Consider the following 115,343-nt stretch of genomic DNA (forward strand, 5'->3'; position numbering starts at 1 on the left):
CGCCGTTTTTGCCACAGTAGCCGGGGTAGCTACAAGCTTGGGAATCGGGGCGACCCAAATTAACGGCGGATTGAATTATTTATTCGACATTCCGATTAATTTCACCGTTCAATTGATTTTGATCTGTATTGTAACTGTTCTCTTTTTAGCTTCATCATGGAGCGGTTTAGGAAAAGGCATTAAATATTTGAGCAATATGAATATGATTTTGGCAGGGCTGCTAATGGTGTTTATGCTGATTGTCGGTCCTACCATTCTGATTATGAACTCACTTACCGATTCTATCGGACAGTACATCTCAAATATTGTTCAGATGAGCTTCAGATTATCGCCGAATGATCCGGGAAAACGCGAATGGATCAATAACTGGACGATTTTCTATTGGGCTTGGTGGATTTCCTGGTCTCCATTTGTCGGCATATTCATCGCCCGGGTTTCAAGAGGCCGGACGATCCGTGAGTTTTTAATAGGTGTTTTGGTAGCGCCTTGTATTCTTGCTTTTCTATGGTTCTCTATCTTTGGCGTATCTGCTATAGATCTCGAGCAGACCGGCGCGTTTCACATTGCCGGCCTTACGACAGAAAATATGCTGTTCGGCACGCTTGACAATTATCCGCTCACAATGGTTACGTCCATTCTGGCGCTTGTGTTAATTGCCGTTTTCTTTATTACATCAGCAGACTCGGCAACATTTGTGTTAGGCATGCAGACGACGTATGGTTCTTTGAATCCGTCAAACCCTGTGAAGCTAAGCTGGGGCATCATTCAATCTGCAATGGCGGCCGTTCTTTTGTATTCCGGAGGGCTCAGCGCTCTGCAAAATACAGCGATACTTGCTGCCCTGCCCTTTTCAATTGTTATCCTTTTCATGATTGCGGCCTTGTACAAAGCATTGTCAATGGAACGCAGAGACATAAAACAATCTGAGAAATATCAAAAACCGAGAAGCCCCCGTGTAAAAAAAGCATAGGTTGAACAAAATGATCTTTCCGCGCCTTCAGCGGAAAGATCATTTTATTTTCGATATAAAATTAAAGCCGAAAAACAATACAGCTGCTCGCCTTCAGGATCGCACGCCGCAGACACGGTGTATTTAATATCAACCAGCTGTTCTTCCGAAATGCCCTTTAAAAACGAATTGATCTCCGTTTGCAAATCTTTTTCATGCTCCTCATCAAACACAGCTACCTTTAACATCACTCGCTCTCCTTTCCCTATCAATCTATTCCAGTTGGAACAGGGTTATGATAGAGAATCAAACTCTTTATCCGTTTTCAGCGCTGTCAGAAGGATAAAAAGCGGGAACGGCCTGTTTTCTACTCTCCGTTTTTTCATCTTGCCGCTCTGTGTTCTGCAAAACAATATAAGCAATCCGCATGTGGAAGAAGCTGAGAAGGCTGACGCTGAAAAAGGGAATAATACCCGGCAGATAAGCCAGAAGCACAAACGCGGCGATCGTTAAAGCAAGCATGACCAGCGTATATTGCAAATACGCGACACTAAGCAAAAGAGAAAATTTGAAATACAGGCGTTTTTTCCAGTTGAAATGAGCAAGCAGCGGGAAGATATATAAAAGCATCGAAATAAACAGAAAGCCGAAGATATAAATAGCGAAGCGCAAGACATGCAAAAAGAAATGATCAGGATAGATAAAAGCCAGATCAATATAAATAACCAGTCCGACACTAGCCAGCACGGCACCGATGAGATTCGACCGGATAAACTCAGCTTTATATTCTCGGTGAAACGTCTGCCAGACAGTTACGTGCTCTCGGCCTTGAATCCATTTTCTCATCACAGCGAATAATGCGGCAGTCGCCGGCATAAAACCGAAGATGCCAAGCCCAAGTACGGTGAAGACCAGCCAAAGGAAGTTCGTATAGGCAAATCTCATGACCCACTCGCATATTTGCAGCACTCTGCCCATGGAACCATCATACTCCATTCCCTTCCCTCCTTTCGCATTAAGCGTTTTGCATATGAAAAAGCCCCTTGATGGTGATCGGTTTCTTTTCCGCAACAGACCGCCATATTCCTTCACCGACTGCGATGGAATAAGCTCCTGCCTCAGCTCCCGCCAAAATGTCATACGGACGCAGCGGATCTTTTCCTAAAAAGATGTCCTCCAGCAATAGCGGATCTCCTCCGCCGTGCCCTCCGTCGTTTTTGACCACTTGAATCGTTTGCTTTGACTCAAAAAGCGGGTAATATTCGATCGTCTGCTCGGGAAAGCTGAACGGAATTCTGGAAGGCTCGTGGAATTCGTTCGTTTCAATCCTTCCTTTCGTGCCGTTTATCGTAAGGCGGTACCCCTCATACGGGGCGGAAAAAGTGACGGAGTAGCTTAAAAGCGCACCGCCGTCATATTTTACAGCGGCCACATACGTATCCTCGATATCAATTTCTTCATCAAAAATACACGCGTCGGGCCTATATTCGGTATACAGCAGAGATTGATCTGCGGATGAATCGATATGATCATCTTTCACCGCCGCGTTTTGTGAGCGGGGATGCCACCTTGAGTAATATTGGCATTTCTCCCTGACGCTGCACGTTCCGCAAAATCGGCCGTCCTCTCCCCGCAGCGGATTCCATTCGCTTTTTGAACCGAAATAATGTAAACTCCCGTAGGCAAACACTTCCTCCGGCTGCTGGTCCAGCCACCAGTTCACCAGATCAAAATGATGTGTTGATTTGTGAACCGAAAGACCGCCTGAATACTGCCTTGACCGGTTCCAGCGCTTAAAATAGCTGGCGCCGTGATACGTGTCAATATACCAATTCAAATCAACTGATGTAATTCTCCCTAGTTTCCCTTCCAAAATCAGCTCTTTGATCTTGCGGTGGTACGGGCTGTACCGGTAATTAAAAGCGACGGTGACCTTTCCTTTGCTTTTGGCTTCAGCCGCAAGCACCCGCTTTGCATCATGCACAGTGGTGACCATCGGTTTTTCCGTAATGACATCCTTATCCCATTGAAGCGTTCTGATAATATACCTGACGTGGGTGTCATCTCTTCCCGTCACAATGACCGCGTCCGGATTTGACCGCCTCATCATGTCGTCAAACTCCTCTTCTTTAAATACAGAAACCTGTTCAAGCTCTGGGAACCTCTCCTTGCAGACGGCAAACCTTTTCGGATCGGCATCAAGCAAGCCGGTAATCTGATAGCCGGATGAAAAATTTGTGAGTAAAGGCTTAATAAACATGCTGAATGCCCTGCTGCTCAACCCGCAAATGGCAATTTTCTTCAATGGTATCCACCTCTATCGGACTTCTTTTAATTGAGTAATCAGTTCGAGCGCTTCCTTTGTTTTTTCAGAATAGGCGGGGATAAACGCTACCATATTCCGATTCAGACGAAACGAACAGCCATTCAGCCGCTTTTCCCCTTTTTCGATAAGAACCGCATAATCGGCTCTTTCCCTTGTTTCTTGATCAAGAATTGTATAAGGGCCTCTTTTTTCTCCAGACATTTCATCTAATAGCTGAAAGTTCTCCGGATCGTCGTAAGTGTGAAACATGTCCTCAGGCACGATAAACAAATCCCCTTCCTGAGCGGTGATTTCAACCAGGAGTTTCTCCGGCAGCACCGGAAAAATGTCAGCTTCTGCTCCTTTGCCTGAGGCGGCATCTTTTATTTTTTCCTGTAAGTCTGCCTTCATATCGGAAAACATGATCACGTGAATGCCCTCCGGCTTGCTGGAGCATGATGTCAGCAGCAGCACAGAAAGCACTCCATACGCGGCCAGCTTTAACATGTTATTCATTTTTTTGATGAGGTAAGAAGTTTGTCTGTTTCAGTCATTGCTAAAATAAAGGCACCCGCTCCATGCAGGTCATTCGTGCTTTTTTTCCTGTTGACGTAGTAATCATAGAATCCTGCCGATGTGCCGACACATATGTCCTTTACAAAAAAGAAGCCGTCAGATTCTCTCGTTTCCGTTTTATATTGGATCAGTCCTTGGTACGCTTTTAAAACTTGATCCTTATAAGACGGGCTGATGTAACCCATATTAATCGCTTTCGCCATGGCATACATATACAGGCACGATCCGGAGCTTTCAAGCCAGTTGTCAGGGCGGTCTCCTTTATCAACAACCTGATACCACAGACCGGTCTTTTCATCCTGATATTCGCAAATGCTCTCAAGCATTTCCCGAAGCGTTTTTATCCATACTTGACGCGTTGTATGGTGCCTCGGCAGCTCTTCAATCATGTCAGCCAGTGCCGTCACATACCAGCCGATCGACCTTGCCCAAAATTCTGGGGAACAGCCTGTATCCTGATTGGCCCACGGCATTTTTTTCATTTCATCCCACGCATGGTAATAAAGGCCGGTTTTCTTGTCTTTCATGTGTTTTCTCATCAGCCGCTCTTGCAAGATAACCATGTCAAACAGCTTCTGCTCTTGTATAAGGTTCGCATATTTCAAAGCGAACGGCCCTCCCATATACAAACCGTCCAGCCACATTTGATAAGGATAGCCGTCCTTGTGCCAGAAGCCCTGTTCAGATGTCTGATTCAGTGTGCCATATAAGCCCCGCAGCCTTTTTGCCGCCTTCATATAACGCTCATCACGGGTAATTTCATATAGAGGAAACAGAATAAGCCCCGCCTGAATGGCGTCAAGCTCGTCTCTTTTAAATAAGAGATTGCCGTAATCATCAATCAATAGATCTGCATATGCTTTGACGTACTCGATATAACAATCCTGACCTGTTGCTTTCCACAGGCTTACATTGCCGCATAAGAACACACCCTGATGATAGTGCCAGCGGTTTGCGGGCGGGAGCTCTTCGACTGTATATGTGTTCATGATTGTTCTCGCCAGTGCTTCCGCATACGTAAGCGGTGATTTCGTTACGGTTGATAAATTCATAGAAACCATTCCTCTCTTAATAGATTCCTTCTTCTCCGAACTTCTTCGCCAAGCGATTCGCAAGCATCACCAAGATCAGCCCGACTGCCGCTTTAAATACGCCGACCGCTGTACTGTAGCTGAATTGCCCCTGTTTTAAGCCTGCGGTATACACATACGTATCAAAAATTTCCGCCACCTCTCTATTCGTCGCGTTTAATAGTAAGTACACATGCTCAAAACCAAGCTCAAGCGTATCGCCAATTTTTAAAATTAACAGGACGACGATGACGCTCTTGATAGCCGGGAGCGTAATATGCCACATTTGGCGGAGACGGCCTGCGCCGTCCATTTTTGCCGCTTCATACAGCTGCGGATCAACGGCAGTGATCGCAGCGAGATAAATGATTGTCGACCAGCCTGCCTCTCTCCAGATCACCTGCAGAATATACAAGGGCCTGAACCATTCCTCATTCAGAAGGAAATTAATCTTTTCCCCGCCGAAAAACGCAATCAGCTCGTTAATCAGCCCTCCATCCACCGTCAGAAGCACAAATGAAAGCGATACGACAATCACCCAGGACATAAAATGGGGAATGTAGATCAGCGTTTGGATGAATTTTTTAAATAAAGCGATTCTTACTTCATTCAGCAGAAGGGCCAACAAAATCGGCACCGGGAAAAAAATGATGAGATTTAATGCGAATAACAGCAATGTGTTTTTTAAGAGGATAAAAAATGTAGGCTCTGTAAACAGTCTGACAAAGTGCTTTAAGCCGACCCACTCACTGCCTAATATGCCGAGAAACGGCTGATAATCCTGAAACGCGATAACGATTCCCCACATCGGCACATATTTAAAAAGCGAAAAATAAATACAGCCCGGCAGAATCATCAGATACAAATACTTTTGCTGCATCAGCTTATTTAGTAAGCGCTTTCTTTTTTCTTTTTTTAATGTCATCGTGTTTACAGACTGAGATGGTGCTTCTGCTGTTCTCACTATTTCACTGCCTCCTTTCAAGGGGTGTCGGTATCACTGTAGCCCAGCTCGGGAAAGTCCGTCTACAATCATGTCATCACATCATTGCCCGGCCCCCTCTCTAGCGCTTTTCAGCCTCTCTATCTGTGACAAAGACACCCATCTCAGAAAATGATTATTGACAATATCTATAAATCTTTGAATTAATTGTATTAGAACAAGAGAATTGTAAGGAAATGGGGGGTTTTATGAAAAGAAGCCAATACAAGTTTTATTACAAACTAATCACGTTTTTCTGTTTGCTCAGTACGATTCCCGTCATCATAGTCGGAATCTTTTCGTACGAGCATTCACAGAAAACGGCGATCTCCAACGTATCAGAAGAAAAGCTGGAAACACTTCAGCAAACCCGGCAAAACATTGAACATATATTAAAAACGGTTGATCACTCTCTGACCCACTATGTCAGTTCGCCGCCTCTCCTTCAAACATTGTCAGAGCCTTTATATTCTGATCAATTTCAGCTTTATAATCAAGTGAATCAAGAGCTGAATTACCTGCAAAGCTTTGATACCGACCTGTCCAACATGACGCTCGTCAGCTATATCAGTAATTGGTATATGAATAATTCGGGTTTATACCGGATGAAAACTGACGCCCAGCGGGCAGCAGCCAGAGCCTATACCAAAAACAAACCGAGCCGTTCCTATTGGCAGTTAGAAAAAAACAACAAATTGATCTCTACAAAGGAAGGAAACTCAGGAAACTGCCCGCACAATATTAATTTGATAAAACAGCTTCCGCTCAACAGCACCAACACTAAAGGGCTGGCTGCCGCCAGTATACCAAGCTGCTCACTCGTGAAAAACATGCCTGATTATTCAGCGGCAGAAAGTGTGTCCGTCATAGATGAAAAAGGAAACATCATCCTTCACAACAATATTGCTGACATAGGCGGTTCTCTCCAAAACAAAGCCTTTGTGAAAAAGATTTTGTCTGCCGGCTCCCAAAACGGGCAGTTCGAAATGAAAATTGATCAGATCCATTACAAGATCACCTATCAAAAATCCGATTATAATACTTGGACTTATTTCTCCCTTGTCTCCTTGCCGGAACTTAAAAAGGAGGCGAAGTCGATCGGCTGGATCACCTTTATGATCTGCTTCGTATTGTTAGCGCTTTCATTACTGTTCTCCTGGTTCGGTTCCCGTCATTTTTACAAACCGATCCGCCTGCTTTATGAATCATTTGCGCGCCATGATACCTTTTTAAGCAAACAGCCGCACCAAAATGAATTCGAACTGATCGAACGCAGCATCAAACAAATAAAAGACAAAAACGATGATTTGGAAGCAACAATCGAGCAGCAGGCGACTCATCTTCAGCAATACTTTATGGTCAGACTCCTGCTCGGCAAACTGACCGATGAAGAAGTCAATAACCGTTTCGAAAGCTTGGGTCTCAAGCAAGATTGGCGCCATCTCGGCGTTCTTGTACTGCAAATCGACACACTGCAGCATACGCCATATGAAAAAAAAGACATTGACTTGCTGTTGTTCGCCGTCAACAGTCTCATTGAACATACCATCCCGGCCGATAAGCGGCTTCCTCCCGCCATCGTGGATAAGCAGCAGGCCACCATTCTGATCAACCGCGGTGAATCCAAAGAAGAATTTATTCAAGATTTACATGAAATGGCACAGCTCATTCAAGAAAGTGCGGAAACTGAGCTGCGTCTGCCGGTCAGCCTCGGTATCAGCCAGCCGTTTGAACAATTAGCCATGGCCAAGACAGCATATGCGGAAGGGTCGGAAGCGTTGAAATACCGGTTGCAAGCTGAAAAGAAATCGATCATCTTCTTTCAGCGTATCGAACAGAAAAAAACATTTAAAACCCACTTTCCTAAGCAGCTTCAGCATGAATTGTTCGACGCTGTCAAATCCGGCGACAAAGCAAAAGCCGATCAAGCCTTACACGCCATTTTACAATCCATATTCACGCATAATACCAACCCTTATCAGTTCCAAATCGCCATCGCCCGCTTTTTGAATCATTTATTTGAACTGATGCATGTGCTCGGAATTGAACTGTTTGAGCTTGAAGAAAATAAAATGCTTTATGATCATATCTTCGAACTGAAAACATTTGAAGATACAGAAAGCTGGCTGAAAACGGAGCTCATTAATCCGATCATCGAAAAATTGGACGCGCGGTCGGCATCACAATATAAAAACATTTCCGAGAAAATCATTCACATTATCCATCAGGAATTCGATTCAGAGCTTACGCTGGATGAAATTGCACGGAGACTGCATTACAACCCGAATTATTTGAGCAGTATATTCAGAAAAGAAATGAATATCTCATTTAGCGAATATGTCTCTTCCTATCGCCATCACATGGCAAAAAACTGGCTTGCAGAAACAGAGATGCCGGTTAAAGAAATTTCAGAAAAGTTAAAATATAAAAATTCACAAAACTTTATCAGATCGTTTAAAAAGCTTGAGGGCATTACACCCGGCAAATACCGCGAGCAAAAAAGAAACACATAAAAAACCCGATTTTCAGGGCGGGTTTCAGATGGTTGGCAAAAGCCAGAGCATGAAAAATGCTCCGGCTTTCTTTTTCCTATCATTCTTTTTTAAGAGAAGCTTCATATTCCTCGATGATTTGTTTTCCGCCGTTTGTTTTCCATTTTTCTATTTCTTTATCAAATTGGCTTTCATTTATCTCTCCGAGTATATATTTGTATGTGGCATCATCAATGATTTTTTGCAGCTCTTCGCCTCGTTCTGATGCAGCGGCTGAGTACAAGCTTTCAGCAGGGTTGGCGACAATGATCTTGTTATTGTCCTCTGTCAGTTCTTCGTACGCCGTGCGGAGCGGATCACCGGTGTTTTTTAAGTATGCTTTGTCAATGGCAATTAAACCGGAGAGAGGCTGTATATCAGTCCGCCAATCTTTCACTTGGCTTTCCTCACGCGAGAAAGTCTTTCCTTTGCCTTTGTTATAATGTACGCCGTCGATGCCGTATGTCATTAAGCTATACACGTCTTCTTCCGCGATGCGGTCAAAAAATGCCAATATCCGTTTTAATTCCGCTTCTGTTTTCACACTCGTTTTCGGAAAGGCAAACAAACCGTTATGTCCGCCCGATGCCCAAATACGTTCCTTTCCATCGGAGCCTTTTATGCGGTTGAGGATTTCAAGCTCCATTGATTTATCTGAAGAATTGTCCCGCAAATTGACCGCATCCACCATATTGCCAATATAAATGCCGGCTTTCCCCTGAGAAAATAATTCCTGCTGCTGTGTCTTGCTTGTCACCGGAAAATCCTTATTCATATAGCCGTTATCACGAAGCTTTTTCATATAATCCATTGTCTCTTTGTACTCTTTCGTCATAAAATCAGGTGTTAAAGTTCCGTTTGATTTCTTCCAATCGGTCGGCATGCCTTGATATGAACCGAGTGTTTTAAAGGCGCCGTAAATCAAATCATTTCGGTCTGTGATGCCGATCGTATCATTCTTCCCGTTTCCGTCAGGATCTTTTTCAGTAAATGCTTTTGCCGTTTCAAATAGATCCTCAAGGCTTTCAGGTGTCTTCATATTCAAATTGTCCAGCCAATCCTTACGTATGACGACTCCCTGTCTGGATAGCGGCCGCTCTCTGTAAATGCCGTACAGCTTGCCGTCGACAGATACGTTTTTGTTAATCAATTTATTCATTTTACGCAAATTCGGGTAGTCCTTTATATAATCGCCGATCTCCCAAAACATGCCTGATCTGAATGCGTTCATCACAGATGAATTTTTGATGTCCTGAATGGAAACGATCTGCGGCAGATTTCCCGCCGCCAAAGCTGCATTTAATCTGTCCTCTTTCACGGCGTCAGGAACCCATGTAATATCAAGCTCTGTATTTGTCAGCTTTTCAATTTCCTTGATCGCTCTGTCTTTCGGCGGCTGCTGGTGATATAAAATCGCCATCCAAGACAGCTTGGCCTTCGAGTCCAAATCCGTTTTGCTTTCAGCTGATGTTTTTTCAGTTCCTTTGCAGCCTGCCAGTGCTCCGCTGATCCCTAAAATCAGGACAATCATCAGCATCCGAAATGTTTTCCCCATAGTACCCCTCCGTTTTTTAGACTTCCTCATCCCTTTACAGACCCTAACAGCGCGCCTTTTGCAAAATGTTTCTGTATAAACGGATAGACAAGCAGCACGGGAATCGTCGCGACCACAATGACCGCCATCTTGATCGTCTGCTCCGGTGGCGGGCTAGCGGCCCCCATTTCAGACATGTCTCCCTGAATGCCGCTTGATACAATCACAATTTGGCGCAGGAGCACTTGAATCGGCCATTTTGCCGAATCATTTAAATAAAGAATCGCCGTCATATAGGTGTTCCAATATGTCACTGCATAAAATAATGAAATCGTTGCAATCGCGGGAAGCGACAACGGCAGCACAATCTTAAAGAAAATGCCCAGATCATTACAGCCGTCCATTTTCGCAGACTCTTCCAAACTGGCGGGAATGTTTTGAAAGAAGTTTTTTAAGATGATTAAATTAAATGCATTGATCGCTGTCGGAAGAATGAGAGCCCAATAAGAATCGAGCAGCCCGAGTGTTTTCACGACGATAAACGTCGGAATCATTCCCCCGCTGAACAGCATAGTGAACACAACCAGAAACATGAGCGTTTGGCGACCTTTTAAATCGCGGCGGGACAATCCGTACGCCATCAGAGAAGATAAAAACATGCTGACAGCGGTCCCTATGAAAGTAACAAATACAGATATCAGCAAGCTTTTATAGATAATATCCGTTGAGAATATATACCGATAGGCATCAAGCGAAAAGGTGCTGGGTATCAAAATGAATTTTTTCGATACGACCTCCTCCACCGTAGCAAAAGAGGAAGCTATTACATGGATGAACGGAAGAACACAGATCAAAGCAAATGTAAGCAAAAACGTATAATTGAAAATAGTGAACATGCGGCCTTTCATAGAATGCCCGATGCTCATCACCCCCCTTGTTGTAAGCGTTATCATTTTAAAAACTTAACAAGCTGCAGCTGTCGCCGATATCGTGATTTCAATGTAACAAAAGGAAAAAACAGCGTCTATAATCATTTGAACAGAGTCTATTGTACAGCGGGGAATAAAAGAAAAAGAGCATAATCTTAGAAAATGATTATGCTTTTCTTATTGGCCGTCCTCTTTTTCTTTTAATAAATCTCTAGTATTCATTTCAGGTGTATACCCGAGTTCATTTATGGCGGATTCTATGGACCAAGGTTTTCCCGGATTATCGGACACCGCGTAATAAGTGCCATAGCCGATATCTGTTTCAATCGCCGCTTTGAATATCTTAAGTAAATCAGTATGGGAAAGCAGTGTTTTATTCGTCCGTTCTTTTTCATGAAGGATGCCGGTCTCGTTTTCCGCTACCGTCCCAATTCGAAGGTTAATCACAGAGAGCTTGTTTTCAAGGTAAAACAGATGCCCGATATTTTCAGATGTTAATTTTAATACACCGTACAAATTTTTTGATTTCGGATAATCCTGTGTTGTAATTTCCCGGCCCAGCAGTGAACGGCCGTTTTCTTCGTAAACATCTGTAACATGATTGCTGCTGGCAAAGATCACCTTTTTGATTCCAAGCTCAACAGCCGCACGGCATAAATAATAACTCGCCCTGTAAAACACATCCGTCATTTTTTCAAATTCATCAATATCCAAAACATCATGCTTGATTTTTACAGCAAGTAAATTCACGAGCACATCCGTGTCGTTCGGAATCTGCTCGACTAAATCCGGGTAGCTTGACGCATCGGCCTGATAGGATTCAAATCCGTCTTCACAGCGTTCCTTATCAAGCACTGCCACTTGGAACTCAGGTGAGAGGCCTTTTGCCAAAATTCTTCCGATGACACCGCTGCCGCCGGCAATTAATACTTTTTTCATTGTTTCACCCTCCTTTCCTATTAGCTTACCCATTTTTCGCGCGACAGCAGTTTTTTCAAACAAAGAGAGATGCTCTTTATTAAAAAGTAACCGGAAGTTCTGTCAATGATCTAAAACCAATAAGCTTCCGATATTGCACGTTAGGAGTAGACAGTTGAAGGTTAGGGATTCGTTGCAGCAGTGTACAAATCGCGATTTGCGCTTCTAAACGTGCCAATGAGGAACCTAAGCAAAAATGAATGCCCTGTCCAAATGCGAGATGAGGATTTGGATTTCTAGTAATATCAAGCACATGAGGATGAGTGAATTTTTTCGGATCTCGATTAGCAGCACCTAAAAGGATATATACATGTTCTTCTTTTTTAATCATCATTCCGTTCATTTCAATATCTTCAGATGCAACACGAGCTGTCATTTGTGTAGGGCTCTCATAACGTAAAAATTCCTCGACTGCCGATTCAATAAGCGATGGCTTTTCCTTTAGTTCCATTAGCTTCTCTGGATGATTTAATAAGGAAAGGATCGAATTGCTGATGAGATTTACCGTTGTCTCATGTCCGGCAATGACGAGCAATATACATGTTGCCAGTAATTCCTCATCTGATAACCTGTCATCTTGCTGCTCCTTCATTAACATGCTGATGAGGTCATTTTGAGGGTTATGTTTTTTCTGTTGAATCAGATCTTTGAAATACGCTATTAACTTTATAGCCTTATCGTTACCCTTTGTTAATTCCTTTCTGGATCTGGTAAAATCAATTGTTTGAATTAAACTTGCAGCCCATTCTCTAAATTGATAACTCTCTCCTGCCGGTACTCCTAACATTTTAGCTATAATGAGGCTTGCTAAAGGAAAAGCAAAATCTGAAACAACATCCATTGTTCTCTTATACTGCACTTCATTAAGCAAGACATTAACAGTTTCGTTTATATAAGGACGATAGCTTTCTGCAAATCTTGGAGTAAATGCTCTGCTCACCAGCATGCGTATACGTTTATGATCAGGTGGATTTTTAAACAGCATCATATGGTGCTGCATATTTTTAAGTTCACTATATTTTTGTGAGTTCTCTGGGAGCGGGATGCGATTTTTAAATCTGGTATCTTTAAGAATCGCTGCCGCCTCTGCATATCCCGTTACATACCATCCCGGATATTTTAAGAAATTCCCCTTATATATTGGATGAATAGAACGCAACTTATCGTAAAAAGGATATGGATTTTCAAAAAACTCAGAAGAAGAAAGTGAAACAGGGATTGTTAGATTTTTAATTGTCATGTCATGCCCCCGCTCGGGTTATTTTTTACAAAGAGGCGATTATGCTATAGAAAGAACACATTATGAATATTTTTCAATAGGGAGACAGTGAATACTTTGAAATGAAAAGCAATCGCTGTCTCACCGGTTGATTTTATTTTTTAACTCTTCGCTTCCAGGCTGGCTTTCATTTCTTGTACCGACTCTACTTCAAATCCTAAATCAAGCAGCATTTTATGATCTTCCGTTTCTTCTTGCCCAGCCGTTGTTAGATAATCTCCGACGAAGATGGAATTGGCTGCATATAACCCTAATGGCTGTAATGAACGCAGGTTGACTTCCCGTCCTCCTGAAATGCGGATTTCCTTTGACGGATTGATAAAACGGAATAGAGCGAGTACTTTTAAACAATACAGCGGGTTTAATTCATTTACGCCTTCTAAGGGTGTGCCGTCAATCGCATGCAAGAAATTGACCGGTATTGAATCCGCGTCAAGAGCTTTCAAGCTTTGTGCAATATCGATAACATCCTGTTTCGTCTCCTTCATCCCGATAATGACACCTGAGCAAGGAGACATACCAGATTCTTTTGCTATTTCCACTGTATTAACCCTGTCATCGTACGTATGTGAAGTGGTAATGTTGGCATGGTTGCTCTGTGATGTATTCAAATTATGATTATAGCGGTCTACTCCCGCTTCTTTGAGACGTTGCGCCTGCTCCGGTTTTAACAGCCCGAGACATGCACAAACTTTCAATCCGTACGTACCTTTAATTTCCTGCACCGCTTCAACAACCTGATCAACTTCTCTATTAGACGGCCCCCTGCCGCTGGCAACAATACAATATGTTCCTATATTTAAATCATGTGCACGCTTTGCGCCCTCTAGAAGGGTATCTTTCTTTACCATCCGATAAGCATCAATCGGCGCTTTCGAAATGGAAGACTGAGAACAATATCCGCAATTTTCCGGGCATAGTCCGGACTTCGCATTCATAATCATATTAAGCTTTACTTTTTTTCCGTAAAATCGTTTTCTAATTTGAAAAGCAGCATGCATCAGCAGCAGAATTTCCTCATCTGGGCATTCTAAGATTGAAAGAGCCTCTTCGTTTGTTACTTCCGCTCCATCTAACACTCGGTCTGCAAGTTCCATCCATTGATTCATCTTCCTGCCCCCATTCGATTAATAAGTAAGGACACATCTATATGGTCCGTCACCATTTTTTGAACGCTTTCTTTTGTTATGTCTTCAAGCTTTGGCGTTACCCCTAAAACCGGCACACCGCACAAGTCCTCAATTATGTCCGGATTGGTCTTTTCATCAAGGTCAGGAGAATGACTTATTCCATTTATTACGATACCGGCGATTGATAGGCCCATGCTTTTTGCATATTGAACGGTTAAAAATGTGTGATTAATCGTTCCAAGATTAGGCCGTGCTACAATAATAATCGGGAGCTTTAAAGCTTTTATTACATGACTGACTAAAAAATCCTCTCCCAATGGCACCGAAATACCGCCGGCACCTTCTACGATAAAACAATCATGTTTTTCTCTCATTCTCTCCCAGTGGCTCAAGACCTCTTCCATTTTAATAGCCTTTCCTTCCAGCTTCCCTGCAACGTATGGAGCAAGCGGCTCTTTGAATTCGAAAGGCGTAATCTCTTCATGGGAGAGAAACGTTTGAGACATTTGCTTTAATAAAGCTGTATCGCTTTCTGGATGGTAACGTGAAATACCGCTTAAGAAAGGCTTAAATACCCCGACATCCATCTTTCTCTCTTTAAATAAAGCTGCAAGGCCGCAAGATACAATAGTTTTTCCAACTCCTGTATCTGTGCCTGTTACAAAGAAACCCTTCATATCAACATATTCAACTCCTTTCCAATTACATAAAATGACTCTAACAATTTATCTATTTCTCTTACACTGTGGTCAGCGGTGACCGTTAACCTGATACGGCTTTCTCCTATTGCAACGGTTGGGGGACGAATAGCCGGTGCATAAATTCCTTTTTCCTGCAGCCGTTTCGCAAATATTACTGCTTTTCGGGCATCCCCAATGACCACAGGAATAATCGGTGTAAGATCCCCTTTTACAACGAAACCCATTTCTACTAGAGCGGTTTTTATCTTTTTTATATACGAAAGCAAAAGTTGGCGTTTTTCGTTACTTCTTTCAATTATCTTCAAAGCCTCATAAGCAGCAGCACAGCTTGCCGGCGGAATAGCCGTTTGAAAGATATACGTTCTGGCATGATTCAGCAGAAAGTCGATGAGTATCGCCGAACCGGCAGCAAAACCTCCTTCCGTACCACCAGCTTTGCTCAGGGTGCCAATCACAACATCAGGACAGACACCGAAGTGTTCACTTGTCCCCCTTCCGTTTTCCCCTAAAACACCTGTTGCGTGGGCATCGTCGACGATAACGAAGGCATTGTAGCGCTTAGCAAGTAAGGTGATCTGATCAAGAGGAACAATCGTACCGTCCATACTAAACACTCCGTCTGTTACGATAAAACGGCGCTGATAACGCTGTGTTTCTTTCAGCTTTCCTTCAAGGTCAACCATATCAATATGGCGATAAATGGCCGTATCCGCTTTTGACAGGCGGCAGCCGTCAATAATACTTGCATGATTTAATTGATCGCTTAAAATGATGTCTCCTTTTTCAGGTAAGGATGAAAGTACACCGACATTGGCTAAGTAGCCGCTAGAAAACAGTAACGCTGCTTCCGTCCGCTTAAAGCCAGCAATTTTTTTTTCGAGTTTTTCATGCCAGATCGAATTGCCTGTTGTTAAACGCGAACCGCTGCTTCCTGTTCCAAAATGATGAAGTGCCGTTTCTGCTGCTGAGATCAATCGTTTATCATTCGCCAAGCCTAAATAATTATTTGATGAACAGACGATTTGTTTCTTGCCGTCAATATTCATCTCAGGCTGGGGAGCAGAATTCATTGTTCGTACTCTTCGATACAGCCCGGCTTCCTTCGTCCTGTCTAACCGCTCGCTTAACCATTCATCAAAATTCAAAGCTGGTTACCTCTTCAATGGCTTCTTTCATAATTGATACCATTTCTTCAAGCTCTTTTGTTGTGCTGGCGAGAGGAGGCAGAAATGCAATCACATCTCCCAGCGGCCGCGTCAGCATGCCAAGCTCTCTCATTTTTAAAGAAACTTTGTACCCGATCCGCTGTTCAGCAGGATAAGATAATTTTGTTTCCTTTGACTGCACAAGCTCTGCGCCGCACATAAAACCGAGCTGCCTGATATCGCCCACGTGAGGAAGCGATTTCAGATCCTGAAGAAGCAAGTGAAGTCGCTCGGTTTTTCGCGCCACCTGTTCAACGATTTCTTCAGATTCAAACAAACGTAAATTTTCAATCGCAACCGCACAGCCAAGCTGGTTTCCTGTATATGAATGGCCATGGAAAAAGGTTTTTAAGTTTTCATAATCATCATAGAATGCCTTGTAGATGTCCTCTGTGGCAAAAGTGACGGCAATCGGTAAATATCCTCCTGTAATTCCTTTTCCTGCTGCCATTAAGTCAGGCTGCACATTTTCATGTTCACAGGCAAACATTTTCCCCGTACGCCCAAAGCCTGTCGCAACTTCATCAACAATCAATAAAACATCATAATTTGTACAAAGCTTACGTACACCTGCCAAAAAACCTGCCGGCATCACGATCATACCGGACGCTCCTTGAACCATCGATTCAATAGAAAGCGCTGCTATTTCGCCGTGGTTTTCAATAAGCAGCCGTTCAAGTTCATGCAGGCACTCATCGCGGCACTGTACAGGATCACCGCTTTCAGAGCGGTATACATAAGGGATCGGCGCTTTAAAACTTTCAAACATTAACGGGCCGTATACATGATGGAAAAGCTCGATCGAGCCTACACTGACGGCGCCAATCGTATCGCCATGATAGCCGTTTTTCATCGAGATAAATTTTTGTTTCTCAGGCTTCCCAATGTTCTTCCAATATTGAAACGCCATTTTAAGAGCGATTTCCATTGCTTCAGCGCCGCTATCTGAATAAAAAACACGCGTCAGCTTTTCAGGGCTTATTTCGATTAATTTTTCGGCAAGCTCTGTCGCTGGAACATTTGTCATGCCTAACAATGTGGAGTGCGCGATTTTTCCCAGCTGTTTTTTTATCGCATCGTCTAATTCCTTTTTACGATGCCCGTGTACATTTAGCCAAACAGAAGAAAAGCCGTCATAGTATTCCTTGCCGTTTATGTCTTTTACTTTTATTCCATTTCCGCTTTCAATGATCAAAGGATTTTCATCATAGTCTTTCATTTGAGTGAAAGGCAGCCAAAGGTTCTTTTTGCTTTTTTCAATCAACTCATGCATCATTTTCTTCCTCCCATTGAATGAAAACAGGCTGTTTTTCCAGGTAGTCTATGTAAGTCTCCAAATCTCTTAAGCCATCAACAAAAAAGATTCGGCAGCCGCCTTCGTTTCCGTATTCCTTCAACTTCGTAATACGCTGATAGCCCAGTTCTTTACTCGCAACGTAGCCTGTTATGTAATCAGGGTCATCTGACCAGCATAATTCTGCGATAGTAGCCGGATGTTTACTTACCTTCGTTGCAAGCACAAGCGCTTCTTTTATTCTTGAATTTCGAGGCATTTGATAACACTTGGTCCATTTTTCAAAGTTAGTGTCCGGCCAATCCATCCTGGAAACCCGTACGCCTCTTTCCTTTCTCTGATCAATTCGTTTGCCAGAATGAATATCAAACAGTATAGCTCCCCTCAATCCGGAACATTCAGGAATTTGTTCATACGCTAAATCAATCATCTTTTTTTGAATGCCTGCTTTTTCTAAAAGTTTTCTTGCTAGCACTTGTCCCTTTTCTGCTGATTCAACTTCATGTGTTTCAATGTGTAACGGATTAACCAACTGTATAGGTTCGTCAATACATTCGAACTGAATTTTCATAAAATCCGGTTTTCCTCTTGAATGATATATGCCTTTTTCTAATAAGGCATTCACTGTATGTATCATATTTTCATAGGTTGTAAGCCGTTCTCCGCCAGATAAATGCTTTCCGCCGACTTCATGAGAACCATTCTTGGAAGCTCTCATTCTGACGCTATAAAATTTTTCTTCCCGCATGTCTTCCTCCTTGTTTTCAGTTGATAACAGAATGACAGCAAGTTTAAAAACGTGTTTTTTAAACAATTGTAAACCATTTTTATAAAAAGGTTAACATTAATGATATTAGTATTCCTTACGTATTCTGTCAATGTGTAAATGAAATGAAATGAAAATGTGATTAAAAATAAAATGCTGGAGGTAAAAGAAAGAAGTCGGTCGTATAGGGAACTGAAGAACATGCTTGATGTTAATGGTGAAAGTATTGAACAAATGCTGCTGTGTGGTATTTTTCTGAATTCTGGATCTTTTATCGCTTTATTACAAGCGACGTACTGCCATTACGTATGGCTGTCATGATTTAATGATTAAGTATTCAATAAACACGTCATCCTTACATCCGTATAAACCATAATCATCACTTGTAGTTTTGAATATCGGTCGTTCCAATACAAAAAAATAATCGGCAGAGCGTCAGTCTTGCGATTAGTCTTGAGCAGGCACGTTCATTTTAGCGCCTGCCATGATTCATTGAACATGCAGCCTTCCCTATCAGCTTGCCCATTTTGCGCGCTACAGCCATTTTTCTAAAAAACGTAAAGCCTCATGCCTCATTAGAGCCGTTTCAAAATGCCCGGAAGCTGAACGGACCATCCGGTATCGGTCTGATGCCCCCTGTTCTTGATACAAAGCCGTTAAAGCCGTTTCGATTTTATTCATCCCCTTAACAGGCGTCAAGCGGTCGTGCTCTCCTACAAGGCTTAAATGCGGACGCGGAGCGATCATGCTTTGAATATCTGACGCGGAAAAGTGCTTCGCGAGGGAAGGAACATAATAGTAAATGCCGTGGCGGTCGAGGTCCTGCGTTTCAATCAGCGTTTCATGATCAACCTGGCTGCATATATCCACACAGACCTTAATCCGGTCATCAAGCGCCGCCGTCCACCACGCCATTAATCCGCCCATAGACATTCCGATCGTCCCGATTCTGTCAGGCAAAATATCAGAACGGGTCTGTAAATAATCAATCGCTCTCATGCTGTCATATATCATCATGCCCCACATCACCCTGCCGGTCAGGAGCATTTCTTTAAAAATGCCGCTCTCTGTTTTCCCCCTCCTGTCTCCAAACCCCCAATGGTCAAGCGCAAGTACGGCATATCCCCGTGATGTGAATTCTCCGGAAAATGAAGGCGCTATCAAATATTCCGCACCTTCCGTTAACTCTCTCTTCCCCCTCTCGTAACACCCTCCATGTGAATGCTGAAACAATACAGCAGGCATTTTGTCTGTTCTGTTTTTTGGTTTTACAAAATAGGCGGGTACTTTTTCAATCCCATTCAAATCAAGAAGCAGCGTTTCGAGAATATCATTCTCTCTTTCTTCTGCTGTTAATGTACTGATACTCATTTTCCGCTTTTCAGGCAGATCGCCAAGCAATTGCAAAAGCTGCTCTCTTTTTATATCTTTCATCGTCTCACCCTTTCTTTACCTTCACAATACGAGGCAAATTAGGTTTTTCCTTTATTTTCATATACCGAGAAATCAAACTTCACTAAAAACGACTGAAAAATATCTAAATATATCCTTCGAAAGCGTTCACTTCCATTTTTTATCAGAAGAGAGGTCCCATAATGGTTCGTAAAAAATATTGCCTCCAAGGCCAACGTTTCCAGCGGGGAAAAATCATTACCCATTTATTCCACAATGTCTACAGACAGTGAAATAGAAACGTTCAGAAAACTGGCCGCCGAGTTTGTACAATAATTTGACAGCATCCGCGTGAAAGTTCATTTCCCAGGGAATGACTATGAAAATATGATCCGCGGTGAGAATGGCCGCCAATGATCTGTAAATAGCATTACACCTTCAACACCATTCTCACTGTTTTAAGGTATGTCCCTCAAAGTCTTCATCAAATTCCATAAAAAAAAGATGAAAAAGAACATGAAGGAACAATGCTCTTTTTCACCTTTTATACTTTATATCCAACCACTAGTTTTTCGGCTTTGTTTCGCCTTCCCAGTCGAGCATGCCGCCTTCAACATTCACTGTTTTATAGCCTTGCTCCTGTAAATACATACAGACGTTCATGCTCCGCTTTCCGGAACGGCAGATAAAGACATACTCCTTTTCTTTATCAAAAGCATCCATTTTTTCAGGAATGTCACCCATGCGGATATGGACCGCTTCAGGAATCATGCCTTCCGCTACTTCTTCATCTTCTCTCACATCAATGAGATAAAGCTCTTCATCAGCTTCTAATTTTTCTTGAAGTGCAACTGTGCTTATTTCTTTTATAGTCAATGAAAAACACTCCTTATTGTCTTGATGCCTCTAAGTATAGCAAACGCAGTCCGGCTATAGCTATTCCACAGCTTGAATTCCCCTATAAAAAATCCCCTTCCGGTAATGTGTGGAAGGGGATCTCATCTGTTTCTTAGTTAGCGACAATATTCACTAATTTTCCTGGTACTGCAATCACTTTACGGATCGTTTTTCCTTCAAGCTGCTCTTTGACCTTTTCGTCGTCTTTTGCAAGCTGCTCCAATTGATCCTTCGTTGCATCAGCCGGAACCTGTAACTTCGCTTTGACTTTACCGTTCAGCTGTACCACGATTTCGATTTCATCGTCGATTAATTTCGATTCATCATATACAGGCCAAGATTCATATGCAATGGAACCTGTGTGTCCGAGTCTTGTCCATAATTCTTCAGCAAGGTGAGGCGCAACCGGGGAAAGAAGCTTCACAAAGCCTTCCACGTATTCTTTAGGAAGCTCTGACGCTTTATAGGCCTCATTGATAAAGACCATGAGCTGTGAAATTCCCGTGTTGAAGCGTAAGCCTTCATAATGGTCAGTCACCTTCATCACCGTTTCATGATACACACGCTCCAGTGTCTCGCCGGCACCTTCTGTTATTTTACTGTTGAGCTCTCCGCTGTCTTCAATAAACAAACGCCATACACGGTCCAGGAAGCGGCGTGCACCGTCCAGCCCGGACTCTGACCAGGCAATTGAAGCGTCAAGCGGTCCCATAAACATTTCATACAATCTGAGTGTATCAGCGCCATGGGAGGAGACAATTTCATCCGGATTGACGACATTGCCTTTTGATTTGCTCATTTTCTCATTGTTTTCCCCAAGAATCATCCCTTGGTTATAAAGCTGCTGGAACGGTTCTTTCGTCGGTACAACGCCGATGTCATAAAGGAATTTATGCCAGAAGCGCGCATAAAGAAGATGCAGCACCGCATGCTCCGCTCCGCCGATATACATATCAACCGGAAGCCACTTATCCAATTTTTCAGGAGAAGCGAGCTGATCCGGATTGTGCGGGTCAATATAGCGAAGGAAATACCAGCAGCTTCCAGCCCATTGCGGCATGGTGTTGGTTTCTCTTCTGCCTTTTTTCCCTGTTTCAGGGTCCGTCACTTCAACCCAGTCCTGAATATTGGCAAGCGGCGATTCTCCGGTTCCGCTCGGCTTGATTTCACTTGTTTTTGGCAGAATCAGCGGCAGCTCCTCTTCCGGCACTGCTGTTGATGTTCCGTCTTCCCAATGAATGATCGGAATCGGCTCGCCCCAATAGCGCTGGCGGCTGAAGAGCCAGTCGCGCAAACGGTATGTGACCTTTTTCTCGCCGTGTTTCGTTTCTTCCAGCCAAGCAATCATTTTTTCAATCGCTTCCTGCTTGCCGAGGCCATTAAGGAAATCAGAATTGACATGCTCTCCGTCTCCGGTGTATGCCTCTTCTTCTACATTACCGCCTTTGACCACTTCTTTAACAGGAAGGCCGAATACTTTGGCGAATTCAAAATCGCGCTCATCATGTCCAGGCACAGCCATCACAGCGCCCGTTCCGTATGATGCAAGCACATAATCTGCGATCCAGATCGGCATTTTTTCCCCGTTCACAGGGTTAATGGCGTAAGCTCCGGTGAAGACGCCTGTTTTTGTTTTTGCAAGATCTGTACGTTCAAGATCGCTCTTCGATTGAACTTCTTTGATATAAGCTTCTACAGCTTCTTTCTGTTCAGTAGTAGTGATTTTTTCTACCAAAGCGTGTTCCGGAGCAAGAACAGTGTATGTAGCGCCAAACAGCGTATCAGGTCTTGTCGTAAACACAGTAAAGGATTCATGATGCCCTTCAATATCAAAATGAACGTGTGCGCCTTCAGAACGTCCGATCCAGTTGCGCTGCATGTCTTTAATGCTTTCCGGCCAGTCAAGCTCTTCCAGATCATCGAGAAGCCTGTCCGCATAAGCAGTAATTTTCAGCATCCATTGCCTCATCGGCCGTCTTTCTACAGGATGGCCCCCGCGTTCGCTTTTTCCGTCAATAATTTCTTCATTTGCAAGCACCGTTCCGAGTGCAGGACACCAGTTCACAGGCACCTCATCAACGTACGCCAGCCCTTTTTCATAAAGCTTTAAGAAGATCCACTGCGTCCATTTATAATAACCGGGATCAGTCGTATTGATTTCACGGTCCCAATCATAAGAAAAGCCGAGCGCCTGAATTTGGCGGCGGAAGTTATCTATGTTCTGCTTTGTGAAGATAGCGGGATCGTTCCCCGTATCGAGCGCGTATTGCTCCGCAGGCAGTCCGAACGCGTCCCAGCCCATCGGGTGAAGAACATCGTACCCCTGCATCCGTTTCATACGGGACAGAATATCCGTCGCAGTATAGCCTTCAGGATGGCCGACATGCAAACCGGCTCCGGATGGATAAGGAAACATGTCCAGCGCGTAGAACTTTGGTTTTTCATTATCTTCAAGAGTGGCAAAGGTTTTATTCTCTAGCCAATAGTTCTGCCACTTCTTTTCAATTTCTTTATGCTGAAAACTCAACTTAAAAACCTCCTCCTTATTGAATACGGCGTTTATATACAAGTATTGACGGGAACAGAAGAACTATATTCAGATTATTCTAAAACTAAAAAAAACTCCCTCATCCCAAAAAGGGACGAGAGACTTTCGTTTTCCCGCGGTACCACCCTCGTTAGCGCGGCTGATGCCGCACTCACTTGATACTTATAACGCAGTTATGCGTCAGCGGCTTTCACCGCTGCAACTCTGAGGTGAGTTCAGAAACAGATTCGATTGACTTTCACCAGCCGTCAATTCTCTATAACAAAATCTGCTTCTTACTGCTCCTCTTCACTGTTCTTATCGCAACCGTAATCTTATCTGTATTTTATAGAATTATGTTCATAAGTGCAAGCAGGTTTGTATACAATGGGAATGTACCCTGAACGGGCGCAGTAGAGGACAATTATTCGGGTGGAGGTTCATTTTGACGTTTGGAGCCGGTCGATGCACTATTTTGTTCTCTGACAAAGTCAAAGCTTCTTAGAACAGCTTCACCGCCGTAGCCTGAAATTATGGATAGGATGACGAGTTGGATTCCTGAATCGGGGTTAGCGGATAAGACAAGTAAGATGGAAGCAGCCATGCCGATAAACCAATCTTCCAAAAAACCGAGGTAAATGAACCGCTTTGTCATTCTGGGTTTCTCCAGCCTGCCTCTTTTTTTTACATGACCGAGAATCCCCATTATTCCTCCAATCACACAAGCAATTAAAACCTGATGCAGCATCTTCATCATCACCTTCCTAAAGCCCTTATTTAGTAAAGCGACTTCAGGCCATCCAGCCCCCTTAAACTTTTCCGATGATTTTCGATATCTACATACTGGCGAATCTGCAAGAAAGTAAAAAAGCTTGTTTCTTCCATTATATGTGAACACATGATCGGTAAGCTTGATGCATTAGATTCATTTTTTTCCAGTGACAATGACCTAGTTATTTATTTAGCACTTATTTTAATCCCGCTCAAGTGTTCAAATTGGTTTCTTATCTTTAGTTTATACGAGGACAAGCCTGAATGACAAACGCTGAATGCGGCTGCTTGAACAAGAACATATGTTATGCTACGGTTACTGTAGGGTTTATAAATGAAGGGGACTTGATGTTACGGAACAATGTGGCTTTAGGCAATGATACCGACAGCCGAAAAGGGGGTTTATATGGCTAGCTCAAATATCTTTGGAATGCAGGAGCAGCTTGAATTAATTAAAAAAGCGCTTGATCATGCGCGCGTTGGTGTGGTGATGACAGACCCCGCCCTCGAGGACAATCCCATTGTGTATGTCAACAACGGATTCGTTCAATTGACCGGATACTCGCCGGATGAGATCTTAGGGAAGAACTGTCGTTTTTTACAAGGAAATCAGACAGACGCTCAAGAAGTGGCCAAGATCAGAACCGGTTTAACAAACAAACAGCCGATCACCGTTCAATTACAAAATTATAAAAAAGACGGAACGATGTTTTGGAACGAGCTGAATATTGATCCAATATACATTGAACAAGAAGATAAAACATATTTTGTCGGATTTCAAAAAGACATCACTCAGCAAAAAGAGTATGAAAAACTGCTCGAAGATTCACTCGCAGAGATCAGTACACTGTCAACTCCCGTCGTCCCGATACGAAACGGCATTTCAGCACTGCCGCTTATCGGCAATTTGACAGAAGAGCGCTTTGAATCCATTGTTTGTACGCTGACTAACATATTAGCAACATCAAAAGATGATTATTTAATTATCGATTTGTCAGGTTTAGTGGGTGTAAATGAACAAACCGCTGACCAAATCTTCAAACTGCATCATTTGCTCAAATTGACAGGCACAGAGCTTATTATTACAGGCATCAAACCGGCACTTGCCATGAGGATGAACCAATTGGATGCAAACTTTTCTTCTTTGAAGACATACTTAAATGTAAAAGACGCCGTCAACGTGCTTCCGGTTATGTAAAAAGATCCCGCCAATAGAGCGGGATCTTTTTTTAGGAAGAGATTGTCCTTGTTTGATTGCCGTCATCAGATGATGGTAATCGCCTGTCATAAATCACTGTTGTGACGATACTTGCGAGAAGCAGAACCATCAGCGCTATAACCAGGACATGAATGCCATACTTATCAACAAGCACTCCGCCAAACAAAGGTCCGATCATTCTCCCTCCGGTTGCCGCGCTGTTGACAAACCCCTGATAAAATCCTTCTTTGCCTTTAGGCGCAAGCTTATTGGCAATGGTCGGCACCGCAGGCCAGACCAGCATTTCCCCGATGGTCAGGATAATCATTGCCGCAAGAAACATGTGAAATTGTTTCGCTGCAAGCAAAATACCATACGACATGATAAATATCACAAAGCCGATCACCATTTGGGCTTTGAGTGATTCAGCCCATTTTTTCACCAAGAAACCGACCAGCGGCTGTCCAAGCACAATTAATATTCCATTAACAGTCCAAAGCACACTGTATAATGAAAGAGACATTCCTATACTTTGCGTGTGCGAAGCGATTGTGGTGGACCACTGTGAATAAGCGACCCAGCCCAGCACATACCCGCTGCTTAGTATCATAAGCGCCGTAAATGAGGCTCTGCTGCTCACAGGCTCAAAATCAAGAATAGACGTTTGTGCCGTTTGCTTCGACTGAATATTTCGAAATCCGAAATATACGATAAAGAAAAAAACAGCGTACAGCATGGCATTTGCCATAAACACATACGTAAATGAGAAAGCCGCAACCGCGCCTCCAAGCGCCGAACCAACGGCAACTCCGGCATTTTGCGCCACATATATGGCATTAAACGCCTTTCTTCCCCCTTCCGGCCAAATCGAACCGGCCATTGCATAGCTTGCCGGGAACACGACGCCGGAACCAAACCCAACGATCGTAAGAAGCCAAATATAATACGGCCACTGATGAAAAAAGATGAGACCCAATAGACTAACTAGCGTGATCACAATTCCAAGCATAATCGTTTTATAACCGCCGATTTTATCAAACAAGACGCCTCCGCATAAATTACCCACGACACTTGCGCCGGAATTCAGCATGAGAACAAGCCCCGCCACTGTTAACGATTTCCCCAAATGATTGTGAATATATATGGTATTAAGCGGCCAAAGAAAAGACGCTCCCGTTACGTTCATAAACATTCCAATTACTAAAATTTTCAAAGCACGCGGCATATTGATCCCCCTTTCTTTATAAAAAACACGTAAAAACACGGAGTGCGCATAACGTCCCCGTGTTGAATCCAGATATTACAGCCAACCCTTATTCTATCTGCCTCACACAATTTTTTCAACATATGAAAATAAAATAATGATATCCAATTTTTAAACAAAAATGTAAAATGAATAGTAATCATATAAAAAGGGGTTTCGTTATGGCAAATATGTTAGCTGTTTTCGGTTTTCTCGCACTGCTCGTATCACTAGGTTACGGTTTGTTCCATCTGGTCAGAATATTGTCTAAAAAGGAAAAAACATTTTCAAAGACATTTTTCTGGCCGCTTTTTATCGGAGGTCTGGCTCTGTTAATAGCCGGAGCTTCCTTTATGGAGCCGGATTCAAATACAGCCAAGGCCGATGATGAAAAGTATTCCGCTCTCCAAACCTCATACAAAAAACTTTCAAAAGAGCATGACACCTTAGAAAAGGAATACGAAACAATCCTAGCAAACGCTGAAAAAGACTTAAACGCCAGCACTGAAAAGCTGAAAAAAGAAAATAAAGAACTGAAAAAGAAACAAGAAACGCTGCAAGCGGAGAATAAAGAACTCAAAGAGAAACAAACCTCATTGAATGAGGACAAGGAAACACTGCGAACTGAAAATAAAAAATTGCAAACAGGGAAAGAAAAGCTGGAGCAGGAGTTAAAAGAGGCTAAAACGGCAACAGCCAGTTCAGAAGAACATTCTTCAAACACAGCCCCATCCTCAGGAAGCACAAATAAAAGCAGTTCAGAACCAACCGCCGAGACAAATAAAACGTGTGACATTAAAGGCAGCAAAAGCGGCATCTACCACACTCCAGACAGTACATACTACGATCGGACGACAGATCCTGCTGAAATGTTTTGCTCAGTTGAAGATGCTAAGGCAGCCGGGTACCGGGCGCCGAAAAGATAAACAAAAAGCTCCAGTTTTTCTGGAGCTTTTTGTTTTACAACGCCGATTTAATCACTTTCTTATAATATAGAACAGACAGGATGCCAAAAATAGAATACAGGGCGGTATATAACACCATCACCATAATCATTGGCGTCCACACCTCTGATCCGAATAAAAACCAGCCGGATTGAACTGCAAAATAACTGTGGAAGAGGCCGATCACCAATGGGATGCCAAAGTTATAGATCTGCTTCATGCGTATTCCCTTCAACAAGTCTCCCTGTGTGAAACCGAGTTTTCTTAAGATTGTATAATTCGGTTTTTCTTCTTCACTTTCATCCATTTGTTTAAAATAAAGGATACACCCCGATGTGATGAGGAACGTTAATCCTAAAAAACCAACGATAAACATGACAATACCAAAAAGAGACTTTTGCGCAATGCTTTCATCAAGCCTAGATAAATGCTGATCGTTTTTATTTACCTTTGCAAAAAGATCATTTGCCTTTTTCAACTGGTCTTCATTTTTCACATGAATTCCGATAGATACAGAAGACTCTTTCTGAAGGTTTGGGTCTTTATCGTTTTTTAAACGTTTAAATAATGCATCATCCACAATCGCAACGGGCAATCCCCCGGCGGTAAATTTATAGGATAAGAGAAACTCTTTTCTTAACCCTGAATAGGTTAATGATTCAGTCTCATGCTGACCGCTTACTTTGACGCTGCCGGAATCTTTTAAAGACATCAATTTTTGTAAGAGATCCGTATAACCGGAGAAAATGGTTTCATCCGATGACACGTCAACTCCGTCAATCTCTTTGTCACTAACCACAGCAAGCGGGGTTTTTTGCAGATTACCCTGTATATTTTCAGGATCTCCTTCCACAATGTTCTCGATGTTGAAATTCGCTTGCACAACATTGAGTTCTTTTTTGCTGTACGGAATGTCATTTTCGTTCAATGTCTGCTCAAACTGTTTTGCATCCTTTTGATTTGTCATGGCAAAATCTGCCGCCACATTTTGTTCAGCTGTTTTTTCCGCTGAATAATAGGAGATATAACATAAGGATAATAAACCGATCGCAAGTGCTGAAACAGTCGTAATAATCGTTAATAACAAAGCGCTCGATTTCATTCTGAACATAATTGATGAAAGGGATAATACTTCATAAATATTTAAGTAACCGCCCTTGCTTTTTCGGATGATGTTAGAGAGAAAGCTGACTGAACCTTTATAAAAGAGATATGTGCCGATTATGACAGTCCCAAGAATAAAGCTCATCGCGAAGAAAAGTTCATTCATTGTCTTGAATTTCCCGCTAAATAACTCGGAAGAAACATAGTATCCTGACAAGATAAACACGATGCCGAGCGCCCCGACAATCATTTGCAGAATCGATATTTTTTTCACTTTATCTTCAGTGGAAGAAGTGACTTTAAACAGTGATAAAATACTTTGCCTTTTAATAAACATATAATTCATGATCATAATCAAAAGGTAAATGCCGCAAAACACGATGATGGTTTGGATTAGCGCTTGTTGAGAAAAATGCAGTTTCGCTTCCGATTTGACGTCAACAATTTTAAACAAAATCATTAACACTAGTTTAGACATAGAAAATCCGGCAAAAACGCCGACGAATAGAGAACCGAAATATAACAGCACATTTTCCGCACTTAAAACACGAAAAATTTTATGCTTAGTCATTCCGATTAATTGAAATAGACCTATTTCTTTACTACGTCTTTTAATAAAAATGGTATTGGCATATAACATAAAAATAGAAACAACAACAACGAGTAAGATGGATGCGGTTTTTATTGCCGCCGCGCCTTTAATAGACGCTTTCACTTCGTTAATCGCAGGATCATATTGCAGCGTCACAAACGCGAAATAAAGCGCAACGCTAAAGATTAACGCAAAAACATAGAGGTAATAATTCCGGATATTTTTTTTCAGGTTTCGATAGATAAGCTGATTAATGTTCATGCTGAACCCCGCCTAACACACCTTGCGTTTTCATAATATCCTGGAAGAACGCCTGCCTGTCTTGACCGCCTTTATTGAGCTGTGTATAAATTTGTCCGTCCTTTATAAAAACGACTCTGCTGCAGTAGCTGGCGGCTACGGGATCATGGGTTACCATAATAATGGTGGCGTCGCGCTTTTGGTTTAATTGGCTCAGCTTGTTTAACAAATCAGAAGCGGATTTTGAATCAAGCGCACCGGTCGGTTCATCAGCGAAAATAATGCTTGGTTCATGTATAAATGCCCTTCCTGCGGATGTGCGCTGCTTTTGTCCGCCTGAAATTTCATTCGGGTACTTATTTCTCAAATCATAAATGCCTAACTCCTTGGCTACTTCCTCAAACTTTTGATTGGCTTCTTTTTTAGACATTTTCGTAATAGATAGAGGCAGAAGGATATTCTCTTTCACTGTCAGTGTGTCTAACAAATTATAATCTTGAAAGATAAAGCCTAAATGCTGTTTCCGAAATTCAGCGAGCTCTTTTTCCTTCATATTGGTCATTTCATTTCCGTTAATATGAATGCTCCCGTGACTCACTTTATCAATCGAGGAAAGAACGTTGAGCAATGTTGTTTTACCTGACCCCGACGCTCCCATAATACTGACGAATTCTCCCTTTTGAATGTGGATGTCAATGCCCTTTAGCACTTCTTGTTTATTTAGTTTATTTCCGTAGCTTTTTTGAAGTTTATTGGCTTCTAAAATCATCATGTCCCTAATCTCCTTTATGTTGGATAATCTTATTATAGAAAGGAATGCCGGGCTTTTCCTTCGATTAAGCGAACAAAAAAGAAAAGCATGTGACATTTTTGTCACACGCTTATGATGTTTACGAATTCATTTCGTTTCGGGAAGGTTAATGTAAAGCTCGTGCCCAGATTTGGTGTTGAGTGTACATTCATATGAATCAATAAGGGCTTTGCCGCTTTCTTCGCCAAATACAGCCCCATGCCTGTGGAAGCATGATCGTGATGTTTCGTTGTCGATGTAAATCCTTTGTCAAAGATGCGGGATATATCTTTAGGGTCAATCCCCCGCCCAAAGTCTTTCACTTCCAAGTGCGTCCGATCATTCTGCTCATAACTTTTTATAACGATATCAGAGGCTTCGCTATATTTAATGGCATTGGTCAGAAGCTGTCTGATGATAAAGGCCAGCCATTTCGCATCACTGAGAACTTCCGCTGTCTCCAGCTGAATGTCAAAGCCGATCCCTTTTTGAATACACCATGATTGTAAGTCTCGGATCTCTTTGAAAATCAAGGACTTGAGCTGAATGGTCTCTAAGGACAGATCATTTTCGATAAATGATATGCGTTTTCGATGAAGCTGCTGATCGAGAAGCAGATGAATACGCAGCCATTCATACGATAACGAGGATTTGAATGATTGATCTTCCATTCTCTCAATAATTAAATGCATCGCAGTTAATGGGGTTTTGACTTCATGAATCCAAGCCATGAGTTCATCTTTTTCATTCTCTAACGTCAAGCGATTTTGTGACGCGGTTTGTTTCAATTGTTTCGTTTGGCCGGTGATGCTTCTCTCAATAATGGTTTCAAAAGGAGACTCAGGGTCATTGATGCTTGTCACATCAAGATTGTTTTCCCATTCTTCAAGACTTTTATAAAATTTCGTTTCTTTATGGCAGCGGACCATGACAAAGATTGTAAACATGATAAGTGATAAGTAGACAATATAAAGGACCGGTTTAAATGGAATGGCCGAATCAATATAAGCAATAAGCAGGATGATACACTGCTGAAATAAAAAAACAAGGATCCAGCTCCGCCTCTCGATCAGAAAGGTTTTAATCATATAGACTATCCTCTTCTTTCGCCATGTAACCTTGCCCGACCTTTGTCTCAATAAATTGCCCCAAGTCCAAAGTGTCCAGTTTTTTCCGCAACCGATTTAAGTTGACCGTTAATGTATTATCGCTCACAAAACGTTCATCATTCCACAAGCTTCTTATTAGCTCTTCCCGGCTTACAATCTTATTTTTTTGTTCGATCAGCCGCTTTAAAATGAACATTTCGTTCTTCGTCAGCTCAATAGAACCTGTTTCATTGCTGACTAGATTTTGTTCAGAATCTACGGTCGCCCCGCACCATGTTTTAAGGACAATGGGTTCTGAATTGTAATGATACACGCGCCGAAAAATAGCTTGTATTTTCGCAATCAGAACATCAAAATGAAACGGCTTTTGGATAAAGTCATCGGCCCCAAGCTGCATAGACATCACCATATCTGCAGGATGATCTCGCGAGGATAAAAAGAGAATGGGAACATTAGACCGGGAACGAATCATCCGGCACCAATGAAACCCGTCAAATTTGGGCAGCTGAATATCAATAATGACGCAATCAGGTTTTATCGCCGTAAATTCTTGAATCACTTGACTGAAATCCTGAATGCCGTACACATCATAAGACCACCCGGTTAAACGCTCTTTGATTTCATAAAACAGCGATTCATCATCTTCAATCAGCAAAAGTTTAAACAATGGATTCACCGCACTTTTCACTTTGATAGGTGTATAGAGAAAAGCCGGCTGATTCAGCCGGCTGTTTCATTATTATAATTCTCTTCTTAACGCCGTCAAGACATTTGTTTTTGTGGCTTTTCTGGCCGGGTTTAAGCCTGATATAACCGCAACCCCTGCGCTGATGACAGTCGCAATAATGACAAGGCTCAGCGGAATATAAGAGAACGTATAGTCCAATTCGCCCGCCGCGCCGGCTCCGGTTGATTCAAGGATGACCGGAACAGCCAGATTCACGATATAACTCACTCCGTAAGAAATAATAATTCCGATGACAGAACCTAAGATACCGATATATGCGCTTTCCATCAAAAACATTCTGCGGATAATAGACGGGTTTGCGCCGATTGCCTTCATGATCCCGATCTCTTGCGTCCGTTCTGTAACGGCCATTGTCATTGTATTAAAGATACCAATGGCAGAGATGATAACGGCTATGCATCCGACGAAGATCAGTCCGATTTTGAAGACCATAAAGAAGGTGTTTACGCCCTGCAGCTGTGTTGTGACCGACATGACGTTATAACCGGCATCAGTTAAATCATTTGTCAGCTGCTCTACATTATCAAATTTATCAGCATAAACGCTTACGCTTTTTTCAATACTTTCGCTATCTTTAGATAAATCAAGAAACTTAGAGAACTCCCCTTTAAACGCATCACTTACAAAAACAGATGAATCCGCCATCCAATCATTTTTCGGTTTCTTTGTAATGCCGACAACTTTAAAATCATATGTTTTCTCTGAAGTTTTGCCCGTTTTTTCATCAACTTTTGATACGTTCAGTTCGAGGGTTTGGTTGAGAATATCCTTGGTATACCCTTTAGGCTCTTTCAATTCTGCATTATTCCCATTGTTCTCGTTTATTTGTTTTTCAAAGTCTTTAGATTCTTTTTCAGTCCACAAATATTTCGCAAAATCATATCCAACCACAATCTCATTTTCTGATTTTGCGACACGACCTTTATCCAATTCCATATTTGATTTTAATTCATCATTCATATTAGTCAGCGTCAGGGACATATTTTCATTTGTTCTATTGTTTAATTTGGCTTTGACCGGTTCATGCACCTGTGTTCTTTCAACCACGGCTTTTGCGTGTTTAAATTTTTCTAAATCTGATTTTTTGACCGCTTTGCCGTCATCTTTGCCGTAAACAGTAATTTTCGTGACAATTTGCTGACTCATTGTCATATCGGTAATGGTCTTTTGAATCCCAAATCCGACAGACGATAATACAATTAAAAACGCACAGGCCATTGTCGTCGCAAGCACCGTCATGAAGACACGCAGCCTGTTTTTCTTCATATTTCTTCTGATAAAATTGACTTGATCCTTAAACCTCAACGGTAACTCCCCCTTTTAACACACCGTCATGCAGCTGGAATTTTGAATGGGCGATGGATGCAACCTCATCGTCATGGGTGATGATCACAAATGTAATCCCGCGCTCGCGGTTGAGCTGCTGAATAAATTCAAGCACTTCATGCTCTGTTTCTGAATCAAGGCTTCCCGTCGGCTCATCGGCTAATATGATCGACGGATTCAAAATTAACGCTCTCGCGATGCTGACACGCTGCTGCTGACCGCCCGACAGTTCATTCGGATAATGAGCGGCATGGTTTTCAAGGCCGACGCGCTTCAGCATGTCCTGTACTTTCTGCTTCCGCTCAGACGGCTTTACGCCTTTGAGCGCCAGCGGCATTTCCACATTTTCGTACGTCGTCAGGCTCCCAATAAGCTGAAAGCTCTGAAAGATAAAGCCAAAATGCTCAAGACGGAAATTAGCCCATTCCTTTTCGTTAAAGCCGGTTACATCTGTGCCGTCAATAACGATTCTTCCTTTAGTAGGCGAGATATACCCGGAAATGAGATTCAAGAGCGTCGATTTCCCTGATCCGCTCCGTCCGACGATACAGGCGATTTCTCCTTTGGACACCGTCAACGAAACGTCCTTTAAGACAGGGACCTCATTCTCTCTGCCTTTTTTTCCGATTTTAAATGAATGGTCGATATGCTGAACATCTATCATGTTTTTCTCTCCCTTACTGATGCTTTGTTTTTTTATAAATCGAAAAGTAGCTGATTAAAAATCCGACAACTGCGCCGATCATCATTCCGATGATGTAGCCAACAATAGATTGGCCGGCAGAATATCCGAAATAGCCGAACCCAAGAATTCCAAATGCAATCACGAGGATCTGAACGGGACGGTCAAACGCTTTCCACAAAAAGAAGCTTCCGTTTCGTTCGCTCGGATGTTTACTGAAACTGAAATATCCGATCAGATAAAAGATAATACTCATGGCTGCCGGAATAAGTAAGATATATTTGCTGTCTATGATCCAATCTGTTCCTCCATACACAATTGGGATAAAATAACCAAAAACTTCAAACGTGAGCACCTGATCCAATCTGTAAAGAATGGACCGACCAAAAATAATCTCAATATTAATAGCTGGTAAAGTTATGATTAAAAATGGTAAAATCGCGACAGTAAATGCCGTTAATAGCTGGGCAAAGACGTTTCCTGTTAAAGCGCCGGCAGCCATAACCAATGCATACGTCATAAAAGTAACAATCATCATTCCGACCACATAGTGGTGGAAAAACATTACAGAATCCGGTTTTAGCAAAAGGATAAGCAATTCAGAAAACAGATATCCAAGAAGCTGAGAAACCGTCAATACCGCGGCGCCCATAAAAAATTTCGCATTAAAAATCTGGCTTTTTTTATAAGGCAGGCTCAATGTAAAATCTAAAGTCCCTTTACTTCGTTCAATCCCGATCTGAGAGATCGCCAGCACAATGCCCGCCGCCCAGTTTATCTGCATCAGTCCGCCGGACGAATAATTGATAATATAAGTACAAGATTCGAGCATATTATCTTTAAGACAGCCTTGATAACTAAAATAATCACTCATAATCGAAAGTGGATTAATCAGCATCAAAAACGCAAAAATCACCAGCAGCACCACTTGATTTTGCTTCCACTCCTTAAACCACAGTCCGCGGTCTACCATCTGCGCTTCCCTCCAAACTTCGCTATGAATACTTCTTCTAAGTTGACAGGAAGTTCATGCCATACTTTCGGTTTCAGATCTTTTAAAAATTGCTTTTTCTTCTCATCTTTTTTCAGAATCAGAACGGTATAAAACACGCCCGCCTGGTCCAATAATGGAATGTTTTGTTCTCTGATGGCCAAATTGACGTCAGATTCGTATGCAATTTGAATTTTGATGTATTCTTCTTTCAATTCATCAAGATCCATGACATTTGTGAGCCTGTTATCTTCAAGAAAACCGATCCGATTGCACATTCTTTCAATGTCCTCAAGACGGTGGGATGTAATCAATATACTCGTATCGCGCTCCGCCACTTCATCAATCATCAGCTGAAGCACATCGTGCCGTGTGACTGCATCAATACCGTCTGTCGGCTCATCAAGCAGAATGAGTGCAGGCCGTGCTGCAAAAGAAAGAACAAGTGACATTTGTTTTTTCAACCCTGTCGAAAGATCGCGGTATTTTTTTGTTTCCGGAATTTCATATCTGTTCATCAGCTCATTGGCATACGTCACATCAAAGTTTGGATAGATTCTTCTTAAAATGTCAACAAGCTGCTTGTAAGTATATTTATCATAAAAAGGGTTCTGAACCGGCATATAAATCATGTTTTGCTTTACTTTCGGATGCTTTTTAATCTCCACATTATTGAATAAAATCTCACCCTGATCCGGAATGATGATTTGCTGGATTAAACGGAGCAAGGTTGTTTTTCCCGATCCGTTCCGTCCGAGGAGACCGAAGATTTCACCCTTCTCAATGGTCAGCGAGACATCTTTCAGCACTTCTTTTCCATCTATCGTTTTTGAAAGCTGCCGCAAATCAATCATTCCGTTTCCCTCCTTTTACATCAGCGCTGATTTCCTTTATCCATTCCTGGAGTTTCTCCAGCTCGACTCCCGCATAATGTGCATCGATGATGAGCTGCTTGAGTTGCTCTTTAATCATCGTCATCTTCCCTTCAACCAATGTCGTTTTTGCCTCTTCTGATATATAGGTTCCTCTGCCTCTCAGCGTTTCAATGATCCCTTCACGTTCAAGCTCCTTGTAGGCTTTGCTGACAGTGTTCGGATTGGCAATAATGATAGTCGCCAGTTCCCTGACAGAAGGAAGCTTATCTCCTGGGGCCATGATCCCTTTTAAACAAAGCTCTTTCATCTGCTGAATAATTTGCTCGTAAATCGGAGTTGAGCTTCTCGGATCGATTTGAATCATTTACTTCCCTTCTTTCTGTACGATCTGCAAACTCTTAAAAATAAAAATGGTCTTCTATACTTTTTTGCCATTCGAAACCGAGCATGACAAGAATAAGAAAAAAGGAACAGGCAATAACTGAAGCGGCTATCAGCATGGGCATGTTTCTCTTACGCGGCCTATTGTTTTTCATGTAGTCGTCTCCTTTCATCAGCGTATGTATATGATTTGGTTTCATTAGTGTTTGTTGTGTATTACATCAAGTAGTACACTTAATACAATAAACACACCGATAGAAAAAGTCAATGACTTTTTTGGCAAAAAAAATGGACCCTCTCAAAAAGGGTCCATTCATTCTTTACTCATCGTAAGAACGCTGCAAAATCATATTGTTTTGCAGTGATTGAAGCTGAAGCCTCATCCGGTACAGCTGCTCTCTTTGCTGGTCGTTTGATGACAAAGACAGCTTATTTAACTCATTCACCGCATTTTCCAGCTTCATTTGCGCTTCGCTGTATTCTTCCTCATTGTAATGCTCTTGTCTGGCGCTGATCTTAAATTGTTCAGAAGCAAATTCATATGCCTGTTCGCTTCGTTGGAGATGTTCATCTACAGATTGTCTTGTTGCCATAGAAACCCCTCCTGTTCTTAATGGAATTCATCCATCCCTGTTATTGTAGCCTCATCTCCCTTCCTTCAATAATGAAATTTATGGTCGATATTCATTTGTTCTTATTTAAAATGCGTGCTACAATTTTAGGATGCATTTGACGTAAGGAGGCTTTCCTGATTTGAATCAGAACAACCCTTTTCCCTATACAAACACGGAAAAACGGTATCATACATTGAATTATCATTTACGGGAGCATTTTGGCCATAAGGTATTTAAAGTTGCTTTGGATGGCGGCTTTGACTGTCCGAACAGGGACGGCACAGTCGCACACGGCGGCTGCACATTTTGCAGCGCGGCCGGCTCAGGTGACTTTGCAGGAAACCGCGCAGACGACTTAATCACTCAATTTAATGACATTAAAGAGCGCATGCATGAAAAATGGAAGGACGGCAAATATATCGCTTATTTCCAAGCCTTCACAAACACACATGCTCCGGTTGAAGTGCTTCGCGAGAAATTTGAATCAGTGCTCGCGCTTGACGGGGTGGTCGGCATTTCCATCGCAACACGCCCGGATTGCCTTCCTGATGATGTCGTTGAGTATTTGGCTGAACTGAACGAACGCACCTACCTGTGGGTGGAACTTGGGCTTCAGACGGTCCATGAGCGGACGGCCCTGCTGATTAACCGCGCGCACGATTTTAATTGCTACGCGGAAGGTGTTCATAAATTAAGAAAACACGGCATACGCATTTGCTCACATATTATTAACGGACTTCCGCTCGAGGACCGGGACATGATGATGGAAACGGCAAAGGCAGTCGCCGATTTGGACGTGCAGGGCATCAAAATCCATCTTTTACATCTGTTAAAAGGCACGCCAATGGTAAAGCAATATGAAAAAGGCAAACTGGAATTCCTCACGCAGGATGAGTATGTTCAGCTTGTATGCGATCAACTGGAAGTCATTCCCCCGGAAATGATTGTCCACCGCATTACCGGTGACGGACCGATTGAACTGATGGTCGGCCCGATGTGGAGCGTAAATAAGTGGGAAGTACTGGGCGCAATCAATAACGAGCTTATAAAACGCGGTAGCTATCAAGGAAAACTCTTTCAGAGGCTCGGGGAGGAAACGGCATTATGATGTTAAAGAAAATTCTCCCCTACAGCAAAGAACTGCTGCAAATGGCTGCGGATAAAGGAAGCATCGTGGTTGACGCGACAATGGGGAACGGACACGACACCCTTTTTTTAGCAAAACTTGTCGGCGAAAACGGACATGTCTACGCGTTTGACATTCAAGAATCTGCGCTGGCTGCCACAAGAGAGCGGCTGGGCGAGGAATACGGGCCCCGCGTCACATTGTTCCATAAAAGCCATGATAAAATCGCTGAATCCCTTCCTCCTGAAGCGGACGGCCGGGTAGCAGCAGCCATTTTCAACCTCGGGTATCTTCCCGGCGGCGACAAAAGCGTGACAACACACGGCGCATCAACGATCAAAGCCATCGAACAGCTTCTGGCTATGATGAAAGAAGACGGGCTGATTGTGCTTGTTGTCTATCACGGGCACCCTGAAGGCAAAGCGGAAAAAGAGGATGTGCTGGCTTACTGCCGAAACATTGATCAGCAAACAGCGCGAGTTTTATCATATGGATATTTAAACCAGCAAAATGATCCGCCATTTATTATCGCTATTGAAAAAAAAGCTCAAATCAGCAAGTGATTTGAGCTTTTTTCTATATTAAGAGCTTCTCATCCAAGGCATTTTTTGAAATTTACGGTAGGCTCTTCCATTGATGTAGAAGAAAAACGATGTTTTACCACTTGCTTTGATCAGCTTTTTCGCAAGCCTGCCCATTTCCTTTTGTCCCGCTACTTTATCATCGGACAAATAGACGCCAAGCAGCCCGCGGTTAATCAGACGATGAAAGCTCTCATGCGGAATGCCCCGCAAATGCTCGTCTGCTTTTTCAATAAAATGCTCCAGTCTTTTCATCATTTCTTCGTGAGACTCGTAATACGTGCAAAAATTCAAATCCCCACCAAGCAGATCCTCTTCCTGGTCAATTAAATAATCAAGCAGGATATGAAGCCCCTGTATGTACGGAAAATAGCTGCTGCGTATTTTTTTCGCGGTGTCTTCATTAAAATCCGGCTGAAACGAATACGCAACCAGACAGAAAATGCCTAACGTTGATCCGGCGCAAGCGGAGAATTCATACCACTCCATCTCAGGAAGATCCGCTTCAAATTGAGTAAACCAATTTTCAAGCCTCGGGACACGCTCATGTTCCACGACATGTTTATGCACTTGCAGATCGCAATAATAGCCGCAAAGCTCTAAAAGATAGGGTTTAATGATGTCGTAATGTTCAATTGAACCGAGGACACGCTGGCATGTTTTGACCAGATCATGCAAATATCCGCTGTCATCTTGCTCGTTCCTGAATTGATAATAATTTTGCAGCTCTGCCCCGACTGTTAAAGCGTCAAGCATGGAGGCATGCAGCATTCGAAAATCATCCGGATCAAGCGAGGTGCTTCGGTCGCACAAATTGTCCAAATAATCGCTGATTGTCTGGTATGCAATAATAAATTCCACGCATTTTTGCTTCTCATCACCCGATAATAAAGCCAAAATGCCGCCGCCTTCACAGTGAAATGTTTTATCCCTGATACTTGCCATGGCCTGTGCTTTTAATTCACTATTTCGGATCGATTCAGATTTCGCCTGCCATATTTTCATTTCTTGATGTACGAGCGGAAAAATATCTCGATATACTTTTGTCATAAGGCCAAAAGGATGTTCCGGTACTGTCAACACATGCACCCCCAAATGTTTTCAAATATACTGATCGGTAAATGCTCTTGCTGCTTTGAAAACAGCTTCTCTTTCTGGTTCATTGAATATTTCATGATAGAGGCCTTCCCATTCCCTGTATGACTTATTGTGGGACGCTACTCCTGAAAACCATTTAATTACCTTACTTTTGTCCACAAGCCTGTCGTCTCCTGCCTGCATGACGAGAAGCGGCACCTTCAGGAAAGCATCAGTCGGCACCATGGCGGACTCAAACGTTTTTAACAGCTCCCTGTACCATCTGACAGACACTTTTGTAACATATAAAGAATCATTTTGATCAGCCTCTATTACGGACTGATTACGTGTGGCCATATCAAGCGACAAACCTGATTCCACCTTAAACGAAGGCGCGATGACATTCAGCCCTCTCGATGCGATATCAAGCACTTTGTTTACTTTAATTTGCAGACCGAGACAGGGTGATGATAAAATAAGTGCCGTAATGCGGGGATTTCTCTGCTGTTTAAACCATTCAATCGAAATTAACCCGCCCATACTGTGACCGAGAAGGAAAACAGGCAATTCAAAGGTTCTGGCTGTATCTATCCATTTATCTACTTCATCAATGTATTCTTGAAATGAGCGAATATGACCTCTCGCCCGGGTGGTTGTTCCCTGCCCCGGCAAATCGCCCATCACAACGTTATAGCCTGAAGATCTCCACATTTCTATTAACCATTTATATCGTCCGTGGTATTCGCTTGCCCCGTGGATGATAACAATTGAACCCACAGGTCTGTCTGCTTTCCAGGTCCACATGCAGTTCACCTCTTACGAAATTTAAATAGAGAAAGAAGGATGAGATTCATGATCTACCCTTATATGCAATATAAGCCGGATATTCACCCTACTGCTTTTATTGCGGATAACGCGACAATCACCGGTGACGTTGTAATCGGAGAACAATCTGGCATATGGTTCTCTGCGGTCATTCGGGGAGACGTGGCGCCGACTCGGATCGGAAAACGCGTGAATATCCAAGACTTAAGCTGCCTTCACCAAAGCCCGAACCGCCCGCTGCTTATAGAAGATGACGCCACAATCGGCCATCAGGTTACATTACACAGCGCAATTATCAGAAAGAATGCCTTAATCGGCATGGGTTCCATTATTCTTGACGGTGCTGAAATCGGTGAAGGCGCATTTATCGGAGCGGGCAGCCTCGTCCCGCCGGGCAAAACCATTCCGCCGGGCCATCTCGCATTCGGACGCCCAGCTAAAGTCATTCGCCCTTTAACAGACGAAGACAGAGAAGACATGGAAAGAATCCGGTCAGAATATGTAGCCAAAGGCCAGTACTATAAAAACCTTCAGCAAAAATGACTTTGTTTTACTTTAACATTTTTCGAAACATTATATAAGTAAAAACCATTGAAACCCCAAACCCGAGCTGACTTTTGGGGTTTTTAAGTAAATCCTAAACAATCTCTTACATCAGTCATTAAGGCTATCATTGCATAAGGTTGTGTTCAGTATCCCAGCCTGAGGGGAGCCGCTTACCTGTTTGCTTCAGAACTTTTCGTTCCCTCAGGCTATTTTTCGCTCAATATCCCTTGCACCTTATTCTTTCCTGTTCTCTGATTTCTATTAATTCATCCACAGGTGCGCCTCACCATTTTTTACAGATGATTTTAACGTCCATATAAAAAAGGCTTTCGACGAATCGAAAACCTTTTAAGCATAAACATACTGCGGCTATTCACTGATTTATGCATTCATTGCGATTAAACGCTTCCATTATTGACTGATCTGCTGTTCTCCCGACGACGTTTTCACAGCGTTCTTTTTATGAAACCCTTTTTTGAAATACACTGCAACCAAAATCAAAAACCAGATCGGACCGATAATAACGGCAACTCTGGTGTCCGGGTTATAAGCCATAAGAATAATGACGAACGCCAAAAAAGCTAATGACACATATGAAGTGAACGGATATAACGGCATCTTGTACTTTAAGCGTTTTTGTTCACTCGGCTGTAAATTTTTACGATACTTAAGCTGAGACAGCAAAATGATTCCCCATGTCCAAATCGCTCCGAATGTGGCTATGCTCGTGACCCATGTAAATACCTTTGCGGGCACTACGTAATTTAACACAACGCCGATTAATAACGCACCTGCGGAAGCCAAAACGGCCTTACCCGGAACCCCGCCTTTTGTCAAAGTTCCATAAGCTTTCGGCGCTTCATTTTGTTCAGCCAGGTTAAAGAGCATGCGCCCCGTGCTGAAAATCCCGCTGTTGCAAGAAGACAGCGCTGCCGTCAAAACAACAAAGTTAATGATGCCCGCGGCCGAAGGAATGCCGACTTTTTCAAAAGTAAGAACAAACGGGCTTCCTTGTGAACCGATTTCCTGCCAAGGGTAAATAGACATAATGACAAATAATGCACCAACATAAAAAATAAGAATCCGCCAAAATACTGTATCAATCGCTTTTGCTAACGATTTTTCCGGATTTTTCACCTCTCCGGCAGTCACACCAATCATTTCAATTCCTAAGTAAGCGAACATCACCATTTGGAGTGACAGCAAAACCCCTTTTATGCCGTTTGGGAAAAATCCGCCATTGTTCCACAGATTGCTGATGCCTGTCGCGACTCCTCCGTTCCCGACTCCGGCGATAATCATTAATAAACCAACAACAATCATCGATAAGATTGCTACAATTTTAATAAGAGCAAACCAAAATTCCAGCTCTCCATATGCTTTTACGGCTAGGAAGTTGACAGCCGTCATTATCATCAGCGCTGCCAATGCCCATATCCAGCTTGGAACATCCGGATACCAATATTTCATATAGATGCCGACTGCTGTAATCTCAGCCATACACGTTACCACCCATAAAAACCAATAATTCCAGCCGGTCAAATATCCCGCGAGAGGGCCCAAATAGTCACGTGCGTATCTGCTGAAAGAACCTGCCACCGGCTTTTGAATCGCCATTTCGCCAAGTGCCCTCATAATAAAAAACATAACAAGACCGCTGCAAGCATAAGCTACCAGAATTCCGGGTCCGGCTAACTTAATAGCAGAAGCAGAGCCAAGGAATAAACCTACCCCAATCGCTGCCCCTAATGACATCAAAGATATATGTCTTTGTTCTAATCCCCGATGCAATTGTTTTTCTTGCGCCTTTCTTTGCATAACCCTCTCCCCTAACACTATTCGATTTTAATCTAGTAACGCTTCTTTTGCTGCGTATCATAGTGGGATTCATCCGGCCTTTTCCTCCGAAAACAGTCAAAAATGGCTAGACCTATCTAATCTATTAGTCATTCAATTAACTCTATTATAAACGTTTTGTGAATATTTTTTAACACTTTATGTAAAGCATAGCGGAATACAAGGACTAAGAGGAAGTCGGATGGATGCAGAGTGCAGCAGGTATAACAAAAAGGCTTCCGACGAATCGGAAGCCTTTTAATTATACAAAAATAACTTCTTTGGGCTGATGGTTCAGTTCTTCAGGCACTAATCGTTTTTCAACATTAATGCTGTGCCAGATCATGAAGATCAGCACTGTCCAGATTTTACGGCTGTTATCCGCTTTATCCGCACAATGGTCTTCAAGAAGCTGAAGGACATAATCCTTTTTAATATAAGCGTCTGTTTCACTTTCCCGAATAATATTTCGGATCCACTCATTCATTTCATTTTTCAGCCAATGGCGGATCGGCACTGGGAAACCGAGCTTTTTGCGGTTCAGCACGTGATCAGGAACAACGCCCTCTGCCGCTTTGCGAAGCAGATATTTCGTTGTGCCGTTTTTCGTTTTTAATTCATCCGGAATTTTTGAGGCCACATCGAATACGACCTTGTCCAAGAACGGTACACGCAGTTCTAATGAATTGGCCATTGTCATTTTATCCGCTTTTAACAGAATATCGCCGCGCATCCATGTATGAATGTCTACATACTGCATCTTGTTAATGTCACTGTATGAGCTGCTTTCTGTAAAGTACGGCTTCGTCACATCGCGGTAAGAAAGCTGCGGATTATAATGTTTGAGAAGCTGTTTTTTCACAGGTTCTTCAAAGATTTTCGCGTTTCCGATATAGCGGTCCTGAAGCGGCGTACATCCTCTGATCAGCAGGCTTTTGCCTCGCATTCCTTCGGGCATGACAGAAGCTACATACAAAAGCATCTTTTTCAGACCGGACGGGATGCGTTCAAACGGTTTAAGAGAAAGCGGTTCGCGGTAAATATTGTATCCGCCGAACAGTTCGTCAGCCCCTTCGCCCGATAACGCGACTGTTACTTGTTTTTTCGCTTCTTTTGCGACGAAATACAATGGAATCGCAGCCGGATCAGCAAGCGGATCATCAAAATGCCAGACAATTTTCGGCAGTTCGTTCATATATTCTTCCGGAGAAATAACGGTGCTGAAGTTTTCTATGCCAAGTGCAGCTGCCGTTTCCTTCGCAACATCAACCTCACTGAACCCCTGCTGTTCAAATCCGACAGAAAATGTTTTCAAGTTCGGATGAAATTCTTTAGCAACGGATACAATAAAGGAAGAATCAATCCCTCCTGAAAGGAAAGAACCGACTGGCACGTCACTTCTCATATGAACCTTAACAGAATCAAAAATCGCGTCTCTTACTTCCTTGACAAGCTTATCTTCATCTGAAGATTGAACAGGCTTGAAATGCGCTTTGAAATACGTTTTAAAGGTGATATCGCCTTCCGGGCGAATCGTAAACTGCTGTCCAGGCTCTACCTTTTTCACATTCACGTCCAGCGTGCCAGGTTCAGGAACAAATTGGAACGACATGTACTGCTGAAGTGCCTCAGTATCCAGTTGAATATGGCTTTCAGCAGCCATTAAGCTTTTTCTCTCTGAGGCAAAATAAACCTGATCATTGATCGTTGTGTAATATAACGGCTTAATGCCAAATGGGTCTCTTGCGCCGTACAAGACATGATCATTTTTATTCCAAATCAGAAAAGAAAACATTCCGCGTAATTTTGAAGCGGCTTCTTCTTTATAATGACGGTATGTCGCAAGAAGGACCTCTGTGTCTGAATCTGTGTTGAATTGGTATCCTTTTGATTCAAGCTCTTCTCTCAGTTCAATATAGTTATAGATTTCTCCGTTAAAGATAATCCAATATGTTTCATCTTCATATGATAAAGGCTGCCCGCCGTTTTCTACATCAATAATGCTGAGCCGTCTGAATCCGAATCCGACATGCTCATCATGGTAATACCCATCACTATCAGGACCGCGGTGAACGATCATCTGATTCATCTGTTTGATAAGTTCTTCTTGATCTGCGGTTTGAGTTAATGGATGCTTGTTAAAAACTCCAACAAATCCACACATATTATTGCCTCCATATTATTATTTTCATGATGAAATCCCTCTTTATAGACGCACCGGATATTAAATCGTTTCACTGTTATGTAAAAAAATAAACCTGGGCCTAATGAAAAAAGGGAAAGCCGCTTATAAGTAAGCGGCTATATAATTATTCTGCTAAAGCCTCTTTGCGAAGCTGGTCAGCCTTATCTGTACGCTCCCACGGAAGGTCAACATCATGACGTCCGAAGTGACCGTAAGCAGCCGTTTGTTTATAGATCGGACGGCGCAGATCAAGCATTTTGATAATGCCGGCCGGGCGCAGATCAAAGTTATTGCGTACAACTTCAATCAGCTTTTCTTCAGAAGCTTTTCCTGAATCAAAAGTATTAATGGATATGGAAACCGGCTGCGCAACACCGATAGCGTAAGCAAGCTGCACTTCGCAAGAATCCGCAAGACCCGCTGCCACAATGTTTTTCGCTACATATCTAGCTGCGTATGCCGCTGAACGGTCTACCTTCGTTGCGTCCTTACCTGAGAACGCGCCGCCGCCGTGGCGTGCATAGCCGCCGTACGTGTCAACGATGATTTTACGTCCTGTAAGACCGGCATCTCCTTGAGGTCCGCCGATTACAAAACGTCCTGTCGGGTTAATGAAGTATTTTGTTTCTTCATCAATTAATTCCTCAGGAACGACAGGATTAATGACGTGCTCCTTAAGATTGCGCTGAATTTGCTCAAGCGAAATTTCAGGGTGATGCTGTGTTGAAATAACAATCGCGTCAATACGGACCGGCTTATTGTTCTCATCATATTCCACAGTTACTTGAGTTTTTCCGTCCGGACGAAGGTAAGGAAGAATATCTTCTTTGCGTACTTCGCTCAAGCGGCGCGCTAATTTATGCGCCAATGAAATCGGAAGCGGCATAAGCTCTTTAGTCTCGTTGCACGCATAACCGAACATTAAGCCTTGGTCTCCTGCACCGATCGCTTCGATTTCAGCATCGCTCATTGTGCCTTCACGGGCTTCAAGCGCCTGATCCACACCCATCGCGATGTCGGCGGACTGCTCGTCAATAGACGTTAAAACAGCGCATGTTTCAGCGTCAAATCCGTATTTCGCGCGCGTATAACCAATTTCTTTGATCGTTTCACGCACCGTTTTTGGGATATCAACATACGTGGATGTTGTGATTTCTCCGCTGACAAGCACTAAACCTGTTGTAACGGACGTTTCACAAGCAACACGCGCATTAGGGTCATGTTTTAAAATTTCATCTAAAATGCTGTCCGAAATCTGGTCACAGATTTTATCCGGATGCCCCTCCGTAACAGATTCTGATGTAAATAAACGACGATTTTTACTCATGATTTGCTTCCTCCTGGCAAAAGACCTCCCGATAGGCCTTTTATATATGATACGGAACTCGCTCCCTCTTATACAATGTCATACTTTATATTAGAGAATGTTAATTGGCATATTTATGAAATAAAAAAACCTTTTCCACTTGAGGAAAGGGTTGGTTGTGTGTGCCTTTCACTCTTATCGCTCAAGGAATAAATAACCTTGCAACAGGTTAGCACCTTGGTTGTCCCACATGTGTTTCCACATGCTTTTTAAAGAGAAACCGGTTGCTGGGCTTCATTGGGCCTGTCCCTCCGCCAGCTCGGGATAAGAGTATCCGCTCAATAAAATATCTTATCTTATAAGTGTTTATGGTGTCAACAAGAAACAGGAATTAGCAGACTTTATTTCAAAAGTGCGTTTCAAAAACACACACAAAAAAACATCAAATAGTATAGACTATTGGTATTAATGTGTTATACTATTTTACAAATGGCAAGACACAATAAAAGATAAAGGAAGGTTTCTATGAACTCAGTTGATTTAACCGCCGATTTGCAGCTCTTATTAACAAGTCCGAACGTGCAGCATAATTTATCCGTTCCGCAGCTCACCGAAAAAGTAATTGCCCGAAATGAAGGCACATTAACATCGACAGGCGCCGTGAGGGCCACAACCGGCGCTTATACCGGGCGTTCTCCTAAGGATAAATTCATCGTACAGGAACAAAGCACGAAGGATAAGATTGATTGGGGTTCTGTGAACCAGCCGATATCAGAAGAAGCATTTGACCGGCTGTACACAAAGGTCGTCAACTACCTGAAAGAAAGAGATGAATTGTTCGTCTTCGAAGGTTTTGCAGGCGCAGATGAAAAATACAGGCTGCCGATCACTGTCGTAAATGAATTTGCATGGCACAATTTATTTGCCAGACAGCTTTTTATCAGACCGGAAACAAATGATAAAAAAACCGCTGAACAGCCGTTCACCATTCTTTCCGCGCCTCATTTTAAAGCAGACCCGGAAACGGACGGCACACATTCTGAAACATTTATCATCGTTTCATTTGAAAAACGAACCATTCTAATCGGCGGGACAGAATATGCCGGTGAAATGAAAAAATCCATTTTCTCAATTATGAATTACCTTCTGCCTGAACGGAATATATTGCCGATGCATTGTTCAGCCAACGTGGGCCGGGAAGGAGACGTCGCTCTTTTCTTCGGTCTGTCAGGCACCGGAAAAACAACATTATCCGCAAGTTCAGACCGCAAGCTGATCGGCGATGATGAGCACGGCTGGTCCCATACGGGCGTCTTTAATATAGAAGGCGGCTGCTACGCCAAGTGTATTCATTTAAGCGAGGAGAAGGAACCCCAGATTTTCAACGCGATTCGTTTCGGATCAGTGCTTGAAAATGTCGTCATAGATGATCAGACGCGTGAGGCAAACTACGATGATTCTTTTTATACGGAAAACACTCGTGCCGCTTACCCGATTGATATGATTGACAACATCGTGTCACCAAGCATTGCCGGTCACCCGTCTGCCATTGTTTTTCTGACGGCCGACGCATTCGGCGTACTCCCGCCAATCAGCAAACTGACAAAGGAACAGGCGATGTACCATTTCTTAAGCGGCTATACAAGTAAGCTGGCCGGAACCGAACGGGGCGTCACTTCACCAGAGACCACGTTCTCCACATGCTTTGGCTCACCGTTCTTGCCGCTGCCTGCCCATGTATACGCTGAAATGCTTGGGAAGAAGATTGATGAACACGGCGTGCAGGTTTACCTTGTCAACACAGGCTGGACTGGCGGAGGTTACGGCGTCGGAGAACGCATGAAGCTTTCTTACACACGTGCAATGGTCAGAGCCGCAATTGAAGGCGAATTGGAGAATGCAGAGATGAAGACGGATACTGTCTTTGGTCTTCATAGTCCGGTTCATGTGCCAGGCGTTCCTGATGACGTCCTTCAGCCGGAAAAAACATGGAAAAACAAAGAAGAGTACAGAGAAAAAGCAGTTTACCTGGCTAATGAATTCAAAGAAAACTTCAAGAAATTCTCACATACAGGCGCGATTGCAGAAGCTGGCGGTCCGCTCCTTTAAAGATTGCTTTTCAAAAGGCCAAGAGCTTGTTTCGCTCTTGACCTTTTCTTTAATTTGTGGAATGCAGAGAAGTCAGTTTGTATGTAATGCCTGTCCGGCCGTTTGACCACTCAAGCTTTTGCACTTCAGCCGTTCCCGACTTCTCGCCAAACTTGGTCTTCCGTACATCCATCGGAATATCGAGAGGATAAATGCGGTACCCCTCTTTCTCAAGCCGGAATATATTCTCCTCTATCCGTTCTTCTTTACCCTTCGTTACAATCATTGTATTAAATTCAACAGGCATTCCCAAATTGAAAACCCCTTTCGTTCTCTTTTTCTCTTCCATCATATCATAATCCGTCCGCTCACTGGTTCTTCATCCATTGTGTGAGCTCCCGTACGATACGTCTGTTTTGCTGCGGGGGAAAATAGTGCGTAAACCCGCTGAAGTACCATGTTTCCACCGGCTTATGCAGCTGTTTTAATTTGTCCTCCAATAAGTAGGAATGCTGAATGGACACGTTTTGATCTTTTTCCCCATGGATCAAAAGCACTGGCGCCTGAATGCGGTTTGTTTTATCAAACGGCGACCTCCGTTCATATTCCTCCGGCACTTTTTTCGGCGTGCCCCCGATTACCCGCTTCATCATTCTGCGCAGATCTTTCCGCTCCTCATAGGTCAGGAACATATCACTGACGCCTCCCCATGACACAAAAGAAGCGGCACTTTTCCCCATTTCAATCGCAGTCAGTATACCCATGATCCCCCCGCGTGAAAATCCGAAAATATGGACTCTGCCCGCCTTTACTTTCGGATGTTCTTGAAGCAGACGAAAAGCAGAAAAGGCATCCTCCCTGTCCTCTCCGGCAAAATCCTCGTTGCCCTCTCCGCCCTGGTTCCCTCTGTAAAAAGGCGCAAAAACCACAAATCCCTGAGAAGCAAACTGGATGATCCGCCCCGGCCTGACCATTCCGACATTTTTGATCCCGCCCCGCAAATATAAAAAGCCGTCATACATCCCGGGCGCCGCAGGTTCCGCCAGCAATCCCTTCACTTTTAACCCGTCTGAAAGATAGCTGACTGTATATAAACGCACATGCTGATTAGGAGACGGGAACCTTTTTTTCTCAACTAGCAAATCTGCTGCCTCCTTCATCATTTTTTCTTTATTCTTTCCAGTGCTTTAAAAATAAATGATCTTTTACCTATGAGAGTGCACTGGGCATTCACACATTTTTATACCCATCATACGATATGTAAAGCGAAAAAGTATATTGATATGATGCTCGAATAAGGAGGTTAACCCCGGTGAACAAATGGATCCAAACAGGCTGTGCCATTGTGTGCAGCGCTTTTCTCATCTTTGCCCTGTCAGCCTGCAAGCAAGAGGCAAAACTGACGAAGGTCAAAGTGGCTGAAGTCACCCATTCGATTTTTTATGCACCTTTGTATGTTGCAGTTTCAAAAGGTTTTTTTAAAGAAGAAGGACTGGATATCGAGGTAAACACAACCTGGGGCGGCGATAAAACGATGACGTCACTTCTTTCCAACGGGTCTGATATTGCGCTTGTCGGGTCTGAAACATCCATTTATGTGGAATCTCAAGGAGCCAAAGACCCGGTTATTAATTTTGCCCAGCTCACTCAGACTGACGGCACCTTTCTCGTAGCGAGAGAAGATATTGAAAACTTTGACTGGGATATGGTTAAAGGAAAGACCTTCCTCGGACAGCGAAAAGGCGGAATGCCTCAGATGGCGGGCGAATTTGTACTCAATAAACACAATATTGATCCGCAGAAAGACGTTGACCTCATTCAGAACATTGACTTTGCGAATATCGCAAATGCATTCGCCTCCGGAACGGGTGATTATGTCCAATTATTTGAACCGACCGCTTCCCTTTTTGAAAAAGAAGGCATCGGACATATCGTCGCTTCATTCGGTGAAGAATCAGGCAGGGTCCCTTATACAACGTTTATGGCAAAAAAAAGCTACCTGACCGAACATGAAGAAACAGCGGAAAAATTCACCCGCGCCGTGTATAAAGCGCAGCAGTGGGTGGAAAAGCATTCGTCAAAGGAAATCGCAGAAGCCATTCAAAGCGAATTTGACGATACAGAGCCGGAGATCATCGAAGCGTCTATTGATCGCTATAAAAAGCAGAACTCATTTTCAACAGACCCTCTCCTTAATGAAAAGGAATGGGAGCAGCTCCAAATGATTATGGATCAAGCCGAAGAACTGCCGAAGCATATTCCATACAGCCAGCTTGTAGATACAAAAATTGCGAAAAAAGTCACCTCAGAAAAATAGGAGGCGCCATTCATGTCTTTCTTACATGTTGACCATGTGACTCATACTTATTTCTCTTTAAAGGAAAAAACCACAGCGGTAAAGGATATTCATTTTGATGCCGAGAAGGGTGATTTCATCTCATTTCTCGGACCGAGCGGCTGCGGAAAAACGACCCTGCTTTCCATTATTGCCGGTATCATATCACCGTCGGAAGGCCAGGTTCTGATAGAAGGCCAAGAACCTAACCAAAAAGAACACAACATCGGCTACATGCTGCAGCAAGATTATTTATTTCCTTGGAAATCAATTGAAGATAATGTGCTCCTCGGATTAAAAATCGCGAAAACACTGACTGACGAAAAAAGGGCGGAAGCACTCAGTCTTCTGCCAGAACTCGGACTGTATGACGTTGAAAAGAAATATCCAAAAGAACTGTCAGGCGGTATGCGCCAGCGCGCGGCGTTAGCCAGAACGCTTGCTCCGAATCCCAGTCTGCTGCTCCTCGATGAACCATTTTCTGCACTTGATTTTCAAACGAAGCTGAGCTTGGAAAACCTTGTATTCCGCACGTTGAAGGAGTATCAAAAAACAGCGATTCTCGTCACTCATGACATCGGTGAAGCCATCGCGATGAGCGATACCATCTTTCTCTTTTCTAATCAGCCCGGAACTATTCATCAAATTTTCACCGTTCCTAAAGAACTGGCAGCAATGCCCCCATTTGACGCGAGGCAGGACCCTTCCTTCCAACCGCTGTTTCAGACCATATGGAAGGAGCTGAATTCCCTTGAAAAGCAGCAAAGAGAGTATTGAAGTGCTCCATCAGCAATTTCAGAAAAAACATAAAAGAGAGAAATGGAAGGTGCATACCTTTCAATTAGCCATCTTTCTCGTCTTTTTTTCATCTTGGGAGATTTCCAGCAAAGCAGGATGGATTGATCCATTGATCTTCAGCTCTCCGTCTGCGGTGTGGAGCTTGTTTATAGAAAAAATAGCGGATGGCTCTTTAGGAGAACATATCGGAGTCACCTTATTTGAAACCGTACTCGGCTTTTTGCTTGGTACGTTTCTCGGCACATGTCTCGCTGCATTATTGTGGTGGTCGAATAAATTGGCGCGGATTTTTGACCCCTATCTTGTCGTTTTAAATGCGATGCCAAAAGTAGCGCTTGGCCCGATCCTCATCGTTGCCCTCGGTCCCAGCTTTATCAGCATCATTGCGATGGGAGCAGTGATCAGTGTCATTATAACTGCCATTGTGGTCTACACAGCTTTTCAGGAAGTAGACGAAAACTATTTGAAAGTGATGAATACATTTGGCGCCAAAAAACGTGTCATTTTTAAAGAAGTGATCCTGCCGGCATCATCTCCTGCTATTATCTCAACACTGAAGGTGAATGTCGGTTTATCATGGGTTGGTGTCATCGTCGGGGAGTTCCTTGTTTCAGCTAAAGGGTTGGGCTATATGATTATTTATGGATTTCAGGTGTTCAACTTCACGCTTGTATTCTTAAGCCTGTTCATCATCGCGATATTCGCGACGCTTATGTACCAAGGGGTAGAGCTGTTAGAAAAGAAATGGACGAAGGGACGAAGCGATCACCGCTAAAAAAGACCCGGCCTGCGGCGCCGGGTCTTTTTCAATCAATGAATCCGTCTTCCCGCAGCTTTTTGAGACTGATCGGAAGCACTGAATCCTTCATAATGAAACTAAATTTTTTATTTCGCGGAAGATGTTCCGGAAGCTCACTGAACAAAACCGGACCTTTCGTTTCAAAATAGCTGGTTTGTTTTTCAAGCTTTTCAATGTCCGCAAAATAGATGTTTTTCACGATAACTTTTTCTTTCCCAAGCACTTTATACTGCCCTACATAGTGAAGTTTTTTCACTGATGCTCCGGTTTCCTCTTTCACTTCACGAACCGCCGCCTCTTCCACGCGCTCCATAGGTTCTACTTTTCCGCCCGGAAACTCATATCCCCGGTCTTCATGCTCTGTCAATAACCATCGGCCACCGTAACGGCAGATGACCCAGACATGCTTCGGGCTGTCTGAAAAAGGCTGATCCTCAAATGAAAGCTGAACAGTATTTTGATAATAGTCTTTAAACTCGTACATATTTATCCCTCTAATCCGCACCGTGCTATCTTCCCTACATCATACCATAGTTACGTTTCTTCGGAAGCTTTTTATCAAAAAATCAGCCGGTTAAGCGTGTTGCAGGGAATCTTGTCTCAGTTTTCATATCAGACCGTTTTCGCTTATAAAAGAACGCGTGGGATCATCACCCAGTTTATAAATCAGCTCGTACAGTTCTTTGCGAATGCGGTCTGCCTGATCATTCTGCGAGTCATAATGATACTCAACAAAAGGCACATGCGCCCGAAGAAAACTATTCCGATCTGAGAGATAAAGCTGATCAAAATATTCACGTAAAGCTAACACGTCATCTTCATCCGCCATAATAGTAAACTGCCACGGTGATGCGTCTGAATTCTGAGAAATCAGCCCGTCCTGTAATGAGATATAATATCTTTTTGTTGTCACACCTGATCACCCTTTGTCCATTATTGCTTTATTATGACCAGCCGACAGGCAAAAGTTACGGTTTGCGGCGGAATTTATTTTTTAATGTGTCCAAAAGGTCAATCAGCATCTGCGGGACCGGAACCCCGAGAGAACTTGCCGTAATCACGATTTGCACAGATTCGTATAAAATATAAAACATAATGGCCAAGTCACGCATCGACCCTTCTGTTTTCATAAGCTGATCAAAAAAATGGCAAACAGAGATAAGAGAGAGCGTCACTATTTTTTTGACAAGACGGGCAAAAGCATTTCTTAACGTCAGTTTGTTCAGAATGGATTCCTTTAAGGTCGTACTGATAAATTCAATCGCCATTAAAGAAAGCAAAATCAAAAATGAATACTGAAAACCGCCAAAGAAAAACCCCGCTGCTGATACACTGACAGCAAAAAACGAAAAGATGCCAAAGTCTCTATCCATTTGTCCCAACATCCTTTCACAGAAACGGCCTTACCATATTCTATGAGAAAAAGGAGGAACGGACTGGATTTCACAGAAAATTGGACTGGTTCTCGCCCAATTTTAAAAGGCAAATCAAAAGCCGGACACGCTTTTAAGCGTCCGGCTTACATGTGGTAATTATCCTAAATATGCTTTTAACATCCAATTATGCTTTTCAATGTTTTGATGGATTGCAAGCAGCATATCTCCCGTCGTTTCGTCGCCGACTTCATCTGCTAAATCCATACCGCTTTTAAGCTCTTCTGCAATAACGGTAAAATCATCATACACGCTTTGCACCATTTGTTCCGCCGTTTCATTTCCATCTGCTTCTTTCACAGAGGCTGTTTCCAGCGATTCTCTCATTGTTGCAATCGGCTTGCCATTTAACGCAAGCAGACGCTCTGCTAAATCATCAATGTAGGTAGCGGTTTCGTTATAAAGTTCTTCGAATTTTTCATGCAGTGTGAAGAAATCCTTCCCTTTTACATACCAATGATAATTATGTAGTTTCACATACATGACAGTCCAGTTGGCTACTTGTTTATTGACTGCTTGAATTAGTTTGTCTGACATTTTTATCGTCCTCCTTGTGTTTAGTATTGATATACCCCTTTTATCGTACGCTAAAACCTATTTTTTTAGCCGCCTGCCATATTTTCTTCCACTATGTTACAATTGTGAAAAAGGAGGTTTTTTCATGCTGCTGCTCATGAGCGTGGGGTTTCTGATCGTGCTTGCCGTATTGTTTTTATCCATATGGACGACGGTGAAAGCCTATGATTTTAAACATACCGTTGATTCTCCTGAAGACGAAAATTCCAAACTGCCTCATCAATCAAAACGTCAGTGATGATGTGAATGCTCATCTGTTTCTTTGCCGGAGGAACCGCTATCGGTTTCGGCATCCCCGACGCGCACTTGAATGGTCGGCATACTATGCTGCTGTTTAGCCGTCACGTGGGATTGAACGATATACAAACCGTCATCTTTAAAATCAGTTTCAAAGCGGTATACTCCTTTTTCTTTCTTGCTTGCTTTAAATTGACTGCTGCTGCTTTTTTCACCTTCCTTCCATACTTCAAACTCGACTTCATCTGCGTCTGTGACCGGCTCATCACCGTAAACGACCGCTGCTTGGTAAGCCGCTTTCTCGTTAGGCTGAACTTCCTCCGGTCCGGTAAGCTTTACTTCCAAAGCCTTTGGGACATCACTTGAACTAGCTTCATCCTTGGCATTTCCGCAAGAAGAAAGCAAAAAAACACCGCTGCACAATCCTGCAAATATCAGTTTTTTCATCCCATCACCCTTTTTCATCGTTTACCTTATTCTAGCAAACGCTTACACTAAATCACACGGTTAAATTGTGAATGTTTCAAAACATATAAAAAAGACCTTTTTGCAGCAGGCAAAAAGGTCTTTTGTTTTTATCCAAATACTTTTAATAGGTCTTCTTTATCCTGTGACAGCCAGAAGCGCATGAGGCGTTTTGCGCCTTCTAAATCGTGCAGCTTCGCCTGGCCGCACTGCTTCTCGTTTGCCGCAGGGATTTCTGTAATCTCAACCGCTTCCTTCAAAGTCGCGTCAAGCAAATCAACGATTTCCTCAGCAGTCGGTTCACCGCTGACGACAAGATAATAGCCCGTCTGGCAACCCATTGGCGAAATATCAATAATATCAAAATGATCGTATTTCTCAGAGTGCGTCCGAATCGTAAAAGCGAGCAAGTGTTCAAGTGTATGAATGGTATCAGGCTTCATGGCCTGTTTGTTCGGCTGGCAAAAGCGAATATCAAATTTATTCACAACGCCGTCCGTTCCCACTTTATGCACGCCGCAATGTCTTACATATGGAGCTACAACCGCATTATGGTCAAGTTCAAAACTTTCTACTGAAGGCATAATGGCACTCTCCCTTTTTCTAGTGTACATTCATTATAACATACTTTTCCAATCAGATTTATGGAGAAAACTTTTCATTTTCTGCATTTTTTTTTATACTAGCAACAGAAAGGTTGCTGAGAAAATGAAAACCATCTTCATTGGTCTAATCAGATGTTATCAAAAATTCATATCCCCGCTGACGCCCCCGTCCTGCCGCTTCTATCCGACTTGTTCACAATACGGAATTGAAGCGATCAAAACGCACGGCGCTCTAAAAGGAGGATGGCTGACGCTGAAGCGGATCTTAAAATGTCATCCGCTTCATCCGGGAGGTGTCGACCCCGTCCCTGAAAAAAAACGCAAGCACTAGTTCATTTCTTTATAGCCGTCGATCACAAGATCAAGCTTTCCGGTCTCAGGCTCGATCACAAGACCGTGGACAGGGACATTGTCAGGAAACAGCGGATGGTGTTTAATCACATTAACACTGTCTGTGACGCTTTCTTCTACAGAATCAAAACTCTTCAGCCATTGGTCAAAATCAACCCCTGAATGCTTTAGCATTTGAATCCGTTCTTCAGGAATTCCTCTTTCCACAATCTTATTCAGCATGCTCTCACTGTCAATTTTGCTCATGCCGCAATCATGATGACCGATAACGCAGACCTCGTCCGCGTTCAGCTCATAGACCGCAACCAAAAGGCTTCTCATTATACTTCCAAAAGGATGGGAGACGAGAGCGCCCGCACTTTTAATAATTTTCACATCACCGTTACGCATATTCATCGCATGCGGCAGCAATTCGACAAGACGAGTGTCCATGCAGGATAAAATGGCTACTTTTTTATCTGGAAACTTAGATGTTTGATATTTTTCATAATCCTTACGTTCAATGAAAGTCTGATTAAATTCTAAAATGTCATTAAGAAGACTCAAGATGGCAATTCCTTTCTTATCTTTTTAATCAATATATCATAAACCTTGTATTTTCGTCATCCGTGTTGTACCATTTATGAAGATTAAATCGTAATTATTCTTATTTATGAAAAGAGGATTATTATGGACAAGCGGATTCCTGTTACTGTTCTGAGCGGTTATTTAGGCGCGGGGAAAACAACTCTTCTGAGCCATTTGCTGAATGAAGCCCACGGCTTGAAGATTGCTCTGATTGTGAACGATATGAGCGAGATCAATATCGACAGTGCTCTTATAAAAAAAACACATGTGAAACGAACCGAGGAAAAGCTAGTCGAGATGCAAAACGGCTGTATTTGCTGCACGCTTCGGGACGACCTTTTGCTTGAAGTCAAAAAATTGGCGGAAGCCGGCGGAATTAATTATATACTTATTGAATCATCCGGCATCAGCGAACCGATCCCCGTCGCTCAGACGTTCACTTATAAGAACGAAGAGCTGGGAGCGGATGTGACTTCCCTTTGCAGATTAGATACAATGGTAACAGTTGTTGACGGCAATAGATTTTGGAAGGATTTCTCCTCAGGTGAAAGTTTGCTGGACAGAAAACAAGGGGCAGCCCCCGGGGATGAGCGTGAGATTGCTGACCTGCTAATTGATCAAATCGAGTTTGCCGATGTCATTTTATTGAACAAAATTGACTTGCTCAGCCAGCAGGAAGTTGATCAGCTGACCGCCGTTCTGAAGAAACTGAATACAGACAGTATCATACACCCTGTATCCTATGGGCGAATTTCACCTGATCTGCTGCTGAATACGTTTCGCTTTGATTTTGAAAAATCAAGCCAGTCCGCAGGCTGGATAAAAGAACTAAACGAAGAACATACGCCGGAAACAGAAGAATACGGGATCACTTCTTTTGTGTATCGGAGACAAAAACCTTTCCACCCCGTGCGTCTCATGAACTGGCTGGAAAAATGGCCGACAGATATCGTACGCGCTAAGGGATTTTTCTGGCTTGCGAGCAGAAACGATACAGCGGGGCTGCTTTCTCAGGCCGGAACATCTCTTATGATACAAGGAGCCGGAGATTGGATAGCCGCTTATTCTGAAGAGGAACGCCAAGAAGCATTTCTGGATGATCCCGGGCTGCTCGAAAACTGGGATGAGCGATATGGAGATCGTAAGACAGAGCTAGTTTTTATCGGCATTCAAATGGACCGAGCCGATATCACCGCCTCACTCGACACGTGTTTGCTCACAGATGAAGAAATGACGGCCGACTGGTCTCTGTTTGAAGACCCGCTGCCCAAGTTTATTTCTCAATAACAGAGAGCCGCTTACAAAGGATTGTAAGCGGCTTTTTGTGCAAAAAAAAGACAAACCCTGCGGCTTGTCCTATTTTCCCATATTGTATCTTTTGTTGAACTGCTCGACCCTTCCGCCTTTTTCATTAAACTTTTGACGGCCTGTGTAGAATGGGTGCGTATCTGAACTTACTTCCACTTTGATAACCGGATATGTGTTTCCGTCTTCCCACTCAGCAGTCTCTTCCGATTTTTTAGTTGAATGGCTCAAAAAGCGGTATCCGCTGTTCACGTCTTGGAAAATGACTTGATGACTCTCTGGATGGATTCCTTTTTTCATCATAAACTCCCTTTCTAAATCGTAATTATTACGCTTTATTCTACAACCTATCATGCGCTTTGTCAATCAGGCTGCCTGATCCGCTACTATATAATTCCCCTATTTTCATGCATCATAAACTGATGTTTTTCAACAATAGGAAGAATAATCTAATCGTGGAAGCAAATAATAAAACCACATTACATTAGAACGTCTACAAGAAAGGTGGTTTATTCAGGTGGATGATTTGGTTTTGGCTAGAAGTCTATTTGGCACGACAATGGGCTTTCATATCATTTTCGCAACGCTGGGTGTCGGCTTGCCGCTCATGATTTTAATGGCGGAATTGATTTACCAAAAAACAAAGGATGATCATTACGCGATTATGGCAAAAAGATGGACAAAGGCGCAGGCTGTCCTGCTGGGGGTGGCCATCCCGACCGGAACCATCGCAGGAACACAGCTGGCTTTGTTATGGCCCGGCTTTATGGAGGTTATCGGAAGAGTGATGTCGCTTCCGTTTCAGATCGAAATTTATGCTTTTTTCATAGAAGCGCTGTTTATGTCCATTTATGTGTACGCTGCGGACCGTTTAACCCCTGCGATGCGGATTACCGCCGTCGTGTTTGTTTTAATCGGAGCGGCGGCTTCAGCTGTTCTCATAACAAATGTCCATGCGTTTGAAGGGACGCCTGCCGGTTTTAAAATCGTAAACGGACAGATTACGGATGTTGATCCATGGGCGGCATTTTTTAACCCTAGCTTTTTCGTCACTGCAACCCATGTTGTATTGACTGCTTTTATGACCGGGGCTTTCATTGTTGCTTCTATTGCCGCCTACAAAATGATCCGAACAAGAAAAAATGAAAAAGTCTACCGTTTTCACCGCAAGGCGCTGCTGCTCGCTTTGATCATCGGCGGAATTTTTTCTGTGGTTACGTCTCTGAACGGTCATGAGTCAGCTCAAATGCTTTATAAATATCAGCCGGAAAAACTGGCGGGAGCGGAAGGGCTGTTTGAAACCAGGTCGCATGCGCCGTTAGCGATCGGCGGCTTTACGGATGCAAATGAAGAAAAGGTAAAATGGGCCATTGAAGTTCCCTGGGCCTTAAGCTTTTTGGCGGCAAACAGCTTTGACACCGTGGTAAAAGGCTTAAATGCTTTTCCAAAAGATGAATGGCCTCCATTATTCATTCACACATTATTTAACGGGATGGTCGGAATAGCAATGGTGCTTATCCTCTACTCCATCGTCGGCTTACTATGGAAAAAAGTATTGAAAAAAGACCGCTTTCCGACGTGGCTGCTGGTCATTTTCGTAACGGCGGGGCCGCTCAGTTTGATCGGAATTGAATTCGGCTGGATTTTCGCCTGTACGGGAAGACAGCCGTGGGTAATCTATCACCTTTTGAAAACCTCGGATGTCGTCACGACAACAGGCTCAATCGGCGTATTATTTATGCTCTTTACTTTTGTCTACGCCGTGCTGGGAGCAGCTGTCGTTTATGTGCTGCTTTATTATTTCCGCAAGCATCCCGTTGAAGAGGACTTAAAAGCGGCAGAGTCTTAATTACAAATGGAAGGAAGTTATATTGATGCAAATGGACATTTCATCAGATGCTCTGATCGCAATTTCAATTGTATGGGGATTTGTGTTTATATATGCCGTTATGGCGACAATGGATTTTGGGGCCGGCTTTTGGTCCATGATCTATTTGAATAAAGAACAAACAAAAGCGACCGGCATCGCCAACCGATATTTATCGCCGACTTGGGAAGTCACAAACGTTTTTATTGTCGCCATTGTCGTCGCGCTGTTTAGTTTCTTTCCGGGGGCCACCTTTGTGCTTGGTACGGTTTTATTGATTCCGGGCAGCATTATTTTACTGCTTTTGGCGATTCGGAGCGGATTTCTCGTTTTTTCAAATACGGCGAAGGAACGTAAAATCATGAGATACATTTCCGGCATCTCTGGTTTTATTATCCCCGCAGTTTTAATTCTTGTCCTGCCGGTGACACATGGAGGATTTATTGAAAAAACGAATGGCATTTATCATTTAAACATGGCCAGCATCTTTACAAGCCCTAATGCTTATTCATTTATCGGATTTGCGATTTTAACCACTTTGTTTCTCTCCTCGCTGCTTCTGGCGGATTTTTCAAACGTGGCGGAGGAAGAGCACGCATTTCGCATTTACAGAAGAAGCGCCTTGATTACCGGGCCGCTGTCACTCATAATGGCCATGTTTATTTTACTTACCTTGCGAAATGAAGCAAATTGGCTTTATACCGGAATGATGAAGGATTTGACCTGGCTTATTGCCTCGGTGGTCACATTTATTATCGCCGGCATCGCCCTCTTTTTGCCTAACAAACGCTTCGGCAAAAACCTTGGAAAACCGAGGATCGCAGTGGTGGCGATTGCCATTCAATATTTCTTGGCAAGCTACGCGTACGGACGGGCCCATCTCCCTTATATGATTTATCCGGATATTACCATCATGTCAGGCTTTACAGAGCCCGCAACCTTCAGAGCTTTGTTTATGACTTACATTGTCGCCTTTATTATCTTATTTCCGGGATTCTATTTCTTCTGGAAATTGTTTATGAAGGATAAACGGTACATCCGCCAAGAGGAATAGCGCAACACAGGATGGCTATACTAATAACGTACCTTTATCTAGGAGGGTGATGGCATGGACCAAAAAATTCTATGCGAAGTCAATAACTGTTCATATTGGGACGAAGGAAATAAATGTACGGCCGATGCTATTTATGTCGTCAGCCATACAGGAGAAACTGCTGAAAATAGCGAAGAAACAGATTGTAAAACATTTAAACCTCATAAGCATTAGTTATTGCTGAAAAAGCTGCTCCCAATTAACCAAAGAGGCTTGAGTATGAACTCAAAGCCTCTTTGGTGATTCCGGCTACTCAGTCCGGGAATTGAACATGTCCCGGTACAATATACGCATCAGACGAACCATCGGCAGGAAGTTTAGGGATGGTATCTTCCACTGTTTTCCCGCGGATATCGGTTATTCTGACCTTTAGAGAGTTTGTCCCCAGGTTTGTGCTGACAAAGTGGTTATAATCCATTTTCTCCATGCCGATCCATTTTCCAGATTTGTAATACTCCATTTTCATTACAGGATACTTGTGATTTCTGACTTGAATAGCCGCCCACCACTGACTGCTGCCCTCTTTAATCCGATAAGAAAAATGACCTGTGACCGGTCCTTTGACGACACGCCATTTCACGTTGATTTTTCCTTTAGACATGTCGCCGATTGTTTTAAAGGCATTAGGCGAAAGATCGAGCGCTCCTGATGCTCCTTCGGGATATTTATCAGTTACATATACTGTGGTTTTCCCTTTCGGTCCCTGGACTTCTAAATAAGCTCCGGCTAAGGCTGCTTTCACTCCGCCGTAATTATAATCAGCCGTGTTTAAAGCCGTAATTTTCATGTCGGACGGTATCGGATCAAGCATAGCCGCCCCTCCGGAATACCCTGAACTTGTGTACGTCGCATAACCTGTTCGTACGTCATTATAAGCTGCTGATACGTGAGCGGATAAACTAACCATCATGAAGAACATTGTGATAAATACAAGGCCGATTTTCTTTTTCATTTTCACAAACTGCCTCCTTTAAAACTCAAATGAGAATCATTTTCATTATACTGAGCGCTCTATATCCATTAAAAGGGCCGATAGATAGAATTTTCTATTTTTAAAAACGAGAATTAAGATTCATAGACAATCAAGAAAATCGTTTTTACACTGGACAAGGCTGAGGCTGAAGAGAGAAGGGAAAACCTTTTTAGGAGAAATTTTGTCATCAACTGTGTAAACAATCTAAAGTTTATCGTCATATTTCTTAAAGGGAGAAATAAGAATCGCTTCTTTATAGACTGGCATATCCTGAGTGGCGGAAAACCAAATCAGAATAGAGACCCATGCGAAGATATTTTTCAAAGAAATGTCGAAACTTTATGGCGATACACCAAATGTGATATATGAAATTGCCAAGAAGCCAAACGGAGATGTAAACTGGAATCGTGATATAAAACCATATGCAGAAGAAGTAATTTCTGAAATCCGTAAACAAATGTGATTATTGTCGGCACCGGAACCTGGAGCCAGGATGTCAATGATGCGGCCGACAATCCATTACAAGATAAAAACGTTATGTATTCGTTTTTATGCCGGCCCATGGCCAGGCGCTAAGAGACAAAGCTTAAAAAAGGCGCGGCGCTTTTAGTGACGAAATGGGGAAACAGCGGCGTTTCCCCTGAACAGTCACAAGAATGGCTACTTACCTAAACAGCAAAAAAAGCAGCTGGGTGAACTGGAATCTGTCTAATAAAACGGAATCCTCTGCCGCTTTAGCACTGGGTGCAGGCAAAACCGAAGGCTGGTCACAATCGGAGAAATTCGAGGAAAAATATTCTTCATTAACACTTAATTAACACAAGCAGCAGATGGGGAATGCAGCCGAATGGGGTTACTATGACTTTTGAAAACAAGCTGAGAGCTCCTGATAAGCATCCCTCAGCTTGTTTTCACCTTTCGCCCTGTCAGCCGCTTTGAAATAAAGCCATTTGCAGGAGAAAACAAAAAGGCCGTTAAGAAAAATACGCCTGTCATAGCAGCCATGGCCCCGGAAATAGAAACATTCAGCCATGTGGCGAAGTAATAGCCTGAAACGGCGGAGAGTGCGCCAATCGCTGCGCTTATGATCAGCATATGGAGCAGCCGATCGGTCAACAGATAGGCGGCTGCCGGCGGGACAATCAGCATCGCAACCACCAATATAGCACCGACGGAATCGAAGGAAGCGACAGTCGTAAGCGACAACATTCCCATTTGGACGTAATGGATAAACAGAACCGGAATGCCAAGTGCCAGCGCCATTTCAGGATCAAAAGAAGAAATTTTGAACTCCTTGTAGCACAGTATAATAAGCAGCAAATTAATGATCAGCACAGACGCCAGCATCCAGAATGCTTTTGGGCCGATATCGGTTCCGAACAAGGACACCGTATTCCAAGGTACAAAAGCGATCTCTCCCATTAATGAATGCTCGACATCAAGGTGTACATTTCCTCCGTAGACAGATAATAAAATCACACCCACCGCAAATAATGAAGTAAAGACCACACCGATGGCAGCATCAGACTGGACACCTTTACTGTGCAGCAGCTGAACAAAAAATGCCGTTAAAAGCCCGACTGCCGCAGCACCGATAAACATAGAAATACCGTCAAGACTGCGGGTGACGAGAAAAGCTCCCACTATGCCGAGCAATACAGTATGGCTGATCGCGTCTGCAAGCATTGCCATTTTTCTCAGTACAAGAAAGGTGCCGATTAATGCGCAGCTGACACCGACTAATATCCCCGTTACAATAATCCACGCCTCAAAGCTCATTGATCATCTGTCCCTTCTCTATTTCCCGATGTTGCGGACGGAGTGCGGGCATTCTTCCATGCATCTTCAAGAGGCTGACGAGCCTTTCTTTCATTTCATCCGATAAACGGTCTGGTTTAAAATCATCTATTCCGCCCGCATCCACACTCGACAGCTCCATTTCATGCATGAGATATATCTCGTACATACGATATGCAAGCGCCAGTCTATACCCTTTTTCAAGTCCTGAACGCGTCACTTTCCATGTATCATGTTCTGATCGAAGAATATATCCCTCTTTCTCCAGCATTCTTAAAGACTTTTTACATAATGCAGAACCGATAGGCCTTTTCTTTCTCACGAGGCCTTCTGTGATATCGGCTTCCTTTGTTTTTTCGTTCAGCTCATATATTGTCAGCAGAACCTGCTCATAACCCGTTTTTCTTCTCAGTTTAAGCAGCCTGACCGCCTTTGCGGCTAACCCGCGCCTCGGCGCAAATAATAAAGAGAGCAAAAATACACAGGTGGCGGTGAGAATAATCAGAGGCCCTGTTGCCATGCCATTCATCGTCGTGCTCAGCAAGGTTCCCGAAGCACCGCTGATTCCGCCGATCAGACCGGCTATTACGGCCATCGCCGTCAGGTTTTCTGTCCAATATCTCGCAGCAACCGCGGGTGTGATCAGCATGGCCGCCATCATGATCACACCTACCGTCTGCAGTCCGATTACAACGGCACATACGATAAGCAGAACGAGAAGCCCGTTTAGGAACTGAACCGGCATTCCCAGCCCTTTGGCAAACGCCATATCAAATGTTATGATTTTGAACTCTTTAAAAAAGACCGCACAAACCAGTAATAAAACGGCTGAAATCACTGCAATAATGACAATATCCTGTCTGACCAAAGATGCTGCCTGGCCGAATAAAAATGAATCAAGACCGCTTTGATTGCCGGAACCGAGTTGCTGAATATACGTCAAAAGCATGATGCCGACACCAAAAAAGACAGACAGAACGATACCGATAGCGGAATCCTCTTTAATTTTTGAATGCCCGGTAATCTGCTGAATACACCATGTCCCGAGTAAACCGAAAACCGCAGCGCCGACCAAAAAAAACAGCAGTGATTTCTGTCCGGTTAAGAGAAAAGCAATACAAACACCAGGCAAAGCCGAATGAGCCATCGCATCACCAATCAGACTCTGTTTTCTCAAAAGAACAAAGCTTCCGAGTACGCCGCTTGCGATCCCAAGAAGCAAAGTTCCCGCCAAAACCCACTGGGTATTCGGGTGCTGAAGCTGAATCCACACATTTTCTATCAATACACTCACCCCTGACTCCCTTCAACCATGACTTTATCTTTGAGAAAGGCGAGCCTTCCTCCATAGGCTTTTTGCAAATTATCTATGGTAAACACTTGTTCCGTTGGCCCGAACGCAATTTTTCTGAGATTAAGCAGCAAAATCCAGTCAAAATAATCTTCAGCCGTCTGCAAATCATGATGAACGACAAGAACGGTCTTCCCCTTTTGCTTTAATTCAGTCAGCAGGGTAATAATTGCCCGTTCCGTTGCCGCATCAACGCCGACAAACGGCTCATCCATAAAATAGATATCGGCATCTTGGCACAATGCTCTGGCAAGAAAGACCCGTTGCTGCTGCCCGCCTGATAGCTGGCTGATTTGTCTGTCGGCATAGTCCAGCATGCCGACTTTGTCCAAACAGATCCTAGCTAACCCGACATCCGATTTTTTCGGCCTTTTCAGCCAGCCGATATGGCCATATCTCCCCATTAAGACGACATCAAGTGCGTTTGTTGGAAAATCCCAATCAACAGAACCTCTTTGGGGAACGTATCCAATTTTTTTTCGCTGCTTGCTGTATGTTTTTCCGTAAATCGAGACGTCGCCGGATGCGCGGGGGATGAGTCCCAGAATCGCTTTGATTAAAGTAGATTTTCCCGCTCCGTTCGGTCCGATGATACCAATCAATTTTCCTTCCGGCACCTGCATCGAGATGTCCTGCAATACAGGCTTTTTATGATAAGCGACGGTTACGTTTTCAATGTCAACCGGGTACATATTCTTCCCCCTCTCTGCTTATTTAAGTGAATTGACAATTGTATCAATATTATGTGTAAACATTCCTTCATATGTTCCTTCCTCTGTCCCCTTTGCTCCCATTGCATCAGAATATAGCTGGCCGCCGATTGACACATTGTGCCCCTTCTCTTTAGACCCCTCGACGACTGCGTTTATTGACTTTTCAGATATGCTGCTTTCAACAAAAACAGCTTTAATATTTTTATCCGCCAGCACATCAACCAGCTCTTGTACATCCTTTAATCCGTAATCAGAATCGGTGCTGAGCCCTTGCAGTCCTCTCACCTCAAACCCATACTCCTTCCCAAAATACGCAAAAGCATCATGAGCAGTGACTAGCACCCGGCTTTTCTTAGGAATGCTCTCAATTTGATCACGCGCTTTTTTATCTAAATTTTTCAAATTTTCTTTGTACTTCTCTGCATTCTTTTTAAACTCATCGGCGTATGCTGGTTTTGCTTCGCTCAATTGTTTTTCTACTTCATCAATAGCATACAGCCATAACGGAATACTGAACCAAACGTGCGGGTCATGCGTATCTTGGTCTTCTTCTGTCGATATCAGCTTCTCCTCAGGAATAGCCTCAGCAACGGGAGCAGTCGGTTTTTGCTCACCGATTTTTTTAAGTATATTCTCCATTTTCCCTTCTAAATGCAAACCGCTGTACAACACAATATCAGCGTCGGTTAATTTTTTTGTATCGCCTTGGGAGGCTTTATACAAATGAGGATCAACGCCAGGTCCCATCAATGAGGTGACCTCGGTGTGTCTGCCGCCGATTTTTTCCGCCGCATCCGCTATTTGGGCCGTTGTGGTCGTCACTTTAAGCTTGTCATCGCCGCTCCCGCCGGAAGACTTTGAACCGCAAGCCGTTAAAGCAAAGCTAACCATAATGACTGCCATAAATAATGCGCTTTTTTTCATTCCATTTCCCTCCCCGAATGCATGCTAAAAAATAAGAATATACTCCTATTCTATGTATTCTTTTTTTAGACATGTGACATTTAATTAGCTAAAAACACCTTTTGTTCACAAGTGACAAAAAGTTTCCTTAGCGCAAAATTATCGCGTTTCTCCATTTTTGTCAAGCTGTTTTCATAAAAAAACCGGCTGAAATCAGCCGGTTCAAACGAGAAGGGGATGTTTTATCTAACGGTTTTACTATATCAGCAAGTTTAAGATCTTCACAAATTGCTAAAAAGCAATTATCTCAGCTGTTCCTCGTAAAAACATCCATTTTTGTCACGTATTTTCTCATAATTTCTTGATTCACCTCAACGCCTAAACCCGGCTGCTCCGGCACAGATATAAAGCCTTTATTAATGCGGATGTCCGGTGTCACGATATCTTCCTCCCAATACCTGGATGAGGATGAGATATCCCCCGGTATCGTAAATTGAGGCAATGAAGCAAGCGCCACATTCTGCGCTCTGGAAATGCCTGTTTCAAGCATGCCGCCGCACCAGACTGGCATGTGGTGTTCTTTGCATAGATCATGAATCTTGAGTGCTTCAGTCAATCCGCCGACCCGGGACGGCTTTATATTGATAATCTTGCAGCTTCCCAGTTCAATAGCACGTCTTGCATCATCAGCCGAACAGATGCTTTCGTCAAGGCAAATGGCGGTTTTAAGATGCTTTTGCAAGTGGCGGTGGTCGACTATGTCATCAGCCTGGAGAGGCTGTTCAATCATCATTAAATGAAAATCATCAAGCTCTTTAATTCGGCTGATGTCCTTCAGCTGATAGGAAGAGTTTGCGTCAGCCATCAGCGGAACTTGAGGGAATCGGCTGCGAATGGCTTTTAATAGCTCGATGTCATTCCCCGGCTGAATTTTAATTTTAATCCTTTGATAACCTTCTTTTATATATTGTTCGATATCACGCAGCATATCATCCAGCGGCGCAAGACCGACAACCACGCCTGCGGGAATTTTCCCCCTTGAACCGCCGAGCGCTTCAGCAAGCGTGATGCCCTTGCGTTTCGCGTAGATGTCCCATACAGCGGATTCCAGTCCGGCTTTTGCCATCCGGTTTCCTTTAAACCGCTCCAGGCTGTCCGGCACGTCAGAGGGGTGGGAAAACTCACGGCCGACTACATTAGGAATAAAGAAATCCTTCAGCATATGTAAGCAGGTTTGAATGGTTTCCTCGGTGTACCACGGAGAGGAGAACGCGGACACTTCTCCCCAGCCGACAACACCGGACTGATCAATCGCCTCAACTATTAAAAATTTACGTTCTTGAAGCGTTTCTATACTTGTTTTGAATGGCTTTTTCAATTTCATACTTACATGATAAAGCGTGATTTTTTCAATCTGAATCATAACAGCTCTCCTTTACATGCATCCTTCAGCTGATGTCTCAAAAGCTTGTTTGAGGCATTTCGCGGCAGCTGATCCAGTACAAAAAATTTTGCCGGTATTTTATATTTAGCCAAACGTTCTCTGCAAAACGAAGCCAGCGCTTCTGCACTGACCGGATTACGCAAAACAAGATAGGCATGCGGCACCTTTCCCCATTTGGGGTCCTCGGCTCCTGAAACACCCGCTTCGGCTACAGAAGGATGGGCGAGCAGCGCGGATTCCACTTCTGCAGGATAGATATTTTCTCCCCCTGAAATGATTAAATCAGAACGCCTGTCCAGCACATATAAAAAACCTTCATCATCCAAATAACCGAGATCGCCGGTTTTAAACCATCCATTATGAAAAGAAGCTTCATTTGCGCTTTCTCGGTTAAAATAACTTTTCATGACATTCGGCCCTTTAACCATAATTTCTCCATGTTCAAGCGGCTCGCACGTTTCACCGTCTTTTTCAATTCTGATTTCACATGAAAACAGCGGCTTACCGGCTGAGCCGAGCTTATCCATACTGAATTCAGGTGAAAGAGTGACAATCTGCGAGCACGTTTCCGTTAAGCCATAGGATTGAAAAACCGGAAATCCCTTCTGACGGCATTCTTCAAGCAAAGACAGCGGCGCGGGGCCTCCTCCAAGCAGAATACATCTGATCGAATCAGGACAGCGATCTGTTTCCGCCAAAAGGCTCGATAGCATTGTCTGCACTGCCGATATGATTGTCACCTGATGCCGGCTGACCGCATCCAGCACATCACTCACAGAAAACCTTTCATGAAGCACAACGGCCATCCCGTATATCACAGATTTAAACAAAGCCGACAGCCCGCTGATATGAAACAGCGGCAATGCGATAAGCCAGCGATCCCGTTCGGTTACACCTAAATTAAGAGCGGAGGATACCGCACTGAAATAATGGTTCCCGAATGTTTGCTGCACTCCCTTCGGCCTGCCCGTCGTTCCAGAGGTATACATGAGCGTTGCAGTATCGTCCATTTGCATATAAGATTCAACCTCAATGTCGTCTATCTCCACTGCAGTAAGCTCATCGACGTCAACCGTCTTGATTATATGCTCATAATCCTGTTTCCGGAAGTTTGAATCCGTCAGTAAGAGCTGGGCCGCGGAATCCTCTACCTGGAACAGCCTTTCATGTTTGGACAGCTTTGTATTTAAGAGTACAACTTTGACCCCCAGTAGAAAGCAGGCGTGAACGGCGTACACCATTTCGGCTCTGTTCCCCAACAAAATGGCGGCTGTGTCTCCTTTATGTAAAGAACACGCGGAAAGCTGCGCGGCCATTTTTTTCGAGGCGGCATATAGTTCTGCAAATGTGAGGCTGTTGCCTCCATAGATGAGAGCGATTCTCTCAGGTGTAAGCTGTGCCCTTTGAATGAGCCAGTTGGGCTGTTCTGTCAGCATATCATCATCTCCGAGGTAAAATTACTGTATTCAAAGAAAACAGCTTGGACCGCAATGGCTCAAGCTGTTTCAAGTATCGTTTGATCACGGAAAACGAGGGAACTGTCCGAAATCAGGATCGCGTTTTTCCTTAAAGGAGTCACGGCCTTCTTTTGCTTCATCTGTTGTGTAGTAAAGAAGAGTGGCGTCCCCTGCAAACTGCTGGATTCCGGCAAGTCCGTCTGTATCCGCGTTAAACGCAGCTTTGAGAAAACGGAGAGCGGTCGGGCTTTTCTCAAGCATTTCTTCACACCATTTAATCGTTTCTTCTTCAAGCTTCTCTAAGGGAACAACCGTGTTGACAAGCCCCATTTCCAAAGCGTCCTGGGCGTTGTATTGACGGCATAGGTACCAAATTTCACGCGCTTTTTTGTGTCCGACGATACGCGCTAAGTAGCCTGAGCCATAACCTGCATCAAAGCTTCCCACTTTAGGGCCTGTTTGTCCGAAGATCGCGTTATCAGCGGCGATTGTTAAATCACAGACAATATGGAGTACATGGCCTCCGCCGATTGCATAGCCAGAAACCATGGCTACGACAGGTTTAGGGATTACCCGGATTAAACGCTGTAGGTCCAGAACGTTAAGGCGCGGGATTTGGTCGTCACCGACGTAGCCTCCATGGCCGCGCACTTTCTGATCTCCGCCTGAACAAAATGCTTTGTCTCCCGCACCTGCAAGGACAATGACACCGATATTTGAGTCATCTCTCGCGTAAGCAAACGCGTCGATCATTTCCGACACCGTTTTAGGGGTGAACGCATTATGTACCTCTGGTCGATTAATTGTTATTTTGGCAATGCCGTTATACGTTTCATACAAAATTTCATCATATTTTCGTTCGCTTTTCCATTCTGCAGCCATTATATGACCTCCTCTATTTTACATATGAGCCCGGCAATATCAGGCTCACTTTTTCACGTTAAGTAAGCACAATGTATTATGCTTTCTCAGACGATAAAAATTCACTTACTATTTTACCAAAAAAACGCGGCTGTTCCACATGAACCGTATGCCCGGCCTGTTTGACAATCTTAATTTTACTGTAAGAAAGCCGTTCATGCACCTTTTTATTGATGCCGCAAAATTTTTCGTCCCATTCTCCGCAAATGAGAAGAACCGGAGCGGTTATTTGCTCTAATTTGTCCCACCAGGAAGGCTGGGAACCGGTTCCCATTCCCGTTAAACTGTTGGCAAGACCAATGGGACTATTTTGCAGGCGTCCTCTTCGTATAACATCCCGTTTGCTTTCATCAAGCAAACGCTGGGAGGAAAACAGAGGAATGCTTTCCCAATAATCAACGAAAGACACAATGCCCTCTCTTAATATAGAATCAGCAAGCTTTCGATCCTTCATGATTCTGGCTTTCCGTTCCTCAAGTGTTCTCAAACCAGGCGTGGTGCTTTCCAGCACAAGCGTGGCCACACGTTCAGGGAATGTTACGGCAAAAGAATAAGCAAGCCTTCCTCCCATAGAGTAACCAATAAGTTTCACTTTGTGAAGTTTTAATTGGTTAAAAATCTCGGCAAGATCAGAAACTTGCCGGCTCGTACTATATCTGCGCCCATCGATAGGCGCGTCTGTTTCCCCATGCCCTAAACAATCAATCTTCACCAAACGTGATTCAGGGAACATTGCATCAAGAAATGTCCAGGAATCTTTACTGCCGGTGAATCCGTGCAGACAAACGACAGCTTCAGAAGCATTCGGATTGTGATCGCTCACAGCGTAACAAACGCCGTCTGAGACTGTAATCTTTACAGTTCCCATTCTTTTTTCACTTCCTGCACAACCGAATTCAGCAAATCACGATGGAGCTGCACCCTTGACTGGCGATCCGTTTTGATTTCTATAATATGAAGCCCGGGCTCATCTGCTTGAGGCGCGTATGATTGGCGGAATTCTTCCCATGACTCCGGACATGAATACGTCCCTCCGTAGAGAGCGGCGGCATGCTTAAAGTCAAGGCCCGTCGGAGTGCCGAACAAATCTTCAAAATGCGTTTGTTCAGATGACTGCGGCAGAAAAGAGAAAATTCCTCCGCCGTCATTGTTAACAAGAATGACGGTAAGCGGGATTCCAAGTTTCTTCCCGGCTAAAAGACCGTTTAAGTCATGATAAAAAGACAGATCTCCAATCACAAGCGTTACCGGCGCTTTTGTTCCTTCACTAACGCCCATAGCTGAAGATACGACACCATCTATCCCATTAGCGCCGCGATTCGCGTAAATTCGGAACTGGCGGTCTTGTTTTTCAAAAAACGTATCCACGTCACGAATCGGCATGCTGTTTCCGACAAACAGCGAGCTGTTTTCCGGAATGAGATGCTGAAGCTGTCTGTACAGATTTCCTTCAAATGAGATTTCCTCACTGCTTACGGACTGAAGATGATATCGGAACCGTTGATTGACAAATTGCCATTTCTCCAGCCATTCAGCCGGTCTGTTTTCAAACCCGTCCGACAATAAGGCATCGGCAAACGCCCCAGCATTGCTGTGAATCATGTAAGCACTCGTGTGTGTCGGGTCTCTCCAGCCGCCGTCCTCATCTATTATAATCTGCTGAATATCCGAATCTTCCTTCAGCCATAAAAATAGCGGCTTTGAAACGGGCATCGGCCCAAAACGGATCACAACGTCCGGACGCAAAACGGCTTTCAGCTCGTCGTCCTTTAAAAACGAATCATAGGCGTCGATCACCATTGCCTTATCATGAGCGCCTGTTCGCAGGTTAGACAGCGGATCGGCTAAAATCGGATACTGTAACGCATCAGAAAGGGCAAGAATATGCTCTTTTTCAGTTTCGCCGTGTATTTCTCCGCAGACGATCATCCCTTTTTCCGCATCAGCCAGAATGGCCTTGATATCAGACAAAGAATCACTGTCAACTGAGTGTGTCCCCGTTTTAACAGACACATGGCTTCCCGTTCGTTTTCTCTCAAACGGATGATCAGAGAGATCTGGCATAAGCGGCTCTCGCAGCGGCACATTCACATGAACCGGACCCATCGGCCGCTTGCCGGCTTCCCCTGCGGCACGGCTTGCCAGCGTCCGAATATAACGGAGCATATGGGGATCATTTTCTGGCAGAGCCGAGTCTGTGAAAAACTTAACAAAGTTACCGAATAAGAAGTGCTGATCAATCGCCTGCGGTGCTCCCACCTCGCGCAGTTCGTGCGGCCGATCAGCAGTCAACACAATAATCGGAACCCTCGAATAATGGGCTTCAATCACAGCAGGATAAAAATTAGCAGCTGCCGTGCCTGATGTGCAAATAAGCATCACGGGCCGCTGCTGCGCTTTTGCCAGTCCCAGGGCGAAAAAAGCGGCGGATCTTTCGTCAATCTGGACATGAACATGAATATCCGGATGGGCAGCAGCCAGAATCGCCAAAGGAGTTGATCTTGAACCTGGACAAATGACAGCGTCCGTCACCCCTGACAAGGCAAATTCATCAATAAAACTTCCAATATAATGTGTGATCGGATTCACTGTCAATGCCTGTCACCCCCTAAAGCAGAGATCATCGGCTTTAATTTGATTTGTGTTTCTTCATACTCTGCTTGCGGATCTGAGTCAGCGACAATGCCGCATCCCGCAAATAAACGGACTTGGCTGTCTGCAATAAGGCCCGACCGGATGGCAACTGCAAATTCGCCGTTATCCTGGCTGTCAATCCAGCCCACCGGGGACGCATACCAGCCTCGGGACATCGGCTCGAGTTCTCTTATGACTTCCACGGCCTTTTCCCGAGGCGCTCCGCCCAAAGCCGGAGTAGGATGAAGTTTTTTAATTAAGTCAAACATGGAATCCGAATGATTAAGCTGTCCGACAATCGGCGTATATAAATGCTGAACGTTTTTCGTCTTATACAGTTCAGGACCATCTGGTTTTTCGACGGTGTCACAGCTTGATAAAAAAGCATCTTGAATCATATTGACCACGATATCATGCTCTAATAAGTTCTTCTCATCGTTTAACAATTCAAGCTCCATTTCGCGGTCCTCTTCCGGATCAGCTCCGCGTTTGATTGAGCCTGCCAGACAAGAAGACATCACACGAGTTCCTTCTTTCTTAATCAGCCTTTCAGGAGACGCCCCGACAAAGCTTTTGTTTCCTTCTTCTACAGCGAAAATATAACTCGTTTTTTGATCCTTCAGGAGTTTGCGAAGCACGCTGTGAACTCGGACAGACCCGTCGAACGTCAGCTTCACCTCGCGGGCAAGCACTACCTTGTCATACTGGCCCTCTTTAATTTCATCTGTTGCGGTTTTAACCGCTTTGAGCCAATCTTCCCGGTCAAGTTCCTCAGTCTGCGTGATATTTGCCTGCGCCTCTTCATCTAAAGAAGAAACCGCGATATTGTCCGCAAACGATTGTAAGCTTGCCAATACATCTTCCGCCTGCTCGTTTTTGCTGACCCATTGATTGACCGTCAAAAATTGTCCGTCATCCGTTTTCGTCAGCATAAGCGACGGAACAAAGAAATTGCCTTCAGAAAAATGATCCCACTCATTCCCTCTTGTTTCCAGGGGATCGAAGGAAAAACCTCCGAATAAAACAGGCCCTACCGCTGCCTGCTGCAGATTTTCTTCATCATGAATATGAAAAGCCGTCTTTTTAAAGCGCTCCCATTCTTCAAAAACCACGTGATACCGCTCATCGTTTTTTTCATCCGTCCGGAAAACAGCTTCTTTGCCAAGACCGACTATTGTCAATTCACTATCTGGTTCTGACCAAAAAAATCGTTTACCCTTATATTTTTTTGCTCCGTAATTGAAAAATGATAGAGGGTCCAGAGACTCAATTCGTCTCGAATAGCTTAATAAGACAGCATGGTTGACTTGTTTGGCTTTATGTAATGCAAAAGGAACTTCCTCTCGGAAAGTACGCTGCACTGTTGTCACCATGAGACATTCCTCCAAAATCCGTAAAATGCTTTTAATACAATACACCTGTGATTTCATTGTGTCAACAACACAGATCGAGCAGTCCAAAATACCTGCCTTACTTATTATAAACCTAATTGCTCAAATGAAAAAGAAACAAACCTGAAATTTCTTCACCCTTGCTTAGCAATAATTATATCTGCTTCTTCCGAAAGGAAAATCCACCATATTTCTCCTTCTCTTTCTCATGAAAGTTCTCGCAAAAATCGTTCATACTAAAGGTAGCACGACAGAGAAACGAGGCGATCAATTTGCTTACAAATGAACAGCTGCAGCACCTGAAAAAAGAACTCGAACAGACAAAACAAGATATTTTAAACCGATTCAAAGACAATGACCATTTTCAATTGAATTCTGCATTTCCGTATGATTCATGGGGCGAGCTCTCAGCATATGACAACCACCCCGGCGATCAAGCGACAGAGCTTTACGAACGGGAAAAAGACATTGCCCTTGATTTACATGAAAGAGAGCATCTTCGGGACATTGAACATTCTTTACAAGCAATAGAAAACGGCACCTACGGAATCTGTGAAGCCAGCGGAAAGGAAATTCCGTTTGAACGTCTTGAGGCGCTTCCGACCGCCACAACGCTTGCTGAATATTCTTCACAAGATACAGTTTCTAAAGACCGGCCCATCGAAGAGGAAACACCATTCGGGCAATTCGAGTTTGACAGCGATGAAGAAATAAGAGCGCCCTACGACAGTGAGGATGCATATCAAGACGTCGAAAAATACGGGAACTCACAAACCCCGCAAGACATGGAAAATCCGCCGCTCAGCTATGATGATATGACGATGAACGCTGAGGAAAATATCGGCAATACAGAATCATATGAAAACTTTATCGCGACAGATATAACAGGTAAAGAAATAACAGTGTATCCAAGCAGAGCACATGAACGCTATGAAGAAGAACTTGATGAAGAGGGTATCATGACAACATTTGGTGATCTGCACGCTGATTAACCCCCGCTGCGCCGGGGGTTTTATATTTTTCCTCCTCCCTAACCATCTTGCGTACAGCCATTATTTTCTCCAATCCTTATATAGGCGGAAAACCGAATCACGAAACAGCTCTTTTTTAATAGGATACTATATATGACCAGTCATCTTGTAAAGGAGCTCAGGCGATGAAAATTTGCGTGGTTGGCGCCGGATATGTCGGCTTAACCTTATCAGCGGCATTAGCATCAATCGGACATCAAATCATTTGCACAGACAAAGATACTTATAAAATTGAACGGCTGAATAACGGGGACATTCCCTTCTACGAACCTGGGCTCTCCGATGCAGTGAAAAGCTCCAAAAATCTAACGTTTAGCTCCCTCGTAAAAGAAAGCATAGCCGAATGTACGGTTATTTTTATTGCTGTCGGAACACCTTCTCTTTCAAACGGTACAGTGGATGTCACGGCTCTTGACCACGTCCTAACAGATATCAGCCAATCCATCAGATCCTATAAAACCATTATCACAAAAAGCACCGTTCCCCCAGGGACAAATGAAAAAATAGAAGAAGACCTGATTGCCTCCGGTGTTTCTCAATCCATGTTTGCCGTTGTCTCCAACCCAGAATTTTTGAGAGAAGGAAACGCGCTGTATGACATGCTGCATCCGGATAAAACCGTCATCGGCGTAAAAAAAGGAGATGACGTGTCTGTCGGCATCGTGCAGTCGATTTACAAACACATAGACGCGCCATATATCATTACAAGCTTAACCGGAGCAGAGCTGATAAAGTATGCCAGCAACTACTTTTTGGCTGCTAAAATTTCTTTCATTAATGAAATGGCGCGAATTTGTGAGGCATATGAAACTGATGTGTCAGACATTTCCCGAGCCATCGGATTGGACCCCAGAATCGGCAAAGACTTTTTACAGGCAGGCATCGGCTACGGAGGATCATGCTTTCCAAAGGATTTACAGGCCCTTCAATATGCGGCGGCTGAAAAAAGGGTTGATACAGACTTGCTGCGCGCCGTCCAGCTCGTTAACGATACGCAATTAGATCTTTATGTAGAAAAAATCAAGGAGTATTTTGAAACACTTCATCATAAAAAAGCCGCGGTGCTGGGGATCTCCTTCAAACCGAACACCGATGACATCAGAAACTCCCAAGCCGTCCGGCTGATGGAAAGACTGATACAGCTTGGATGTGATGTTCATGCCTATGACCCGGAAGCAGAAATCCCCCCCTCGCTGCAAAACAAGGTGACCCAGCACAGCCAAGCCATGGACGCGATATCTGAGAGCGATTTTTTATTTTTGGCGACAGATTGGCCTGAGTTTTTGACACTTAATTGGACCGAAGCGGCTGAAAAAATGAAGGGCCGTCTGATTATAGATGGACGGAATGTGTTAAATAAAGAGCTGCTGAGTGCTTGCGGATTAATCTGTGCGGGAGTTGGCCTTCGATGAAAATCCTAGTGACAGGAGCGGCCGGCTTTATCGGCTCCCACCTTTGTGAAGAGCTGCTGAAAGACAAAGGCAATACGGTTAAAGGCGTCGATGATATGATCGGCCCGACTCCTTTTTGGTTAAAACTGAAAAACATTGAAACATTATTAGAAGAAAAACGATTTACATTTGTTAAGGAAAATCTGTTAACAGCAGATCTTTCTCACCTGCTGGCAGACATTGATGCAGTCTATCACTTAGCCGCGATACCCGGCGTTCGCACAAGCTGGGGCGATCAATTTCACCCTTATGTACATCACAATATCCTGGCTTTGCAAAGACTGCTGGAAGCCTGTAAACAACAACCTTTAAAAGCATTTATTTTCGCCTCCACCTCTTCAGTTTACGGCGAAAAACTTGGCAAAGTAAGCGAGGACGCCGAGCTGCACCCCTTATCTCCATATGGCGTGACAAAACTGACCGGGGAAAAACTTTGCCGCGTCTATCAAAAAAGCTTTAACCTTCCTGTGATCATACTCCGTTTTTTCACAGTATACGGTCCGAGACAACGGCCTGACATGGCGTTTCACCGCTTCATCAAACAGCACCTTGACCAAAAACCGCTCACGATCTACGGAGACGGGCGGCAGATCAGGGATTTCACATTTATCGAAGACTGTGTAAAAGGCACGGCGGCCGTTCTTCAGCGGCAGAATCTCATTGGAGAAACGCTCAATATCGGCGGAACCGAACGGGCATCAGTGCTGGAAGTTATATCCCTGCTTGAAGAGATTTCCGGAACAAAAATCCATTTGACATTTTCAGACAGAGTATCCGGTGAGCCGAGCCAAACATGGGCTGATATCTCAAAAGCAAAACAAGCCTTGAATTACGCTCCCGCCATATCATTGAAAGACGGATTGGCGAAAGAATTCGCATACCTCCAGTCCGTTTATGCGAGGTGAATTGTGTTGAAACTTGCTTTTATTTGCACAGAAAAACTGCCGTCTCCGGCTATACGCGGAGGAGCGATTCAAATGATGATCGACGGCGTGGCACCTTATTTCAGCAGCAGATATGAACTGACCATTTTCTCCATAGAAGATCCCGATCTCCCGCAACAAGAAACGAAAAATGGCGTACGCTATATTCATCTTCCAAAAAACCATTATCGCGAGGCCGTCGCAAATGAGCTGAGAAAGTCATCATTTGATCTGATTCATGTGTTCAACCGGCCTTTAAATGTTCCTTTATACAAAAAGGCCGCACCGAACAGCCAAGTCGTGCTCAGCCTGCATAATGAGATGTTTTCCGAAAAAAAACTGACTTTCGCCCAAGGCAAAGAGGTGATCAAACATGTGTCCATGATCACAACCGTCAGTACATTTATTAAGCAAACTGTCATCGAACGGTTTCCGGAAGCCAAAGAAAAAATAAAAGTCGTATACTCCGGTGTTGATCTCCCTTCCTATCCGCCGGTGTGGACAATAAAAGGGGCAAGAATCAGGGAGGAATACCGCAAGAAATACGAATTAGAAGATAAAAAAGTCATATTATTCGCAGGCAGGTTAAGTCCGACTAAAGGGCCTCATCTTTTAATCCATAGCATGAAACGCATCTTGCAGCAGCATAAAAACGCCGTTTTGGTCATAGCCGGGGGGAAATGGTTTAGTGACGACGGAGTGAATCAATACGTGGCGTTTTTGCGTAAACTCGCGAAACCTTATAAAGAACACGTCCTCTTCACCAATTTTATTCCTGCAAATGAAATTCCAAACCTCTTTTTAATGGCGGATGTATTTGTATGCAGTTCCCAATGGAATGAACCGCTCGCGCGGGTGAATTATGAAGCGATGGCTGCCGGGACGCCTTTAATCACCACCAACCGCGGCGGAAACGGTGAAGTGGTCAAGCATGAAGTGAACGGTCTTGTGATTGAAAACTATGATAAACCTTCATCGTTCGCAAAAGCGGTTGACAAGGTCTTCACGGATATGAATTTATCGAAAAAAATAGCAAGAAACGGCCGAAACCGGGTTGAAGCCTCGTTCACCTTTCTCCACGCCGCTAAAAGGCTCGATGCTGTTTATCAATCCGTCCTGCAACCATTAAATGAACAGTATCTGCCTCCCCTGCTGAATCAAAACCTAGATGTAAGCTTTTCAAAACAGGTTTTCACTGCATCAAAATCAAAATAAGAAGAGCCCGTATCTTCAGATGCGGGCTCTTCACATTAAAAAAAGGCATAAATGCCGTTTATGCCTCATCGCTTACTTGATTATCTTTCCCCTTTGACGATACTGGAAATCCATGGTGACACAATGCCCTTACCCGAAAGGTGAGTGACAGCTCTTCTTTTATCTCGGGATTTCTTTTTAGGAGCCTTTCTCTTCTTCTCTTTGCGGGGCGGAGCTGAACCTTTCTGATGAGGCTCTGAAGCTTGGTTTCCCGATTTTTTTGAAGACTTTTTTTTGCCTGAATGGGGCGTAGCCGCCGCGCTTGGAAACTCTTTTAATCTGCCGGCCACAGAAAAACGTTCCTCAGAAGCATCATCGTCTGAACCTGTTTCCGTTTCATGTGACTGCCATCCCATAGACCCCGGCGGTGTAAATACAAATGAGTCTAAATCCAGCTTGGAAATGGAGGCAGCATCTCGTTTACTTCTCATATCAGCTCACTCCCTGCTGTGATTTGATGTCTTTAAAAAGTGCCGGAAGCTGCTGTAAAAAATCTTCCTTTGAATGCTCAACAGAAATCATATTCTGCAATGCCCAATTGTATTTTTCATCAGACCATGATTTCTTCTGTTTTAAATAGTATTTATGGGCAATCGCACAAAATAAATGAGGAAACGCTAAGTCAATCCATAGGATCTCATATTGTTTTTCTGTGAGAGGATAAACCGCGTCGTAGGATCGAAGAAGCGATACCATGAGGTCGGTATCCCAAACCGATAGCTTCACCATCAATTTATTGAGCAGTATCCGTAAATCTCTTGAAGGCAAATCGTATGTGATGGAGTGCAGCTCCTTCAGAAAAGGTTCGCCGTCAACTTCCGTTAAACGCGCCAAGGTAAAATCCTGAAAACAGAATCCCCCGTTTTTGAGCGTTTCTTTTGTCCATTCCTCGTAGTCAGAGGCGTCTAGCCTGCGGAGAGCTTCTTTGCCTCTCGCCAGCATTTTATCGGCATGCAATAAAAAGGTTTGAGAAAACAGATCATCTGCATAAGAGGATGCAATCTGCATATTTCCTTCTAACTCCTGCAGCTTCCACCGATATAATTTATTCCATTTGCCCAGCCTGCTTCTTTTCTTGCTTTCATCCGCGCAAACATATCCCTTGGCCGCATGATGGAAGCGGCCTGCGAACGCCATGATCTTTTTCATTTGCTCTGTATTGTAATAGATCATTTCTTTTCCCGGCACTTTATCATAAAGGCTGTAAGAAATGTGGTCCGCTCCTATACAGCTTCCCCCGTTTTTTGTTTTATGAAGGGGAGCGATCGGCAGCCCCTTTTCCTGTAAGTGAGCGTGTGCCTGAGTAATAAACAACATACGTTCAGGCTTTATTTGTGCTTCCTTTAACAGTTTCGGGCCTTTGTCGGTTTCGATTTCCCAAATCTTGCGTCCGCTTTTGTTTGACTTCAGCGCGACATGCTCAACCTGAAACGGATAATAGGTCAGGACATCGTGTATCAGCTTTTCTTCATGCTCTTTTTGGTACAATATGTTCACCCCTTCTATCTGTTTGTTTCATAGACACTGAGGAGATTCTCCGCTACTCTGCTCCAGCCGAATTTGTTTTCTGCAACCGTCCGGCTGTATGTGCCGAGCTTCTCTCTTTTTGATGAACTGCTAAGGAGAGAATTAATCAAATCAGCATAGTGACCGGGTTTGTCAAACTCCCGGATAACGTAGCCGTTTTTTCCTTCTTCAATGACCTCAGGATTGCCGCCTCTATTACTCGTAATGATAGGCAGCCCTGCGGCCATTGCTTCATAATGCACCCTGGCTAAAGGCTCCTGCCACTGCGAAGAGCAAACAAATACGTCAGACATTGTATACAAACGGGGGATGTCCTTAGGCTTTACAAATTGAATAAATGTCACATGATCCTTTTGCATCGCGCCTAATGTATGAAGGTGTTTGACATAGTTATTCAAATCATTGTCCCCAAACCATTTTGAACCGATAAATACCATCATGACATCCGGATGCTGCTCAATGATCTGCGGCAAAGCATGCAATAAGATATGGGGGCCTTTCACTTTGCTGAGCCTGCCCACAAATAACACAATTTTCTTTCCTTGAAGCCCTAATTCGTTCCGCATATCTTCTCTCGCCTGCTGTCCCTTTTTTGTCCAGCGGGGATGATATGTCTTTAAATCAACACCGGAATATACCGTTTTTGTTTTAGAGCGGGCTGACGGGAAACGGCTTGTAATCGTTTGGCCGATATAATCACTCACCGTTACAATTTGGGCGACCGCATCTATGCATTCATTCCCTTCCCGCTCGCTGATTTTTTCATAAGCAAACATTTCATTATGAACGCTCAGCACAAAGACTGCATCCGGAGCCTGTTTCTTTAAATAAGTCACCCAGCTTGGGCGATTACAAACATGAACAAGGTCGAAATTCCCTTTTCTAAGTTTTTTTCCTACTGATTCTGCATAATGTTCTTCATCTAAATGTACATAATGAACCCCATCGGCAGTCTCTGTTTCCGGCAGGCTGGGATCTTTAATCGAAAAAACCGTAACTGAATGTTTTTTTGCGATAAGCGGAGCAACCGCTTCCAGATAGATTTGTATGGCGCCGCCTCTTACCGAAGGAACAGGAAGCTTCTCTGTGGCGATCAGTGCTATTTTCATACATAGCCTCCATTCTTACATGTTTTAACTAGTTAGAAACATGATACGGCTAAATGACCAACTTGTGCGGAATGGACTGCCCCAAATAAAAAAAAGGGGTAAACAACCATGGGTTTTAAAAAATATAGTCATATATCTAAATCATTTTTTCTGGTTATTCATACTGTAGAAGTAAAACAGGTAAGGATGTGTCATTAAATGGCAGAGAACCATGAAGTCACTGAGGAGGGGAAATCAACAGAACTTCCTTTATCAATTGAAGACGAGAAAAAGCTGACCTCACTTGCTGAAAACGTTCTTCAGGGGTGGGACCTGCAAGCGGAAAAAATCGAAGTCATTCAAGGAAATCAAATGGCTCTCGTTTGGAAAATCCATACAAAATCGGGCGCCGTATGCTTAAAAAGAATCCACAGACCAGAAAAGAAGGCGCTGTTCTCCATTTTCGCCCAAGATTATTTAGCAAAGAAAGGCATGAAGGTTCCCGCTATCCTGACGGCTAAAAACGGAAACCTATATACAAAGCACGGGGCTTTTTTATTTGTGGTTTATGACTGGATTGAGGGAAGGCCTTTTGAGCTGACCGTTAAGAAAGATTTAGAATTTATTATGAAAGGGCTCGCGGAATTCCACACTGCTTCTGTCGGCTATCAGCCTCCCAACGGCGTGCCTGTTTTCACAAAGCTCGGACGCTGGCCGAACCACTATATTAAAAGATGCAAACAAATGGAAACATGGAAACTGATGGCACAGGCTGAAAAGGACGATCCGTTTTCCCAATTATATCTACAGGAAATCGATCACTTTATTCAAGATGGGAAGGGTGTGTTAGACCGTCTTTTACAGTCTTCTTACGTATCTTGGACCGAACAATTGAAACATCAGCCTAACCTATGTCATCAGGATTACGGAACAGGAAATACGCTTCTTGGAGAAAATGATCAAATATGGGTCATTGACTTAGATACCGTCTCCTTCGACCTGCCCATCCGTGACCTCAGAAAAATGATCATTCCGCTTTTGGACACGACCGGAGTGTGGGATGAAAAAACCTTTTACGTCATGCTCAATGCATATGAAACCGCAGCGCCTTTAACAGACGAACAGAAAAAAGTTATGTTTATTGATATGCTGTTTCCTTATGAACTTTATGATGTAATCCGCGAAAAATATGTAAGAAAATCGGCGTTACCGCGGGAAGAATTAGAGTCAGCGTTTGAATATGAACGGGTAAAAGCGGCGGCTTTACATCCATTGATCTAAAATGTTCCCCCGCATATCGGGGGTTTGATCCTTCTACATTAGAGGAATGATAGATTATGTAAAAAGATACAAAAGGAGGAGACAAGATGAAAAAAACAATAGGTGCAGTTCTCGTTTTCATTCTTACATACGCCCTGTTTTCGGCAGCGGGCTTTTTATTTCCCGTTGACCGGGATTGGTACGATGCGCTTCATAAGCCTGAGTGGACGCCAAGCGGATCTGCCATCGGAATCATTTGGGCGGTTCTGTTTGCCCTGATTTCTCTTGCCGCAGCTATTATTTTTGCCGTATATTCATTCAGACAGGCAAAAGGCTTTTGGATGGTACTATTCATCAATTACATATTGAATCAAGCATTCAGTTATTTTCAGTTTTCCCAAAAAAGTATGCTTGCCGCATCCATTGATTGTCTGCTTGTGGCGGTAACGGCGCTGATAGTGATCGTTATCGCAAATAAGCTCAACAAGGCCGCATCATACCTTCTTCTCCCTTATTTTTTATGGAGCGCCTTTGCGACATATTTATCTTTTACCATTTACTCAATGAATGTGTAACCACTAAAAAAAGCCGCTATATCAAGCGGCTTTATTCCATCGGTTTAATTCCCCAAATATCTTCCGCATACTCCCGGATGGTTCGATCGCTAGAAAAATATCCGGAATGGGCTATATTTTCAATAGACCGCTCAGACCACTTGCGCCGATCGCGATAATCAGATTGAATCCTTTCCTGTGCATCTAAGTAAGAAGAAAAGTCTTTTAACACAAAATACTCATCATTATGAGGCAAAAGCGAGTCATAAATAGATTCAAATTCATCAGCTTCACCTTCAAAAAAACCATTGATCAGCTGATCGGCTACCTGCCTGATCCTTCGGTCGTGCTGATAATATTCTCTCGACCTGTATCCGCCATTTTCATAATAAGACAGCACTTCGTCCGCCTTAAGACCGAACGTGTAAATACAATCCGGCCCCACCTTTTCGAGTATTTCAATATTTGCGCCATCATGCGTCCCGATCGTCAGCGCGCCATTCATCATAAACTTCATATTTCCCGTGCCGGACGCTTCCTTGCTTGCCGTGGAAATTTGTTCACTCACATCTGAGGCCGGAAATATCCGTTCAGCCAGAGATACTCTGTAATTTTCTAAAAAAACGACCTTGATCAGGCCGCGAATTGCCGGATCATAATTGACTTTATCCGCGACAGAATGAATCAGCTTAATGATTTTCTTTGCATAATAGTAGCTTGGTGAAGCCTTTGCGCCGAATATAAAGGTTTGAGGATGGATCGAAAAGCCTGTATCCTCTTTCAGCCTGTTATACAGATACATAATATGAAAAACATTTAATAGCTGCCGTTTATACGCATGGAGCCGTTTCACCTGGACATCAAAAATGCTTTCGGGATTCACAACCACCCCTGACGTGCAAAAAATGATATCGGCAAGCTCTTGTTTTTTCTTTTCTTTAATCAATTGAAATTGCTCAATAAAGGCCGCATCATAGGCAAATGATTTCAAATCGATTAAAGCTTCCGGCTGCTTAATCCATCTTTCTCCGATAGAATCCGAGATCATTGCCGATAAATCCGGATTTGCTTTTAACAGCCACCTTCTGTGTGTAATCCCATTTGTTTTGTTGTTAAATTTTTTCGGAAACAGAATGTGGAAGCCTTTCATTTCTCTTTCCTTCAAAATATCCGAGTGAATCTTCGCAACACCATTTACGCTGTAACTGCCCACAATTGCCAGGTGGGCCATTTTCACAACGCCGTGGGCGGTAATCGCAGCATTCTCTATCCTTTTCCAATCCCCCGGATACTGCTCCCATACAGAGCGGCAAAATCGCTCATTGATCTCTTCTATAATCATATACATACGCGGAAGAAGAGGCTTAAACAAATGAATCGGCCATTTTTCAAGCGCTTCCGATAGCGTTGTATGATTCGTATAAGAAATCGTATGTACCGTAATGTGCCAGGCTTCCTCCCAGCTCATTTTTTCCTCATCAAGTAAAATGCGCATCAGCTCGGGAACGGCCAGAGCGGGATGTGTATCATTAATATGAATGCTCACCTTTTTATGAAGGCCGTATAGTGATTTATGTGTTTTCCGGTAGCTGTTCACAATGCTTTTGACGCTCGCGCACACTAAAAAATATTGCTGTTTAAGCCGTAATATTTTCCCTTCATCATGTGTGTCATCAGGATATAAAAACTCAGAGACAGCTTCCGTTTCCCGCTTATATGACAAAATATCCGTTTCATGATGATGGATGTACGGCTCGGCATTCCACAGCCTTAAGGTGTTAACGGTTCCGGTGTCATAGCCGATAACCGGAATATCGTACGGCACAGCGGTAATCAGCGTGGCATGCTCATGGCGAAAAGTCAGACGCCCATTCTGCTCAGATACATTCACGTGCCCCCAAAACGGCACATCAACTGATTGATCAGCATTTCTCACTTCCCACACATTCCCGTTTTTCAGCCATTGCTCCGGCAGCTCCACCTGATGTCCGTCAACGATCTTTTGTTCGAATAAACCATGCTTATAGCGGATTCCCATTCCGTGCCCCGGCAAATTTAATGACGCAAGTGAATCTAAAAAACAGGCAGCAAGCCTTCCCAGCCCGCCATTTCCCAGCCCGGCGTCCGTCTCTATATCGAGCACCTCCTGCAAGCTGATGCCGATATCTTTCAGCCCCGCCTCCGTCACATCCCGCACGCCAAGATTAATTAAGTTCTGGTCGAGCAGCTGGCCGAGAAGAAATTCTATCGAAAGATAATACGTTTGTTTCCCAGAGTTCGACCTGCTCTTTTCATTTGTCTGTATCCAGTTAGAACTGATATATTCTCTGACCATAATGCCCAGTGTCTTATATTGATCCAGCTTGGTCGAATCTTTAAAACTTTTTCCGCACGTCATTTCAAGACGCTGCAAAAATAAGGCCGCAAAGCGTTCTTTACTCGAGAACATCCCGTCCACTCCTTGTCAAAAGCTCGAAAATGCGCTGGTATTGTTTCGCTGACCTGCTCCAGCTGTAATCTGCATTCATTGCGTTTTTCATGATGCTCTTCCATTCATCCTTTTGATGATAAAAAGAAATCGCTCTGCTTATCGTAAATTTCAAATCATGGGCATTAAAGGCTGAGAAAGTAAAGCCGTTTACCTTATTCTCTTCCTCACGGTATGAACTGACGGTGTCATGCAGCCCGCCTGTTTCTCTAACAATCGGAATGGTCCCGTACTGCAGTGCGATCAACTGCCCTAAACCGCACGGCTCAAACTTAGACGGCATGAGGAACATATCTGAGCCTGCATAAATATGATGGGCGAGCGCCTCATCAAATCCGATATACGCTCGGCATTTGTCATGAAAAGCAAACTCTGCATACCGAAAATAATCCTCAAATTCCCGTTCTCCAGTCCCGAGCACTATAAACTGAACATCATGTTCCTCAAGCACTTCATGCAAAATCCGGCGAACAAGGTCAAGCCCCTTTTGCTTCGTAAGCCTCGTCACCATGCTGATTAAAGGAACGTTCTTCGTTTCGGGAAGCCCCATTCTCTGCCTAAGCTTTGTTTTATTTATTTCCTTTCCTGATAAACGCTTTGAGTCGTAATGCGCTTCAATATACGGGTCATGCTTCGGCTGATAAAATACCTCATCAATTCCATTGAGAATCCCGGTCAAATCAGCTTCTCTATATTGCAAAACACGCTCAAGCCGCTCACCGTAATAAGGCGTCAGGATTTCATTTCTGTATGTCGGGCTGACTGTTGTGATATGGTCAGCTGCGATAATACCCGCTTTCATAAAATTAACAAATCCATTGCATTCTAATCTCTCATAATGAAAATGGTCCATATCAAGGCCTAGTAAATCATGTGTGACGTCAGGCGGAAACATGCCTTGAAATTGGAGATTATGGATGGTGAACACACTTTTCATCTGTTCATAAAAACGATTATTTCGATATTCCTCCTTCAGCAGATAGTTGACCATGGCAGTATGCCAATCATGTGTGTGGACAATATCTGCCTGAAATTTCAAAACGAGGGCTGCCTCCAAAACGGCCCTTGAGAAAAAAGCAAATCGTTCGCCATCGTCAAAATGGCCGTACAAGCCGTCTCTTTTAAAGTAATATTCATTGTCAATAAAGTAATAATTCACATCATCTTCAACGAGATGTTCAATGCCGCAATATTGCTGCCGCCAGCCAACGGCCACCGTACATTCAGCTATTTTTTTCATATTGTTTTTCCACTTGCTTGGAATTTGGCTGTATTTGGGCAGCATGACGGCTATATCGTTTCCGAGACGCGCCAGCTCTTTCGGCAGCGCTCCGGCCACATCAGCAAGACCTCCTGATTTTACAAATGGTGTACATTCTGAAACAGCAAATAGCACCTTCAAGAATTCATCAGCTCTCCTTGCACAAGACCTTTTTTTAAGACGAGAGGCTGTTCAATTGTTCCGGCAGCTTCAGTCGCGTTGCCGATTCTCACGTCTTTATCAGAAATAACCTGCTCCAATACACAATTTTCACCTATTTGTGTTTTTTGCATAATAATGCAGTTTTTCAGCTTCGTTCCTTTACCGATATGAACCCCCCGAAACAGGATACAATTCTCGACTTCGCCTTCAAGAACGCAGCCGTTGGCAACGAGAGAGTTTCTGACAGCGCTGTGTTTTCCGTACTTGGTCGGAGGCTCATCCTTCACCTTTGTATAGATCGGCAGCTGCGGCAAAAAGACCTGCTGCCAAAAACTCGGCTGAATGAGCTGCATGCTATGAAGATAATACTTTTCCACCGAATCAATAACCGCGGCGTATCCGGAATATTCATAAGGACAGACCGTCAATGTTGAAGACTCTTTTTTCACAGCTTCCTGGATCGTTTTATAACCTTTTTCGGCATGCCCGTAAATAAGGTCTTTCAAGAGCTTAGAAGACATGAGATAGATCTGCAGCGATTGTCCGTCCTGATATACCTCCGTAATATCACAGCCCGCCTCCTGATGCCTTTTCAGCACATATTTAAATTGGATGTTACAAACGGTATGGCTGTTTGTAATGACGGCATACTGCTGCGAGCTTCGATGAAAATAATCAAGATGATCGGAAAACTGCCGAAATGAGCCGAATTCATCGTACTCATGATGCAGATGAGGCGACGGAAAAAAGAATAAACCGTCTTTTTTCCGGTGCAAATCCCATTCTTTTCCGGCACCAAGGTGATCCATCAGAGAACGATAGCGATACTTTGGAAATATCGCTACACTCCTAATGTCCGCATTCACCATATTAGACAGCATAAAATCAATCAATCGGTACCTCCCCGCAAAAGGAATGGCGCCCAGCGATCTTTGCGCGGCTAAATCCTGAAGAGAATGCTTATATGTGGTTTCATCTATAACGCCCAATATTTGGTTATTTATCAACTGCCGTTGCCCCCTCTTCAGCTTTAGATCAATTCCCTTTCAACAAATTCTTCTGTAACGAGCAGCGCCTCTCCATTATTATTTGATCTTATCACTGCCCCATCCGGCAGTGTAAAGCCTCTGGGCACAATGGCATTCTCGATAATGACATGCTCGCCGATCGTCACATCCGGCATAATAACCGACCGATTAATTTGTGAATGCCTCCCGACCGTTACGCCTTGAAAAAGAACGGAATGAGAAATATCTCCATAAACGGCGCATCCTTCATTGACCAGCGACTCATGTACACACGCTTCTGCCGAGATATATTGCGGAGGCTGATTAGGATTAACAGAATAGATTTTCCAATCTCGATCAAACAGCTTTAAATCCGATTCTCCAGTTAATAAATCCATATTGGCCTCCCACAGACTCTGAACAGTCCCGACATCCTTCCAGTACCCTTTAAACGGATAGGCGGAGAGCTTTCTTTTGTCTTCGAGAAAAAGAGGTATGATATCCTTTCCAAAATCATGGCTTGAATACTGGTTGCAGTCATCCATTTCCAAATAGCTTTTCAATAGCGGCCAATTAAAAATATAGATTCCCATCGAAGCAAGATTGCTTTTAGGAATCTTCGGCTTTTCATCAAAGTGGGTAATGTCCCCTGCCCCATTTGTCTTCATAATGCCAAAGCGGCTGGCTTCATCCCACCCCACCTCAATAACAGAAATCGTGGCATCCGCGTTCTTTTTAATATGAAAATCGAGCATTTTCCCGTAATCCATCTTATAAATGTGATCACCTGATAAAATCAGCACATGCTCCGGATCATACTGATTGAGATAATTGAGATTTTCATAAATCGCGCTTGCCGTCCCTTTGTACCATTTGACTTCAGATGACTCAGCGTAAGGCGGCAAAACGGTTACTCCTCCATTATGCCTGTCAAGGTCCCAGGCGCTGCCGATACCTATATATGAATTCAGCTCAAGCGGCTGATATTGTGTTAAAATGCCGACCGTATCAATTCCTGAATTAGAGCAATTGCTTAATGTAAAATCAATAATCCTGTATTTTCCGCCAAATGAAACAGCCGGCTTTGCCATACTTTTTGTCAAAGAATGCAGACGGCTGCCTTTCCCGCCGGCGAGGAGCATAGCCACACATTGTTTTTTCATCACTTGATCTCTCCTCTTCTTTTTACGGCCCGTATGATAGAAATACCGTAAGGGGGGACAGTCATTGTTACATAACAAGGCTTATGATGCAGAGTTCCTTTCCTCGACTGCAAGGGCTTTCCATTGATTTGGCCGGAACCTCCATACCTCTTATTGTCACTGTTCAAAACTTCGATGTAATCGGTATAAAAAGGAACGCCCACATCAAACTGATGATAGACCTCAGGGGTAAAATTACAAACAATAATTAGTGCCTCACCACTCCGTTTGCCGTACCGAATAAAAGAAAAGATTGATTGTTCATCATTATGAACATCAATCCATTCAAAAGATGAGCCACGATGGTCATTTTCGTAAAGGATTTTACTTTTTTGATAAAAGCGAAGAAGATCTTGGGTAAATACTCTGGCTTTTTGATGCATGGGGAAGGTGTCTAAAAACCAATCTAGCTGCTCTGTATCTTTCCATTCATCGAATTGGGCAAATTCACCGCCCATAAATAATAGCTTTTTTCCGGGATGGGCTGTGAAATAACCGAGAAGCAGCCGATATTGGGCAAATTTTTGCCAATAATCACCGGGCATTTTGTTTAGAAGAGACTTCTTTCCGTAAACCACTTCATCGTGAGAAAACGGTAAAATATAATGCTCACTGAAGGCGTAAAGCAAAGAAAACGAAACAAGCTGATGCAGGCTTTTCCTTTGGCCAGGCGGCGCCTCCATATATTTCAATATATCGTTCATCCATCCCATGTTCCACTTAAAATGAAAGCCAAGTCCCCCCTCCTGCGCAGGACGTGTCACATCAGGCCAATCTGTAGAATCCTCCGCAATCATCAACACATGCGGGTAAGCCTCATTCATCTTTTGATTCAGCTTTTTTAAAAATCCTATAGCATATGGGTTTTCATGACGCTCCTCCTGATTTGGCCAATACAGCAGGTTCGCCACAGCATCGACCCTGAATCCATCTATATGATAGACTTCCGCCCAGTACAACGCGTTAGATATTAAAAAACTATGAACTTCAGATTTCCCTAAATCAAAATTAGCGGTGCCCCAAATCCAGTTCTCTCTGTCATGCGCTTCTTGATATTCATAAACCGGCTTTCCGTCAAACATATACAGTCCATGTGAATCCTTACAAAAGTGGCCCGGCACCCAATCCAGAATTACGCCTATATGTTGCTGGTGGCATTGGTCTATAAAATTCATCAAATCATGCGGTGTGCCGAACCGGCTTGTCGGACTGAAATATCCGGTTCCCTGATAACCCCAAGAGCGGTCATACGGATGCTCAATTACCGGCATAAGCTCGATATGGGTAAAGCCGTGTTCTTTTACATATGGGATAAGAGAATCAGTTAATTCTTGATAAGAATAGAGCCTTCCGTCGGAGTGCTTTTTCCACGACCCAAGATGTAGCTCATATATAAAGACTGGTTTCTCATAAATGGGCTTTGCTTTCAGCTTCTTCATCCATTTCTGATCATGCCATGTATAGCCTGTTAGATCATAAGTAATGGAGGCGGTATTGGGCCTGACTTCAGAATAGAAAGCGTATGGATCTGATTTTAGTTGAATATCTCCGCTCTCTGTCACGATTTCATACTTATATCGCTCTCCCTCTGCCATATCTGAAATAAACAAACTCCAAATTCCCTGATCATTTACTTTGTCCATGGCATGGAGTTTACCTGACCAGTTATTAAAATCGCTAGCCACTCGTACATCCAACGCATGAGGCGCCCAAACACAAAATCTAAATCCTTTTTCTCCATTCAGCTCTTGATAATGCGCACCAAACAGTTGATAGCTTTGAAACAGACAGCCTTCATGAAAAAGATAAACATCATGTGCTGTTGGGCTGGCAGCGGTCATATAATCATCCTTTCTGTCATCATAGTTTTCATTTATATTATTTATTCGAAGAAATAAAAAAAAGCCCTCTATTGTAAGCGCTTATAGTTATTGACATAAAACTGCATTTTCTGAAATGGCGCGAAGAATATAGGGATTTTTGTCATAATCATGTATATCATAAAACTGCCTAAACTTTCTTACGATAACACAAAAAAACCTTGCAGGATATGCAAGGTTTTCAGGATGACCCGTACGGGATTCGAACCCGTGTTACCGCCGTGAAAGGGCGGTGTCTTAACCGCTTGACCAACGGGCCTTTATATGGCGGAGAAGGAGGGATTTGAACCCTCGCGCCGCTTACACGACCTACACCCTTAGCAGGGGCGCCTCTTCAGCCACTTGAGTACTTCTCCATATGGCTCCACAGGCAGGACTCGAACCTGCGACCGATCGGTTAACAGCCGATAGCTCTACCACTGAGCTACTGTGGAATAAAATGAATGGGTCATGGTGGGCCTGAATGGACTCGAACCATCGACCTCACGCTTATCAGGCGTGCGCTCTAACCAGCTGAGCTACAGGCCCATGACGATACAAAAATGGAGCGGGTGATGGGAATCGAACCCACGACATCAGCTTGGAAGGCTGAGGTTTTACCACTAAACTACACCCGCATTTTTATTTGGGGCGATTGATGGGAATCGAACCCACGAGTGCCAGAGCCACAATCTGGTGCGTTAACCACTTCGCCACAACCGCCAAAATATATAAAATTGTAAAAGGTGGCTCGGGACGGAATCGAACCGCCGACACACGGATTTTCAGTCCGTTGCTCTACCAACTGAGCTACCGAGCCAAACTATTTAAAAATGGCGGTCCGGACGGGACTCGAACCCGCGACCTCCTGCGTGACAGGCAGGCATTCTAACCAACTGAACTACCGGACCATTTTAATGTACTCTGTTCTGAGTACTGATTTTAAAAATTGGTTGCGGGGGCAGGATTTGAACCTGCGACCTTCGGGTTATGAGCCCGACGAGCTACCGAACTGCTCCACCCCGCGATGATATAAAAAATATTAAGTTTGAAGAAATATGTGTGGCGGAGGAAGAGGGATTCGAACCCCCGCGGGCTTTGACACCCCTGTCGGTTTTCAAGACCGATCCCTTCAGCCAGACTTGGGTATTCCTCCGTATAGTGGTGGACCTTGTAGGACTCGAACCTACGACCGGACGGTTATGAGCCGTCTGCTCTAACCAACTGAGCTAAAGGTCCTTTGGTAGCGGCGGAGGGGATCGAACCCCCGACCTCACGGGTATGAACCGTACGCTCTAGCCAGCTGAGCTACACCGCCAAAACTTTTATTAAAATCAAGTGGAGCCTAGCGGGATCGAACCGCTGACCTCCTGCGTGCAAGGCAGGCGCTCTCCCAGCTGAGCTAAGGCCCCGAGAAATGGTCGGGAAGACAGGATTCGAACCTGCGACCCCTTGGTCCCAAACCAAGTGCTCTACCAAGCTGAGCTACTTCCCGATCTTAATATATAATGGCGCGCCCGAGAGGAGTCGAACCCCTAACCTTTTGATCCGTAGTCAAACGCTCTATCCAATTGAGCTACGGGCGCAACATTTTAAATGCCGAGGGCCGGACTTGAACCGGCACGGTAGTCACCTACCGCAGGATTTTAAGTCCTGTGTGTCTGCCAATTCCACCACCCCGGCGTGGATGGTATAGTTGGAGCGGAAGACGGGATTCGAACCCGCGACCCCCACCTTGGCAAGGTGATGTTCTACCACTGAACTACTTCCGCAGACAGGATGTCCAACTGCTTAACAACTGTCATCCTATATAATGCGGGTGAAGGGACTTGAACCCCCACGTCATAAGACACTAGATCCTAAGTCTAGCGCGTCTGCCAATTCCGCCACACCCGCATGAAAATGGTGAGCCATGAAGGACTCGAACCTTCGACCCTCTGATTAAAAGTCAGATGCTCTACCAACTGAGCTAATGGCTCTTTTTAAAAGAGACTTGAGTATTATACCATATAAAAGTGGTGCCGGCAAGAGGACTTGAACCCCCAACCTACTGATTACAAGTCAGTTGCTCTACCAATTGAGCTACACCGGCTCGATATGTCAAAGATACAAAACATTATGTATATCCAAGAATGGTGGAGGATGACGGGCTCGAACCGCCGACCCTCTGCTTGTAAGGCAGATGCTCTCCCAGCTGAGCTAATCCTCCATATCTGCACTGACGTGCAATTGCTTGGCGGCGTCCTACTCTCACAGGGGGAAGCCCCCGACTACCATCGGCGCTGAAGAGCTTAACTACCGTGTTCGGTATGGGAACGGGTGTGACCTCTTCGCTATCGCCACCAAACAATTTGAGAGTGTTCTCTCAAAACTAGATAACGCGTAAGCACTAATTCAAAAGTGTGGTTAAGTCCTCGATCGATTAGTATCTGTCAGCTCCATGTGTCGCCACACTTCCACCTCAGACCTATCAACCTGATCATCTTTCAGGGATCTTACTTCCTTGCGGAATGGGAAATCTCATCTTGAGGGGGGCTTCATGCTTAGATGCTTTCAGCACTTATCCCGTCCGCACATAGCTACCCAGCGATGCCCTTGGCAGAACAACTGGTACACCAGCGGTGCGTCCATCCCGGTCCTCTCGTACTAAGGACAGCTCCTCTCAAATTTCCTGCGCCCGCGACGGATAGGGACCGAACTGTCTCACGACGTTCTGAACCCAGCTCGCGTACCGCTTTAATGGGCGAACAGCCCAACCCTTGGGACCGACTACAGCCCCAGGATGCGATGAGCCGACATCGAGGTGCCAAACCTCCCCGTCGATGTGGACTCTTGGGGGAGATAAGCCTGTTATCCCCGGGGTAGCTTTTATCCGTTGAGCGATGGCCCTTCCATGCGGAACCACCGGATCACTAAGCCCGACTTTCGTCCCTGCTCGACTTGTAGGTCTCGCAGTCAAGCTCCCTTGTGCCTTTACACTCTGCGAATGATTTCCAACCATTCTGAGGGAACCTTTGGGCGCCTCCGTTACTCTTTAGGAGGCGACCGCCCCAGTCAAACTGCCCACCTGACACTGTCTCCCCGCCCGATAAGGGCGGCGGGTTAGAAGGTCAATACAGCCAGGGTAGTATCCCACCGATGCCTCCACCGAAGCTGGCGCTCCGGTTTCCAAGGCTCCTACCTATCCTGTACAAGCTGTACCAACATTCAATATCAGGCTGCAGTAAAGCTCCACGGGGTCTTTCCGTCCTGTCGCGGGTAACCTGCATCTTCACAGGTACTATAATTTCACCGAGTCTCTCGTTGAGACAGTGCCCAGATCGTTGCGCCTTTCGTGCGGGTCGGAACTTACCCGACAAGGAATTTCGCTACCTTAGGACCGTTATAGTTACGGCCGCCGTTTACTGGGGCTTCAATTCGCACCTTCGCTTACGCTAAGCGCTCCTCTTAACCTTCCAGCACCGGGCAGGCGTCAGCCCCTATACTTCGCCTTACGGCTTCGCAGAGACCTGTGTTTTTGCTAAACAGTCGCCTGGGCCTATTCACTGCGGCTCTCTCGGGCTTGCACCCTAACAGAGCACCCCTTCTCCCGAAGTTACGGGGTCATTTTGCCGAGTTCCTTAACGAGAGTTCTCTCGATCACCTTAGGATTCTCTCCTCGCCTACCTGTGTCGGTTTGCGGTACGGGCACCTCTCACCTCGCTAGAGGCTTTTCTTGGCAGTGTGGAATCAGGAACTTCGCTACTATAATTCGCTCGCCATCACAGCTCAGCCTTATGGGAAACGGATTTGCCTATTTCCCAGCCTAACTGCTTGGACGCGGATATCCAACACCGCGCTTACCCTATCCTCCTGCGTCCCCCCATTGCTCAAATGGTGAGGAGGTGGTACAGGAATATCAACCTGTTGTCCATCGCCTACGCCTTTCGGCCTCGGCTTAGGTCCCGACTTACCCTGAGCGGACGAGCCTTCCTCAGGAAACCTTAGGCATTCGGTGGAGGGGATTCTCACCCCTCTTTCGCTACTCATACCGGCATTCTCACTTCTAAGCGCTCCACCAGTCCTTCCGGTCTGGCTTCACAGCCCTTAGAACGCTCTCCTACCACTGTTCGAAGAACAGTCCGCAGCTTCGGTGATACGTTTAGCCCCGGTACATTTTCGGCGCAGAGTCACTCGACCAGTGAGCTATTACGCACTCTTTAAATGGTGGCTGCTTCTAAGCCAACATCCTGGTTGTCTAAGCAACTCCACATCCTTTTCCACTTAACGTATACTTTGGGACCTTAGCTGGCGGTCTGGGCTGTTTCCCTTTCGACTACGGATCTTATCACTCGCAGTCTGACTCCTAAGGATAAGTCATTGGCATTCGGAGTTTGACTGAATTCGGTAACCCGGTAGGGGCCCCTAGTCCAATCAGTGCTCTACCTCCAAGACTCTTACCTTAAGGCTAGCCCTAAAGCTATTTCGGAGAGAACCAGCTATCTCCAGGTTCGATTGGCATTTCACCCCTACCCACACCTCATCCCCGCACTTTTCAACGTGCGTGGGTTCGGGCCTCCATTCAGTGTTACCTGAACTTCACCCTGGACATGGGTAGATCACCTGGTTTCGGGTCTACGACCACGTACTCATGCGCCCTATTCAGACTCGCTTTCGCTGCGGCTCCGCATCTTCTGCTTAACCTTGCACGGGATCGTAACTCGCCGGTTCATTCTACAAAAGGCACGCCATCACCCGTTAACGGGCTCTGACTACTTGTAGGCACACGGTTTCAGGATCTGTTTCACTCCCCTTCCGGGGTGCTTTTCACCTTTCCCTCACGGTACTGGTTCACTATCGGTCACTAGGGAGTATTTAGCCTTGGGAGATGGTCCTCCCGGATTCCGACGGAATTTCACGTGTTCCGCCGTACTCAGGATCCACTCTGGAGAGAACGAAGTTTTGACTACAGGGCTGTTACCTGCTATGGCGGGCCTTTCCAGACCTCTTCATCTACCTCGTTCCTTTGTAACTCCGTATAGAGTGTCCTACAACCCCAAGAGGCAAGCCTCTTGGTTTGGGCTGATCCCGTTTCGCTCGCCGCTACTCAGGGAATCGCATTTGCTTTCTCTTCCTCCGGGTACTTAGATGTTTCAGTTCCCCGGGTCTGCCTTCTCATATCCTATGTATTCAGATATGGATACCACTCCATTACGAGTGGTGGGTTTCCCCATTCGGAAATCTCCGGATCAAAGCTTGCTTACAGCTCCCCGAAGCATATCGGTGTTCGTCCCGTCCTTCATCGGCTCCTAGTGCCAAGGCATCCACCGTGCGCCCTTTCTAACTTAACCGTTAAAAAAGAATCACTACAGTATTCTTGGTCTTACTTTTGAATGTGATGTCTTACTTATCGTTATCTAGTTTTCAAAGAACAACATCTCGAAGAATCGAATGATCCTTCAAAACTAAACAAGACAGGGAACGTACTGTTTATAAGACCTAAGGTCTTATATTCCGTTAAATATCCTTAGAAAGGAGGTGATCCAGCCGCACCTTCCGATACGGCTACCTTGTTACGACTTCACCCCAATCATCTGTCCCACCTTCGGCGGCTGGCTCCATAAAGGTTACCTCACCGACTTCGGGTGTTACAAACTCTCGTGGTGTGACGGGCGGTGTGTACAAGGCCCGGGAACGTATTCACCGCGGCATGCTGATCCGCGATTACTAGCGATTCCAGCTTCACGCAGTCGAGTTGCAGACTGCGATCCGAACTGAGAACAGATTTGTGGGATTGGCTTAACCTCGCGGTCTCGCTGCCCTTTGTTCTGTCCATTGTAGCACGTGTGTAGCCCAGGTCATAAGGGGCATGATGATTTGACGTCATCCCCACCTTCCTCCGGTTTGTCACCGGCAGTCACCTTAGAGTGCCCAACTGAATGCTGGCAACTAAGATCAAGGGTTGCGCTCGTTGCGGGACTTAACCCAACATCTCACGACACGAGCTGACGACAACCATGCACCACCTGTCACTCTGCCCCCGAAGGGGAAGCCCTATCTCTAGGGGTGTCAGAGGATGTCAAGACCTGGTAAGGTTCTTCGCGTTGCTTCGAATTAAACCACATGCTCCACCGCTTGTGCGGGCCCCCGTCAATTCCTTTGAGTTTCAGTCTTGCGACCGTACTCCCCAGGCGGAGTGCTTAATGCGTTAGCTGCAGCACTAAGGGGCGGAAACCCCCTAACACTTAGCACTCATCGTTTACGGCGTGGACTACCAGGGTATCTAATCCTGTTCGCTCCCCACGCTTTCGCTCCTCAGCGTCAGTTACAGACCAGAGAGTCGCCTTCGCCACTGGTGTTCCTCCACATCTCTACGCATTTCACCGCTACACGTGGAATTCCACTCTCCTCTTCTGCACTCAAGTTCCCCAGTTTCCAATGACCCTCCCCGGTTGAGCCGGGGGCTTTCACATCAGACTTAAGAAACCGCCTGCGAGCCCTTTACGCCCAATAATTCCGGACAACGCTTGCCACCTACGTATTACCGCGGCTGCTGGCACGTAGTTAGCCGTGGCTTTCTGGTTAGGTACCGTCAAGGTGCCGCCCTATTTGAACGGCACTTGTTCTTCCCTAACAACAGAGCTTTACGATCCGAAAACCTTCATCACTCACGCGGCGTTGCTCCGTCAGACTTTCGTCCATTGCGGAAGATTCCCTACTGCTGCCTCCCGTAGGAGTCTGGGCCGTGTCTCAGTCCCAGTGTGGCCGATCACCCTCTCAGGTCGGCTACGCATCGTTGCCTTGGTGAGCCATTACCTCACCAACTAGCTAATGCGCCGCGGGTCCATCTGTAAGTGGTAGCCGAAGCCACCTTTTATGTTTGAACCATGCGGTTCAAACAAGCATCCGGTATTAGCCCCGGTTTCCCGGAGTTATCCCAGTCTTACAGGCAGGTTACCCACGTGTTACTCACCCGTCCGCCGCTAACATCAGGGAGCAAGCTCCCATCTGTCCGCTCGACTTGCATGTATTAGGCACGCCGCCAGCGTTCGTCCTGAGCCAGGATCAAACTCTCCGATAATGGATCGCAGATTAAGTTCGCCACATCCTGTGGTAACATCCGCGTGACCTGCATCGTGCAGGCCTTAGTTTGACTGACTACGCACATCGCTGTGCGATTTTTATGTTAAAACTTTGAATTAACAGGTACGTTTTGTCTTGTTTAGTTTTCAAAGATCATCTTGTCCGCCTCGTTTGAAGCAGCTTTATTACTATACCATTCAGCTTCTTTTATGTCAATAACTTTTTTTGATTTTTTTTGAAGCTTGTTGTTGTGTCACTGTTGTTTATCAGCGACGAATAATAATATATCATTCTGAAACATTTATTGCAATAGTTTTTTTAAAAAAATCTAGAATAAAATCAGAAACATAAATAAGGCAATTCTATTTATTCCTCTAAACTCTTTTAATCTCAGGGACTGATTGATTGAATACTAATTGAACACCGCATACTTCAGTGCTCAGTATTAGTGTTAAGTGCGTAAAAACTGGCACACCTGTTTACAGTGTGTCATCTCTTTTGGACTCATTTGAATTCACCTTACAACTACCCCTTTGAATATTTTCTTCTATATGAAGAGTAAACTAAATTTAGATTTTTAGAGAGACCGTTATAAGCTTATGCTTCAATGGACCGAACTGTATATGCTGCTGTTTTAATCACTTACATGTTATCTTGTTGTTTCTTTTATTTTCTTGTATAGTAGAAATGAACTAAATACTTGATGACCGCAAGGGGAGCATTAAAGCTGAGAGTGAACGGTTTCGTTCTGACCCTTTGAACCTGTTAGTTAACGCTGGCGTAGGGATGTGGCAAAGCCAAATGAATTGCAGAACGTAAAGCAGTGCGTGGAACTTTCCCCATCCTTCCCGCACTGCTTTTTTGTTTGTCCTTATGGATTGTCTAATGGAAGGGGAATTTTTATGAATCAATCAAAACAACTGGTACGCCTTATTGAAATTGCAATCATGACAGGGGCTGCAGTCATATTAGACATTATTTCCGGGATGTTTCTCCGGATGCCTCAAGGCGGATCGATCTCCATTATGATGATACCCATCTTTTTGATTTCGTTCCGGTGGGGAGTAAAAGCTGGCCTTACTTCCGGACTTCTGACCGGTCTTGTGCAGATTGCTATCGGTAATCTGTTCGCCCAGCATCCTGTTCAGCTTCTGCTCGACTATCTTGTCGCTTTCGCTGTCATAGGAATTAGCGGATTATTTGCTTCTGTTGTTTATAAAGCCGCTGTTTCAAAAGAAAAAGGGAAATTGATTGCTTCTGTCATTATCGCTGTTTTTATCGGGAGTTTTTTACGCTATGCCGCCCATGTCATTTCCGGCGCGGTGTTTTTTGGCAGTTTTGCCCCTAAAGGCACTCCGGTATGGATTTATTCTTTAAGCTATAATGCAACCTATATGGTGCCTTCTTTCATAATATGCGCTGTTGTGCTCTGTTTATTATTTATCACAGCTCCGCGTCTTTTACAGACAGAGAAGGCTTAACATTGCAAAAACCAGCGGAATCATTCCGCTGGTTTTTTATGTTTCCTCTAGATTCGCAACCAGTACATATCTTTCCGGAGCAGAGCCGATAAAGTCAAAGGGATAACAAGTCGATAATGTGAGCGTGGCACGCGGCTTAGGTACAATGATTGTTCGATCATCTGAATCTACAATTCGCACCTTTTTGACTTTATAAGTGAATGTGCCGTAGGATGCTTTTACGATTAACTTATCCCCTTTTCCAACTTCGCCCAGCTTTCTGAATACAGTATCACGGTGGCCGGCAAGGACCGAATTATCATTTTCACCCGGCAAGACGGAGCCTGCATAATGCCCTACTCCTTTTACAAGCTCGTCCTCATCCGTTCCATGGTAAATCGGCAATTCGGCGCCTATCTTCGGTATGACCAAATCGCCGATTTTTTCTCCCGTTTGAAAGGTTTCGTTAATTTCTTTAGCTTTTGTTTTTGGTTCTGCCGCCTTAGCGGTGCCTGAAGCATTTTTTTCATTTGCTGTTTGCTCTTTGAACTGGCCGAATTGAAACAGCGCGTAACCTTGTAATAGCTTCCATGCATTTGTGGAAGTAATATATAGACCTCCGGCTATTAGGCATATGGACAAAATAAAGACTGTTTTTCGTTTGTTAGATTGTTTAAAACGTTTAATGTGCGGTCACTCATTTCTTTTACTTCAATGATGCTGTTTTACGAAGTTTTCTTATCATAAGCAGTCCGCCGGCTAGCAATAAAAGCCCAAACATAGACCATTCCGCATAATGGCCTGCTGTTTTAGGGAGCTTGGCGCCTTTTACCGTTTTTTCCACCTGTGCGGCGCTGGTTTTTTTAGGCTTTGTTGACGTTTTGCTCTCTTTTACAATCTGTTCTGCTTTTCGGATATCGCTCCCGGTTTGATGTGCTGTTTCAGAGTCTACCATGTCCGCCGTAAAAATAGCGTCAAGCAGGAATTTTCCGTTCCAGTCATATAGTTCAACCAGAAGCTTGGACCCTTGGACCGGGTTGACAGACAACAGGCTCCGGGCTGTAAGTTCTTTTTTGCTGTTTCCATTAATGAGATAAAATTTCGTTTTCACTTGAAAAGTGTCTTGAAAATCGTTCATCACATCGAGCAGTTCCGCAATTTCGCCGGCAGATAGTTCACTGATGCTCGTAAAACTTGGCAAATCAAGCAGGCGGTCTGATAAAGCTAATAGCTTGTCCGAAAACTGAGGATCTTTTTTCTCCAAAGCGGACATATGCTGATAGAGATTCTCCAATTCATTTTGGTCGATGCCGATTTGGCTGAACAGTTTCATAAATTGTTCTTCCGCTTGCTTCTCTTCTAATGCTGCGGATAGATACTCTTCTGCATCCTCTATTGAATCTGTATATAACCTGATATCTTCATCACCAGGGAACATCTTTGCGTATTCACTTTTAGTCAGTCCGTATTTTTTCAGCAGGGCTGCAAAATTTTTGTCAGTCAGCGGTGTGTAGCTTGTTATGTAATCAAGTGCGCTGACAAAGTCATCGGCAAATACATACACATCCTGAATGGCTTGGCTTTTTTGAAGAAAACCGAACACAAACAGCTGGTGCTCCGCTTCTTTCTTGCTCATGCCGTATTCTTTTAAGTAAGCGGCGAGCGCTTTATCCGTCAGCCTCTCTCCCAGATACTCCCGCAATTCAGCGGCGGATGTAAAGTCATTCAAATCTTCATCATAATTTTCTTTTAAATAGGTTTGCAATTCTGTTTTTGTCATTCCTATTTCTTTTAGATAGCTTTGAAGCTCTTCTTGCTTTGGTGCCGCTGATACTTGCATCGCCGGGGCGATGATCAGCAGGCAGATAATCACGCACATTAATTTTTTAGTCATGTATATGACCCCCTTTTTTACTATACAAATAGATTATACTGGAATTCCTTAAAAATAATAGGTATTATTCCGTAAAATATATGATTAGAGAAAATAAAGAAACAGCAAGTCTTTTTTACCTGCTGTTTCTTTATTTCAAGGTTATTCTATCTTTATTCGGAGCAGTGCCGCCCCTTTCTTACTCTGTTTTTTCTTCTATTGAAGTTTCCCTAATAGGCTGTTTTGGTTCTTTCAGTTCATTCGTTAGCTCATGAATACTTTGTTTGATATTTCCTTTTCCCGAAAAATTCTCAATGATTTCCTTAACGTCTATTCCTGAAGATGCTTTTAAGCTTTCTTGGAGGCTGGACATCAAATTGGTCGCATAGCCTGTTACTTTGTTGGCGCCGCTGCCCTCACCGTTACCTCCGGTGTCAACGACAGTGATTTTATCAATATTAGAAAGCGGAGCTGATACTTGTTTTGCGTATTCAGGAAGCATTTTGACAATCATGTCGAGGATCGCTGCCTGGCCGTATTTTTCAAAGGCTTCCGCAATTTTTTCTTTCGCTTCCGCTTCTGCAAGACCTTTTAAGCGGATAACCTCTGCCTCTGTTTCCCCTTTTGCTTTTTCAGCTTCGGCTTTCGCAAGACCGTCAATTCGCACCTTTTCAGCTTCAGCCTTTGCCATCGCTTCGATACTGTATTGCTTGGCGTCTGCTTCTGCCAGCTGTTTTGCTTTTTCAGCGGCTGCGGATTGTTCGACTGAGTAACGGTCGGCATCTGCCTTTTTCTTCACTTCGGAGTCATATTGGCGTTCGCGGCGCAGAATTTCTTTTTCTTCTAATTCAATTTGCTTTTGCCGCTCGATGATTTTGACCTGCATTTCCTGCTCAGTTACTTGCTGGCGGGCTCTGGCCGTTTCCAAATCGTACGCCTGGTCGGCGTTTGCTTTCGCTGTATCTTGGTCCCTGCGGTATTCAGCCATTTTGAGCTGGTTCAATTTTTCGGCTTCGGCTATTTCCGTCGCACGTTCAAGCTCTGATTTTTTCGCATCTTTCGCAGCTTCTGCGCGTTTTATTCTTGTTTCTTTATCCGCCTCTGCGGTTGCGATATCAGCATCACGCTTTACTTGAGCGATTCTCGGCTTCCCTAAGGATTCCAGATAGCCGTTTTTATCACGGACGTCTTTGATCGTAAACGATACAATGATAAGCCCCATTTTAGCGAGATCCTGAGACGCGACACGCTGCACTTCTTGAGAAAATTTCTCTCTGTTTTTATAAATTTCTTCTACTGTCATAGACCCGAGTATGGAACGCAGATGCCCTTCCAATACTTCTCTCGCTTCCTGTTCGCGGTCTTCTTTTGATTTTCCTAAAAATTGTTCGGCTGCTGTGGCGATTTCTCCGATTGAACCGCCGATTTTAATAATCGCTGTTCCGTCGGCCATGACTGGCACGCCTTGTTCGGTATATACTTCAGGTGTTGATACATCGAGTTTGCTTGATAGCAAGCTTAACGGTTCTGCCTGCTGGAAAACCGGAAGGACAAAGGTTCCTCCGCCCCTGACGATTTTCAGACGGTTTCCGCCTTCATCCACGTGTACGTTTTTATTGCCGAGATAGCTTCCTGTTACGATTAATGCTTCATCAGGCCCGGCCGTTCGATATTTTGTAATAAAAACGGCAATGAGAGCGATAAGTAAAAAGAATACAACTCCGATTACAATTAAAATAGGCATGGTCATTCTTTATTCCCCCTTGTTTTATAATGGTTCATGAGGCGTGACGGAGAGAACCCCTTTGTTCACATCGACTATCAATACGACTGTCCCGTAACCGATCTGTTCGTTGTCAAAGCTGATTGCAGATTTTGAGATGGCGCCGCCGATCCCTTCAATCAATACTTCTCCATAGCCGTCAACCGGTACAGCTGTAATCACTTTTCCGACTCTGCCTTTTAGATCTCCTTCTCTGTAGGTCAGCGATTCTTCCGCAGATGAGAGCGGAACAAGTACAAATATATGCAGCAAACTGACTAACAGCACTGAAAGTATGGAAGAAAAAAGTGCGATAATCGGGCTGGAAAGCGGTACGGCTGTTTCTCCTATATAGCCTGATGCCGCAAAAAAAGTGAAAAACGCGAGCACTAAAGCCGGATTAAGAAAAGAGATCGGAACAGCCTCCAGCAGCCCTTCAAACATATCACTGAAAAATACAAATAGCAGCGTCAGGCTTCCGGCTATGATGAGTGTATAAAGATAAAGCGTTTGAATCGGAAAACCGAGTTCCAATTACCTCATCCTTTCTTATCTTGGGTAAGTTATCGTTACTTCAATTTTCACTTTACGGGGACAGGGTCTTGAGGGATGCTGACGGATTGATTGCTTTTGGGGCTATCTTTTAATACGGCTTTAGCGGTAAAAAGTTTCATATTTGTATAGATAAGCCGCTTAGCGGAGTTTAAAAATGATTATAGAGACCGTTTATGATAAGCTTTTTGCAGGAGGAGATGTCATGAGTATCTTTTATGAAGCCAGATTGGAAACATGGAATGAAATTAAAGGTCTTACTGATGATCAGCTGAACAAAAAAACGTCTGCGGACGAATGGAGCATACGTGAAGTCCTTGATCATTTAAAGCTAATTGATGCAGCTGCACAGACCGCCTTTAAAGATCGGGTGAAGGATGCACCGTTAAAAGAAATAGAGGAAAAACCGGTTGAAATGGCAGAGGACAGAACGAACAAACGCAAGGCCCCGAGCCATTTCGAACCGGATCAAAGCTACATGTCAGGCAGCCAAATGAAACAAGAGCTTGATGTCGTGAGAGAACAGCTGACGTCTATCATCGCCTCATTAAAAGAGGACGACTTCAATAGAGTGCTGCCTCATCCCGTTTTTCAGGAGCTGACAGTCAAACAGTTCATTGATTTTATCGGCCATCATGAAAAACGGCATCTCAGCCAAATAAAAGAGATTAAAGAGAAGATATAATGAAAAAAAGGGTCTGATGATTCAGACCCTTTCTGCTTTTGGCTTTATCTTTATCGTATTGTAAGAGTGGACTTCAATAGAATCTCCTGCAAAAACGGCACCAGGGCGCTCGACGACGCAAACGATTCCCCGCCTGCCCATCGCGTGACGCACAAACGCCGAGGCAAGCTTAGGCTTGTCCGGATAATAAGATTGAATCACCTCTCCCGGCTGTATACACGGATGGTTTTCCCCCTCACACAATAACGCGGCCCCGCTTGGAAAAATCAGTCTGCTTCCTTCATGTAAAGAAGTCAGTTCAGGCAGGCCGCTGATCTCCACATTCGCACCGAGCCACTCTGGAAAAATTTCGGGCACGCCCATTTTCCCGGCGATTTCTGCACATTCTTCAGCAGAGACAATTGAAATTTGTCTGCGATTGAAAATTTCAGTCCCTCTTTTATACATCGGCTCCCGCGCACCGGCCCGTTTTGTAAGTCCGAAATGCAGATCACCGGGTATGCCGCCATAATCAAAATGCAATTCATCCATTTGTTTTGTAACGAAATTCTTTGTATCCGCAATATAAAGCCCTTCTGTTGCAGCAGCAAGACGCTTCCACATATGCCGGCACATCCTTTTTCTATTATTGATTTCCAACTATTTCAATTATCTTATCATAAAAAAACCCCGCTCTGTAAAGGAGCGGGGTGTTTCATTATACTGTTTTAGGCGTAAGGTTAAAGCAGCGTTTATAAATCCAGTTGTACGTTTTTTCATTTAAATCTCTCGGATTGCCGAATGTTTGGGGATCTTTCATCGCTTCTTTAGATAAGCGCTCGATCATATCAGGTGATACGCCTTGCTCTTCTAAAGTCGGAACCTCTAAGTCTTCTACAAGATCATACATCCAGTTTACAGATGCTTTCGCCGCTTCTTCTGTAGACATATTGCTTGTATCAATGCCGAATGCTTTTGCGATACGAGCAAATTTCTCAGGATACCCTTTCCAATTGAATTCCATTACAGGTCCCATCATTGCTGCGACACATTGGCCGTGAGCAACAGGAATAATGCCGCCAAGTGTTTGGCTCATCGCGTGTGCCGCGCCTGCTGATTCGCTTCCGTATGAAAGGCCGGCAAGCATTGCAGCCTGTGCCATTCCGTATCTTGCTTCAAGGTCCTCTCCGTCGGCAAAGGCTCTTCTGATGTAGTGCGCCCCGTATTCAATCGCCATCAGCGCCACGGCATCCGTGATCGGCTGGGCAAATTTCATTGTATAGCACTCAATTGCGTGAGCAAGCGCATCGATTCCCGTCATTGCCGTTACATGAGGAGGCATAGAAACATGAAGCTCAGGATCAATTACTGTTAAGTGAGCGGCGATCAGCGGTCCGCCTGTATTAAACTTGAATTCGCGCTCTTCATCTGTAATAACAGCCCATTGCGTTACCTCTGAACCTGTTCCAGCTGTTGTCGGAATCGTTGTAAGCGGAGGAATACGGTTTTCTAACGGTTTTTTTCCGTCTGCTGCTTCATAATCAAGCACGCTTCCTTCGTGTGTCGCTTCTACTCCGATGGCTTTTGCTGTATCCATAGAGCTTCCGCCTCCGACAGCGACCAAACCGTTGCAGTTTTCTTTTTTATAAATAGTTGATCCTTCATTAACAAGCCGAACAGGAGGGTTTGGTTCTACTTTATTGAAAAGGACGACTTCTATGCCCGCTTCCTTTAATGATTCAATAACCGGATCCGCGACTCCCGCTTTGTAAATTCCAGGGTCAGTCACAAGCAGCGCTTTTGAAACGCCTAGTGCGCCCACTTCTTCCCCTACGTGTTTCACCGCGCCGATTCCGTGCTTGATCACCGTTGGAATTTCGAATGTATGGAATTTATGCATGCTTTCTACTTTCATATTTAAAGTCATTTATAATCTCCTCCTTCTTATGAATGAAACCAATTAACTGCAGCTGGTTTTGTATTGCGGTATATGTGTTTGACTTCTGTATATTCTTCAAACCCGATTTTACCAAGTTCGCGTCCAAATCCGGATTGCTTATAACCGCCCCAAGGCGCTTGTGCAAAGTATGGGTGGAAGTCGTTGATCCAAACTGTACCCATTCTCAAACGAGCGGCTACACGTTCACATTTTTCAATATCCTTTGACCAAACCGCTCCGGCCAAACCATAAATGGTATCGTTCGCAAGTGCGATAACCTCTTCTTCTGAGCTGAAGGTTTCAACTGTTAAAACAGGGCCGAACACTTCTTCCTGAACAATTCTCATGCCAGATTTACAGTTTGAGAAAATCGTAGGTTCATAGAAAAAGCCATTTTGAAGCGCTGGGTCTTCAGGGCGTTTGCCGCCTGTTTCCAGCTTTGCACCTTCTTCGATCCCGATTTCCACATATTTTTCAACCTTAGCTCTATGTTCCGCAGAAATAAGCGGTCCGCTTTCTGTATCCTCATGGAAGCCATTTCCGAGCTTAATGCGCTTCGTCCGTTTCACAATCTCTTCTAAAAACTGATCATGAATGGCTTCATCCACAAGCAATCTTGATCCTGCGGAGCAGACTTGGCCGGCATGGAAGAAAACGGCGTTCAGCGCCTGATCAACAGCCGTTTCCAAATCAGCATCTTTAAAGACGATATTCGGATTTTTACCGCCCAGCTCAAGCGCAATTTTTTTGACGTTTCCGCTTGCGGCCTGCATGATTTTTTTGCCTGTTTCGATGCCGCCTGTAAATGAAACCAAATCAACATCTATGTTTCTGGCAAGCTCGTCACCCACCGTTGCGCCAGGGCCTAATACTAGGTTTGCGACACCTTTTGGAATTCCGGCTTCCTCCATCAGCTTGAATACTTTGATTGTCGTCAGCGGCGTGATTTCACTCGGCTTGAGGACGATCGTGTTTCCAGCAGCCAATGCCGGAGCGATTTTCCAGCTTGCTTGCAAGAGCGGATAATTCCAAGGGGTAATCTGTCCGCAGACGCCGATCGGTTCTCTGACGACTCTGCTTTCTGAATCGGGAATCGGAGATGCAATAACTTCTCCTCCGTCTTTATCCGCAAGTCCGGCGTAATATTGGAAGACATTTGCGATATCATCCATATCCGCTTTGCTTTCCTCTAATGTTTTTCCAGTATCGAGCGATTCAAGTTCTGCTAATTCGTCCAGATCTCGTCTGATTAATTCCGCAATTTTCAGAACAATCTTGCCGCGTTCCAGTCCCGGAAGGTTTGACCATTCTCCTTCATCAAAGGCTCTTCGGGCGGCTGCGATTGCTTTTACAGCATCCTCCCGTTCCCCTTCGCTGACTGTTGCAATTTCTTCTTGATTAAATGGATTGATAATGCTTCGGATCTGCTTTTTTTCTGCGCTGATCCATTCACCGTCAACATATAATGTTTGACTCATATAAGCCCTCCTTACCGAAAAGTAAGTTTGTTAAATAAAAATTTAATGTTTTTAACAATTTAAATGTATCATATGGTTTTTATGCTGTCAAAGCCTGCTTGTTTTATTTTTTGTTTTGACTTTTCTCTGTGTTTCGTTAAGATAAAGAACATAAAGAAATGACTTAACAAATTTAATCTTCTAAAGGAAAAGAGGGACAGTATGGATGAAAATCCAGAATTCGCAGCTATAGAACAAGCAAGAGATCTTGTGATAGATTCAATTGCTGAAACGATGGATCTCTACGGAATCACCCGCAGTGTCGGGATATTATATGGAACAATGTATATGCGGGATGAAATGACGCTTGATGAAATGCGCGAGGAATTGCAAATGAGCAAGCCCAGCATGAGCACCGGGGTAAAGAAGCTTCAGGATTTAAATGTCGTGAAAAAAACCTTTCACCGCGGAATCAGAAAGCATACATTTGTGGCGGAAAAGGATTTCTTTAAGTTTTTCACGAATTTTTTCCCTCCTAAATGGGAGCGGGAGGTTCAGGTTAATCTGAAAGCGATTGAGGAGGCCCAGGCTGATTTACAAACAGTGCTGGAGAAGGAAGAACTTCATGAGGAATCAAGAAATGAAGCCAGGCATTTATATGAACAGCTGGAAAGCTCTAAAGCATATTATGATTGGCTGAAGCGGCTTGCAGAATCCGTTCAGAGCGGAGAGATTTTCAAATTTATCCCTATAGAAACCGAAGGAAAAACGCCTGAGTGAAAACAGGCGTTTTTTTCTTTCATTTTGTCGTTTTGTGTTTTTTTTTGCATGATAATCATCTTGAAAATATAGGAATAACAACCCATTTACTTCCAAAACAATTGATGATAATTTTAATAGGTAAAAATTGGTCGACAATCCTCGAAGGAGGTGAAAATAAGGGTGGGCCAGGATTTACAATTACAACTACTTTTAGGGGGATTTAACTAACATGAAACATAAGCTATTCGCTTCTTTGATCACAAGTTTATTGGGCCTTGTATTACTGATGGCCGTTCCTGCTACTTCTTTTGCGGCTGAATCTAAGTCAGCTGCCAATGAACCTACTATGCATACGACAGCAACTGCATCCTTATTTGCAAAAATCACTGGCACAAGCAAACAAGAATGGTCGTTTTCTGATATTGAATTGACTTACCGTCCAAACACGATTCTTAGTTTAGGTGTGATGGAGTTTACATTACCGAGCGGATTTACTGCGACAACAAAGGATTTTGTCAACGGGCATGCGTTGCGCGAAAGACAGATTCTTAATAACGGAAAAACGGTAAGACTTCCATTGAACCTTGATTTACTAGGCGCTGCAGAATTTAAATTGAAGTTAAACAATAAAACACTTCCTGCTGCCGGTACATATACTTTCCGTGCAGAAAATAAATCTTTGAGCATCGGTTCGAAGTTTTATGCGGAAGATAGCATTGTTGTAGAAAAGCGCAGCACACCGCCTACAAAGCCTTGTAATTGCAACTAATCTTTTCAAAGGACCGGCACAAGCAGTACTTGCTTGTATCGGTCTTTTTTTTGTATTTTTCCCATCTTATAAATTTTATTGACAAACACTTGAAACAGGAGTACATTCTTGAGTGATCCATCAATACAGTCTCTTTTACCGCTTAATCACACATGAACGGGGGAACCATTTTCGATCGTTTCAAAAAGCGATCTTGGGGTGAATCTTACGTTGTAAGAAGGGGTACTCTGAATCCCTAACCCGACAGCTAACCTCGCAGGCGTATACAGAGAGGAGGTCTATTCTGCGGCCATTTTTTGTAATGGTCTTTTTTTATCTTTTTACGATAGATCATTATGTTTATAAGGAGTCATGAAAATTGGGGAGAATAAAAAATAAACAATTTGCTGTAATCGGTCTCGGCCGTTTTGGGGGAAGCATCTGTAAAGAGCTGCACAGAATGGGCCATGAAGTGCTGGCAGTAGATATAAATGAAGATAAAGTAAACGCGCACTCCTCCTTTGCAACTCATTCGGTTGTTGCAAATGCGACGGAAGAAAATGAGATGAATTCATTGGGGATCCGCAATTTCGAATATGTCATTGTCGCGATCGGAGCAAATATCCAAGCAAGCACTCTGACAACGTTATTATTAAAAGAGATGGACATACCGAATATCTGGGTGAAGGCTCAAAATTATTATCATCATAAAGTGCTTGAAAAAATAGGCGCCGATCGGATCATCCATCCCGAAAAAGACATGGGAATTAGAATCGCGCAAAGCCTTTCTGACGAAAATGTTCTCGACTACATTGATTTATCTGAGGAATACAGTATCGTCGAATTGCTCGCTACGAAAAAACTGCATTTTAAATCTATACTTGATTTGAATGTGAGGGCAAAATACGGCTGCACCATTCTGGCCATTAAGCATAATGGTGAGATTAACGTTTCTCCCGCGCCGGAAGCGGTCATCCATGAACAAGACTGTCTTGTGCTGATGGGCCATAAAAGAGATATTAAACGTTTTGAAAACGAAGGGATGTAGACGAAGGTGACGTTTCAAAAGGAAACTGTGATCAAATGGGTTCGTTTTTCCCCGCCGCAAGTGCTAGCGATAGGTTTTTTCCTTACAATTATGATAGGTTCATTGATGCTAAAGCTGCCAATCGCGTCAAATGGGCCTTTAACGTGGATTGATGCTCTTTTTACGTCTGCTTCGGCGACTACAGTTACAGGGCTGGCTGTTGTTGATACCGGGACTGAATTTACTGTATTTGGCCAGATTGTCATCATGGCTCTGATCCAGATCGGCGGCCTTGGTTTTATGACATTCGCCGTGCTCATCGTCATTATGTTAGGGAAAAAAATCGGCCTGAAAGAAAGAATGCTCGTTCAAGAAGCGTTGAATCAATCAACAATCGGCGGAGTGATACGTCTCGTAAAAGTACTGTTTATGTTTTCAATCAGCATTGAATTGACAGCCTTTTTCCTTTTGTCTTTTCGTTTTGTACCTGAATACGGATGGGGATACGGCCTTTTTACCAGTTTATTTCACGCAGTATCCGCTTTTAACAACGCCGGGTTTTCTTTATGGCCGGATAATTTAATGGGTTTTGCAAATGATCCTGCGGTCAATATTATCATTACCTTCTTATTTATTACAGGAGGAATCGGGTTTACGGTTTTGTATGATATATGGACATATCGCCGGTTTAAGGCGTTTTCGCTTCATACTAAACTGATGCTTTCAGGCACCCTTTTATTAAACGTACTTGCAATGCTTGTGATTCTGACTCTTGAATACAGCAATCCAGGCACTCTCAGCTCTATGCATTTTACTGATAAGCTATGGGCCTCGTATTTTCAAGCTGTGACCCCTCGAACTGCCGGATTTAACTCTGTTGATTTCGGCAGCATGAGAGAGTGCACTCTTGTGTTCATTTTGCTTCTGATGTTTATCGGTGCCGGCAGCGGTTCTACAGCGAGCGGAATAAAACTGACTACCTTTATCGTTATCATGATGTCTGTTATCGCGTTTTTAAAAGGAAATAAAGATACCGTTATTTTCCGCCGTACCGTTAAACACGCCGTGATCATTAAATCCTTAGCTGTCAGCGTCATCAGTTTATTTATAGTGTTTATAGGCATTTTTGCCCTCACTATCACAGAACATGCTCCATTTCTTCAGATCGTATTTGAGACCTTTTCAGCTTTTGGTACAGTCGGGTTGTCTATGGGTCTGACCCCGGAATTGTCAACAGCCGGCAAATGTATCATCATTGTTATAATGTTTATTGGAAGAATCGGCCCTTTGACATTGGTTTTTTCATTCGCCAAAACTGAAAAATCAAATATCCGCTATCCTGACGGTGAAGTATTTACAGGATAACAGCAAAAAAGCTGGCGCGTCGGCGCCAGCTTTTTCATTCTGCATGTGAGTGGTTTTGTTTTTTTCCTGCTCAGCAATGATGTCGTTATCTTCCGCGTTGTCTCTTGTCACCTTTTGAGTGAGGATTGCGCCAACCGCCACAAGAATCATCACAGAATGTAGTACCCTTTTTCGTTCAGTTCAAGGTTATCTGCATTATAGAGCTCGATACAAAATAAAAAGAACGCCCGCAAAAAAGTGAAATAGGCCAATATCGTAAAGGCAGGCGTATTTCTTCTATTGCATATTTATTCCTCCGCTGGTGTATGAATATACAAACTGCTGTGAATTATTATACCGTATATTTCCTCCATTGGAACTAAAATTTAAAATATTGATTATCGCAGCCGATCCGCGCTTACGTTTCCTCACTCAATTGAATAGCTGAATCATCAACCCAGCCGACTAATTTATCATTGATTTGGAATTGGTACCAGACTGATTGGCCTTTTTGCTTTTTAGAGACTACCTTAATATTCTCCCCGACAAAATCCTGTACGGAAGATAGTTTGATAGATTTTGCATCTTTAGAAGGCTTCGACCAAACATCTTCAAACGCATTATCTTTAACTGAGCCGTTTAAATCTACTGATTTGATAGAAGGGTTTACTTGATCGAATTCATCCAAACCGTAATTCTCGACTATGCTGCTGATTTTGTCTGCATAATCAGGGTCTGTCGCATAACCGGATTTTTGGAGGGCAACGGCCGCTTTTTTATAATCTTTGGCCTCTAGTACAGGCTGATATTTCTTTTTGTTCCATGACGTGCCTCGGACAAATAATTTGGCGTGATCATTCATTGATTCAAAGAATGTGCGGTATTTCCGGAATTTTGCACGAATCGTTTTTCTTTCCCCTTTTTCAAATTCGTCCGTTTCCATGGTGACGTGCTTTCCTTTATAATCCCCTTTAATCCCAAACAGATTATTGGCCTCAGATGCAAGTTCGCTGTTTCCCCAGTTTGATTCCAAAATGGCCTGAGCGATTGTGATGCTGGGAAGCACGTGATATTTTTCATATAAAATTTGCGCATGACCTGAAAGACTGTCAATAAATACCTGCTTCTCATCAATTTCCTCAGGTTCTTTGGCTGTTTCGATAGGTTTTGATAAAGTTGTCACAAGAACAAACAACCCAAGAGCAGTCGCTGCAACGAAAAATACAGATATAAAGAGTTTAAGTTTTGATTTTTTTCGGGACATAAGAACCTTCCTTTAATTAAAAGATGACGAGTGTAAAAGAACGATACATTTAAGAATTTTACTTGCACTTCTAATATTTTTCAATTCCTTAGGGAAAAAGTTGCGGATACGCCAAACTTGTTCATACATTGCTGCATACGCATTTCAAGCGGTCGTATGAAAAAGAACAGTTATATTAGAATCGTTTTTGTTCTGTCTCCTGTTAGAGTACTAGTAGTCTGACGGAAACCGGAGGAGAATAGTTACAATAACCTAGTTTATTATGAAAATAAAATAAACCCTTTCTCGTTATGAGAAAGGGTTCTGCCCTAACATATATAGTTACTAAAAGTATCTCATGTATCGCTTTTTGTCAAACCCGGCTTGTTAAAATTTTTAAGCGCATCCCGATATTCCTTATCATGAATCACTTTATGATGAGTGAATCCGGCAACTTGCTGAAATACCTGTTTTGCATGTTTCTCACGTTTATCATGGGGTTTGTGAGCTAACTTGTGGCCCATGCCTGTAGCATTCATAAAGAACGATAAGCATACTAAAATCAAACTTAAAATAAAGGACACAAGAAAAAGATCGTGATAGGTGGCGATCAGCGCTTCATGCAATGATTGGGTTCCTTCTTGATCCACACCTGTATTCGATGTCAGGAGTCTGCCGGCAGAATCCTTTTTCGTAAAATAGCCTATCAATATTGGCACTCCCATATATACAAAGAGCCTCAAAAATTGAACAGTTGTCATTCTCTTTACAAGATCCGGAAGAGGGCCGCCTAAAGCAGTCCCATCAAACCCGCGGCAACTGTCAGTCCGGTTCCCGCTGCCAACATGATAAAAATGGCGGCAAACATATATAAAGACATTTGAGATTCTATATGAATCCATTGAAAATTAACAAAAACGAGAGTGAGAGAACCTATAATTCCGAGCATCCCCGGTCCGATTTTATCAAAAAAGAGAGCGCTTATCACAGCAGCAATGGCCACTCCGATCAAAAGGCTCATATTCAAAAGAAGCAGGTGTTCTCGTGAAATATCATACATCTCATGAAGCAGGCCCTGAAACGCCGAGAGGCTTACTGCAATAGCAATAGTCCCCGCAGCTATAATGAATAATCCAAGTACAGGCTTTGGAATCAGCATCATTTTAATTGAGATAAAAGGATTTTTCACTTTATACTCTACTATCAATAAGATCAGGAGAATAAAAATGCTTCCGCCAATACCTGCCCATACATAGCCTGATGAAAAGCCCCACTTGTGCAGATGAATGAATGTATAGGCTGCGGTGACAGAAAGACATCCGGTTAAAACGGCTCCAGTGATGTCAAATGATGACTTCTCCTTTTCCGTGCTTGCATGTTGTTCACCCTGCAGAAAGAAATAGCTTACAATCATTCCTATTAAAGAGAGAATGCCAAAGGTATAAAACAGCCATCTCCAATGGCCGTAGTTTAAGGCTATTGTTCCTAATATTGTTCCGGTAATAACCGAACCATAAAATCCGCCGATGAGAACTAATAATGCGTAGTTCCGACGATCCAGCTGAAATGACAAAACGAGCATAGGAATCATAATCATCAGCATGACGCCGGTAGCAGCTCCTTGTAAAAAACGGCCTGCCGCCAGCGATAAGATATCATTGGATAATGCAAATAGAAGCGCCCCTACTATAAAAACGGACAATGATGCCATATATATCGGCCGGGCGCCGAATCTTTTTCTCAGCAAGGGACCCATCGGTACAAATAAAGCAAAGGCCATATTTCCGATAATAATGGGATTTAGTGAAGCAAAGCTCCCCGTCACCACAGTCTTTTGAACAAGACTTTGAACTCCCGTCAATGCGGTGTTGGACATTAACCCCGGACCGACAGCTAAGACAGCAAGTAAAGAAATCACCCAGTAATGTTTCGTCTTCATGTTGTCATTCCTTTCTATAATGTCCTGATTAAATTGAAGAAAACGCGGACGGGCCTGACGATTGATTGTCCTTGTGCGTATCATTTTTATCAAAGCAAAAGAAGCTAATAGATGAAATAGGCCATTAGCTTTTTATTAATCCCTGCCCCATAGGTGCATCTATGACGAAGGATTTTATCATTTATTATTTCATTATAATATGTGAA

General features: G+C 43.8%; 102 protein-coding genes, 21 tRNA genes, 3 rRNA genes, 4 pseudogenes, 3 riboswitches and 1 other annotated feature (1 of these 134 only partly in view). Of the genes and pseudogenes, 31 read left to right on the forward strand and 99 right to left on the reverse strand.

The genetic code is table 11. The annotated features are described in order from the left end of the window. Window positions 1-970 carry the 3' portion of a glycine betaine transporter OpuD gene (gene opuD, locus AAHT65_RS00675; protein WP_088117776.1) on the forward strand. Its footprint begins 566 nt before the window's first position, so only the last 970 of its 1,536 coding nucleotides appear in the window; its start codon lies off the left edge, out of view; the stop codon is at window positions 968-970. 44 nt (window positions 971-1,014) lie between these two features. On the opposite strand, the gene AAHT65_RS00680 is transcribed toward opuD, so the two are convergent. From AAHT65_RS00680 to rmgP, 6 genes are all read right to left on the reverse strand, one after another. Further along, complete coding sequence (locus AAHT65_RS00680; protein WP_003325003.1) at window positions 1,015-1,197, reverse strand: sporulation protein Cse60; 183 nt, start codon at window positions 1,195-1,197, stop codon at window positions 1,015-1,017. A gap of 67 nt (window positions 1,198-1,264) precedes the next feature. Then, window positions 1,265-1,945 (reverse strand): YesL family protein, encoded by a 681-nt coding sequence (locus AAHT65_RS00685; protein ID WP_343310828.1) that lies wholly within the window; start codon window positions 1,943-1,945, stop codon window positions 1,265-1,267. A gap of 19 nt (window positions 1,946-1,964) precedes the next feature. Further along, window positions 1,965-3,254 (reverse strand): Gfo/Idh/MocA family protein, encoded by a 1,290-nt coding sequence (locus AAHT65_RS00690; protein WP_061571873.1) that lies wholly within the window; start codon window positions 3,252-3,254, stop codon window positions 1,965-1,967. Between the two features lie 12 nt (window positions 3,255-3,266). After that, window positions 3,267-3,761 carry a lipoprotein YteS gene (locus AAHT65_RS00695; RefSeq protein WP_343310829.1) on the reverse strand — a complete coding sequence of 165 codons (495 nt, stop codon included), beginning with the start codon at window positions 3,759-3,761 and terminating at the stop codon, window positions 3,267-3,269. Between the two features lie 5 nt (window positions 3,762-3,766). Beyond that, window positions 3,767-4,891 carry a glycoside hydrolase family 88/105 protein gene (locus AAHT65_RS00700; protein ID WP_157763252.1) on the reverse strand — a complete coding sequence of 375 codons (1,125 nt, stop codon included), beginning with the start codon at window positions 4,889-4,891 and terminating at the stop codon, window positions 3,767-3,769. Between the two features lie 7 nt (window positions 4,892-4,898). After that, window positions 4,899-5,864, reverse strand: coding sequence for a polygalacturonan/rhamnogalacturonan ABC transporter permease (rmgP, locus tag AAHT65_RS00705; protein ID WP_343310830.1), 966 nt, complete (start codon window positions 5,862-5,864; stop codon window positions 4,899-4,901). 215 nt (window positions 5,865-6,079) lie between these two features. Between rmgP and AAHT65_RS00710 the strand changes: the two genes are divergently transcribed. Further along, entirely contained in the window at window positions 6,080-8,395 is a 2,316-nt protein-coding gene (locus tag AAHT65_RS00710; protein ID WP_343310831.1) for a helix-turn-helix domain-containing protein, read from the forward strand. A 79-nt stretch (window positions 8,396-8,474) separates the two neighbouring features. Here the strand turns inward: AAHT65_RS00710 and AAHT65_RS00715 are convergent, their stop codons facing one another. The 10 genes from AAHT65_RS00715 to AAHT65_RS00760 all read right to left on the reverse strand — a co-directional run bounded on the left by AAHT65_RS00715 (window position 8,475) and on the right by AAHT65_RS00760 (window position 19,663). Then, window positions 8,475-9,968, reverse strand: coding sequence for an extracellular solute-binding protein (locus AAHT65_RS00715; RefSeq protein WP_343310832.1), 1,494 nt, complete (start codon window positions 9,966-9,968; stop codon window positions 8,475-8,477). 26 nt (window positions 9,969-9,994) lie between these two features. Further along, on the reverse strand, window positions 9,995-10,855 hold the full coding sequence (locus AAHT65_RS00720) for a carbohydrate ABC transporter permease (protein ID WP_315917074.1): 861 nt from the start codon (window positions 10,853-10,855) through the stop codon (window positions 9,995-9,997). A 198-nt stretch (window positions 10,856-11,053) separates the two neighbouring features. Next, a complete protein-coding gene (locus tag AAHT65_RS00725) occupies window positions 11,054-11,815 on the reverse strand; it encodes an NAD(P)-dependent oxidoreductase (RefSeq protein WP_343310833.1) in 762 nt (253 codons plus the stop codon). Window positions 11,816-11,894: 79 nt separating this feature from the next. Next, entirely contained in the window at window positions 11,895-13,094 is a 1,200-nt protein-coding gene (locus AAHT65_RS00730; RefSeq protein WP_063637149.1) for a cytochrome P450, read from the reverse strand. Between the two features lie 140 nt (window positions 13,095-13,234). Continuing rightward, window positions 13,235-14,242: a biotin synthase BioB gene (gene bioB, locus AAHT65_RS00735; RefSeq protein WP_063637148.1), complete on the reverse strand. Its 1,008-nt coding sequence runs from the start codon at window positions 14,240-14,242 to the stop codon at window positions 13,235-13,237. Then, window positions 14,239-14,940, reverse strand: coding sequence for a dethiobiotin synthase (gene bioD, locus AAHT65_RS00740; protein ID WP_277713764.1), 702 nt, complete (start codon window positions 14,938-14,940; stop codon window positions 14,239-14,241). The genes bioB and bioD overlap by 4 nt, the downstream gene beginning before the upstream one ends. Further along, window positions 14,937-16,109, reverse strand: a complete 1,173-nt coding sequence (gene bioF, locus AAHT65_RS00745) for an 8-amino-7-oxononanoate synthase (protein ID WP_106270704.1) — start codon at window positions 16,107-16,109, stop codon at window positions 14,937-14,939. Before bioF ends, bioD begins: the two co-directional genes overlap by 4 nt. After that, complete coding sequence (bioA, locus tag AAHT65_RS00750; protein ID WP_106270702.1) at window positions 16,099-17,445, reverse strand: adenosylmethionine--8-amino-7-oxononanoate transaminase; 1,347 nt, start codon at window positions 17,443-17,445, stop codon at window positions 16,099-16,101. The genes bioF and bioA overlap by 11 nt, the downstream gene beginning before the upstream one ends. Beyond that, entirely contained in the window at window positions 17,435-18,211 is a 777-nt protein-coding gene (bioW, locus tag AAHT65_RS00755) for a 6-carboxyhexanoate--CoA ligase (protein WP_216413185.1), read from the reverse strand. The genes bioA and bioW overlap by 11 nt, the downstream gene beginning before the upstream one ends. A gap of 552 nt (window positions 18,212-18,763) precedes the next feature. After that, the gene (locus AAHT65_RS00760) at window positions 18,764-19,663 is read right to left on the reverse strand and encodes a dienelactone hydrolase family protein (protein WP_088117789.1); all 900 of its coding nucleotides are present in this window, start codon (window positions 19,661-19,663) and stop codon (window positions 18,764-18,766) included. A gap of 177 nt (window positions 19,664-19,840) precedes the next feature. Between AAHT65_RS00760 and AAHT65_RS00765 the strand changes: the two are divergent. Further along, window positions 19,841-20,042: pseudogene (locus tag AAHT65_RS00765) on the forward strand (ABC transporter substrate-binding protein); the annotation flags it as partial. A gap of 143 nt (window positions 20,043-20,185) precedes the next feature. On the opposite strand, the gene AAHT65_RS00770 reads toward AAHT65_RS00765, so the two are convergent. The 3 genes from AAHT65_RS00770 to AAHT65_RS00780 form a co-directional block, all read right to left on the reverse strand. Beyond that, window positions 20,186-20,497: a rhodanese-like domain-containing protein gene (locus AAHT65_RS00770; RefSeq protein WP_003324983.1), complete on the reverse strand. Its 312-nt coding sequence runs from the start codon at window positions 20,495-20,497 to the stop codon at window positions 20,186-20,188. Between the two features lie 133 nt (window positions 20,498-20,630). Next, a complete protein-coding gene (leuS, locus tag AAHT65_RS00775) occupies window positions 20,631-23,045 on the reverse strand; it encodes a leucine--tRNA ligase (RefSeq protein ID WP_343310834.1) in 2,415 nt (804 codons plus the stop codon). Window positions 23,046-23,153: 108 nt separating this feature from the next. Then, window positions 23,154-23,367: a binding site (T-box leader), on the reverse strand. Between the two features lie 102 nt (window positions 23,368-23,469). After that, window positions 23,470-23,799, reverse strand: a complete 330-nt coding sequence (locus tag AAHT65_RS00780) for a DUF4257 domain-containing protein (RefSeq protein WP_010789560.1) — start codon at window positions 23,797-23,799, stop codon at window positions 23,470-23,472. Window positions 23,800-24,222: 423 nt separating this feature from the next. Here AAHT65_RS00780 and AAHT65_RS00785 point away from each other — a divergent pair, with 423 nt between their 5' ends. After that, a complete protein-coding gene (locus AAHT65_RS00785; RefSeq protein WP_003324980.1) occupies window positions 24,223-25,014 on the forward strand; it encodes a blue-light photoreceptor in 792 nt (263 codons plus the stop codon). Between the two features lie 31 nt (window positions 25,015-25,045). Here the strand turns inward: AAHT65_RS00785 and AAHT65_RS00790 are convergent, their stop codons facing one another. Next, the gene (locus tag AAHT65_RS00790) at window positions 25,046-26,239 is read right to left on the reverse strand and encodes an MDR family MFS transporter (protein ID WP_151290300.1); all 1,194 of its coding nucleotides are present in this window, start codon (window positions 26,237-26,239) and stop codon (window positions 25,046-25,048) included. Window positions 26,240-26,439: 200 nt separating this feature from the next. Between AAHT65_RS00790 and AAHT65_RS00795 the strand changes: the two genes are divergently transcribed. Next, complete coding sequence (locus AAHT65_RS00795; protein ID WP_343310835.1) at window positions 26,440-27,183, forward strand: hypothetical protein; 744 nt, start codon at window positions 26,440-26,442, stop codon at window positions 27,181-27,183. 34 nt (window positions 27,184-27,217) lie between these two features. Here the strand turns inward: AAHT65_RS00795 and AAHT65_RS00800 are convergent, their stop codons facing one another. The 11 genes from AAHT65_RS00800 to AAHT65_RS00850 all read right to left on the reverse strand — a co-directional run bounded on the left by AAHT65_RS00800 (window position 27,218) and on the right by AAHT65_RS00850 (window position 36,632). Continuing rightward, a complete protein-coding gene (locus AAHT65_RS00800; protein WP_343310836.1) occupies window positions 27,218-29,158 on the reverse strand; it encodes an ABC transporter permease in 1,941 nt (646 codons plus the stop codon). Next, window positions 29,148-29,909, reverse strand: a complete 762-nt coding sequence (locus AAHT65_RS00805; RefSeq protein WP_277713769.1) for an ABC transporter ATP-binding protein — start codon at window positions 29,907-29,909, stop codon at window positions 29,148-29,150. Before AAHT65_RS00805 ends, AAHT65_RS00800 begins: the two co-directional genes overlap by 11 nt. Before the next feature lie 101 nt (window positions 29,910-30,010). After that, complete coding sequence (locus AAHT65_RS00810) at window positions 30,011-31,015, reverse strand: sensor histidine kinase (protein ID WP_343310837.1); 1,005 nt, start codon at window positions 31,013-31,015, stop codon at window positions 30,011-30,013. Beyond that, entirely contained in the window at window positions 31,008-31,703 is a 696-nt protein-coding gene (locus AAHT65_RS00815) for a response regulator transcription factor (RefSeq protein WP_003324974.1), read from the reverse strand. The genes AAHT65_RS00810 and AAHT65_RS00815 overlap by 8 nt, the downstream gene beginning before the upstream one ends. Before the next feature lie 72 nt (window positions 31,704-31,775). Continuing rightward, a complete protein-coding gene (locus AAHT65_RS00820; protein ID WP_088117796.1) occupies window positions 31,776-33,089 on the reverse strand; it encodes an ABC transporter permease in 1,314 nt (437 codons plus the stop codon). Next, complete coding sequence (gene ytrE / locus AAHT65_RS00825) at window positions 33,079-33,774, reverse strand: ABC transporter ATP-binding protein YtrE (protein WP_010789571.1); 696 nt, start codon at window positions 33,772-33,774, stop codon at window positions 33,079-33,081. Before ytrE ends, AAHT65_RS00820 begins: the two co-directional genes overlap by 11 nt. Window positions 33,775-33,787: 13 nt before the next feature. Then, complete coding sequence (locus tag AAHT65_RS00830; RefSeq protein WP_106360366.1) at window positions 33,788-34,765, reverse strand: ABC transporter permease; 978 nt, start codon at window positions 34,763-34,765, stop codon at window positions 33,788-33,790. Next, window positions 34,759-35,637 carry an ABC transporter ATP-binding protein gene (locus AAHT65_RS00835; RefSeq protein WP_010789573.1) on the reverse strand — a complete coding sequence of 293 codons (879 nt, stop codon included), beginning with the start codon at window positions 35,635-35,637 and terminating at the stop codon, window positions 34,759-34,761. Before AAHT65_RS00835 ends, AAHT65_RS00830 begins: the two co-directional genes overlap by 7 nt. Beyond that, window positions 35,630-36,022 carry a GntR family transcriptional regulator YtrA gene (ytrA, locus tag AAHT65_RS00840; protein ID WP_010789574.1) on the reverse strand — a complete coding sequence of 131 codons (393 nt, stop codon included), beginning with the start codon at window positions 36,020-36,022 and terminating at the stop codon, window positions 35,630-35,632. The genes AAHT65_RS00835 and ytrA overlap by 8 nt, the downstream gene beginning before the upstream one ends. Window positions 36,023-36,056: 34 nt before the next feature. Next, the gene (locus AAHT65_RS00845) at window positions 36,057-36,194 is read right to left on the reverse strand and encodes a hypothetical protein (RefSeq protein ID WP_142395640.1); all 138 of its coding nucleotides are present in this window, start codon (window positions 36,192-36,194) and stop codon (window positions 36,057-36,059) included. A gap of 165 nt (window positions 36,195-36,359) precedes the next feature. Then, a complete protein-coding gene (locus AAHT65_RS00850) occupies window positions 36,360-36,632 on the reverse strand; it encodes a YtzC family protein (RefSeq protein WP_003324965.1) in 273 nt (90 codons plus the stop codon). Window positions 36,633-36,792: 160 nt separating this feature from the next. Here AAHT65_RS00850 and AAHT65_RS00855 point away from each other — a divergent pair, with 160 nt between their 5' ends. Next, window positions 36,793-37,761, forward strand: a complete 969-nt coding sequence (locus tag AAHT65_RS00855) for a TIGR01212 family radical SAM protein (RefSeq protein ID WP_010789576.1) — start codon at window positions 36,793-36,795, stop codon at window positions 37,759-37,761. Then, complete coding sequence (locus tag AAHT65_RS00860; RefSeq protein ID WP_063637134.1) at window positions 37,758-38,342, forward strand: tRNA (mnm(5)s(2)U34)-methyltransferase; 585 nt, start codon at window positions 37,758-37,760, stop codon at window positions 38,340-38,342. Before AAHT65_RS00855 ends, AAHT65_RS00860 begins: the two co-directional genes overlap by 4 nt. Before the next feature lie 18 nt (window positions 38,343-38,360). Here AAHT65_RS00860 and AAHT65_RS00865 read toward each other — a convergent pair whose 3' ends face one another. Together AAHT65_RS00865 and AAHT65_RS00870 are read right to left on the reverse strand one after the other, a co-directional pair. Continuing rightward, on the reverse strand, window positions 38,361-39,440 hold the full coding sequence (locus AAHT65_RS00865) for a tetraprenyl-beta-curcumene synthase family protein (protein ID WP_035175235.1): 1,080 nt from the start codon (window positions 39,438-39,440) through the stop codon (window positions 38,361-38,363). Window positions 39,441-39,461: 21 nt separating this feature from the next. Continuing rightward, on the reverse strand, window positions 39,462-40,241 hold the full coding sequence (locus AAHT65_RS00870) for an alpha/beta hydrolase (protein WP_106046908.1): 780 nt from the start codon (window positions 40,239-40,241) through the stop codon (window positions 39,462-39,464). Between the two features lie 48 nt (window positions 40,242-40,289). On the opposite strand from AAHT65_RS00870, the gene AAHT65_RS00875 reads away from it, so the two are divergent. Beyond that, a complete protein-coding gene (locus tag AAHT65_RS00875; protein WP_063637131.1) occupies window positions 40,290-40,805 on the forward strand; it encodes a gamma carbonic anhydrase family protein in 516 nt (171 codons plus the stop codon). A gap of 414 nt (window positions 40,806-41,219) precedes the next feature. On the opposite strand, the gene alaP is transcribed toward AAHT65_RS00875, so the two are convergent. The 3 genes from alaP to metK all read right to left on the reverse strand — a co-directional run bounded on the left by alaP (window position 41,220) and on the right by metK (window position 46,156). After that, window positions 41,220-42,626, reverse strand: a complete 1,407-nt coding sequence (gene alaP / locus AAHT65_RS00880; RefSeq protein WP_003324956.1) for an alanine permease AlaP — start codon at window positions 42,624-42,626, stop codon at window positions 41,220-41,222. Window positions 42,627-42,906: 280 nt separating this feature from the next. After that, complete coding sequence (gene asnB / locus AAHT65_RS00885) at window positions 42,907-44,808, reverse strand: asparagine synthase (glutamine-hydrolyzing) (protein ID WP_003324955.1); 1,902 nt, start codon at window positions 44,806-44,808, stop codon at window positions 42,907-42,909. Window positions 44,809-44,953: 145 nt separating this feature from the next. After that, a complete protein-coding gene (gene metK, locus AAHT65_RS00890; protein ID WP_010789582.1) occupies window positions 44,954-46,156 on the reverse strand; it encodes a methionine adenosyltransferase in 1,203 nt (400 codons plus the stop codon). Between the two features lie 171 nt (window positions 46,157-46,327). Beyond that, window positions 46,328-46,466, reverse strand: a riboswitch (SAM riboswitch). Window positions 46,467-46,660: 194 nt separating this feature from the next. Here metK and pckA point away from each other — a divergent pair. Beyond that, complete coding sequence (pckA, locus tag AAHT65_RS00895; protein ID WP_343310838.1) at window positions 46,661-48,244, forward strand: phosphoenolpyruvate carboxykinase (ATP); 1,584 nt, start codon at window positions 46,661-46,663, stop codon at window positions 48,242-48,244. A gap of 49 nt (window positions 48,245-48,293) precedes the next feature. Here the strand turns inward: pckA and AAHT65_RS00900 are convergent, their stop codons facing one another. After that, window positions 48,294-48,536 (reverse strand): DUF2584 domain-containing protein, encoded by a 243-nt coding sequence (locus AAHT65_RS00900; RefSeq protein WP_003324952.1) that lies wholly within the window; start codon window positions 48,534-48,536, stop codon window positions 48,294-48,296. 55 nt (window positions 48,537-48,591) lie between these two features. Continuing rightward, window positions 48,592-49,365 (reverse strand): alpha/beta hydrolase family protein, encoded by a 774-nt coding sequence (locus tag AAHT65_RS00905; RefSeq protein ID WP_106270688.1) that lies wholly within the window; start codon window positions 49,363-49,365, stop codon window positions 48,592-48,594. A 170-nt stretch (window positions 49,366-49,535) separates the two neighbouring features. Here AAHT65_RS00905 and AAHT65_RS00910 point away from each other — a divergent pair, with 170 nt between their 5' ends. Genes AAHT65_RS00910 through AAHT65_RS00920 form a run of 3 tightly spaced genes read left to right on the forward strand, consistent with a single transcriptional unit; the run spans window position 49,536 to window position 52,131 of the window. Continuing rightward, window positions 49,536-50,540, forward strand: coding sequence for an ABC transporter substrate-binding protein (locus AAHT65_RS00910; protein WP_343310839.1), 1,005 nt, complete (start codon window positions 49,536-49,538; stop codon window positions 50,538-50,540). Window positions 50,541-50,552: 12 nt separating this feature from the next. After that, the gene (locus AAHT65_RS00915) at window positions 50,553-51,335 is read left to right on the forward strand and encodes an ABC transporter ATP-binding protein (RefSeq protein ID WP_343310841.1); all 783 of its coding nucleotides are present in this window, start codon (window positions 50,553-50,555) and stop codon (window positions 51,333-51,335) included. After that, window positions 51,310-52,131, forward strand: coding sequence for an ABC transporter permease (locus tag AAHT65_RS00920; RefSeq protein ID WP_343310842.1), 822 nt, complete (start codon window positions 51,310-51,312; stop codon window positions 52,129-52,131). The genes AAHT65_RS00915 and AAHT65_RS00920 overlap by 26 nt, the downstream gene beginning before the upstream one ends. 31 nt (window positions 52,132-52,162) lie before the next feature. Here the strand turns inward: AAHT65_RS00920 and ytkD are convergent, their stop codons facing one another. The 4 genes from ytkD to AAHT65_RS00940 all read right to left on the reverse strand — a co-directional run bounded on the left by ytkD (window position 52,163) and on the right by AAHT65_RS00940 (window position 54,125). Then, window positions 52,163-52,639: an RNA deprotection pyrophosphohydrolase gene (gene ytkD / locus AAHT65_RS00925; protein WP_343310843.1), complete on the reverse strand. Its 477-nt coding sequence runs from the start codon at window positions 52,637-52,639 to the stop codon at window positions 52,163-52,165. 123 nt (window positions 52,640-52,762) lie between these two features. Further along, window positions 52,763-53,068 (reverse strand): hydrolase, encoded by a 306-nt coding sequence (locus AAHT65_RS00930; protein WP_088117813.1) that lies wholly within the window; start codon window positions 53,066-53,068, stop codon window positions 52,763-52,765. Between the two features lie 55 nt (window positions 53,069-53,123). Continuing rightward, window positions 53,124-53,528 carry a phage holin family protein gene (locus tag AAHT65_RS00935; protein ID WP_003324944.1) on the reverse strand — a complete coding sequence of 135 codons (405 nt, stop codon included), beginning with the start codon at window positions 53,526-53,528 and terminating at the stop codon, window positions 53,124-53,126. Window positions 53,529-53,687: 159 nt separating this feature from the next. After that, complete coding sequence (locus AAHT65_RS00940) at window positions 53,688-54,125, reverse strand: Dps family protein (RefSeq protein ID WP_003324943.1); 438 nt, start codon at window positions 54,123-54,125, stop codon at window positions 53,688-53,690. Between the two features lie 124 nt (window positions 54,126-54,249). Between AAHT65_RS00940 and ytzI the strand changes: the two genes are divergently transcribed. After that, window positions 54,250-54,402 carry a YtzI protein gene (gene ytzI / locus AAHT65_RS00945; protein WP_010789591.1) on the forward strand — a complete coding sequence of 51 codons (153 nt, stop codon included), beginning with the start codon at window positions 54,250-54,252 and terminating at the stop codon, window positions 54,400-54,402. Here the strand turns inward: ytzI and AAHT65_RS00950 are convergent. Next, window positions 54,396-54,848 (reverse strand): FixH family protein, encoded by a 453-nt coding sequence (locus AAHT65_RS00950; protein ID WP_003324941.1) that lies wholly within the window; start codon window positions 54,846-54,848, stop codon window positions 54,396-54,398. The genes ytzI and AAHT65_RS00950 overlap by 7 nt on opposite strands. 128 nt (window positions 54,849-54,976) lie before the next feature. Beyond that, window positions 54,977-55,450: an S-ribosylhomocysteine lyase gene (locus AAHT65_RS00955; RefSeq protein ID WP_003324940.1), complete on the reverse strand. Its 474-nt coding sequence runs from the start codon at window positions 55,448-55,450 to the stop codon at window positions 54,977-54,979. 124 nt (window positions 55,451-55,574) lie between these two features. Between AAHT65_RS00955 and yidD the strand changes: the two genes are divergently transcribed. Continuing rightward, on the forward strand, window positions 55,575-55,802 hold the full coding sequence (yidD, locus tag AAHT65_RS00960) for a membrane protein insertion efficiency factor YidD (protein ID WP_003324939.1): 228 nt from the start codon (window positions 55,575-55,577) through the stop codon (window positions 55,800-55,802). On the opposite strand, the gene AAHT65_RS00965 is transcribed toward yidD, so the two are convergent. Continuing rightward, on the reverse strand, window positions 55,799-56,368 hold the full coding sequence (locus AAHT65_RS00965; RefSeq protein ID WP_010789593.1) for a beta-class carbonic anhydrase: 570 nt from the start codon (window positions 56,366-56,368) through the stop codon (window positions 55,799-55,801). The genes yidD and AAHT65_RS00965 overlap by 4 nt on opposite strands. 123 nt (window positions 56,369-56,491) lie before the next feature. Here AAHT65_RS00965 and AAHT65_RS00970 point away from each other — a divergent pair, with 123 nt between their 5' ends. Then, on the forward strand, window positions 56,492-57,676 hold the full coding sequence (locus AAHT65_RS00970; protein ID WP_277713779.1) for a GTP-binding protein: 1,185 nt from the start codon (window positions 56,492-56,494) through the stop codon (window positions 57,674-57,676). Between the two features lie 69 nt (window positions 57,677-57,745). Here AAHT65_RS00970 and AAHT65_RS00975 read toward each other — a convergent pair whose 3' ends face one another. Then, a complete protein-coding gene (locus tag AAHT65_RS00975; RefSeq protein WP_003324934.1) occupies window positions 57,746-57,994 on the reverse strand; it encodes a type B 50S ribosomal protein L31 in 249 nt (82 codons plus the stop codon). A 217-nt stretch (window positions 57,995-58,211) separates the two neighbouring features. On the opposite strand from AAHT65_RS00975, the gene AAHT65_RS00980 reads away from it, so the two are divergent. From AAHT65_RS00980 to AAHT65_RS00990, 3 genes are read left to right on the forward strand one after another with little or no spacing between them, the layout of a single operon-like run. Next, a complete protein-coding gene (locus AAHT65_RS00980) occupies window positions 58,212-59,543 on the forward strand; it encodes a cytochrome ubiquinol oxidase subunit I (protein WP_003324933.1) in 1,332 nt (443 codons plus the stop codon). A gap of 31 nt (window positions 59,544-59,574) precedes the next feature. Next, window positions 59,575-60,615, forward strand: a complete 1,041-nt coding sequence (locus AAHT65_RS00985) for a cytochrome d ubiquinol oxidase subunit II (RefSeq protein ID WP_035175529.1) — start codon at window positions 59,575-59,577, stop codon at window positions 60,613-60,615. Between the two features lie 54 nt (window positions 60,616-60,669). After that, the gene (locus tag AAHT65_RS00990) at window positions 60,670-60,828 is read left to right on the forward strand and encodes a DUF1540 domain-containing protein (RefSeq protein ID WP_003324931.1); all 159 of its coding nucleotides are present in this window, start codon (window positions 60,670-60,672) and stop codon (window positions 60,826-60,828) included. A 79-nt stretch (window positions 60,829-60,907) separates the two neighbouring features. Here the strand turns inward: AAHT65_RS00990 and AAHT65_RS00995 are convergent, their stop codons facing one another. Then, the gene (locus AAHT65_RS00995) at window positions 60,908-61,573 is read right to left on the reverse strand and encodes an expansin EXLX1 family cellulose-binding protein (RefSeq protein WP_315917075.1); all 666 of its coding nucleotides are present in this window, start codon (window positions 61,571-61,573) and stop codon (window positions 60,908-60,910) included. Between the two features lie 309 nt (window positions 61,574-61,882). Here AAHT65_RS00995 and AAHT65_RS01000 point away from each other — a divergent pair. Beyond that, a pseudogene (locus AAHT65_RS01000) lies at window positions 61,883-62,394 on the forward strand (cellulase family glycosylhydrolase); the annotation flags it as partial. A 133-nt stretch (window positions 62,395-62,527) separates the two neighbouring features. Here AAHT65_RS01000 and AAHT65_RS01005 read toward each other — a convergent pair. From AAHT65_RS01005 to AAHT65_RS01050, 10 genes are all read right to left on the reverse strand, one after another. Continuing rightward, complete coding sequence (locus AAHT65_RS01005; RefSeq protein ID WP_003324926.1) at window positions 62,528-63,406, reverse strand: metal ABC transporter permease; 879 nt, start codon at window positions 63,404-63,406, stop codon at window positions 62,528-62,530. Next, on the reverse strand, window positions 63,396-64,718 hold the full coding sequence (locus tag AAHT65_RS01010; protein WP_343310844.1) for a metal ABC transporter permease: 1,323 nt from the start codon (window positions 64,716-64,718) through the stop codon (window positions 63,396-63,398). The genes AAHT65_RS01005 and AAHT65_RS01010 overlap by 11 nt, the downstream gene beginning before the upstream one ends. Then, window positions 64,715-65,467, reverse strand: a complete 753-nt coding sequence (locus tag AAHT65_RS01015; protein WP_003324923.1) for a metal ABC transporter ATP-binding protein — start codon at window positions 65,465-65,467, stop codon at window positions 64,715-64,717. The genes AAHT65_RS01010 and AAHT65_RS01015 overlap by 4 nt, the downstream gene beginning before the upstream one ends. 18 nt (window positions 65,468-65,485) lie before the next feature. After that, window positions 65,486-66,412, reverse strand: a complete 927-nt coding sequence (locus AAHT65_RS01020) for a metal ABC transporter solute-binding protein, Zn/Mn family (protein WP_094232631.1) — start codon at window positions 66,410-66,412, stop codon at window positions 65,486-65,488. 286 nt (window positions 66,413-66,698) lie between these two features. After that, window positions 66,699-67,814: an o-succinylbenzoate synthase gene (gene menC / locus AAHT65_RS01025; RefSeq protein WP_343310845.1), complete on the reverse strand. Its 1,116-nt coding sequence runs from the start codon at window positions 67,812-67,814 to the stop codon at window positions 66,699-66,701. Beyond that, window positions 67,811-69,271, reverse strand: coding sequence for an o-succinylbenzoate--CoA ligase (locus AAHT65_RS01030; protein WP_343310846.1), 1,461 nt, complete (start codon window positions 69,269-69,271; stop codon window positions 67,811-67,813). The genes menC and AAHT65_RS01030 overlap by 4 nt, the downstream gene beginning before the upstream one ends. 84 nt (window positions 69,272-69,355) lie before the next feature. Further along, window positions 69,356-70,174, reverse strand: a complete 819-nt coding sequence (menB, locus tag AAHT65_RS01035) for a 1,4-dihydroxy-2-naphthoyl-CoA synthase (RefSeq protein WP_003324916.1) — start codon at window positions 70,172-70,174, stop codon at window positions 69,356-69,358. 76 nt (window positions 70,175-70,250) lie between these two features. Further along, window positions 70,251-71,081: a 2-succinyl-6-hydroxy-2,4-cyclohexadiene-1-carboxylate synthase gene (gene menH / locus AAHT65_RS01040; RefSeq protein WP_343310847.1), complete on the reverse strand. Its 831-nt coding sequence runs from the start codon at window positions 71,079-71,081 to the stop codon at window positions 70,251-70,253. Beyond that, on the reverse strand, window positions 71,069-72,808 hold the full coding sequence (gene menD / locus AAHT65_RS01045) for a 2-succinyl-5-enolpyruvyl-6-hydroxy-3-cyclohexene-1-carboxylic-acid synthase (RefSeq protein WP_343310848.1): 1,740 nt from the start codon (window positions 72,806-72,808) through the stop codon (window positions 71,069-71,071). The genes menH and menD overlap by 13 nt, the downstream gene beginning before the upstream one ends. After that, window positions 72,805-74,220, reverse strand: a complete 1,416-nt coding sequence (locus AAHT65_RS01050) for an isochorismate synthase MenF (protein ID WP_343310849.1) — start codon at window positions 74,218-74,220, stop codon at window positions 72,805-72,807. The genes menD and AAHT65_RS01050 overlap by 4 nt, the downstream gene beginning before the upstream one ends. A gap of 290 nt (window positions 74,221-74,510) precedes the next feature. Here AAHT65_RS01050 and AAHT65_RS01055 point away from each other — a divergent pair, with 290 nt between their 5' ends. The 4 genes from AAHT65_RS01055 to AAHT65_RS01070 all read left to right on the forward strand — a co-directional run bounded on the left by AAHT65_RS01055 (window position 74,511) and on the right by AAHT65_RS01070 (window position 78,858). Beyond that, window positions 74,511-75,230, forward strand: a complete 720-nt coding sequence (locus tag AAHT65_RS01055; protein ID WP_003324912.1) for a yteA family sporulation protein — start codon at window positions 74,511-74,513, stop codon at window positions 75,228-75,230. A 164-nt stretch (window positions 75,231-75,394) separates the two neighbouring features. Further along, window positions 75,395-76,681 (forward strand): UDP-glucose dehydrogenase family protein, encoded by a 1,287-nt coding sequence (locus tag AAHT65_RS01060; RefSeq protein ID WP_106360356.1) that lies wholly within the window; start codon window positions 75,395-75,397, stop codon window positions 76,679-76,681. Beyond that, entirely contained in the window at window positions 76,678-77,625 is a 948-nt protein-coding gene (locus AAHT65_RS01065; RefSeq protein WP_088117825.1) for an NAD-dependent epimerase/dehydratase family protein, read from the forward strand. Before AAHT65_RS01060 ends, AAHT65_RS01065 begins: the two co-directional genes overlap by 4 nt. Window positions 77,626-77,631: 6 nt before the next feature. Then, complete coding sequence (locus tag AAHT65_RS01070; RefSeq protein ID WP_088117826.1) at window positions 77,632-78,858, forward strand: glycosyltransferase family 4 protein; 1,227 nt, start codon at window positions 77,632-77,634, stop codon at window positions 78,856-78,858. Between the two features lie 80 nt (window positions 78,859-78,938). Here the strand turns inward: AAHT65_RS01070 and AAHT65_RS01075 are convergent, their stop codons facing one another. Genes AAHT65_RS01075 through AAHT65_RS01085 form a run of 3 tightly spaced genes read right to left on the reverse strand, consistent with a single transcriptional unit; the run spans window position 78,939 to window position 81,533 of the window. Further along, window positions 78,939-79,328 carry a hypothetical protein gene (locus AAHT65_RS01075; protein WP_343310851.1) on the reverse strand — a complete coding sequence of 130 codons (390 nt, stop codon included), beginning with the start codon at window positions 79,326-79,328 and terminating at the stop codon, window positions 78,939-78,941. Window position 79,329: 1 nt separating this feature from the next. Next, window positions 79,330-80,385 carry a spore coat putative kinase CotS gene (cotS, locus tag AAHT65_RS01080; protein ID WP_343310852.1) on the reverse strand — a complete coding sequence of 352 codons (1,056 nt, stop codon included), beginning with the start codon at window positions 80,383-80,385 and terminating at the stop codon, window positions 79,330-79,332. Between the two features lie 14 nt (window positions 80,386-80,399). Further along, window positions 80,400-81,533: a glycosyltransferase family 4 protein gene (locus tag AAHT65_RS01085; protein ID WP_061669723.1), complete on the reverse strand. Its 1,134-nt coding sequence runs from the start codon at window positions 81,531-81,533 to the stop codon at window positions 80,400-80,402. Between the two features lie 198 nt (window positions 81,534-81,731). Between AAHT65_RS01085 and AAHT65_RS01090 the strand changes: the two genes are divergently transcribed. Beyond that, window positions 81,732-82,793, forward strand: coding sequence for a CotS family spore coat protein (locus AAHT65_RS01090; protein WP_343310853.1), 1,062 nt, complete (start codon window positions 81,732-81,734; stop codon window positions 82,791-82,793). Between the two features lie 86 nt (window positions 82,794-82,879). Then, window positions 82,880-83,347 carry a TspO/MBR family protein gene (locus AAHT65_RS01095; RefSeq protein ID WP_343310854.1) on the forward strand — a complete coding sequence of 156 codons (468 nt, stop codon included), beginning with the start codon at window positions 82,880-82,882 and terminating at the stop codon, window positions 83,345-83,347. A 31-nt stretch (window positions 83,348-83,378) separates the two neighbouring features. On the opposite strand, the gene glgP is transcribed toward AAHT65_RS01095, so the two are convergent. From glgP to AAHT65_RS01240, 29 genes are all read right to left on the reverse strand, one after another. Further along, window positions 83,379-85,775, reverse strand: a complete 2,397-nt coding sequence (gene glgP / locus AAHT65_RS01100; protein WP_343310855.1) for a glycogen phosphorylase GlgP — start codon at window positions 85,773-85,775, stop codon at window positions 83,379-83,381. Further along, a complete protein-coding gene (gene glgA, locus AAHT65_RS01105) occupies window positions 85,762-87,216 on the reverse strand; it encodes a glycogen synthase GlgA (RefSeq protein ID WP_343310856.1) in 1,455 nt (484 codons plus the stop codon). The genes glgP and glgA overlap by 14 nt, the downstream gene beginning before the upstream one ends. After that, complete coding sequence (glgD, locus tag AAHT65_RS01110; protein ID WP_088117834.1) at window positions 87,213-88,244, reverse strand: glucose-1-phosphate adenylyltransferase subunit GlgD; 1,032 nt, start codon at window positions 88,242-88,244, stop codon at window positions 87,213-87,215. The genes glgA and glgD overlap by 4 nt, the downstream gene beginning before the upstream one ends. A gap of 23 nt (window positions 88,245-88,267) precedes the next feature. Further along, window positions 88,268-89,407, reverse strand: coding sequence for a glucose-1-phosphate adenylyltransferase (locus AAHT65_RS01115; protein ID WP_343310857.1), 1,140 nt, complete (start codon window positions 89,405-89,407; stop codon window positions 88,268-88,270). Beyond that, window positions 89,407-91,287: a 1,4-alpha-glucan branching enzyme gene (gene glgB / locus AAHT65_RS01120; protein ID WP_343310858.1), complete on the reverse strand. Its 1,881-nt coding sequence runs from the start codon at window positions 91,285-91,287 to the stop codon at window positions 89,407-89,409. The genes AAHT65_RS01115 and glgB overlap by 1 nt, the downstream gene beginning before the upstream one ends. A gap of 226 nt (window positions 91,288-91,513) precedes the next feature. Beyond that, window positions 91,514-91,585: transfer RNA gene (locus AAHT65_RS01125), tRNA-Glu, on the reverse strand. A 6-nt stretch (window positions 91,586-91,591) separates the two neighbouring features. Then, window positions 91,592-91,682, reverse strand: a tRNA-Ser gene (locus AAHT65_RS01130). 3 nt (window positions 91,683-91,685) lie between these two features. Continuing rightward, window positions 91,686-91,760 (reverse strand) — tRNA-Asn (locus AAHT65_RS01135). A gap of 17 nt (window positions 91,761-91,777) precedes the next feature. Beyond that, a tRNA-Ile gene (locus AAHT65_RS01140) sits at window positions 91,778-91,854 on the reverse strand. A 15-nt stretch (window positions 91,855-91,869) separates the two neighbouring features. Further along, window positions 91,870-91,943 (reverse strand) — tRNA-Gly (locus AAHT65_RS01145). 9 nt (window positions 91,944-91,952) lie between these two features. Beyond that, a tRNA-His gene (locus AAHT65_RS01150) sits at window positions 91,953-92,028 on the reverse strand. A gap of 24 nt (window positions 92,029-92,052) precedes the next feature. Further along, window positions 92,053-92,125 (reverse strand) — tRNA-Phe (locus AAHT65_RS01155). 14 nt (window positions 92,126-92,139) lie between these two features. After that, window positions 92,140-92,216 (reverse strand) — tRNA-Asp (locus AAHT65_RS01160). A 39-nt stretch (window positions 92,217-92,255) separates the two neighbouring features. Next, a tRNA-Met gene (locus AAHT65_RS01165) sits at window positions 92,256-92,332 on the reverse strand. Window positions 92,333-92,368: 36 nt separating this feature from the next. Beyond that, a tRNA-Ser gene (locus AAHT65_RS01170) sits at window positions 92,369-92,461 on the reverse strand. Window positions 92,462-92,467: 6 nt separating this feature from the next. Further along, window positions 92,468-92,544 (reverse strand) — tRNA-Ile (locus tag AAHT65_RS01175). A 2-nt stretch (window positions 92,545-92,546) separates the two neighbouring features. After that, window positions 92,547-92,623: transfer RNA gene (locus AAHT65_RS01180), tRNA-Met, on the reverse strand. Between the two features lie 21 nt (window positions 92,624-92,644). Further along, window positions 92,645-92,717, reverse strand: a tRNA-Ala gene (locus AAHT65_RS01185). 6 nt (window positions 92,718-92,723) lie between these two features. Further along, window positions 92,724-92,800, reverse strand: a tRNA-Pro gene (locus tag AAHT65_RS01190). A gap of 14 nt (window positions 92,801-92,814) precedes the next feature. Further along, a tRNA-Arg gene (locus tag AAHT65_RS01195) sits at window positions 92,815-92,891 on the reverse strand. An 11-nt stretch (window positions 92,892-92,902) separates the two neighbouring features. Continuing rightward, window positions 92,903-92,988, reverse strand: a tRNA-Leu gene (locus AAHT65_RS01200). A 14-nt stretch (window positions 92,989-93,002) separates the two neighbouring features. Next, a tRNA-Gly gene (locus AAHT65_RS01205) sits at window positions 93,003-93,077 on the reverse strand. Window positions 93,078-93,119: 42 nt separating this feature from the next. Further along, window positions 93,120-93,201, reverse strand: a tRNA-Leu gene (locus AAHT65_RS01210). Window positions 93,202-93,208: 7 nt separating this feature from the next. After that, a tRNA-Lys gene (locus tag AAHT65_RS01215) sits at window positions 93,209-93,284 on the reverse strand. 37 nt (window positions 93,285-93,321) lie between these two features. Then, window positions 93,322-93,397, reverse strand: a tRNA-Thr gene (locus AAHT65_RS01220). Between the two features lie 41 nt (window positions 93,398-93,438). Then, a tRNA-Val gene (locus AAHT65_RS01225) sits at window positions 93,439-93,514 on the reverse strand. Between the two features lie 22 nt (window positions 93,515-93,536). Continuing rightward, a 5S ribosomal RNA gene (gene rrf / locus AAHT65_RS01230) occupies window positions 93,537-93,652 on the reverse strand. Window positions 93,653-93,707: 55 nt separating this feature from the next. Continuing rightward, window positions 93,708-96,635, reverse strand: a 23S ribosomal RNA gene (locus tag AAHT65_RS01235). Between the two features lie 180 nt (window positions 96,636-96,815). Beyond that, window positions 96,816-98,365: ribosomal RNA gene (locus tag AAHT65_RS01240) — 16S ribosomal RNA — on the reverse strand. The 16S, 23S and 5S rRNA genes sit together here with 21 tRNA genes alongside, the layout of an rRNA operon. 704 nt (window positions 98,366-99,069) lie before the next feature. Beyond that, a riboswitch (TPP riboswitch) is annotated at window positions 99,070-99,171 on the forward strand. Between the two features lie 98 nt (window positions 99,172-99,269). Between AAHT65_RS01240 and thiT the strand changes: the two genes are divergently transcribed. Continuing rightward, window positions 99,270-99,848, forward strand: coding sequence for an energy-coupled thiamine transporter ThiT (gene thiT, locus AAHT65_RS01245; protein WP_010789267.1), 579 nt, complete (start codon window positions 99,270-99,272; stop codon window positions 99,846-99,848). A gap of 36 nt (window positions 99,849-99,884) precedes the next feature. On the opposite strand, the gene AAHT65_RS01250 is transcribed toward thiT, so the two are convergent. From AAHT65_RS01250 to AAHT65_RS01265, 4 genes are all read right to left on the reverse strand, one after another. Then, window positions 99,885-100,469 carry a class D sortase gene (locus tag AAHT65_RS01250; protein WP_003327228.1) on the reverse strand — a complete coding sequence of 195 codons (585 nt, stop codon included), beginning with the start codon at window positions 100,467-100,469 and terminating at the stop codon, window positions 99,885-99,887. Between the two features lie 64 nt (window positions 100,470-100,533). Next, the gene (locus tag AAHT65_RS01255) at window positions 100,534-101,721 is read right to left on the reverse strand and encodes a processed acidic surface protein (protein WP_343310859.1); all 1,188 of its coding nucleotides are present in this window, start codon (window positions 101,719-101,721) and stop codon (window positions 100,534-100,536) included. A gap of 178 nt (window positions 101,722-101,899) precedes the next feature. Next, window positions 101,900-103,450 (reverse strand): flotillin lipid rafts scaffold protein FloT, encoded by a 1,551-nt coding sequence (floT, locus tag AAHT65_RS01260; RefSeq protein WP_003327223.1) that lies wholly within the window; start codon window positions 103,448-103,450, stop codon window positions 101,900-101,902. 18 nt (window positions 103,451-103,468) lie between these two features. Further along, window positions 103,469-103,996 (reverse strand): NfeD family protein, encoded by a 528-nt coding sequence (locus AAHT65_RS01265; protein ID WP_088117840.1) that lies wholly within the window; start codon window positions 103,994-103,996, stop codon window positions 103,469-103,471. A gap of 223 nt (window positions 103,997-104,219) precedes the next feature. Here AAHT65_RS01265 and AAHT65_RS01270 point away from each other — a divergent pair, with 223 nt between their 5' ends. Beyond that, complete coding sequence (locus tag AAHT65_RS01270; protein ID WP_088118510.1) at window positions 104,220-104,699, forward strand: DinB family protein; 480 nt, start codon at window positions 104,220-104,222, stop codon at window positions 104,697-104,699. 21 nt (window positions 104,700-104,720) lie between these two features. On the opposite strand, the gene AAHT65_RS01275 is transcribed toward AAHT65_RS01270, so the two are convergent. The 3 genes from AAHT65_RS01275 to betB all read right to left on the reverse strand — a co-directional run bounded on the left by AAHT65_RS01275 (window position 104,721) and on the right by betB (window position 108,095). Beyond that, on the reverse strand, window positions 104,721-105,302 hold the full coding sequence (locus AAHT65_RS01275; protein WP_094232648.1) for an MOSC domain-containing protein: 582 nt from the start codon (window positions 105,300-105,302) through the stop codon (window positions 104,721-104,723). 94 nt (window positions 105,303-105,396) lie between these two features. After that, on the reverse strand, window positions 105,397-106,605 hold the full coding sequence (gbsB, locus tag AAHT65_RS01280; protein ID WP_010789274.1) for a choline dehydrogenase: 1,209 nt from the start codon (window positions 106,603-106,605) through the stop codon (window positions 105,397-105,399). 17 nt (window positions 106,606-106,622) lie between these two features. Then, complete coding sequence (gene betB, locus AAHT65_RS01285) at window positions 106,623-108,095, reverse strand: betaine-aldehyde dehydrogenase (protein WP_343310860.1); 1,473 nt, start codon at window positions 108,093-108,095, stop codon at window positions 106,623-106,625. A gap of 201 nt (window positions 108,096-108,296) precedes the next feature. Here betB and cudC point away from each other — a divergent pair, with 201 nt between their 5' ends. From cudC to AAHT65_RS01305, 4 genes are all read left to right on the forward strand, one after another. Next, complete coding sequence (gene cudC / locus AAHT65_RS01290; protein WP_003327216.1) at window positions 108,297-108,854, forward strand: choline uptake/conversion transcriptional regulator CudC; 558 nt, start codon at window positions 108,297-108,299, stop codon at window positions 108,852-108,854. A 211-nt stretch (window positions 108,855-109,065) separates the two neighbouring features. Then, complete coding sequence (gene bslA, locus AAHT65_RS01295) at window positions 109,066-109,605, forward strand: biofilm surface layer hydrophobin BslA (protein WP_003327215.1); 540 nt, start codon at window positions 109,066-109,068, stop codon at window positions 109,603-109,605. 129 nt (window positions 109,606-109,734) lie between these two features. Next, a riboswitch (cyclic di-AMP (ydaO/yuaA leader) is annotated at window positions 109,735-109,883 on the forward strand. An 80-nt stretch (window positions 109,884-109,963) separates the two neighbouring features. Further along, window positions 109,964-110,632, forward strand: coding sequence for a potassium channel family protein (locus tag AAHT65_RS01300; RefSeq protein WP_003327214.1), 669 nt, complete (start codon window positions 109,964-109,966; stop codon window positions 110,630-110,632). A 6-nt stretch (window positions 110,633-110,638) separates the two neighbouring features. Further along, the gene (locus AAHT65_RS01305) at window positions 110,639-111,976 is read left to right on the forward strand and encodes a TrkH family potassium uptake protein (protein WP_088117843.1); all 1,338 of its coding nucleotides are present in this window, start codon (window positions 110,639-110,641) and stop codon (window positions 111,974-111,976) included. A 34-nt stretch (window positions 111,977-112,010) separates the two neighbouring features. Here AAHT65_RS01305 and AAHT65_RS01310 read toward each other — a convergent pair. The 3 genes and pseudogenes from AAHT65_RS01310 to AAHT65_RS01320 all read right to left on the reverse strand — a co-directional run bounded on the left by AAHT65_RS01310 (window position 112,011) and on the right by AAHT65_RS01320 (window position 115,137). Next, window positions 112,011-112,263, reverse strand: a pseudogene (locus AAHT65_RS01310) (YiaA/YiaB family inner membrane protein). 110 nt (window positions 112,264-112,373) lie between these two features. Continuing rightward, a complete protein-coding gene (locus AAHT65_RS01315; RefSeq protein ID WP_010789279.1) occupies window positions 112,374-113,219 on the reverse strand; it encodes a glucosaminidase domain-containing protein in 846 nt (281 codons plus the stop codon). A gap of 335 nt (window positions 113,220-113,554) precedes the next feature. Next, window positions 113,555-115,137, reverse strand: a pseudogene (locus tag AAHT65_RS01320) (MFS transporter). Between the last annotated feature and the right edge of the window lie 206 nt (window positions 115,138-115,343).

Origin of the sequence: Bacillus atrophaeus (assembly GCF_039519175.1) — a bacterium.
In the GTDB taxonomy this organism is placed as follows: domain Bacteria; phylum Bacillota; class Bacilli; order Bacillales; family Bacillaceae; genus Bacillus; species Bacillus atrophaeus.

Excerpts from the sequence above, each read along its gene's own strand:
- AAHT65_RS01085 (WP_061669723.1), bottom strand. The coding sequence starts at position 81,533 with ATGAAAATAGCACTGATCGCCACAGAGAAGCTTCCTGTTCCTTCGGTA.
- AAHT65_RS01095 (WP_343310854.1), top strand. The coding sequence starts at position 82,880 with ATGAAAAAAACAATAGGTGCAGTTCTCGTTTTCATTCTTACATACGCC.
- AAHT65_RS00950 (WP_003324941.1), bottom strand. The coding sequence starts at position 54,848 with ATGAAAAAACTGATATTTGCAGGATTGTGCAGCGGTGTTTTTTTGCTT.
- AAHT65_RS00795 (WP_343310835.1), top strand. The coding sequence starts at position 26,440 with ATGGCAAATATGTTAGCTGTTTTCGGTTTTCTCGCACTGCTCGTATCA.
- AAHT65_RS00730 (WP_063637149.1), bottom strand. The coding sequence starts at position 13,094 with ATGACAATTAAAAATCTAACAATCCCTGTTTCACTTTCTTCTTCTGAG.
- AAHT65_RS00995 (WP_315917075.1), bottom strand. The coding sequence starts at position 61,573 with ATGTTCTTCATGATGGTTAGTTTATCCGCTCACGTATCAGCAGCTTAT.
- AAHT65_RS00975 (WP_003324934.1), bottom strand. The coding sequence starts at position 57,994 with ATGAAAAAAGGAATCCATCCAGAGAGTCATCAAGTCATTTTCCAAGAC.
- AAHT65_RS00935 (WP_003324944.1), bottom strand. The coding sequence starts at position 53,528 with ATGGATAGAGACTTTGGCATCTTTTCGTTTTTTGCTGTCAGTGTATCA.
- ytrE (WP_010789571.1), bottom strand. The coding sequence starts at position 33,774 with ATGATAGATGTTCAGCATATCGACCATTCATTTAAAATCGGAAAAAAA.
- AAHT65_RS01060 (WP_106360356.1), top strand. The coding sequence starts at position 75,395 with ATGAAAATTTGCGTGGTTGGCGCCGGATATGTCGGCTTAACCTTATCA.
- glgP (WP_343310855.1), bottom strand. The coding sequence starts at position 85,775 with ATGTTCTCGAGTAAAGAACGCTTTGCGGCCTTATTTTTGCAGCGTCTT.
- bioA (WP_106270702.1), bottom strand. The coding sequence starts at position 17,445 with ATGATGCATGAGTTGATTGAAAAAAGCAAAAAGAACCTTTGGCTGCCT.
- AAHT65_RS01050 (WP_343310849.1), bottom strand. The coding sequence starts at position 74,220 with ATGGTGACAACAGTGCAGCGTACTTTCCGAGAGGAAGTTCCTTTTGCA.
- AAHT65_RS00845 (WP_142395640.1), bottom strand. The coding sequence starts at position 36,194 with ATGAAAAACAATAGGCCGCGTAAGAGAAACATGCCCATGCTGATAGCC.
- pckA (WP_343310838.1), top strand. The coding sequence starts at position 46,661 with ATGAACTCAGTTGATTTAACCGCCGATTTGCAGCTCTTATTAACAAGT.
- AAHT65_RS00970 (WP_277713779.1), top strand. The coding sequence starts at position 56,492 with ATGGACAAGCGGATTCCTGTTACTGTTCTGAGCGGTTATTTAGGCGCG.
- AAHT65_RS00760 (WP_088117789.1), bottom strand. The coding sequence starts at position 19,663 with ATGAAAGATATAAAAAGAGAGCAGCTTTTGCAATTGCTTGGCGATCTG.
- menH (WP_343310847.1), bottom strand. The coding sequence starts at position 71,081 with ATGGGAACTGTAAAGATTACAGTCTCAGACGGCGTTTGTTACGCTGTG.
- glgB (WP_343310858.1), bottom strand. The coding sequence starts at position 91,287 with ATGACCGCTGCCAGCCCAACAGCACATGATGTTTATCTTTTTCATGAA.
- alaP (WP_003324956.1), bottom strand. The coding sequence starts at position 42,626 with ATGCAAAGAAAGGCGCAAGAAAAACAATTGCATCGGGGATTAGAACAA.
- ytzI (WP_010789591.1), top strand. The coding sequence starts at position 54,250 with ATGCTGCTGCTCATGAGCGTGGGGTTTCTGATCGTGCTTGCCGTATTG.
- AAHT65_RS00695 (WP_343310829.1), bottom strand. The coding sequence starts at position 3,761 with ATGTTAAAGCTGGCCGCGTATGGAGTGCTTTCTGTGCTGCTGCTGACA.
- AAHT65_RS01015 (WP_003324923.1), bottom strand. The coding sequence starts at position 65,467 with ATGTACCCGGTTGACATTGAAAACGTAACCGTCGCTTATCATAAAAAG.
- AAHT65_RS00940 (WP_003324943.1), bottom strand. The coding sequence starts at position 54,125 with ATGTCAGACAAACTAATTCAAGCAGTCAATAAACAAGTAGCCAACTGG.
- AAHT65_RS01275 (WP_094232648.1), bottom strand. The coding sequence starts at position 105,302 with ATGTGGAAGCGTCTTGCTGCTGCAACAGAAGGGCTTTATATTGCGGAT.
- AAHT65_RS00875 (WP_063637131.1), top strand. The coding sequence starts at position 40,290 with ATGATCTACCCTTATATGCAATATAAGCCGGATATTCACCCTACTGCT.
- AAHT65_RS00725 (WP_343310833.1), bottom strand. The coding sequence starts at position 11,815 with ATGAAAAAAGTATTAATTGCCGGCGGCAGCGGTGTCATCGGAAGAATT.
- AAHT65_RS01020 (WP_094232631.1), bottom strand. The coding sequence starts at position 66,412 with ATGAAAAAAAGCGCATTATTTATGGCAGTCATTATGGTTAGCTTTGCT.
- AAHT65_RS00715 (WP_343310832.1), bottom strand. The coding sequence starts at position 9,968 with ATGGGGAAAACATTTCGGATGCTGATGATTGTCCTGATTTTAGGGATC.
- thiT (WP_010789267.1), top strand. The coding sequence starts at position 99,270 with ATGAATCAATCAAAACAACTGGTACGCCTTATTGAAATTGCAATCATG.
- AAHT65_RS00700 (WP_157763252.1), bottom strand. The coding sequence starts at position 4,891 with ATGGTTTCTATGAATTTATCAACCGTAACGAAATCACCGCTTACGTAT.
- AAHT65_RS01075 (WP_343310851.1), bottom strand. The coding sequence starts at position 79,328 with ATGAGAAGTAAACGAGATGCTGCCTCCATTTCCAAGCTGGATTTAGAC.
- AAHT65_RS00800 (WP_343310836.1), bottom strand. The coding sequence starts at position 29,158 with ATGAACATTAATCAGCTTATCTATCGAAACCTGAAAAAAAATATCCGG.
- AAHT65_RS00835 (WP_010789573.1), bottom strand. The coding sequence starts at position 35,637 with ATGATTGATTTGCGGCAGCTTTCAAAAACGATAGATGGAAAAGAAGTG.
- AAHT65_RS00680 (WP_003325003.1), bottom strand. The coding sequence starts at position 1,197 with ATGTTAAAGGTAGCTGTGTTTGATGAGGAGCATGAAAAAGATTTGCAA.
- AAHT65_RS01090 (WP_343310853.1), top strand. The coding sequence starts at position 81,732 with ATGGCAGAGAACCATGAAGTCACTGAGGAGGGGAAATCAACAGAACTT.
- AAHT65_RS00685 (WP_343310828.1), bottom strand. The coding sequence starts at position 1,945 with ATGGAGTATGATGGTTCCATGGGCAGAGTGCTGCAAATATGCGAGTGG.
- AAHT65_RS00810 (WP_343310837.1), bottom strand. The coding sequence starts at position 31,015 with ATGATTAAAACCTTTCTGATCGAGAGGCGGAGCTGGATCCTTGTTTTT.
- AAHT65_RS01270 (WP_088118510.1), top strand. The coding sequence starts at position 104,220 with ATGAGTATCTTTTATGAAGCCAGATTGGAAACATGGAATGAAATTAAA.
- cudC (WP_003327216.1), top strand. The coding sequence starts at position 108,297 with ATGGATGAAAATCCAGAATTCGCAGCTATAGAACAAGCAAGAGATCTT.
- AAHT65_RS00915 (WP_343310841.1), top strand. The coding sequence starts at position 50,553 with ATGTCTTTCTTACATGTTGACCATGTGACTCATACTTATTTCTCTTTA.
- AAHT65_RS00710 (WP_343310831.1), top strand. The coding sequence starts at position 6,080 with ATGGGGGGTTTTATGAAAAGAAGCCAATACAAGTTTTATTACAAACTA.
- AAHT65_RS01065 (WP_088117825.1), top strand. The coding sequence starts at position 76,678 with ATGAAAATCCTAGTGACAGGAGCGGCCGGCTTTATCGGCTCCCACCTT.
- AAHT65_RS00830 (WP_106360366.1), bottom strand. The coding sequence starts at position 34,765 with ATGGTAGACCGCGGACTGTGGTTTAAGGAGTGGAAGCAAAATCAAGTG.
- betB (WP_343310860.1), bottom strand. The coding sequence starts at position 108,095 with ATGAGTCAAACATTATATGTTGACGGTGAATGGATCAGCGCAGAAAAA.
- AAHT65_RS01315 (WP_010789279.1), bottom strand. The coding sequence starts at position 113,219 with ATGTCCCGAAAAAAATCAAAACTTAAACTCTTTATATCTGTATTTTTC.
- bioD (WP_277713764.1), bottom strand. The coding sequence starts at position 14,940 with ATGAAGGGTTTCTTTGTAACAGGCACAGATACAGGAGTTGGAAAAACT.
- AAHT65_RS00790 (WP_151290300.1), bottom strand. The coding sequence starts at position 26,239 with ATGCCGCGTGCTTTGAAAATTTTAGTAATTGGAATGTTTATGAACGTA.
- AAHT65_RS00720 (WP_315917074.1), bottom strand. The coding sequence starts at position 10,855 with ATGAAAGGCCGCATGTTCACTATTTTCAATTATACGTTTTTGCTTACA.
- AAHT65_RS01030 (WP_343310846.1), bottom strand. The coding sequence starts at position 69,271 with ATGCTGACAGAACAGCCCAACTGGCTCATTCAAAGGGCACAGCTTACA.
- AAHT65_RS00985 (WP_035175529.1), top strand. The coding sequence starts at position 59,575 with ATGGACATTTCATCAGATGCTCTGATCGCAATTTCAATTGTATGGGGA.
- AAHT65_RS01115 (WP_343310857.1), bottom strand. The coding sequence starts at position 89,407 with ATGAAAAAACAATGTGTGGCTATGCTCCTCGCCGGCGGGAAAGGCAGC.
- AAHT65_RS00805 (WP_277713769.1), bottom strand. The coding sequence starts at position 29,909 with ATGATGATTTTAGAAGCCAATAAACTTCAAAAAAGCTACGGAAATAAA.
- AAHT65_RS01005 (WP_003324926.1), bottom strand. The coding sequence starts at position 63,406 with ATGAGCTTTGAGGCGTGGATTATTGTAACGGGGATATTAGTCGGTGTC.
- ytkD (WP_343310843.1), bottom strand. The coding sequence starts at position 52,639 with ATGTACGAGTTTAAAGACTATTATCAAAATACTGTTCAGCTTTCATTT.
- bslA (WP_003327215.1), top strand. The coding sequence starts at position 109,066 with ATGAAACATAAGCTATTCGCTTCTTTGATCACAAGTTTATTGGGCCTT.
- asnB (WP_003324955.1), bottom strand. The coding sequence starts at position 44,808 with ATGTGTGGATTTGTTGGAGTTTTTAACAAGCATCCATTAACTCAAACC.
- AAHT65_RS00850 (WP_003324965.1), bottom strand. The coding sequence starts at position 36,632 with ATGGCAACAAGACAATCTGTAGATGAACATCTCCAACGAAGCGAACAG.
- AAHT65_RS00780 (WP_010789560.1), bottom strand. The coding sequence starts at position 23,799 with ATGAAGATGCTGCATCAGGTTTTAATTGCTTGTGTGATTGGAGGAATA.
- yidD (WP_003324939.1), top strand. The coding sequence starts at position 55,575 with ATGAAAACCATCTTCATTGGTCTAATCAGATGTTATCAAAAATTCATA.
- AAHT65_RS01255 (WP_343310859.1), bottom strand. The coding sequence starts at position 101,721 with ATGACTAAAAAATTAATGTGCGTGATTATCTGCCTGCTGATCATCGCC.
- AAHT65_RS00955 (WP_003324940.1), bottom strand. The coding sequence starts at position 55,450 with ATGCCTTCAGTAGAAAGTTTTGAACTTGACCATAATGCGGTTGTAGCT.
- AAHT65_RS00785 (WP_003324980.1), top strand. The coding sequence starts at position 24,223 with ATGGCTAGCTCAAATATCTTTGGAATGCAGGAGCAGCTTGAATTAATT.
- AAHT65_RS00990 (WP_003324931.1), top strand. The coding sequence starts at position 60,670 with ATGGACCAAAAAATTCTATGCGAAGTCAATAACTGTTCATATTGGGAC.
- menC (WP_343310845.1), bottom strand. The coding sequence starts at position 67,814 with ATGATTCAGATTGAAAAAATCACGCTTTATCATGTAAGTATGAAATTG.
- gbsB (WP_010789274.1), bottom strand. The coding sequence starts at position 106,605 with ATGACTTTAAATATGAAAGTAGAAAGCATGCATAAATTCCATACATTC.
- menB (WP_003324916.1), bottom strand. The coding sequence starts at position 70,174 with ATGGCTGCAGAATGGAAAAGCGAACGAAAATATGATGAAATTTTGTAT.
- metK (WP_010789582.1), bottom strand. The coding sequence starts at position 46,156 with ATGAGTAAAAATCGTCGTTTATTTACATCAGAATCTGTTACGGAGGGG.
- bioW (WP_216413185.1), bottom strand. The coding sequence starts at position 18,211 with ATGCGGGAAGAAAAATTTTATAGCGTCAGAATGAGAGCTTCCAAGAAT.
- AAHT65_RS00870 (WP_106046908.1), bottom strand. The coding sequence starts at position 40,241 with ATGTGGACCTGGAAAGCAGACAGACCTGTGGGTTCAATTGTTATCATC.
- floT (WP_003327223.1), bottom strand. The coding sequence starts at position 103,450 with ATGACCATGCCTATTTTAATTGTAATCGGAGTTGTATTCTTTTTACTT.
- ytrA (WP_010789574.1), bottom strand. The coding sequence starts at position 36,022 with ATGATTCAAATCGATCCGAGAAGCTCAACTCCGATTTACGAGCAAATT.
- bioB (WP_063637148.1), bottom strand. The coding sequence starts at position 14,242 with ATGAATCAATGGATGGAACTTGCAGACCGAGTGTTAGATGGAGCGGAA.
- AAHT65_RS00860 (WP_063637134.1), top strand. The coding sequence starts at position 37,758 with ATGATGTTAAAGAAAATTCTCCCCTACAGCAAAGAACTGCTGCAAATG.